Genomic DNA, 113803 nt, shown 5'->3' with positions numbered 1-113803 from the left:
CTGGTACTGGTATCAACGCTATCACCATTTACTGGTTGATGGTTTCAGTTTCCCGGCCATTACCCGCCAGATTGCCGCCATTTACAGCGTCTGGCGACGCGGCGACGAAACGCCATCATCCCCCTTTACGCCGTTTGCGGAAGTGGTGGAAGAGTATCAGCGTTATCGCGACAGCGACGGCTGGCAGCGCGATGCGGCTTTCTGGGCGAAACAGCGCAGCGAACTGCCGCCGCCGGTTTCACTCTCTTCGATGCCGCTGCCGGGACGCGCGGCGACTACCGACATTCTGCGCCTGAACGTTGCGCTCAATACTGATGATTTCCGCCGTTTAACCCGTGCGCTGCCGAACAGCCAGCCTGCCGATCTGGCGCTGGCATTGGTAGCGCTGTGGCTTGGTCGCCTGTGCGGACGCATGGATTACGCCGCCGGGTTTATCTTTATGCGTCGCATGGGGTCCGCCGCGCTGACGGCGAGCGGACCGGTGCTGAATGTGCTGCCGTTAGGTATTCATATCGATGGCACGCAAACCCTCGCGGAACTGGCCGCGCAACTGGCGGGCAGCCTGAAAGCGATGCGCCGCCATCAGCGTTACGATGCCGAACAGATTGTCCGTGATGCGGGCCGGGCCGCAGGCGATGAGCCGCTGTTTGGCCCGGTATTCAATGTCAAAATGTTTGACTACCGGCTGGATGTTGATGGTATGCATGGCACCACGCACACGCTGGCGACCGGGCCGGTCAACGATCTGGAGATTGCGCTGTTCCCGGATGACGAGGGCGGCCTTGCCGTTGAAGTGCTGGCGAATCGCAGCCGTTACGATGAAGCCACGCTGCGCGGCCATGTGGCGCGGCTGGGACAACTGCTGGTGCAGTTTGCTGAAAACCCGGCGCTGCGCAGCGGCGATGCCGATCTGCTTGCCCGACACGAAGCACAACAATTAGCGAAGATTAACGATACCGGCATGATGCTGCCGACCACCACTTTAAGCGATTTAGTGGCGATGCAGGCAGCGAAAACCCCGGACGCCCCTGCATTGCGCGATGCCCGCTGGCAATTCAGCTACCGCGAAATGCGCGAACAGGTTGTCGCGCTGGCGCAGCATCTGCGTCAGCTTGGCGTGCAGCCTGGCGACAGCGTAGCGGTGGCGTTGCCGCGCTCGGTCTTCCTGACGCTGGCGCTGCACGGCATTGTCGAAGCGGGTGCCGCCTGGTTGCCGCTGGATACCGGCTACCCGGACGAGCGTCTGCGGATGATGCTGGAAGATGCGCAGCCAAGGTTATTGATCACCGCAGAAGATCAACTCGCCCGCTTTAGCGATATTCCGGGGCTGGCGCATTTCTGCTACCAGCAGCCGCTGGCCGTGCAGGGCAGTGAAGCGCTCAATCTGGCACGCCCGGAACAGACGGCGTATATCATTTTTACCTCCGGCTCCACCGGGCGACCGAAAGGGGTGATGGTCGGCCAGACCGCCATCGTCAACCGCCTGCTGTGGATGCAGGAGCAGTACCCGCTGACTGCGCAGGATGTGGTGGCGCAGAAAACGCCATGCAGTTTTGACGTCTCGGTGTGGGAATTCTGGTGGCCGTTTATCGCCGGGGCCAGCCTGGTGATGGCCGAGCCGGAAGCGCACCGCGATCCGCAGGCGTTACAGGCTTTCTTTGCCGAATATGGCGTGACCACGACCCATTTCGTGCCGTCGATGCTGGCGGCCTTTGTCGCTTCGCTGACGCCGGAGAGTGCGCAGCAGCGCTGTCGAACGCTTAAACAGGTGTTCTGTAGCGGCGAAGCTCTGCCAGCGGAATTGTGTCGCGAATGGCAACACCTGACCGGCGCGCCGCTGCATAACCTGTATGGCCCGACGGAAGCGGCGGTGGACGTGAGCTGGTATCCGGCGCACGGCGAAGCGCTGGCGCAGGTGCGCGGCAACAGCGTGCCGATTGGCTTCCCGGTGTGGAATACCGGGCTGCGTATTCTCGACGCGATGATGCGCCCGGTGCCGCCGGGCGTGGCGGGCGATCTCTATCTGACGGGTATTCAATTGGCGCAGGGTTATCTGGGACGTCCGGATCTCACTGCCAGCCGCTTTATTGCAGATCCGTTCGCCCCCGGTGAGCGCATGTACCGTACCGGCGATGTGGCGCGCTGGCTGGAAAATGGCGCGGTGGAATATCTGGGGCGTAGCGACGATCAACTGAAAATTCGCGGCCAACGTATTGAGCTGGGCGAAATTGACCGGGCGATGCTGGCCCTGGCCGATGTGGCGCAGGCGGTGGCGCATGCCTGCGTCTTTAATCTGGCGGCGGCCAGCGGCGGCGATGCACGACAACTGGTGGGCTATGTGGTTTCCGCATCCGGCTTGCCGCTCGATACCGCCGCGTTGCTGGAACAACTGCGCGGGCAACTGCCGCCGCATATGGTGCCGGTGCGCCTGCTGCAACTGAGCGCCTTGCCGCTAAGCGCGAACGGCAAACTCGATCGCAAAGCGCTACCGTTGCCGGAACTGACGGCGGTACGCCGTGGTCGCCCGCTGAACGCCGGGATGGAAACGCGCGTGGCACAGGCGTTTGCCGCGCTGTTGGGCTGCGAGGTGCAGGATGCGCAGGCCGATTTCTTTGCGCTCGGCGGCCACTCGCTGCTGGCGATGCGTCTGGCGGCACAGCTCAGCCGCGAGCATCAAAGGCCGGTGACGCCGGGGCAGATTATGGTTGCATCTACGGTGGAGAAACTCGCCGCGCTGCTGGCGCAGAGCCTGACGGCGGAGCAGGCGCAGCGCCTCGGTATGGAAACGCTGCTGCCGCTGCGTGAAAGCGACGGCCCGACGCTGTTCTGCTTCCATCCGGCTTCCGGTTTTGCCTGGCAGTTCAGCGTGCTGGCGCGTTATCTCGCGCCGCGCTGGTCGATAACCGGCATTCAGTCGCCGCGACCTTTCGGGCCGCTACAGCAGGCGGCGACGCTGGATGAAGCCTGCGAGCAGCATCTTGCCACGCTGCTGGCGCAGCAGCCGCACGGGCCTTATCACCTGTTCGGTTACTCACTTGGCGGCACACTGGCGCAGGGCATTGCCGCGCGTTTGCGGGAGCGGGGCGAAGAGGTAGCCTTCCTTGGTCTGCTCGACACCTGGCCGCCGGAGACGCAAAACTGGGCGGAGAAAGAGGCCAACGGGCTCGATCCGCAAGTGCTGGCAGAAATTGAGCGTGAGCGGCAGGCTTTTCTTGCCGCCCAGCAAGGGCAAGGCTCCGGCGAGCTGTTTTCGACTATCGAAGGTAACTACGCCGACGCGGTGCGTTTGCTGACAACCGCGCACAGCCTGCCGTTTGACGGTAAGGCGACGCTGTTTGTCGCCGAGCGCACGCTGCCCGCAGGCACCGATCCGCACAAGGCCTGGGCACCGTGGGTGCGGGAACTGGCGGTCTATCGCCAGGATTGCGCCCATGTCGATATTATCTCGCCGCAGGCGTTTGAGCGTATCGGGCCGGTGTTAAGGGAGATTCTGGGGGAGTGAATGTGCAGGCCGGGTAAGGCATCGCCGTCATCTGGCAGTGCGATGTTGCTGGCCTGAGTGGAATGGTTCCGTTCAGCAGACACTTACGCTTTGTCGCTTGTGAACGGGAAAAGGGGAGCGCGGTAGCTTCCCTTTTCCTGTTCACGTGTTAGCGCGTTTCTGAAACGCTTGCAGGCCAGATGAACGGAACAATACCTCTGCAGTGACATATCCTGTGTAGAAGCCCGGTTTCCCTGGGCTGAGATTATGTGGCACCGCTTGCCCGATTGCGCTAAGTCTGTCGGGACTCTATTCCGCTGCGCCCCAGCGGCACTACCAGCGGCGTATGCGCTACCGGATCGTCAATGATCATGCAGCGCAGACCGTAGACCGCTTCTATCAATTCGGCGGTAACGATCTCTTTGGGCGCGCCCTGCGCGACAATTTTGCCATCGCGCAGCGCAATCAGATGCGTGGCGTAGCGGCAAGCCTGATTCAAATCATGCAGTACCGCTGCCAGCGTATAGCCCTGCTCGCGGTTCAGTGCGCTTAACAACTCCAGCAGATCGATCTGGTAGCTGATATCGAGCCAGGTGGTGGGTTCATCGAGCAGCATGATGGCCGTCTCCTGCGCCAGCACCATCGCAATCCACGCCCGCTGCCGCTGGCCGCCGGAGAGCGTATCGACACTCTGGTTGGCCAGCGAATCCACGCCGGTGGCCTTCATCGCCCGCATTACCGCTTCTTCATCCTCTTTACGCCAGCGGGTGAACAGCGGCTGATGCGGGTAGCGCCCGCGCGCCACCAGCTCCTGTACGGTGATATCGCCCGGCGTGGTGGCGTTTTGCGCCAGCAGCCCGACGCGCCGCGCCACTTCTTTGCTGGCGAAGCGCTGGATCTGCTCGCCATCAAGATAAACATGCCCTTGGGCGGGCGTCATCAGGCGGCTCAGCGTGCGCAGCAGCGTTGATTTACCGCAGCCGTTGGGGCCGATAATGGCGGTGAAATGGCCGTCGGGAATGGCAACGCTTAGCTGCTCAGCAATGATTTTTTTGCCATAACCCAGCGTTAAATCTGTGCCGCGCAAACGGGAAGATAAATCGGTCATTTCTTGCGGGACTCCTGAATTAACAAGGCGATAAGGTAGATACCGCCAAGGCTGACGGTGACCACACCCACCGGCAACTGATAAGGCGTAAACCCTTGCTGGGCGACAAAATCCGCCAGCAATAACAGCAACGCGCCGCACAGGGCCGACTGCATTAAGCCCCAACGGGCGGTGGCGCTAATGCGCCGGGCGATGTGTGGCGCTACCAGAGCGATAAATGAAATCGGCCCCGCCAGCGCGGTAGCCGCCGCTGTCAGCGCCACCGCCACCAGCATTAACAGCAAGCGTGAACGCTCGACACTGACACCAAGCGCGCAGGCGCTGTCATCACCCATCTCCAGCAGCCGCATCCGGCGAGCGAGCAGGGCGGCGCACACGAACATCAGCATAATGATTGGCGCGGAAGGTAGCGTCTTCGCCCAGGTCAGGCCGTTCAACGAGCCAGCATTCCATAGCCCGGCGGTGACGGCGGTTTCCAGCGACGCCTGCAGCAGCAGCCAGGTATTGAACGCCACCAGCATCGCCCGCACGCCAATGCCGACAATAATCAGGCGGAAGGTTTCAATGCCATTGCGCCAGGCCAGCAGCCAGACCACCAGCGAGGTGAGCATACCGCCCGCCAGTGCTGCCAGCGCAATGGCCGTTAAATGCTGACCAAACAGCACCATCGCCACCAGCACGCCGCTCCACGCGCCGGTGTTAAAGCCCATCACATCCGGGCTGCCTAACGGGTTGCGCATCAGTGATTGAAAAATCGCGCCGCTGACGCCGAGCGCGGCACCGACCAGCAGCGCCATCAGCACGCGCGGTAAACGCCACTCCATCACCACCCGTTGCATCGCGCGCGGCGCATCGCCGGTTAATGCATTCATCACCTGGGTTAATTCCAGCGTCACTGCGCCGCTGCGCAGGCTCCAGACCGCCATCAGAACGGTACAAAACACCATCAGCAGGCAACTGGCGACTAAACGACGGGACGGCGAAATCACAGGCCACCTCCGCGCGCGCGGCGCACCAGTACAATCAGCACCGGCGCACCGAGAAAGGCGCTGAACACCGATACGCGCAGCTCACCGGGCACAATCAGGCGGCCAATAATATCGGCGAACAGCAACAACGCAGGCGTCGCAAGCAGTGTGACCGGCAGCGACCAGCGATGATCCGCGCCCACCAGCCAGCGCGCCATATGCGGCATCATCAGGCCGATAAAAGCAATCGGGCCGACTACTGCCGTCGCACTGCCGCACAGCACGGTGATGGTCACTAGTCCGAGTAATTGCGTGCGCGCCACCTTGCTGCCAAGCGCCGTGGCGGTATCGCTGCCGAGGCTCAAACTGTTGAGCGAGCGGCTCAGCATTAGCGTGATCGCCGCCGCCAGCAGCACCGGAATGATCACAATTTTCAACGTTTGCAGGGTGCGGATATCCAGCGATCCGGCCTGCCAGAATCGCAACTGGTCGTAGACATCGGCATTCAGCAGCGCAATCCCGCTGGAGAACCCTTCCAGTACCGCGCCAAGCGCCACTCCCGCCAGCGTCAGACGCACCGGACTGAGCTGCCCACCGCCCTGGCTGCCGGTAAAAGCCACCAGCAGCGACGCGGCCAGTGCGCCGCAAAACGCCAGCAGCAATTGTTCCACCGGAGACGAAATACCGAGCAGCGCCGCGCCGAGCACAATGGCGAAACTGGCGCCGGAATTCACGCCAAGCAGGCCGGGATCGGCCAGCGGATTACGGGTGAGGGTTTGCATTAGCGCACCAGCAAGCCCCAGCGCGCCGCCGGCCAGCAGACCCGCCAGCGTGCGCGGCAGGCGCGCATCGCGGATGATGGCGCAGTCCGCGCTCTGGCAGACGCCGGAGAGCGCGTCGATCACCACGGCGGCGGGCATCGGTTTCGCGCCAATAAACAGGCTGAGTGTGGCGGCGACAATAAGCAGTATCAATAGTCCGGCGAGAGCAAAGGGGCGCGCCGGAAAAGCAGAACACGACATAATACGTCCCGAATTTGATAATGATAGTAATTATCGTTATCGATCTTGTTTTGATATGTTAACATGCGAAGCCGACATATGGACATAAAAAGTACGTATTTAAGGCGCTGTGATGAAACAACAATCCTGGCTGTTGAACCTTGGCCTGCTGCGCACGCATCCGGCTTTTCGCGCGGTATTTCTGGCGCGTTTTATCTCGATTTTATCGCTGGGCCTGCTTGGCGTAGCGGTGCCGGTGCAGATTCAGGAAATGACCCACTCCAGCTGGCAGGTGGGGTTATCGGTCACGCTGACCGGTTCGGCCATGTTTATTGGCCTGATGTTTGGCGGCGTGCTGGCGGATCGCTATGAACGTAAGAAACTGATTTTACTGGCGCGTTCCACCTGCGGCGTTGGGTTTATCGGCCTGTTTCTGAACGCGCAACTGGCGGATCCTTCGCTGGCGGCGATCTATCTGCTGGGTTTGTGGGACGGCTTTTTCGGCGCGCTCGGCGTGACGGCGCTGCTGGCGGCAACGCCTGCGCTGGTCGGGCGGGAAAATCTGCTGCAGGCGGGGGCGATCACCATGCTGACGGTGCGTCTGGGGTCGGTGATATCACCGATGTGCGGCGGTCTGCTGCTGGCTTCGGGCGGCGTGGTGTGGAACTACGGTCTGGCGGCGGCGGGGACGTTTATCACTCTGTTGCCGTTACTCAGCCTGCCCGCGTTGCCGCCTCCGCCGCAGCCGCGCGAACATCCGCTGAAATCGCTGCTGACGGCGCTGCAATTTTTATTTCGTAACCCGTTGATTGGCAGTATCGCGTTGCTCGGCGGGCTGTTAACCATGGCCAGCGCGGTGCGCGTGCTTTATCCGGCGCTGGCGATGAGCTGGAACATGTCAGCGGCAGAAATCGGTCTGCTGTATGCCGCGCTGCCGCTTGGCGCAGCAATCGGGGCGTTAACCAGCGGCAAACTGGCGCACAGCGAAAGGCCGGGCGTGATTATGTTGATGACCAGCGTCGGCGCTTTTATTGCGATAGGGCTGTTCAGCCTGATGCCGGTGTGGGCGTTCGGTGTGCTGTTGCTGGCGTTATGCGGCTGGCTGACCGCCGTGAGTTCGCTGTTGCAGTACACCCTGCTGCAAACCCAGACCCCGGAAGCGATGCTCGGGCGCATCAACGGCTTGTGGACCGCGCAGAACGTGACGGGCGATGCGATTGGCGCGGCGCTGCTGGGGGCGATGGGATCGATGATGACGCCCGCCTCATCGGCGAGCATCAGCGGGCTGGTACTGGCGGCGATCGGTTTAGTGCTGGTGGTGGCGCTCGGCGAGCTGCGCCGTTTTCGTCAGACGCAGCCTGCCGCGTAGGAAACGGAATGCAGGATGGCGCTGGCGCTTATCCTGCTTACGTCTGCTGTACCGCTTTATGTAGGCCGGATAAGGCGCAGCCGCCATCCGGCAAACAGATTAACCAAACAGCGCCGACAAACGCTGCAATACACGGGTGGCGCTGTAGTAGTCCAGGCGGAAGGTTTCTGCGCCGAGGGCGTAAACGCGTTTGTTCTGCACCGCAGGCAGATGCGCCAGCAGCGGATTCGCGCTCAGCGCATCGGCATCTTTTTGATCGCTGGCGAACAGAAACAGCGCTTCACCGTTCAGCCCGGCGGCAAGGTTTTCGCCGCCCAGTTGCACGATGTCGTGGCGTTTACCCTGGCTCTGGCTGGTTTGCAGATTGGCCGGTAGCGGCGCAAGGGCGAAGCCCAGTTGCTGCAGCAACTGGCCCTGTGCGGAGTCGCGGGTCCACAGGTTGGCGCTGTGCGCGGCGGGGGTATAAACCAGCGCAGTAACCGGCTGCGGTGGCAGTTTCATCCGCGCTTTGACGTCGGCCAGTTGCTGGTTGAATTCGCTGATGCGCGCAGCGGCCTGTTTTTCCTGGCCGGTAATTTCCCCTAGTTGGGTGAGCAGCGCCTGCCAGCTTTTATCGTCGTAATTGATGACCAGCGTCGGCGCGATGGTGGAAAGCTGGTCGTACAGCGCAAGGGCGGAATCGCCGCCGGTGGCGCTGATGAGGATCAAATCCGGCATCTGCGCGGCAACGGCCTCGGCATTCGCTTCACCAATGTAAAGACGAGCGACGTTGCGTTGTTTCGCCACGTCGCCCCACTGGCGCAGAAAGCCCTGCGCGTCGGCAAAACGGTTATTCGGCGTGGTCGCACCGCTGGCAATCACCGGTGCGTCAATCGCCAGCAGCGATCCGGTAAGGGTGACGCTGGTTGACACAATGCGCAGCGGCTTGCTGTCGAGCTGATGCGTACCGCGACTGTCGGTGACCTGGCGAGGCCAGCCGGCGGCGGTCGCTGAGGTTAGTCCTAAAACAAAAATGCCCAGCATCACTAAGGGCTTACGGAACAAAAAAGAAAATCTCACGGATTGCGTCCTGTTTTTGTTGAGGTTAATGCTTCTCATTTTCATCATTGCATGAGGGGGATGCAAGCATTAGCGGCGCAGAAGAGGAATCTGCTGTTGACAGCGCGGGTAATAACTTTTTATCTTACTGCAACAAAACACAAATGATAATCATTATTAATCTCACTTATCATTGTTGGAGGATGATATGGATATGTCCCTGGCTGAGGATATCCAGCAGTCGGCAAAGACACTGGCCGCGGATCAGTTTTTGTTTATGTCGCCGTACCGCAGTTTTATGACCTCCGGGTGCGTTGCCCGTTTCTCTGAACCCGCCGTCGGCGGTGATTCTCCAGAGAGCGCCTTCCAGACCAAACTGGCGCAGGCCTTTGCCGATGCGAAAGCGCAGGGCGTGGCCCGGCCGGTGATGGTCGGCGCGATCCCGTTCGATACCACGCAACCTTCAGCGCTGTTTATTCCGGCATCGTGGCAAACCTTCTCCCGCCCGGCACGCCAGCGTTCTGCCCGCTATTTCAACGCCAGCAATATGCCGAATGTTATCGCGCAACGCGAAATCCCGGAGCAGGAAACCTTCATGCAGATGGTGGCGCGTGCGGCACAGAAAACGGCCACGCCGGAAGTGGACAAAGTGGTGCTCTCGCGTCTGATTGAGATTGCCACCGACAGCCGCATCGACAGCGGCGTGTTGCTGGAGCGGCTGATTGCCCAGAACCCGGCCAGTTTCAACTTCCACGTTCCATTGCCGGATGGCGGCGCGCTGCTGGGCGCCAGCCCGGAACTGCTGCTGCGCAAAGAGGGCGACCACTTCAGTTCGCTGCCGCTGGCCGGTTCCGCCCGTCGCCAGCCGGATGACATGCTGGATCGCGAAGCGGGCAACAAGTTGCTGGCGTCGGAAAAAGATCGTCATGAGCACGAGTTGGTGACGCAGGCGATGAAAAAAGTGCTGCAACCGCGCAGCCGCTCGCTGACTTTGCCGGATTCGCCGCAACTGGTGACCACGCCGACGTTATGGCACCTGGCGACGCCAATTGAAGGTACGGCGCTGGCGGGAGAAAACGCCCTGACGCTCGCCTGCCTGCTGCACCCGACGCCGGCGCTGAGCGGTTTCCCGCATCAGGTGGCGAAAAAGCTGATTGCCGAGCTGGAACCGTTCAACCGTGAACTGTTCGGCGGCATTGTCGGCTGGTGCGATGACGAAGGAAATGGTGAGTGGGTCGTCACCATCCGCTGCGCCCGCATTCATGAAAACCACGTCCGGCTGTTTGCCGGGGCCGGTATCGTACCTGCTTCCTCGCCGCTGGCGGAGTGGCGCGAAACCGGGGTGAAACTGACCACCATGCTGAACGCATTTGGTCTGCACTGAGGAGCGAACATGAGCATTCCTTTTACCCGCTGGCCGGAAGAATTCGCCCGCCGTTACCGCGAAAAAGGGTACTGGCAGGATCTGCCGCTTACAGACATTTTGACCCGCCATGCGCACAGCGATGCCACCGCAGTCATTGATGGCGAGCGTTCGTTGAGCTACCGCCAGTTGCATCAGGCTTCTGATAACCTGGCGTGCAGCTTACAGGCGCAGGGGATCGCGCGCGGCCAGACCGCGCTGGTGCAACTGGGCAATGTGGCGGAGTTCTACATCACGCTGTTTGCCCTGCTGAAACTCGGTGTTGCGCCGGTGAATGCGCTGTTCAGCCATCAGCGCAGCGAACTGACGGCTTATGCCGCACAGATCAAACCGGCGCTGTTGATTGCCGATCGCGATCATGCGCTGTTTGCCGACGACACGTTTATTTCCACGCTGGATTCTGTTCGCGTGGTGCTGCTGCGCGGCGAACAGGGCGAGCACGCGCTGGAGGCAGCGATTGCCCGCCCGGCGGATAACTTCGTCGCCACGCCGACACCGGCCGATGAAGTGGCATTTTTCCAGCTTTCCGGCGGCAGTACCGGCACGCCGAAGCTTATTCCACGCACCCACAACGATTATTACTACAGCATTGCGCGCAGCAACGAGATTTGCGGTTTCACCGCGCAAACCCGCTACCTGTGCGCACTGCCCGCAGCGCACAACTACCCGATGAGTTCTCCCGGTGCGCTGGGCGTCTTCCTTGCGCAAGGTTGCGTGGTGCTGGCCGCCGATCCGAGCGCCACGCTCTGCTTCCCGCTGATCGAAAAACACCAGATTACTGTCACTGCGCTGGTGCCGCCTGCGGTGAGCCTGTGGTTGCAGGCGATTACCGAGTGGGGCAGCAATGCGCAACTGGCATCGCTCAAACTGTTACAGGTCGGCGGTGCGCGGCTGTCAGCAACGCTGGCGGCGCGTATTCCGGCGGAGATCGGCTGCCAGTTGCAGCAGGTGTTTGGCATGGCCGAAGGGCTGGTGAACTACACCCGGCTGGACGATCCCTTTGATCGCATCATCAATACGCAGGGCCGCCCGATGTGCCCGGATGATGAAGTGTGGGTGGCGGATGAACATGGCAATCGGCTGCCGCCAGGCCATGTCGGGCGGCTGATGACGCGCGGGCCGTACACCTTCCGCGGCTATTTCAATAGCCCTGAGCACAACGCCAGCGCCTTCGATGCGAACGGCTTTTACTGCTCCGGCGATCTGATTTCGCTTGATGAGCAGGGCTACATCACCGTGCAGGGGCGGGAAAAAGATCAGATCAACCGCGGCGGCGAGAAGATCGCTGCCGAGGAGATCGAAAACCTGCTGCTGCGCCACGAGTCGGTGATCCATGCCGCGCTGGTAAGCATGGAAGACAGCCTGCTGGGGGAAAAAAGCTGCGCGTACCTGGTGGTGAAAGAACCACTGCGTGCCGTTGCGGTGCGTCGTTTTCTGCGTGAGCAGGGCGTCGCGGAATTTAAGCTGCCGGATCGCGTGGAGTGCCTGGAGGCATTGCCGCTGACGCCGGTCGGCAAGGTTGATAAGAAACAGTTACGTCAGTGGCTGGCCGAGCGCGCCACCGCGTAAAGGAGAGAAGATGGCGATTCCAAAATTACAGGGTTACGCACTGCCTGCGGCGGCGGATATTCCACAGAACAAAGTCAACTGGCCGTTTGAGCCAGAGCGCGCTGCGCTGCTGATTCATGATATGCAGGACTATTTTGTCAGTTTCTGGGGCGATAACTGCCCGATGATGCAGCAAGTGGTGGCGAATATCGCTGCTCTGCGTGCGTTTTGCAAACAGCACCACATCCCGGTTTACTACACCGCGCAGCCGAAAGCGCAGAGCGATGAAGACCGCGCGTTACTGAATGATATGTGGGGGCCGGGGCTGACCCGTTCACCGGAGCAGCAGAAGATCGTCGCCGAACTGGCCCCCGATGAAGCCGATACAGTGCTGGTGAAGTGGCGCTACAGCGCGTTTCATCGCTCGCCGCTGGAGCAGATGCTGAAAGAGACCGGGCGCAATCAGTTGCTCATCACCGGCGTCTATTCACACATTGGCTGCATGACCACCGCCACGGATGCGTTTATGCGCGATATCAAACCGTTTATGGTGGCTGATGCGCTGGCGGATTTCAGCCGTGAAGAACATTTGATGTCGCTGAAATATGTCGCCGGGCGTTCCGGCCGCGTGGTGCTCACCCAGGAACTGCTGCCGGTGCCGGGCAGCAAAGCGGCGCTGCGCGCGGTGGTTCTGCCGCTGCTCGATGAATCCGACGAGCCGCTGGATGACGAGAACCTGATCGACTACGGCCTGGATTCCGTGCGCATGATGGCGCTGGCCGCCCGCTGGCGCAAAGTCCACGGCGATATCGATTTTGTCATGCTGGCGAAAAATCCGACCATCGATGCGTGGTGGGCGCTGCTCTCGCGCGAGGTGAAATAATGGCCAGCCTGGATTTTACCGGCAAAACCGTGTGGGTGACCGGTGCTGGGAAGGGCATCGGTTATGCTACCGCGCTGGCCTTTGTTGACGCGGGCGCGCAGGTTACCGGCTTCGATTTAGCCTTTCCCGGCCGCGATTATCCCTTCTCCTGTGAAACGGTGGATATTGCCGATGCCGCGCAGGCGCAGGCCGTCTGCAAACGGCTGCTGGCGCAGAACGAACGGCTGGACGTGCTGGTTAACGCTGCCGGGATTTTGCATATGGGCGCGACCGATGCGCTGAGCGCAGAAGCCTGGCAGCGCACCTTTGCTGTGAATGTTGGCGGCGCGTTTAACCTGTTCCAGCAGACGATGGCGCAGTTTCGCCGTCAGCAGGGCGGGGCGATCGTCACAGTGGCGTCCGATGCGGCGCATACGCCACGCATCGGTATGAGCGCTTATGGCGCGTCGAAAGCGGCACTGAAAAGCCTGACGCTGACCGTCGGCCTTGAGCTGGCAGCAAGCCGCGTGCGCTGTAATGTTGTTTCACCGGGTTCGACGGACACCGATATGCAGCGCATGCTGTGGGTGAGCGATGATGCTGAACAGCAGCGCATTCGCGGCTTTGGCGAGCAGTTCAAGCTCGGCATTCCGCTGGGCAAAATCGCCCGGCCGCAGGAAGTGGCGAACACCGTGCTGTTTCTGGCGTCCGATCTGGCCAGCCATATCACCCTGCAGGATATCGTGGTGGATGGCGGCTCAACGCTGGGGGCGTAGATGATCTGGAAACGTCACTTAACGCTTGAGGAACTGAATGCCAGCAGTGAAAACACGCTGGTGGCGCATCTGGCCATTCTCTATACCCGCATCGGCGACGATTTTATCGAGGCCGAAATGCCGGTCGATGCCCGTACCCATCAGCCATTTGGCCTGCTGCACGGCGGCGCGTCGGCGGCGCTGGCGGAAACGCTCGGTTCAATGGCGGGCTATATGATGACGCGTGACGGCCAGTGCGTGGTCGGCACCGAGTTAAACGCCACGCATCATCGCCCGGTTGCCCAGGGAAAGGTGCGCGGCGTCTGCCAGCCGCTGCATCTTGGGCGGCAAAACCAGAGCTGGGAAATTGTGGTGTTCGATGAACAAGGACGCCGCTGCTGTACCTGTCGACTGAGCACCGCCGTGCTTGGCTAATTTCTCCCTCTCCCTGCGTGGAGAGGGCATTCTTGCGATCCCGTTAACACAATCATGTAAATACCTGGTTGCAGGGCAAATTTCCCATGTTTCGAAGTTGTTAAAAACTGTGTGTTGATATAGATACAAAATGTAACATCTCTCTGTTTCTCACACGGACAACCGCTATGAACAACCCAGGGAAATACCTTATCTGGGCAATTCTCTCCCTTGTCGGAGCCTTTGCCCTCGGCTATATCGCGCTCAATCGCGGCGAACAGATTAACGCGCTGTGGATCGTGGTTGCTGCCGTCTGCATTTACCTTATTGCTTACCGGTTTTATGGCCTCTATATCGCCAAAAATGTGCTGCAGGTTGATCCGACGCGCATGACCCCGGCGGTACGGCACAACGATGGCCTCGACTATGTGCCGACGGATAAAAAAGTGCTGTTCGGTCACCATTTTGCGGCTATTGCCGGGGCTGGCCCGCTGGTGGGGCCGGTACTGGCGGCGCAGATGGGGTATCTGCCGGGCATGATCTGGATCCTCGCAGGCGTGGTGCTGGCCGGGGCGGTGCAGGACTTTATGGTGCTGTTTATCTCGACCCGCCGCGACGGCCGTTCGCTCGGTGAGATGGTGAAAGAAGAGATGGGATCGACCGTCGGCGTGATTGCGCTGGTGGCGACCTTTATGATCATGGTGATCATCCTCGCGGTACTGGCGATGATTGTCGTCAAAGCGCTGACCCACAGCCCATGGGGCACGTACACCGTAGCGTTTACCATTCCGCTGGCCATTTTTATGGGCATTTATATTCGCTATCTGCGCCCCGGGCGCATCGGTGAAGTCTCGGTGATCGGCCTTGTGCTGCTGGTGTTTGCCATTATTTCCGGCGGCTGGGTTGCCGCCAGCCCGACCTGGGCACCGTTCTTCGATTTCACCGGCGTGCAACTGACGTGGATGCTGGTGGGCTATGGTTTTGTCGCCTCGGTGCTGCCGGTGTGGCTGCTGCTGGCGCCGCGTGATTATCTCTCCACCTTCCTGAAAATCGGCACCATTATTGGCCTGGCGATTGGCATTTTGATTATGCGCCCGACGCTGACCATGCCAGCGCTGACCAAATTTGTTGACGGCACTGGCCCGGTGTGGACCGGCAACCTGTTCCCGTTCCTGTTTATCACCATCGCCTGCGGCGCGGTCTCCGGCTTCCATGCGCTGATCTCTTCCGGCACCACGCCGAAGATGCTCGCCAGCGAAGGGCAGGCCTGCTTTATCGGTTACGGCGGTATGTTGATGGAGTCGTTTGTGGCGATCATGGCGCTGGTCTCGGCGTGCATTATCGATCCGGGCGTTTACTTCGCGATGAACAGCCCGATGGCAGTACTGGCGCCCGCAGGTACGGCGGATGTTGTTGCCTCGGCAGCGCAGGTGGTCAGTAGCTGGGGCTTTACCATTACGCCGGATGCGCTGACGCAGATTGCCAGCGAAGTGGGCGAACAGTCGATCATCTCAAGGGCGGGCGGTGCGCCGACGTTGGCGGTGGGGATGGCGTACATCCTGCACGGCGCGCTCGGCGGCATGATGGACGTTGCCTTCTGGTATCACTTCGCCATTCTGTTTGAAGCGCTGTTTATTCTGACGGCGGTTGATGCCGGTACGCGCGCGGCGCGTTTTATGTTGCAGGACCTGCTGGGTGTTATCTCGCCAAATATGAAACGGACCGAATCGCTGCCTGCTAACCTGCTAGCGACGGCGCTGTGCGTACTGGCGTGGGGATACTTCCTGCATCAGGGCGTGGTTGATCCGCTCGGCGGCATCAACACTTTGTGGCCGCTGTTTGGTATCGCCAACCAGATGCTGGCAGGTATGGCGCTGATGCTCTGCGCGGTGGTGCTGTTTAAAATGAAACGCCAGCGTTATGCGTGGGTGGCATTAGTGCCGACCGCCTGGCTGCTGGTGTGTACGCTGACCGCTGGCTGGCAAAAAGCCTTCAGCCCGGATGGCAAAGTCGGCTTCCTGGCGATCGCCAACAAGTTCCAGGCGATGATCGACAGCGGCAACATTCCGGCGCAGTATACCCAGTCACAACTGGCGCAACTGGTATTTAACAACCGTCTTGATGCCGGATTGACCATCTTCTTTATGGTGGTTGTGGTGGTGCTGGCGTTTTACTCGCTGAAAACCGCGCTGGCGGCGCTGAAGGTGAGTGAACCGACGGCGAAAGAGACGCCGTACGAGCCGATGCCGGAGAATCTTGAGCAGATTGTCGGCCAGGCAAAAAGCGCCCATTAATGGTTCCCCCTCTCCCTTGCGGGAGAGGGTTTTCTCAGGGGGAAAAGATGTTTGATACGCTCTCGAAAGCCGGAAAATATCTGGGCCAGGCGGCGAAGATGATGATTGGCGTGCCGGATTATGACAACTACGTTGAGCATATGCGCGTTACGCATCCGGATCAGACGCCGATGACCTACGAGGAGTTTTTCCGCGAACGCCAGGATGCGCGCTACGGCGGTAAAGGCGGCGCGCGCTGCTGCTGACGCGCCGCCTCTGCTGGCGTTACGCGTTGGCGCCGCCATCCACCACGATATCGGCCCCGGTGATCTGCTTCGCCGCCGGGCTGGCCAGGAAGGCGACCGCCTCGGCGATATCCTGCGCTTCACCGTAGTGGCCCAGCGCGATCAAGCGGCGCTGCGCATCGGAGGTTTCACCGTCCACCGGATTCATATCACTTTCCGTCGAACCGGGTTTCACCATATTGACAGTAATGCCGCGCGGCCCCAGATCCCGCGCCAGCCCGCGCGTTAACGAGTTCAGCGCCGATTTGGTCATCGAGTAAATCGCAATTTCACCCAGCGGTACACGGTCAGAAAGGTTGCTGCCGATATTGATAATGCGCCCGCCTTTCGGCAGATGGGCGATGGCCGCCTGTGTCGTATAGACCACACCGCGAATATTCACGTTGATCAGCGCATCGATATCTTCCTGCGACATCGTTTCCAGCAAACCGCCGCGCGCAATCCCGGCGTTATTGACCAGAATATCCAGCCCGCCCAGTTGTTCTACTGTCTGCGCAACCGCCGCGCGAGCCGCTTCCGGCCTGGCGCTGTCGGCCTGAATAGCAACGCCGTTACGCCCGAGGGCGCGGATTTCTGCAGCAACCGCTTCGGCTTTCTCCGCAGATTTCTCCCAGGTGATGGCGACATCCGCCCCGGCGCGCGCCAGCGTTAAGGCAATGGCTTTCCCCAAACCGCGGCTCGCACCGGTGACCAGTGCGCGTTTACCTGCAAGTGAGTGTGACATGAGTGGCTCCTGAATTATGTGTCGATTGATACATAATTAAAATAATCACGCTTCCATATATTCGTCAATATTATTAATATACCGATCAGCACAAAATGTGAGGATGCCGAAGTGAGCCGTGGAAGACCCCGGGAATTTGATCGCACGGATGCGCTGAACAAAGCGATGAAGCTCTTCTGGCAGAAGGGTTATACCGCGACGTCGATGAATGATCTCTATGCGACGATGGGGATTAAATCCCCCAGCCTGTACGCTGCGTTCGGCAGCAAAGAGGATCTCTACGACGAGGTATTACAGCACTACGAAGAGTGCGTGGCCCCGCATATCTGGGGCGGCATGGAGAGCGAGCCGTCACCGAAAAAGGCGATTGCGCAGTGGCTGGAGCGTTCAGCGGAAACCTTAACCCGCAGTGATTTGCCGCATGGCTGTATGGTGACGCTGTCGGCCGTCGCCAGCGAAGGTCACGAACGGCTCGGCGCGCGGGTTCAGCAGTTGCGTAACAGCGGCTATGAACTGCTGAAAGCACGCCTGAGTGAAGCACAGCAGTGCGGCGAATTACCGCCATCAACCGATATCGACGCGCTAACGCGTTTGTATGTCAGCATTCAGCAGGGGATGTCGATTCAGGCGCGGGACGGCGCCAGCCGCGAAACGCTGCTCGGCATCGCGCGAATGGCGATGGGGCTGTGGCCTGCATGAATTAGCAGACCGAGGTATTCGATTGTTCATGTGTAGTTAAAAAGGGCGGCAGTAGCTGTGATGACTGCCGCCTATAAGGCAACCCGCTACAGGGCTTGTTTATTAATCATAATAAAGTGACACGTTCCTTGCGCTGCCAACGTTCAGCAGTGGATCTTTCTCAATACACCGCGCCGCGTCAGCTATGTCGTCGAAGCACAAAAGATCTGAGTCCTCGTCAGTTCCATGATCGATACGATATCCATCGCCAAATCCCTGAATGTAGACGTCATAGAAACCATTTTCATCCTTATGCGGAATACCGTATCTGGCCTGAATCATCCCTTTATTCGCTTCCCACCAGGCTATCTGGCGACTTTTCAGCAACGGAAAATGCCGGACCAGCAGCGTATTGCCGTTATGCACCGCCACGATTTCTACGGGAGTAAGAGAGTACCAAAGCGCATAAACACAGCCCGCAGCCGCAAGAATAGCGGCAATCAATCGCTTAACCATTGCGCCTCCCGGAGATTGTCACGGTAGCGTTCATCTCGGTAATAAATGGCCTGAAGCCGTACTCGTTCCAGCGCTGAAGCACGAACCATAGGGGGAAGATACGGAATTCTCGATAGAGGGGATTCAGGACATCTGCATCATCAAGGCCAAAGTGATCCTGAACGCGGTAATGGATATTTGCCCGCCAGAGGTCTCCCTCAATCTCCAGGGATTCGAGCGTAATGTGCGTCGCCCAGGTATCGTGCACCGAGATAACCAAACCGTTGAACCTGTCTTTCAGGCGATTAAATTTGGGTAAAATTGTTTTCTCATTGATATCTTTATTGAACTTTCCTTTATCTTTTAAAGGGTAAATTGAATAATCATAATCAATCCCTTTATTTAAAATATCCTTTATAGTCAGAAGACTACTGTTTTCTGAACGATCCCCCTCAATCTGCTCCTTCAGCGCTTTATCCAGCAACGGGCTGCGCCAGGGCTTGCCGCTGTTCTGCTGCATATGCGCGATCATCTCCGTAATAAGGTGCTGATACTCGCCGTGAAAAGAGAACAGCTTCGCCAGTTCGCGGAACTCATCAAACAGTATTCGGGCGCTCTCATCCCGGCTGACGGAGGGCATCGGTTTAGGCTGAAAATCCGGATGAACGTAGGGTGAAGCGAAGGCCAGCGGGTCATGCGGATCTTTCTGTTTTAGCGTGTAAGGATTCACCCTCATGGAAACGTTATCCACATCAATGTGAAAGCGATTGCGCAGCGTCACGATGTCCAGGTCGCCGTGGCGCATATCGCTTGCCTGATCGTCATCCATTTGCCGGCTGGTCTGATAAATCAGCGCAGGCAAGGGGAGCGGTTCTGGCCGGGCGCTTTTCGCGCTCTGGGCAAATTGCTCCGGTTCTGCGGTTGGCATGCTGTCAGCGAGTGGGATGTAGGGCGGCTGTTTTTCCGGCCCGAACCAGGTTGCAAGCGGTGCGATCAGCCTGTTTGTACCGTAGGGGCAGCCACAGAGAATGATTGCGCCATCAAGGGCTACCGGAACGGTGGCAAACTGACGCCTCATCGAACCTTCGCCAATTAAGCCGTTTTTCCCGCAGGCCGGGCAAACGCTGGTTCGATCGCCCTTTCTCAGGGGGGCAGGCGCGCCATACCAGAAAGTGCCCTGAAGGCTGCTGTAACAGGTTGCCCCTGTCGTTGTTTTATCTCCGTGATGACCCTGGCCCATGCCATCAATAACATCCCGCCACATAAAACCTCCTGTTTTGTATGGGTTAACGGCAGGGATAATACAATGCGAAACGCAGAAATAATGATCGATTTATCAGATAGCGGTGCTGACCGGGGTAATAAAGCGTTGGCAGGATTTCATGCCCGGCCAGCAAATGCTGCCGGGCCTGGCCTTAGCGCGACAGCGCTTCGACTTTTTCAAACGCCGCTCGCAGCGTGTCGGCGGAGAGGTTTATCGGCAGGTAGTGGATGGATTCCACCGGACGCAGGGTGTGAGCAATCACTTTCTCCAGCTCGGCGTGATTGTTGATATCCACCTCCAGCGCCGCCAGCGTGGTGGGCAGGTTGAAACGCTGATACGCATCGATCAGTTGCGCCAGCACATCGTCCTGGCCGAGCAGGGCGCTCTGCACCAGAATGCCGTAAGCGACTTTAGTGCCGTGCAGGAATTTATCCGTTTGCGGCAGTACCGTCAGGCCATTATGCACGGCATGTGCAGCCGCCACGCGGGTATAGCGCTCGCCCAGCCCGCCAACCATACCGCCGCCAGCAATGATTGCGTCCACCACGTCACGAAACGCCTGCGTCACTGCGCCGCGCTGTTGATCGGCCAGCGCCTGTTCACTGCTTTCCAGCAGCACATCGCGGATAGCCAGTGCACCGTTAATCCCCAGCCGTACCGTCAGCGGCAGGTTTTCCGGCTGCGGTGCCAGCACCACGGCTTCATACCACTTCGCCAGCGTATCGCCGATGCCCGCCAGCAGGTACTCCGCCGGGGCATTAAGGATGATTTGCGGTTCGACCAGCACGAGGAAGTTGGCGTCATCGAAAATCTCAAAATGCAGCGCCTGCCCGGCATCGTTGTACCACACCGACAGCGGCGTCCAGGCCGCACAGGTTGCTGCAATGGTCGGGATCGCCACTACCGGCAAACCAAGACGGCGTGCCACCGCTTTGGCGGTATCCAGCAGTGCTCCGCCGCCAACGCCAATCACTACCGCCCGGTCATCGCCGGATTGTTGCACCAGTTCGGCCACGTCGCGTTCGCTGCAATGGCCCTGAAACAGAATGTGCTTTGCGCCCGGCGCGTTGAACCCTTGCGGCAGAAAGGCTTTGGCCCCGGCAAAAGCGCGTTCGCCGTAGATCCACACCGCGCGTGAGAGCTGCTCTGCGCTGTAGAAGTCGTGCAAACGCGCAAGGCTTCCGGCATGGGAATAATAATTGGCGGGGCCGGGTACGACGCGAATCTCAGTGTTGCTCATGTGTAGTGTCCTTGTGCGTGTTTGCTAACCCGATGTTATGTCTGGACATCCGGATGGCTAATAATATTTTGCTTTATCTTATGCATTTTCCGTCGTTGCCAGTCAAGCGAGGCTGTGAAAAATTCGTTAAATCAACCTATTAATTGCAGGAATTCACGCACCATGAGCCGTAACCACCTCGAAATGCGCACCATTAGCCTGGCCTTTGGCGGCTTCAGGGCGCTGTCGCAAGTGGACTTCAGCCTGCACGGCGGCTCGGTGCATGCTTTAACCGGGGCAAATGGCGCGGGGAAATCGACGCTGATGGCGGTGCTGTGCGGCACGCACGATCACTACGAAGGTGAAATCAGCATCAACAATCAGGTGGTATCCATTCGCACTCCGCGTGACGCCAAACAACTCGGTATTCATCTGGTGCAGCAGGAAGTGGATGTTGCGCTGATCCCCGGTTTGAGCATCGCCGAAAACATCATGCTCGATACGCTGGCAGAAACCGGGCACCGCTTCCGCTGGAACGAGATCCGCCAGCAGGCGCGTGATGCGCTGGCGCAGCTTGACGTTCAGCTTGATGTAAAGCGTTCAATTGATAGCTGCACGCTGGCGGAGAAGCAGCAAATTCTGCTGGCGCGGGCGCTGTCGCACCACTGCCGTTTTTTGATTCTTGATGAGCCCACCGCACCGCTCGATCAGCATGAAAGTGAGCGCTTGTTCACCGTGGTGAAACGCCTGCAACAGCAGGGCATTGGCGTGGTGTTTATCTCGCACCGCATTCACGAGCTGAAAGCGATTTGCGACACCTTAACAGTGCTGCGCGACGGCAAGCTGATTGAATCCGGGCCGATGGCGGAGCTGAGCGGCGAAGAGATCGTCGAGAAGATGCTCGGCCACGAATTAAGCGATATCTACCCGCCTGCGCGCCCGCCACACAGCGATGAGGTGCTGCTGAGTATTGACGGTCTGCACGACGAAGGGTTGCTGAAAGATATTTCGCTGCGCCTGCGCAAAGGCGAAATCCTGGGCATCGCCGGGCTGGCGGGCGCGGGGAAAACTGAACTGTGCAAAGCGCTGTTTGGCGCAAGCAAAAGCCGCATCAATCGTGGCGAGCTGAATAACCAGCCGTGGCGGCCGCGCGATCCAGCCGATTCGGTGATACGTGGACTGGCGCTGGTGCCGGAAGAGCGGCGCAAAGAGGGCATTTTTGTTGATGAGCCGATCAGCATGAACCTCGCCATCAGCGCGGATAACAGCTTTTCACGCTGGGGACTGTTTGGTCATCGCCTGGCCTGGCGCTGGGCGGAAGAGGTGATTGCCCGTATCGGCATTCGCACTACCGGCCCGGCGCAGACGCTGCGCCGTCTCTCCGGCGGTAATCAGCAAAAAGTGGCCATTGGGAAGTGGTTGCGCGGCAACGCAAACGTGGTGATTTTCGACGAGCCGACCAAAGGCGTGGATGTGAAAGCGAAGACCGACCTGTTCCAGTTAATTGACGGGCTGGCGCGAGAAGGGAAAGGCGTAATTTATGCGTCGGGTGAATTCGCTGAGCTGGTTGGGCTGTGCGATCGGATTTGTGTGCTGTGGGACGGGCGCATTGTAGCTGAAGTGGCGGGTAAGGAGGCCCGTGAAGAGACATTACTTTATTATTCCACCGGAGGAGCGGCGCTGTGAGTAAGGCCCTGTCAGTCAATGCGGCGGTAACGCCCCGCCAGCAATTTTTTGATTTTCTGTATAAATGGGGCATGTTGCTCACCGTGGTCTTGTTGATCGCGATTTTTGGTCTCGCGTCGGACAACTTCCTCGACCCATTCAACATTATCAATATCTTACGCTCAATCGCCATTGTGACGGTGATTGGCGTAGGCGTCTCGATTTCGCTGACAATCGGCGGCTTTGATCTCTCCGTGGGGTCAACGGCTTCGCTGGCGAATGCGCTGGTGATTTCGCTGTTTGTCTGGCACGGCTTCGGTACGACGGAGGCCATCGTTATTACCCTGGCGCTCTGTACGCTGGTCGGCCTGTTCAATGCTTTTTTGATTGTGGTGCTGCGTATTCCCGACATGCTGGCGACGCTTGGCAGCCTGTTTGTTATTCAGGGTGTGGCGATGACGTACAGCTACGGCGGCTCGATCACGGAAAATATGGTGCTGCCGAGCGGCGATATGGCGGAAGGGACGATTCCGGCCGCGTTTAGTCTGCTCGGCCAGGTGCCGACGATCGTGATCATTATGCTGGTGGTGACGGTAGTGGCGCAGCTCGGCCTGTCGCTCACCACGCACGGCCGCCGGATGTACGCCATTGGCGGCAACCCGGAAGCAGCGCGCCTGTCGGGTATTCGCACTACGCGCTATAAAGTGGCGGCGTACGTTATTGCCTCGCTGCTGGCGGGCCTTGGCGGCATTCTGCTCGCCTCGCGCATTGGCTCTTCGCAGGTGAACGCGGGCGGCGGTTATTTGATGGATGCCGTGGCAGCGGCGTGGATCGGCTTTTCGCTCGCCGGTTCCGGCAAACCGAATGCACTCGGCACGCTGGTGGGCGCGGTGATCCTTGGCGTGCTGCAAAACGGGCTGGTGATGCTGTCGGTGCCCTACTATGCGATGGACATTATTAAGGGGCTGGTGCTGGCCGGTGCTCTTGCGTTGACTTACTTCCAGCGTCGTTAATTTTCAGGGGAAAACAGACATGAAAAAAATTGCACTCTCACTGTTAGCGCTGGGGTTACTGAGCGCGCTACCGGGCCATGCGACCACGCCAGCGCCGGTGCCGGATGCTATCGCCAATCACAACGGCCCGGTGCGCATTGCGCTGATCCGTAACCTTGGCTCGGACGATAACACCACGCAGTTTGTCTCCGGTGCCTTACAGGAAGGTAAAAAACTCGGCTTTAAAATCAGTACCTTTTTAAGCAATGGCGACGATGCCAAATTCCAGGACTTTGTAAACCAGGCGATCAGCCAGAAGTATGACGGCATCATCCTGTCGCAGGGCCGCGATCCCTATTCCACCGATCTGATTAAAAAAGCGGTAGCCGCCGGGATCAAAGTGTCGGTGTTCGATACCGCTGTTAACGGTGAAATTCCGGGCGTGACCGTCACCCAGCAGGATGACGCCTCGCTGACCAAACTCTCGTTCGGTGCGCTGGTAAACGATTTCAACGGCAAAGCCAACATTATCAAATTGTGGGTCGCCGGTTTCCCGCCGATGGAGCGTCGTCAGGCGGCTTATGCCGAACTGCTGAAAGCCAATCCGGGTATTAAAGAGCTGGAATCCATCGGCGCGGTCTCTTCCGATGTGCAGGGCGATACGGCTAACAAGGTCGGCGCGGTGCTGGCGAAATACCCGAAAGGTAAGATTGATGCTATCTGGGGTACCTGGGATGCCTTCAGCCAGGGCGCGTATAAAGCGCTGAAAGAGAATGGCCGCACGGAGATCAAACTCTACAGCATCGATATTTCCAACCAGGATCTGCAATTGATGCGCGAAGCCAACAGCCCGTGGAAAGTGAGCGTGGCGGTGGATCCGAAGCTGATTGGCGCGACGAACGTCCGCCTGATTGCCAACAAGATTGCCGGTGAGCAGACGCCTGCCACCTACGACTTTAAAGCGGCGGCAATCCCGCAGGCGCTGCTGGCCAGCCAGCCGGGTGCGGTGAACGTCGCGTCGCTTGGCAAAATCATTCCGGGCTGGGGCCAGACGGAAGACTTTATTGCGCCGTGGTTCGCGACGCTGGAAGCGAAAAACAAATAACTTACACGCCGGATAGGTTTGCTTACGACTGCCGGATAAGCGTTAGCGCCATCCGGCATTTTTAAATCCGGCATCGGAAAGGATTAAGCATGGCAACTGAACTTCCGCGTCCCGAATACAGCCGCAATATGCGGTTAATTGGGCACAGCGATCAGGGGGGACGCCCGGATGGCGTCCAGTTGATGGTGCATCGTGGCTTTGCGTATATCGGCCATATGGTGTCGCAGGGATTTTCTATTGTTGATGTCCGCGACCCGAAAAAGCCGAAACCCGCAGGTTACGTAGCTGCGCCGCCGGGCACCTGGAATGTGCACTTACAGGCGCATGACGATCTGCTGCTGGTGATTAACGCCCGCGATCTGTTCGCCGATGCGCGTTTTGCCGATGAAAAGGTGTACTACACCCGTTCGGTAGGCGACACGGTCAGCGACGTGCAGGATAAAGGCTGGAGCGCCGGGCTGCGCATTTTTGATATCTCCACGCCGGATAAACCGCGCGAAATCAGCTTTCTGTCGCTCAATGGCATTGGTATCCATCGCATCTGGTACGTCGGTGGGCGCTGGGCTTATGTATCGGCGCTGATCGACGGTTTTACCGACTATATTTTTCTGACCATCGATCTGGCCGATCCGCGCAAGCCGCAGGTCGCCGGGCGCTGGTGGTTGCCGGGCATGAACCAGCAGGCCGGAGAAACCCCCACGTGGCCGGAAGGTAAACGCTATGCGCTGCACCATGCGATTATCAGCGGTGACACCGCCTACGGAAGCTGGCGCGACGGCGGCTTAACGTTGCTGGATGTGAAAGATCGCACTCAGCCGAAGCTGATCAGCCATCGGAACTGGAGCCCGCCGTTTGGCGGCGGTACGCATACCGCGCTGCCGCTACCGGATCGCGATCTGCTGGTGGTGCTGGATGAAGCAGTGCTCGACAACCAGGAAGATGGCGAGAAGCTGATCTGGCTGTTTGATATTCGCGAGCCGTCGAACCCGGTCAGCATCTCAACGTTTCCGCAGCCGGACGAGACGGATTATGTGGCGAAAGGGGCGCACTTCGGTCCGCACAACCTGCACGAAAACCGTCCCGGAAGTTTTATCAGCTCGACGCTGATTTTCGCCACTTACCAGAACGCTGGTGTCCGTGCTTACGATATTTCCAACCCGTATCGCCCGGTGGAAACGGGTGCGCTGGTGCCTGCTGCGCCCGCGAAGATGATGGATACCCGGCCAGGCCGCCCGCGCGTGATCCAGTCGTGTGACGTGTTTGTTGATGCGCAGGGGATTATCTACAGCACCGATTACAATGGTGGTCTGTCGGTGATTGAGTATCTGGGGTAAAACGCAGGCTGGACTCAGCTAACGTTGCAGCAACATGTTTGTTATTTTTATGCACGGATCATGCAGCGATGGGGTTGTGTCCCCGCTGAAATCGGCGAACCGAAGCACAGATGACAAGGTCTGGACGCCATGGATGGCGGCCAGAGGCGAGTCGAGACACGACGTCGAGTCGAGCCGACCGCAGGCAGATGTGCGGGAGGTGAGCGCAGTGCGAAGCACCGATTTCCCGCGGGGCCGCGGGGATTGAGAAGGGGTGCGCGGTAAGCCCCCCTTCTCCCGTTCGCGTGCCACAACAGATTATGTGTCTGCCAAACACGTAGTGAACGGAACAATTCATCAGATGCCACATTAGCTGTTTTGCCGGATGGCGCTGATGCTTATCCGGCCTACAAATCCGGGGTACATGTCAGGCTTATGCGTTACGAATACTGGCGCACCCGCGCGATCAGCTCTTCCACGCTGTCGATGCGTTCGGCAATCACGATCAGCGCTTTGCCGAGCGAAATAGCGTGGCGCAGACATTCGTGGCGCATCTCTTCATCTTTAATGGTGTCGATGTCCGCCACGTGTGACAGCCCGACGCTGCGGCGAATCAGTTCGGTGCCGCAAAAACCAATTGCATCGGCCCACACTTTTTTCAGGAAGGCCGAAGCATAACCGGGCTGCGCCAGCGCCACGTCGCGGGTTTTTTCCGTTGCCAGCGCCTGGAAGCGCTCTGCAAACGTGGTCCACAGCGTCTGAATATCGGCGAGGCGCTGTTCGCGCGCGGCGGCGGCATCACGAATGCCCAGATGCCCCGGCAGACCGCAATAGTTGAGTAGCAGATTGCCGATCGCTGTGCCGACGTCGAAACCGATCGGCCCGAAATAGCCAAACTCAGCATCGATAGCTTTCAGGCTGCCATCGGCCACAAAAATCGAGCCGCTGTGAATATCGCCATGCAGCAGGGCTTCGGCGTGAGAGAAGAAACGGTGCTTCAGCGCCGCGACGGCCAGTTTGAGCTGAACGTCGTCGCGCAGGGCGGCAACATCCGCTTCCAGCGCCGCCGGATAATTGTTGCGCTCGTGGATCTGATACGGATCGTTGAAGAACAAATCTTCGGTGATCTCGCACATTTCCGGGTTAATAAACTGCGCCACCTGCGCTTTTTTCTGATGCGGATGCAGGTAGAAATCGCTGGTGTGGAACAGGGTTTGCGCCAGGTAGTTACCGAGTTGCGCGGCCGCCTGCGGGTAATAGACATTGGCGATCAGTTCGCCGCGCCAGATCTTATGGTCGGAGAGATCTTCCATCACCATCACCGCCAGTTCCGGGTCGAAGTGGTGGATTTTCACCGTGTGCTGCGGGCTGTGCTGGTAGTGTTCCACCAGCGTTTGCGCTTCCAGCCTGGCTCTGTCCAGCGTTAATGGCCATGATTCGCCAACGCAGCGCACGTAAGGCAGCGCCTGTTTCACGATGATGCGGCTGACGCCCTGCGCGTCGAAAATTTTAAACACCAGATTGAGGTTACCGTCGCCCACCTCCTGCGCGTCCACCAGTTCGGACGGGTTGTCCAGGCCGCCAAATTGTTGTGCATACGCCACGGCATCACGGGCGGAGAAGGTACGGTATTGCGACATTGCCTCGATCCTCTTTTTGCTGATTAAGCCATTTAGACGTCTATACATCTGAATGTCATCCTGACACAATACGACACAATAACGCAACAGGGATTTAACGATATGCACGCATTACAGACCACCAGCCTGCGAGTCGCCGACAATCACTTATTTATTCTCGACCAACAGGCGCTTCCGCAGGAGAAACGCTGGCTGTCGGCGGGTACGGTAGCGGAACTTGTCGGCCATATTCACGCTTTGCGCGTGCGCGGCGCACCGTTGATTGGCCTCTCCGCCAGCCTGTTGCTGGCGCTGCTGGCCGAACAGGGCGCAAACCGCGACCAGCTAGCGCAGGCGCTGGAAACGCTGCGCGCGGCGCGCCCGACGGCAGTCAACCTGATGAATAACCTCGACCGCATGAAACAGGCGCTGGCGCAGGAGAACTTTGTTAGCGCGTTAAGCGCCGAAGCGCTGCGGCTTATTGATGAAGACAAACAACTGTGCGACAGCATCGCGCAGGCGGGCAGCGCGCTGGTCACTGCTGGCAGCCGCCTGTTGACGCACTGCAATACCGGCGGGCTGGCGACAGCGGGTGTCGGGACGGCGCTCGGCGTGATTGCGCTGGCGCATCAGCAGGGCAAAGTGGCAAATGTCTGGGTGGATGAAACCCGTCCGCTGCTGCAGGGCGGTCGCCTGACGGCCTGGGAACTGGGCGAACTGGGTGTGCCTTATCAGCTGATTACCGATTCGATGGCCGCCAGTTTGATGGCGAAAGGGCAGGTGGATGCGGTGTGGGTCGGTGCTGATCGCATTGCTGCCAACGGCGATGTGGCGAATAAAATCGGCACCTATTCGCTGGCGGTGCTGGCGAAGTTCCACCATGTTCCGTTCTATGTTGCCGCGCCGCAGACCACGCTCGATCCGTTGTGTCCGAATGGCGATGCGATTCCGATTGAGCAGCGTGCGGCTGCGGAAGTGACTGGCGTGGCGGGCAGTTTCGGCGCGGTGCAATGGGCACCGGAGAATGCGCAGGTCTACAACCCGGCGTTTGATGTGACGCCTGCGGCGCTTATCAGCGGCTGGGTGCTCGATAGCGGCGTGGTGACGCCAGCGGAGGTGGCAAACGGCGTGTTCCAGCCGAAATAACGCATTGCCAGCGATAATAGGCCGGAAAAGCGTTAGCGCCATCCGGCACATTGCCCGGCAACGCGAGCATTTACCTGATGATGCGTAATAAATTATGTCAGCGAGAGAGAAAACGGATCAGGATGTTAAAGCGCGGTTGCGCGACAACGGATTATTGATGTTGTATATGATTCATTTAGTTTAACATGATAATAGTTATCAGAATCATTACAGTCCAACTCTCAGCAAGGTTGTTTTTTATGCAAGGAAAATCCTGCAGTAAGCTCGTTCTCGCCGCTTTTCTCGCCGTTCCGCTGCTGGCACACGCGACACAATATCCCCTGACGGTGACCGATTTTTCCGGCCAAAAAGTGACCATTGCGCATGAGCCGCAGCGCGTGATTTTGCAGGACGGCCGCGACATTATGGCGATGGCGCTGCTCGATCGTGACGATCCGTTTAAACGTCTGGTGGCATGGAACAACCTCGCGAAAAAACAGGATGTTGCCACCTGGGAGATGCTGAAAACCCAGTGGCCGGAAGCGACCAGCATCATGGATATGGGCTTTAGCGATAAAGGTAACGTCGATCTGGAAAGTGTGCTGTCCAGACAGCCGGATCTGATGGTCGCCCAGCTACGGGCTAAACCGGCGCTTGCCGATAGCGGCGTGCTCAGCAAGCTGGCGGCGCTGCATATTCCGGTGCTGTTTATCGATTATGAAGTTAATCCGGCGAAAGATACCGCGTCCAGCGTCGATCTGCTGGGAAAAGTGCTGAACCGCGAGAGCAATGCGGCGGCGTATACCACCTATTATCGCCAGCAGTTAACCGCCATCGAACAGAAAACCGCCACCATCAAACCACAGGCGAAAGTGTTTGTTGAAGCGCTGGCCGGCAATACCGATGCCTGTTGCTTTACCCACGGCCACAGCGGCTGGGGCGGGCTGGTGGAAGCCATCGGCGCGAAAAATATCGGTTCTGAATTACTGCCGGGCGCCAGCGGTTTTATCGCGCTGGAGAAGGTGATTAGCGAAAACCCGGATGTTTACATCATGACCGGCTCGAAACGCGGTAACAGCCAGGTGCTGCCGCTGGGGCTGAAAACCTCGCCGCAGGAGGTGAATGCTCAGGCGCAGGTATTGTTGCAGCGTACCGGCGTCGGCCAGATCCCGGCGGTGGCGGCGAAACACGTTTATGGCGTTTATCACCACTTCTACAACCATCCATACAACATTGTGGGGATGGAGTATCTGGCGAAAGATATCTATCCGCAGGCTTTCGCGGATCTCAACCCGGATGCGACATATCACCACATCATCAAAAACTTCACCAAACTGCCGGACGACAATTTCGTCTTTAGCTGGCAGCAGAGTAAATAACCGTGAGTACGACTATTGAACCGGGGGCGTCGCAGACCGACGGCCTGATGCTTAACTACCGCGCGATTTTACGCCGCCGCGTCAGCCTGCTGCTGGTGCTGGCGGTATTGATTGTGGCGTCGATGTTGCTCGATTTTACCCTTGGCCCGTCGGGCCTGCCGCTGGATACGCTGTGGCATACGCTGATTGATCCGGCCAGCGTTGATGCCGGGACGCGGGTGATTGTCTGGGATATTCGCATGCCGTACGCGCTGATGGCGATTATCGTCGGCCTGACGCTCGGCCTTGCTGGTGCGGAGATGCAAACCATCCTCAATAATCCGCTTGCCAGCCCGTTTACGCTTGGCGTTTCGTCGGCGGCGGCGTTCGGCGCGGCGCTGGCGATTGTGCTCGGCATTGGTATTCCGGGCATTCCGGCGCAATGGTTTATCTCGGCAAACGCCTTTATTTTCGCGCTGCTGGCGGCGTTGTTGCTGGATGGCATCACCCGCTGGACGCAGGTGGCGACTTCCGGCGTGGTGCTGTTCGGCATTGCGCTGGTGTTCACCTTTAACGCGCTGGTGTCGATGCTGCAATTTATTGCCAACGAAGATACTTTGCAGGGGCTGGTGTTCTGGACGATGGGCAGTATTGCCCGCGCGTCGTGGGAGAAACTCGGCATTCTGCTGCTGGCGCTGGCGGTGATTATGCCGCTGTCGATGCTTAGCTCGTGGAAACTCACGTCGTTGCGCCTCGGCGAAGACCGGGCCATCAGCTTCGGGATTAACGTGCGCCGTCTGCGGCTGGCGACGCTGCTGCGCATCAGTATTCTGTCGGCGTTGTCGGTGGCGTTTGTCGGGCCGATTGGCTTTATCGGCCTGGTCGCGCCGCATATTGCGCGTCTGCTGTTTGGCGAGGATCACCGCTTTTATCTGCCGGCCAGTGCGCTGATCGGCGCGCTGGTGCTGTCGCTGGCATCCATTGTTTCGAAGAACCTGATCTCCGGCGTCATTATCCCGGTCGGCATTGTCACCTCGCTGGTGGGCGTACCGTTCTTTATCACCATCATTGTGCGTCACCGGGGGAGTGTATGAGCCACAGCGGTCTGAGCCTGCGCGGGTTTGGCGCGGGCTATCACAAACGGCAGATTATTCAGGATCTTAATATCGCTGAGCTGCCGCGCGGCAAAGTCACCATTCTGCTGGGGCCGAACGGCAGCGGGAAATCGACGCTGCTGCGGGCAATGGCCGGGTTGAACAAAGCCGAGGGCGAGTTGCTGCTGGATGATGTCGATCTGCTGAGCCAGCCGTTTGCCAAACGGGCGGAGCAGGTGGTCTATCTGCCGCAGTCGTTACCGGCGGGCGTGCATCTGCATGTGCTGGAGTCGATCATCGTCGCCCAGCGCGCCTCTGGTGGCCTGCACAACGCGGCAAAACAGGCGGAAGTGATGACGCTGCTGCGCCAGCTCGGAATCGAGCATCTGGCGCTGCATTTTCTCGATCAACTCTCCGGCGGGCAGAAACAGTTAGTGGGGCTGGCGCAGTCGCTGATCCGCCAGCCGTCGCTACTGCTGCTGGATGAGCCGCTGAGCGCACTGGATCTCAACTATCAGTTCCACGTCATGGATCTGGTGAAGCGCGAAACGCAGCAACGCAACATTGTCACGGTGGTGGTGGTGCACGATATCAATATCGCCCTGCGCCACGGCGACCATGTATTGATTCTCAAGCAGGGCAAGTTGTTAGCCAACGGCAAACCCGATGAGGTGATCACCCCGCAAAGTCTGGCGCAGGTCTATGGCGTGCGCGGGCGCGTGGAACCCTGTTCGCAGGGGATGAAACAGGTGATTATCGACGGGCTGACCGACGCGGCGCACTGACCGTTACGCCAGTTGCGCCATCCATTTGCTGTGCTCCTCGCCGAGCATCTGCGTGGCCATTTGCAGAAAAGTGTCTACCGCTGCCGGGCGGTGTCGGCTGCCCGGTACCTGAATTTGCAACGTGCGCTGGCTGAGCGAGGTGTTGTTAATGGCTTTCAGCGTCATCGCATCATGCCGGGCGCGCCACAGCACGCTGAAATGGCTGCACACGGTAATTGCCTGTGCGGTATGACGGGTAAACTCGTACAGCGCGGAGAAGTTATTGCTGCTGAACGCCGGTTCCAGAAAGGTGCCCGCCATCCGGCAGGAGAGATCGAACAACTGGCGAATCGTCGTTCCGGCTTCCGGCAGCACCAGCGGGTAGTGATGTAGCGCGTCGAGGGTGACGCTCGCCTGCTGCGTTAACGGATGTCCGGCATCGAGCAACAGCAAGACCGGCGCGGGCCATGCGGCAATGATCTCCACCTCGCGCTCAGGAGCCAGGCTGAACTGAAACGCGACATCGCATTCGTTATGGCGGATCCACTGCGCCACCTGCAATGCTGTGCCAACCTGCAAATCAAAATTGACACCGGGATGCTGCTGGCGAAAACGCGCCAGCACGCCGGGCAGCAGATCAAACGCCATGCCGTCGGTGCAGGCAATGCGCACCAGCGCTTTGCGTACCGCTTTTAGCCCCTGAATTTCCGCCAGCGCAAACTCCATGTCGCGCATGCTTTTACGCACGTGATTAGCCAGAATTTGCCCGGCATCGGTCAGCACCATCCCGCGCGCATGGCGCTCAAACAGCGTGACGCCAAGGCGAGCTTCCAGCTTCTGAATCTGTCGGCTGATAGCAGAACCGGCGACAAACAGTTGCTCGCTGGCGGTACTCAGCGAGCCGGAGGTCGCCACCGCGAAAAAGTAGCGCAGTTCATTGGTCAGCATCGTGATAAGGCTCCGTTGTGGAAAGGAAGAATATTGCACGTTAACGTTGTTTTTTGTACTGACATCAACGGATCGCACAGGGCAAGTCAAACTGGGTAACAGGCCTGAACTGGCGGCAGATGAGTTGCATCCATGTGGCAGGATACCGTCCCGCCCGGATTTCTCGCCTCCTGGCTCTTTACTGGCAATCAAAAAAACAAGTTTTGCCTGAATCCAGCGCACAGTTTGGCGACAAAGTCTTGCCGGCTGTTTTTCATATGTCTGATATAGAAGTATTATTGCCGGCAATAACCTTACGGAAGAGGTGGTTTTATGTGGCGGGATGAGATTGACGGTATTGGGCAGGGGCATCACGGGGACAAAACAACAACCGGGGCAACCTGCTACAGCAGTTTGCAGGAATCGTACTGGATCGGGGCACCTGCTCCGCTACGGAAAGGTGACAAAACGGGAGTCTGCCCCGCTTGCGGTAAAACCGGCTCCATCGGTGAAGGCACGATGAAGCGCCAGTTTGGTACGGTTCCGGTCGCGCTTGATGGCGCGGTTATCAACTGCGGTTGTCCGCGCGGCACCAACCGGCTGATTGCCCGTGCCGGAACGTGGTTCGGCCCGGGTGAGCCGCCGCATGCTTACGAACCGATGCATGTGGTGCTGGCCCGCATGAACAGTGAGACAACCGCAGAACCAGAGCAGCACGCGCAGGCTGCGAAAAAAGAGGATAAACCTGCGCCGCTGCCCCTTCCTGCGCTGATTTACCAGACCGCGCGCAAGATGGATGACCATCAGGCCGAAGACATGCGCCATGGCGATCTGGACATACTGACGCTAAGAAATACCTTCCGGCTTGATGTCGATGAAGTTTCCATGAAGGTGAACCCACGAACCCTTAAACTGAAAGACCCGGCAGACCCTTTTGCTTTCCCTTCCCGCTATGTCCATCCCGATTTTCAGCCAAAACCGATGCCCCGGGTCAGCAGGGAAGAGGCAGCGGCGCTGATGTTTGATGAGTTCCGGGAACTGGCGCAGGTGTTCTCTTTTCACGGCCCCTACAAAAACATCATTACGGAAATGATTACGCATATGCAGGGCAACAGCGGCCGGCCATACAGCAGCCCGCTGCTGGACAGAGCGCTGAAAGAGCAGATTCTGGGTGACCATTCGGAGGAAAGCTCTTTGCTGAAGATCAAAGATGCTTTGGAGGATGCTGTTAATTATGAATATGGCTTTATTCCGCTGGATAAAAAGGATGATTTATATGATGGAGAAGGGAATTTTCAGACAGTGGGTTCCTCAGTTCTTCCTCAATTTGACCGCCTGATCGACCGGACGAACGGGCTGGTGATTTCCGTTCATGATAGCTGGTCAACACGTATCACGCTGGCGTCGCTGGAAGTGGAAGGTGACACTTATCGGGCGCAGGTGCATTACCGGATTCAGGATCACTTTGGCCTTGATGATACGGATGTACTGAATCCCCTGTACCGCGAGTTCCGTATCTTCCGGCTGTGGTTCGCGCTCCAGCGCTGGGACGAATACGGCTATCGGCCGTTTATCACTGAGATGAATGCAACCGTGGAAATTACCGGGAGGCGTGATGAATAAGCAACGGATGGCGAAGGTTATTGCGGCTGCGGCCTGCGGTTATCTGCTCTGGCAGTATCTGACACCCGTTGAAATAGTGGCGGTGCACAGGAATATTATTCTCGTCAGACATTTCCCGTACCTGAAAAGCAGGCAGATAGTCTGGTGGGAAGCCAATAAGGAGATGATAAAAGCGAAGTACGGGATCCCTCGCAAATCTAAAGATGGCTTCTGGCAGGTGTTTATTATGGATTTTGGCGACGGGTATCGTATCGACAGAGGGACGGATGAAGATTCGGATCTGCTTTGCTTCAATGATATGCCCGTTGCTGCGCGTTGTATTGAAAAAAAACCGCTCCGCTGGATCGGCTGGAGCCAGAATTCAGGGCAGTTTTATCGATAGTTACCTGGGGCCCGACCGGACGAACATCGCCGGGATGAGGGCGACTATGGAAATCACAGGGAGGCGTGATGAATAAGCAACGGATGGCGAAGGTTATTGCGACTGCGGCCTGCGGTTATCTGCTTTGGCAGTATCTGACTCCGGTTGAAATTGTGGCAGTGCATAAGAACGATATTATCCTCGTCAGGCATTTCCCGTACCTGAAAAGCAGGCAGATAGCCTGGTGGGAAGCCAATAAGGACATGATAAAGGCGAAGTACGGTATTCCTCACAAGTCTGAAGACGGTTATTACACAGTGGTCATTATGAATTTTGGTGATGGCTATCGTGCCGATCGCGGCACGGACGAAGATTCAGATCTGCTTTGCTTCGAGGAAATGCCCGTAGATGCCCGATGTATCGAAAAAAATCCCCGTCTATGGATTATGGCTAGCCAAAATACAGGGCAGTTTTATCGATAGTTACCAGGGGGGCCCGACCGTGGAAATCACCGGGAGGCGTGATGAATAAGCGACGGATGGCGAAGGTTATTGCGGCTGCGGCCTGCGGTTATCTGCTCTGGCAGTATCTGACACCTGTTGAAATTGTGGCAGTGCATAAGAACGATATAATTCTCGTCAGACATTTCCCGTACCTGAAAAGCAGGCAGATAGCCTGGTGGGAAGCCAACAAGGAGATGATAAAAGCGAAGTACAACATTCCTCGCAAATCTAAAAATGGCTCCTGGCAGGTGTTTATTATGGATTTTGGCGACGGATATCGTATCGACAGAGGGACAGATGAAGATTCGGATCTGCTTTGCTTCGATGATATGCCCGTTGCTGCGCGTTGCATTGAAAAAAACAGGCTCCGCTGGATTGGCTGGAGCCCAAATACCGGGCAGGTTTATTGGTAGCTGTCAGGGGCAAAATTGGGGCGTTTGCCCGACCGGACGAACATCACCGGGATGAATGCGACTATGGAAATCACAGGGAGGCGTGATGAATAAGCAACGGATGGCGAAGGTTATTGCGGCTGCGGCCTGCGGTTATCTGCTCTGGCAGTATCTGACACCCGTTGAGATTGTGGCCGTTCACGACGGAGATACGATACTTGTCAGGCATTTCCCGTACCTGAAAAGCCGGCAGATAGCCTGGTGGGAAGCTAATAAGGCGATGATAAAGGCGAAGTACGGGATCCCTCACAAGTCTAAAGACGGTTATTACAGCGTACATATTATGGATTTTGGTGACGGGTATCGTATCGACAGAGGGACAGATGAAGATTCGGATCTGCTTTGCTTCAATGATATGCCCGTTGCTGCGCGCTGCATTGAAAAAAAACCGCTCCGCTGGATCGGCTGGAGCCAGAATTCAGGGCAGTTTTATCGATAGTTACCTGGGGCCCGACCGTGGTAATTACCGGGAGGCGTGATGAATAAGCGACGGATGGCGAAGGTTATTGCGGCTGCGGCCTGCGGTTATCTGTTCTGGCAGTATCTGATACCCGTTGAGATAGTGGCGGTGCACAGGAATATTATTCTCGTCAGACATTTCCCGTACCTGAAAAGCAGGCAGATAGCCTGGTGGGAAGCCAACAAGGACATGATAAAGGCCAGATATGGAATTCCTCACAAGTCTGAAGACGGTTATTACAGCGTACATATTATGGATTTTGGCGACGGGTATCGTATCGACAGAGGGACAGATGAAGATTCGGATCTGCTTTGCTTCAATGATATGCCCGTTGCTGCGCGTTGCATTGAAAAAAACAGGCTCCGCTGGATTGGCTGGAGCCCAAATACCGGGCAGTTTTATTGGTAGCTGTCTGGGGGCATCTTACCCCGGATCGTAGAGGCGCATGGAACGGATGTTTGCAGTGAAACCAGCCCCTTTGCGATGGCGATATTCTCTTTGTCAGGCATTTCTCTAACTTAAACCCCCTTCCTGTATTGCCCTGGAATTGTGCAACTCACCCTTATCAAAAGGGCAACGCTAAGTTGCAATTATTATTATTGTGGCAACGCTCTGTTCTGGTTTAGAACAAAAAGACAACAACAGACATTTGCGCTACCGGCAGCAAATCAGACAGGGCAAACAATATGACAACACAACAAATTATTGCGCAGGCGCTGGCGTGGTTTGATAGCGGCCACTTCAAAGAGACGCTTGCCGCACGCGTGGCGATCCCCAGCGAGAGCCAGCGCACCGATCGCGACGACGCATTACGCCGTTACTACGACGAGGCGTTTATTCCGGCGTTTCACGAAATGGGCTTTCAAACCGAGATCATCGCGAATCCGGTGAACGCCGCGCGGCCTTTTTTGCTCGCCAGCTATCAGGAAGATCCCGCCTTGCCGACAGTGATGTGCTACGGCCACGGCGATGTGGTGTTTGGCGATGATGCACGCTGGGCCGAAGGGCTTTCGCCGTGGACGTTGACCGAGCGCGATGGCAACTGGTACGGACGCGGTGCGGCAGATAACAAAGGCCAGCACTCGGTGAACCTGGCGGCGCTGGCGCAGGTATATCATGCGCGTAACGGGCGTCTGGGTTTTAACTGCGTCTGGCTGTGCGAGATGGGTGAAGAGATCAGCTCGCCGGGGCTGGCGGAGGTGTGTAAGCAGTTAAAAACGCGCCTTAATGCCGATCTGTTTATCGCCTCGGATGGCCCGCGCCTGAGCGCCGATCGCCCGACGCTGTTTCTTGGCTCGCGCGGTTGCGCCAACTTCCGTCTGACCATTCATGCCCGCGCCAAAGATTACCACTCCGGCAACTGGGGCGGCTTGCTGAGCAACCCCGGTACGCAACTGGCGAACGCCATCGCTTGCCTGGTGGACGGCAAAGGCGAAATCCAGGTTGCCGCGCTGAAACCACCCGCGCTGACGCCGGAACTGAAAGCGATCCTCGCGGATATCACGCCTGCGCGCGGTAAAAACGATCCGGCCACCGACGCAAACTGGGGCGAGCCGGGCTTAACCGCTGCCGAAAAACTGTTTGGCTGGAACACGCTGGAAGTATTGTCGTTTCTCACCGGCAATCCGGCGCAGCCGATGAACGCCATACCAGGCCAGGCGACGGCGGTCTGCCAGCTACGTTTTGTTGTCGGCACTGACTGGCAACAACTGGAACATGCGCTGCGCGCGCATCTCGATGCGCACGGCTTTTCGATGGTCACCCTCAGTGAAGTGCGTGGTACGCCAGCAACCCGCTTTGATCCGACCGATCCACTGGTGCATTGGGTGCTGGAGGCGATGGCGGAGACCAGCGCCAACAAACCGGCGCTGCTGCCAAACCTCGGCGGCTCTTTGCCTAACGACGTGTTCGACGGGATTTTAGGTCTGCCGACGCTGTGGGTGCCGCACTCTTATCCGGCCTGTGGTCAGCATGCGCCGGATGAGCATCTGCCGGTGGCGATTGCCCGCGAAGGGCTGGCGATCATGACGCGTTTATTCTGGGATTTGGGCGAACAGGGCGCAGAACTGCTGGCGCGCCACCGTCGGCATCAGGCGGGAGGTGCGCGATGAGTACGCAGGCTCGCGAAATGGAGCAGGGCGGTACCCGTCCGAGCCTCTATAAAACCCTTTTCGCCACCTGTATTGGCAACGCGCTGGAGTGGTTTGATATTGCGGTTTACGGCTTTTTTGCCAGCTATATCGCCCATGTCTTTTTCCCGACCGCTAACCCGACAGTGTCACTGCTGCTGGCCTTTGGGAGCTTTGGCGTCGCTTTTCTGATCCGCCCGCTGGGCGCGATTGTGCTGGGGGCGTATGCCGACAAACATGGACGCAAAGCGTCGCTGCTGCTGTCGATCAATTTGATGATGCTCGGCGGCGCGATGATCACGTTTATGCCCGGTTATGCCACGCTGGGCGTTGTCGCACCGCTGTTGATTCTGGTTGCACGGCTGATTCAGGGCTTTTCGGCGGGCGGCGAATTTGGCAGTTCGACGGCGTTTCTGGTGGAACACTTTCCCGAACGCAAAGCCTTTATTGCCAGTTGGCAGTTTGCCACACAGGGCGCGAGCACGTTGCTGGCCTCTGCGTTTGGTCTGGGGCTGGCGCAGTGGCTGACGGCTGAGCAGTTGCAGGAGTGGGGCTGGCGAATTCCGTTTGCCTTTGGCCTGCTGATTGGCCCGGTCGGGCTGTGGATCCGCCGCCATGTTCATGAACCGGCAGCCTACGCTCAGGCAGAAAAACCTGCTCATCCGGTAAAACTGCTGCTCGGCGCGCAGAAGCGGCTGGTGCTGCTGGCGATTGGCCTGATGGTGGTTTCGACGGCGATCAACTACATGCTTAACTACGTGCCGACGTGGGCGACGAAAAGCCTCGGTTTACCGCCATCCTCCGCGTATAGCGCCACGCTGTTGGCCGGGGTGATCCTGACGGTGGTAACGCCGATTGGCGGCCTGCTGGCTGAACGTGTTGGCCGCGTGAAGTTGCTGTGGGTGGCGCTGGTGCTGATGGCCTTCACGCTACTGCCCGCTTTCTGGCTGACCAGCTTGAACGTCACGCCGTTGTCACTGGCCTTGTTGGTAGGCTGGATGGCGCTGCTGAAATCGATTTACTTCTCGACCATTCCCTCGCTGATGGCCGATATTTTTCCGGTATCGACCCGCGCCAGCGGCATGTCGATCAGCTATAACGTGGCGGTGACAGTATTTGGCGGCTTCGCACCGTTTATCTGTACGCTGCTGATTGGCGCCACCGGTAGCCACTTCGCGCCGGGGCTGTATCTGATGGTGACGGTATTCCTCAGCGTCATGGCGCTGTGGCAAGCGCAGAAACAGCACCGGTAGCTCAACCTTCAGGGCGTTGCGCATATTCGCGCAGCACCCTGACGTAAGGCACAGTGCGCGAATCCGGGTGCCGGGCAATACAGTTGAGCAGCACGCTGACCGCTTGTTGATGTTCGCCGAGATTGTGCAGGCACAAAGCATAAAACGGCCTTACCTCCGTCGCCTGCGGCCAGCGGGCAAGAATCTCTTCAAACAGGATTTTTGCCTGTGTGTACTGCCCCAGGCAGCGCAACGTTGAGGCCAGGCCAAAACGCGCTTCAAATTCATCTTCGCCTGTCAGCCCCGCCTCCAGTGCGGCACGGTACCACTGCTCTGCTTCCTGCTCATTACCTTCGTTATCATACGACCAGGCGATATTCAGCAACGCCAGCGCGCGTAGCGCTGGTTCTTCGACAAGCGCTTTCAACGCCTGACGGCTTTGTTCGTACTCACCCTGTTTTCGCAGCGCGATCGCTGCCTCTATTCTATTATCCATCTCTTCCTTACCTGGTAAGCCAACATGGCGCAGCAAACTCATCGTAATAAAGAATCAAGGAAAATCCTATATTTTTAAAAGCGCTGGTGAAGGCACAGGGGATGTTTTAATATTGCTATTAATTTGTAGTCATAATGAAATTGCGCAGCGTTTAATGAGCGCCTGTTAATTATATTTTTTTATTTGTTTTTCTTGGCTCACACAGCAAAGGTAATCATCATGATCTGGATTGCATTGATTTTCATTGCAATCATAGCTGCGCTCGTCATTTTTGTTATAAAGCAAAGAGATTCAATGGATGTTATGAAATTCATTGACTTACTTTATAAAGATAGTGATGACGTGCGGCGGTGATTAAATGAAGAGTAAATCGCTGATAAATTCATTCTGGCTGGTTATGGAGAAAATTATTTCCATGGTCGGTCTTTTTTTGGTCAGCGCTTTTGTCGCTAAATATATCGGCCCGGCGCTGGTGGGGAAAATAGCGTTAGCTGTAGCCAGTTTTCAAATTGTTATGGTGGTTGCACAGTTTGGCAGTGAAAATATTATTATCAGACGACTGTCGAGAAATATCTATTCCGGCGTAGTGCTGGCCAGAATATCGCTGTTATTACGCTCGGGGATTTATATCGTTATTGCGCTTCCCGTGCTCTGGTACAGCCACAGTAAGGATATGATTGAATTCGTTTTCTTTTGCGCGGTGGCGGTGGCCAGCTTTTTTACCACCATTGATGTTGTTGCCACCTACAATGACACGACGCTGAATTCAAAAATCAATGCGGTTTTCAACGTGGTCGGGCTGATTGCGGCACTGATTCTGCGCTTTTTTATTGCCGAACTGAAATTAAACCCCTTATTACTCACCATTCCGATTGTCGTGACAACGTTATTACCTTTTCTGCTGCGGTTGATCCATTTTGCCAAAAGTGGAAATAAAAAAGCGCTGGCGGAGAAAACAAAGAAACCAGCAACGTACCTGAAGTATCTGGTTATTACCGGTAGTTCGATGTTGATTGCCAATATTTCTGTGGCGATATATCCACGTATTAATCTGTTTTTTCTCTCCGGGTTAAGTGATGCCCATCAATTAGGCATTTACTCAGTGGCGGTCACGTTAGCTACCTCGTGGAGTTTTGTCGTGCTGGCGCTGGTGACGTCTTATTTTCCGGCTGTTTATAATGAAAAAAACGAGGGCGCGGCGGCGCTGAAAGCCACGGAACTGAATATTGCCATTGCGGCGATTTCGTTGTGTGTAATTGTCGGTTTTGCTGCCGTAGGGAAAATGTTTATTAGTATGTTGTATGGCCCGGCATTTGCCGATGCCTGGTTACCAGCGCTGATATTATGCGTTGGCACGATGCTTTCCACGATGGGCGCCATTTCGTCACGCTATATTTTAAAAACGTCGGGCTATCGCTATCTCTCCTGTAAATCATTAATCGCGCTCATCTTGTGCGTGCCACTGTCATTCTTTTTTATCACCTCAGATGGGATTGTTGGTGCCGCCATCTCGGTAGTAGTGCTGGAATTTATCTCGCTGACGCTGCTGAACTACGGCTACAAAAAAGGCACCGTGCTGAAGATGCACCTGCTGATGTTTGGCGCCTTACCTGGCATGGTGCGAAGGATCTTCTGACATTTGCCGGAAAGCCGTGGCTTTCCGGCGTCGCGCAATCAGGCTGTCTTTTCTTCGTAGCCCAGCTCCTGGGAGATCGCTCTGGCGGTATTTTTCAGCGCCGCAAGCAGACGCGCTTCACCTAACAGCTCCAGCCGCGAGGTGGAGAGCGAAATGGAGACGGCGTACGGCACGCGGCCCTGAATGTCGAACACCGGCACCGCGAGGCAGGAGACGCCTAGCTCATTCTCTTCCCTGTCTTTTGCCCACTGCTGTGCACGAATTTCCTGCAACTCCCGCTGCATCACATCGAGCTTATCGATGGTGTAGCGGGTGAGCGGCTTGATCATCTCCCGGTGGTTTGTCCAGTACTCGATAACATACTCCGGGCGGCCATAAGCCAGGTAGATTTTGCCCATCGCCGAGCAGTACAGCTCCTGGTGCTGGCCGATATATGCCCGCGTTCTCAGCATGCCGGTGGTCGGCTCAAGTTTATAAATCAGGATCGCGTGATCATCTTCACGGGTGGAGAAGTTGATGGTTTCACCGATCTCCAGGTTCAGCGCTTCAAGATGCGGCGCGGCAACGTGAATGATGTTTAATGACGACAGCGCCTTTTGCCCGATGGCGATGCATTTGGTGGTTAAACGGTAACTGCCCGCCGCCGGTGCAGGTTTGACATAGCCGCAGGATTGCAGCCCCTGCAACAGGCGGTGCACCGTACTTTTGTTCAACTGTGCCAGCTCAGAAAGATGCGCTAACGGGCATCCATTTGGGTAGTTACTCAGAATATCCAGCAGTTGTAATCCCCGAAACAGGCTTTGGCTTCCCGACGGTTTCTCTTTTTCTTCTTGCATTGATGCGCTCTCGCTTCCTGCCACTTACGGACCCGTTAAATTTCCAGCTTCAATACTAACGCAAAATGGAACGGGCCACACAAAATCACCATACGTTTGTAACCCATTGATAGTAATCAACTTCGAAATTTAAAGTGACGCGATGATCACATATCTGGATTTTACTATACGGAATGCTATTTCGTATTTTGAAATTCAAGGGTATAAAAAAAGCACAGATGTTCGATGCAATCAGGAGAAAAAAATGAAGGTGACCTTCGAAGAGCTGAAACACGCTTTCAAACGCGTGCTGCTTTCCCGCAAGGTGCGTGAAGAGACTGCCGATGCCTGCGCAGAGATGTTCGCCCGCACCACCGAGTCCGGCGTTTATTCCCACGGCGTTAACCGCTTCCCGCGATTTATTCAGCAACTGGATGCCGGCGACATCATTCCGGAAGCGCAGGCTAAGCGCATCGCCAATCTTGGCGCGATTGAACAGTGGGATGCGCAGCGCTCGATTGGCAATCTGACGGCGAAAAAGATGATGGATCGCGCCATCGAACTGGCGTCGGATCACGGCATTGGCCTGGTGGCGGTGCGTAACGCCAACCACTGGATGCGCGGCGGCAGCTATGGCTGGCAAGCGGCGGAGAGAGGTTACATCGGAATCTGCTGGACCAACTCCATTGCCGTGATGCCGCCGTGGGGCGCAAAAGAGTGCCGTATCGGCACCAACCCGCTGATCGTCGCCATTCCCTCCACGCCGATCACCATGGTGGATATGTCGATGTCGATGTTTTCCTACGGCATGCTGGAAGTGAACCGGCTGGCCGGGCGCAAGCTCCCGGTGGATGGCGGCTTTGATGATGACGGTAACCTGACGAAAGAGCCGGGCGTGATTGAGAAAAACCGCCGCATCCTGCCGATGGGTTACTGGAAAGGTTCTGGCCTGTCGATTGTGCTGGATATGATTGCCACGCTACTTTCTGATGGCGCATCTGTCGCGGAAGTGACGGAGGATAACAGCGACGAATACGGGATTTCGCAGGTCTTTATCGCCATTGAAGTCGATAAGCTTATCGACGGCGCTTCGCGCGATGCCAAGCTGCAACGCATTATGGATTACATCACCACTGCGGAACGCGCTGATGAAAATGCGCCGGTTCGCCTGCCGGGCCACGAGTTTACCCGCCTGCTGGAAGAGAACCGCCGCAATGGCATCACCGTGGATGACAGCGTGTGGGCCAAAATCCAGGCGCTGTAAGGAGGAACGATGATCTTCGGCCATATTTCACAGCCCAATCCCTGCCGCTTACCGGCAGCGATTGAAACCGCGCTGGAATTTCTGCGCACCACCGATTTCCGCACCCTGCAACCTGGCGTCGTGGAAATTGACGGGCGCACGGTCTTTGCGCAGATCCTTGACCTGACCACCCGGCCCAGGGAGCAGCAGAAACCGGAAGTTCATCGCCGCTATCTGGATATTCAGTTTCTGGCGTGGGGCGAAGAAGAGATCGGTATTGCCATTGACCGCGGAAATAACGTTATTCAGGAAGAACTGCTGGCCCAGCGCGATATTATTTATTACCAGGACAGTGAAAACGAATCCTTTATTGAAATGATCCCAGGCAGCTACGCGATATTTTTCCCGCAGGATGTTCATCGTCCGGCCTGTAATAAACATCGCGCAACGGCTATTCGTAAAATTGTGGTGAAGGTGGCGATTGCTGCATTGAATTAATGCGCCACTAAGCAGGAGCGAAATATGAATAATAATGCCGGTTATATTATCGGTGCGTATCCCTGCGCGCCGTCGTTTCACCAGCAGGGGGAAGAGCAGGAACGGGATTTCTGGCGGCAACTGGCGGATACGCCGCATATTGCCGGGCTGGAACAACCTTGTCTGGAAAATCTGCATCCGCTTGGCGATGAGTGGCTGCTGAAACACACGCCGGGCGAGTGGCAGATAGTGGTGACGGCGGTGATGGAAACCATGCGTCGCCGCGCGTCGAACGGCGGTTTTGGCCTCGCCTCCAGCGATGAAGAGCAGCGCCGCGCCTGCGTTGATTATTACCGCCATCTGCATAACAAAATCCGCGCGGTCAATGCCCGTTTCCCCGGCAAAATCATCGCGCTGGAGATGCAGGCCGCGCCGCTGGCGGGTAATGCCAGCGTGGAACAGGCCACCGACGCGTTTGCCCGTTCAATCGCGGAAATTGCCCACTGGGACTGGGATTGCGAACTGGTGCTCGAACATTGCGATGCCATGAACCAGCCCGCGCCGCGCAAAGGCTTTTTGCCGCTGGAAAATGTACTGGAAACGCTGGCGGGCGTGGAGATTGGCGTGTGCATTAACTGGGCGCGCTCCGCCATTGAAGGGCGCAATACGACACTACCGCTCAGCCATACGCAACGGGCGCAACAGGCCGGAAAATTGCGCGGCTTGATGTTCTCCGGCACCACGCAGCAGGGCGCTTACGGTGAATGGCAGGATTTGCACGCGCCATTTGCTCCGTTTTGCGCCGAGAGTTTATTAACGGTCGAACGTGCCCGTGCGTTATTTAACGCCACGGCAAACGATAATTTATTATTCAGCGGCATTAAATTACTGGAAATTGATGCCGAAGCCAGTATTGATCATCGTGTCGCGATATTACGCGACGGCATTAACGCATTAAATAAAGCCAGACAATAAATACAACAACCTCTGTCATCGCATACCTGTTACTTTTAACGAGATGCTAATTATGAATACATCCTCTTACTCTACACCTGCGGATATTCCGCATCAGCGCTGGTTAAGAATAATTCCCCCGATTCTTATCGCTTGCATTATTTCCTATATGGACCGCGTGAATATCGCGTTTGCCATGCCCGGCGGGATGGATCAGGAACTCGGTATTACCGCGTCGATGGCCGGTCTCGCCGGGGGAATTTTCTTTATCGGTTATCTCTTCTTGCAGGTGCCCGGCGGCAAAATTGCCGTGCACGGTAGCGGCAAGAAATTTATCGGCTGGTCGCTGGTGGCCTGGGCGGTGATCTCGGTACTGACCGGGTTGGTTACCAACCAGTATCAGTTACTGGCACTGCGCTTTTTACTCGGCGTGGCGGAAGGCGGCATGTTGCCGGTGGTGCTGACGATGATCAGCAACTGGTTCCCGGATGCGGAACGTGGCCGCGCCAACGCGATTGTGATCATGTTTGTGCCGATTGCCGGTATCGTCACCGCGCCGCTCTCCGGCTGGATCATTACCGCGCTGGACTGGCGCTGGCTGTTTATCATCGAAGGGCTGCTCTCCATCGTGGTGCTGGTACTGTGGGCGATGACCATCTATGACCGTCCGCAGGAAGCGCGCTGGATCTCGGAGACCGAGAAAAAATATCTGGTTGAGACGCTGGCGGCAGAACAGCGCGCGATTGCCGGGAAAGAGGTGAAGAATGCCTCGCTGAGCGCCGTGCTCTCCGACAGAACCATGTGGCAACTGATTGCGCTCAACTTCTTCTACCAGACCGGCATCTACGGCTACACCCTGTGGCTGCCCACCATTCTGAAAGAACTTACTCACAGCACTATGGGGCAGGTGGGCATGCTGGCGATTTTGCCGTACATCGGCGCGATTGCCGGGATGTTTATCTTCTCCTCCCTCTCTGACCGTACCGGTAAACGCAAGCTGTTTGTCTCGTTGCCGCTGGTGGGTTTTGCGCTGTGCATGTTCTTGTCGGTGGCGCTGAAAGAGAGCATCTGGCTGGCCTATGCGGCGCTGGTTGGCTGCGGCTTCTTCCTGCAATCGGCGGCGGGCGTGTTCTGGACCATTCCGGCGCGGCTGTTCAGCGCGGAAATGGCCGGTGGCGCGCGCGGCGTGATTAACGCACTGGGTAACCTCGGCGGTTTCTGCGGCCCGTATGCGGTGGGCGTGCTGATCAACCTCTACAGCAAAGATGCCGGAGTCTATTGCCTGGCGATTTCCCTGGCGCTCGCCGCGTTGATGGCGCTGTTGCTGCCAGCGAAGTGCGATGCGGGAAACGCCGCTGTTAACCCGCTCGGCGCGCGCAAACGCGAAGCCTGACCGCAATGCCCGGTGGCGCGGTGCTTACCGGGCATACAGATAAGCGGCAATAACAACGAGAGCATAAAGATGAGTGAAAAAGAGACCTTGTGGCTGGGTATCGATTGCGGCGGTACTTATCTGAAAGCCGGTTTATATGACAGCCAGGGCCGGGAGCACGGCATTGAGCGCCAGCCATTGAAAACGCTCAGCCCGCAACCAGGCTATGCCGAGCGCGATATGCACGCGCTGTGGACGGCGTGTGCCGAAACGATTTCCCGCCTGCTAAAACAGACCCACACACCAGGGAAACTTATTCGCGGCGTGGGGATTTCGGCACAGGGGAAAGGATTATTTCTGCTCGATAAAAACGACCAACCACTGGGAACGGCGATCTTATCCTCCGATCGCCGCGCGCTGGATATTGTCCGGCGCTGGCGTGCTGATGGCATCCCGCAAAAACTCTATCCGCTCACCCGCCAGACGTTATGGACCGGGCACCCGGTTTCGCTGCTGCGCTGGGTGAAGGAGAACGAACCGCAACGTTATGCACATATTGGCTGCGTAATGATGGGGCACGACTATCTGCGCTGGTGCCTGACCGGCCGCAAAGGCTGCGAAGAGAGCAATATCTCCGAATCCAATCTCTACAACATGGAAAACCAGCGCTACGACGCTCGGCTGTCGCAGTGGCTGGGTATTCAGGAAATTGACGCCGCGCTGCCGCCGATTGTCCGCTGCGCCGAAATCTGCGGGGAAATCACCGCTCAGGCAGCCGCCATAACCGGTCTGGCGGCGGGTACGCCCGTCGTTGGCGGTCTGTTTGATGTGGTTTCCACCGCACTCTGCGCTGGATTACAGGATGAGCAGCGGCTCAATGCGGTAATGGGAACATGGGCGGTGACCAGCGGCATTGCCAACGGGCTTCGCGATCATGAAGCGCATCCTTATGTTTACGGTCGCTACGTCAATGACGGCCAGTACATCGTGCATGAAGCCAGCCCGACTTCCTCCGGCAACCTGGAGTGGCTTACCGCGCAGTGGGGCGACATCTCTTTCGACGAAATCAACCAGGCAGTGGCCAGCCTACCGAAAGCAGGCAGCGAGCTGTTCTTCCTGCCGTTTCTCTACGGCAGCAACGCCGGGCTGGAGATGACCAGCGGTTTTTACGGCATGCAGGCGCTGCACACCCGCGCGCATCTGTTGCAGGCGGTGTATGAAGGCGTGGTGTTCTGCCATATGACTCACCTCAATCGCATGCGGGAACGCTTTACCGCGGTGCGTGCGTTGCGGGTCACTGGCGGCCCGGCGCACTCCGACGTATGGATGCAGATGCTGGCGGATGTCAGCGGCTTAGCGGTGGAATTACCGCAGGTGGAAGAGACCGGCTGTTTCGGCGCGGCGCTGGCGGCGTTGGTCGGCACCGGTGTATTCCGCGATTTTCACCACGCGCAGCAAACGCTGAAGCATGACATTCGCACGCTCATTCCCGATATGGCCGCGCACGCCGCCTACCAGCGCAAATACGCGCATTACCAGTTTTTGATTGAAGCACTACAGGGCTTTCACGCCCGCATTAAGGAGCAGACGTTATGAGCCGACCATTACTGCAACTGGCGCTCGACCATACCAGCCTTGCGGCTGCACACCGCGATGTGGCGCTGTTACAGGATCACGTGGACATCGTCGAAGCTGGCACCATTTTGTGCCTTAGCGAGGGGCTAAACGCCGTACGCGCCCTGCGTGCGCAGTGCCCGGAGAAGATTATCGTTGCCGACTGGAAAGTGGCCGACGCCGGAGAAACGCTGGCGCAACAAGCGCTGGGCGCGGGCGCGAACTGGATGACCATTATCTGTGCTGCGCCGCTGGCGACCATTGAGAAAGGCCACGCCGTGGCGCAGGCGCATCACGGTGAAATTCAGATCGAGCTGTTCGGCAACTGGACGTTTGATGATGCCCGCGACTGGTACCGCATTGGCGTGCGTCAGGCGATTTACCACCGTGGACGCGATGCGCAGGCCAGCGGCCAGCAGTGGGGCGAGGCCGATCTGGCGCGGATGAAAGCGCTGTCGGATATCGGCCTTGAACTGTCGGTGACCGGTGGTCTGCAGCCTGCCGATCTGCCGTTGTTTAAAGAGATCAACGTCAAAGCCTTTATTGCCGGGCGTGCGCTTTCCGGCGCGGCAAATCCGGCACAGACCGCGAGCGATTTCCACGCGCAAATTCGCGCCATCTGGGGAGACAACTAATGCGTACGCATCCGTTAGGCATCTATGAGAAAGCGCTGGCGAAAGAGCTGAGCTGGCCGGAGCGGCTGGTGTTGGCGAAAAGCTGCGGTTTCGATTTTGTCGAAATGTCAGTGGATGAAACCGACGAGCGCTTATCACGGCTGGAGTGGAGCACTGCACAGCGGGCATCGCTGGTGGAAGCGATGCTGGAGACCGGCGTGGCCATTCCCTCGATGTGCCTCTCTGCGCACCGCCGTTTTCCGTTTGGCAGCCGCGATGAAGCGGTGCGCGAGCGGGCGCGCGACATCATGCGCAAAGCGATTCGTCTGGCGCGCGATCTCGGTATTCGCACCATTCAGCTTGCCGGTTACGACGTCTATTACGAAGAGCATGACGAAGGTACGCAGCAGCGTTTTGCCGAAGGGCTGGCGTGGGCGGTGGAACAGGCCGCCGCCGCGCAGGTGATGCTGGCGGTCGAGATCATGGATACCGCCTTTATGAACTCGATCAGTAAGTGGAAAAAGTGGGATGAGATGCTCGCGTCGCCGTGGTTCAGCGTCTATCCGGATGTCGGCAACCTCAGCGCGTGGGGCAACGATGTCAGTGCCGAACTGTCGCTGGGTATCGACCGTATTGCCGCCATTCACCTGAAAGACACGCAGCCGGTGACCGATGACAGCCCCGGCCAGTTTCGCGATGTGCCGTTTGGTGAAGGTTGCGTCGATTTTGTTGGCGTGTTCCGTACGCTGCAACAACTGAACTACCGCGGCGCATTTTTGATTGAGATGTGGACCGAAAAAGCCAAAGAGCCGGTGCTGGAGATTATTCAGGCGCGGCGCTGGATCGAAGCCCGTATGCAGGAAGGAGGATTCGCATGTTAGAACAACTGAAAGCCGAGGTGCTGGCCGCCAACCTGGCATTGCCCGCCCATCATCTGGTGACCTTTACCTGGGGCAACGTCAGCGCCGTGGACGACACGCGCACGCGAATGGTGATCAAACCGTCTGGCGTGGAATATGAGGTGATGACTGCCGACGATATGGTGGTGGTGGAGATTGCCAGCGGGCGCGTGGTGGAGGGGAGCAAAAAACCGTCCTCCGATACGCCAACGCACCTGGCGCTGTACCGCCGTTTTCCGCAGATTGGCGGCATTGTGCATACCCACTCGCGCCACGCAACTATCTGGTCGCAGGCCGGGCTGGATCTGCCCGCATGGGGCACTACGCACGCCGATTATTTCTATGGCGCTATTCCCTGTACGCGGCTGATGACCGAAGAGGAGATCAACGGCGAATATGAGTATGAAACCGGGGAAGTGATCATCAAAACCTTTGAACAGCGCGATATCGACCCGATGCAGATCCCGGCGGTGCTGGTGCATTCGCACGGCCCGTTTGCGTGGGGCAAAAACGCGGCGGATGCGGTGCATAACGCGGTGGTACTGGAGGAGTGTGCTTACATGGGGCTCTTCTCGCGCCAACTGGCGCCACAGCTTGCGGATATGCAGCAGGCGTTGATGGACAAACACTATCTGCGTAAGCACGGTTCGCACGCCTATTACGGCCAGTAAACGCCAGGCCGGAGGGGAGCGTCCTCCGGCTTTTTATTTCAAAAAGCGGCTATTGAATTTGCACTCCTCCTTCGCACATCGGCGATGTGAATTCGCTATTCATGGCGAAAGCGCCCCGGCGCACTGCCGGTAATTCATCACTCGTTATCTGCTTCGGTGCGGATAAAAAATCACATAATCCGCAGTCGGTTTCTATACTGACTGCGGAGGTGATGAATGAAAAAAATGTTGTATTCGTTGTTTGCCAGTCCCGATCGGTTATTGCAGGTGATGAGCCATAGCGAGATTCAGGATTCGATTGAAGATGGCGATCGTATTGTTGTTGATGCCGACGGGAATACCTCGGTGAATATTCACTGTCAGCAGGTGCAGGACGATTTTAAACGTCATGTTGACGCATTGAAGAGGGCGTAAATATGGGAACCGCCATCTTCATGGTATTAATGGTTTGTGGCTACTGGTATACCTCGCACGATCTCTCCACGCGCTTTAAATTCAAACGCAGCTTCGGCTGGGATGTCTATTTTCTGGTGGCGCTTTACGGCTGCGTTTTTGTCCTGCAGGGCATTCTGGCCACGGCGCTGCTATGGCTGTGTCTGTTAATCGCTTCCACCGTGATGAACCAACTGCCTGCGGAATTTGGCGCCGAACAGCATCACTTGCATATGAGTTTTATGAACTGGAGCTTTTTAGGCATTCAGGCGCCGGTGGTGATTATGCTGGCCTTTGCCGTTCTGTTTTGTCTCTGGCGATCAAACTGGTCCGGCAGCGCGCGGCTGGACAGCTCCGGGCGTCGTGAACTGTATAAGCACCTGTCGCGTGCCAACGGCGTGGAAGGGCTGATTTATCAATGTATGGAAACGGGCGATCTGGCGTGGATAACGCTTAAGTCGCAGCGCATTTACATCGGCATGATCCACACTGCCACCTTTGACAGCGGTGATGCGAACAACATTGTGTTGATCCCGATGTTGAGCGGCTATCGCGATGAAAAAACGCTGGATCTGCATGTCGAGCACAACTACAGCGCGTGGTACGCCGAACACAATATCGAGCTGGCTTCCGGGCCGCGCCCGGCGCTGGATTTCCGCAAAGTGCTGCTGTTATCGCAGGTTGAGAGCCTGTCGCTGTTTGACCCGGCGCAGGTGCTGGCAATGGGGATTCATCGCCAGCGGGAACAGCAAGCGTAACCCGGTTTGCCGGATAAGCGCGCCATCCGGCAACGCCTTTCTTGCACAGCAGTCGATCTACTACTGTCGGCTGCAGTGACAGCCGTGCGTGTTGTGCAATTCACCCACCAGGATTTGTGGGTTCTTATTTCGTCCTCCAGGGCGCAATATCCCGACCTGGGGATATTGATGGTTTTATCCCTTTGTCGGGATAACGATAAAAGCCCGCAATGGGAAAGGAGCTGCACCCATGAACGAGACCTTTGTTTATCTGAGCATCGGTTGCCTGGTTCTGATGGCGCTGGCGATCCCGCTGGCATGGCAGCGCATTAAACCGAACCGTTTTTACGGCGTGCGCACGACGCTTACGCTGCGCGATGAAGCGGCCTGGTATCGGGCGAACCGCGTATTTGGTGTGGCGATGCTGCTTTGCGGCGCGGCGTTTTTTCTGCTCTCGGCGCTGCTCGGCAACTGGCGCGAGAAGGGGAGCCCGGCTATCAGTGTTGTGTTGTTTTTGATGGCGGTGTCAGTTCCGGCGTTAGCGGCACTGGTGACGAATAAAGGCGGAGAAGCGCGATGATGGGTGCAAGAGTGAAAGCCTTTGGCGCGCGCTTTTTCGGGCGCGTGGACGCTGAAAGGCTGCAATTTGCCATCGATTATGTGGATTACAACGAAAGCGGGCTGGCTTTTGAAACGATCTGCGATTACCTCATTGAAGCGGATGCGCCCCTCAGCGAAGAAGAGTACCGGCTGGCGGAAGAACTGTACCGCGATATGGAAATGAAATGGGGCGGCAGTTGCCTGAAGTTTATGAAAGCGCAGATCAAAGGAAACCTATTACAACAACCCTAAAGATCCCAGGCGCGGCTATTCCGCAGCCAGAGAAGGATTGAGGCCCGCTGCGGAATGGCCGGATGGTGCGCATGCCACCCGGCATTTCGGCTATAACCTGAACGCATTCACATCATTCAGCAGCTTCCCGGCCTGATGGCTGAGCGAATTGGCGGCGGTAGCCATCTGTTCGACCATTGCCGCGTTCTGTTGCAGGTTACCTTCCATCTGGCTGACGGCAATATTCACCTGCTCAATACCGTGGCTCTGCTCGCTGGATGAGTTATTCACCTGATTAATCAGCAATGTGGTTTCATCCACTGCGCCCAGCGCATTATTCATCCGCGTAGTAACGCTGGAAGCATAACTGACACCTTCACTGACATTCTTAATCGCTTCATCGATCAGCCCGCGAATATCCCGTGCCGCAACGGATGAGCGGTGCGACAGCGAACGCACTTCGCCCGCCACAACGGCAAAGCCTTTGCCCTGTTCGCCCGCGCGGGCGGCTTCTACCGCCGCATTGAGCGCCAGAATGTTGGTCTGGAAGGCGATGCTGTCAATAATGTCCGTGATTTCAGAAATTTTCGCCGATGAAGCGGAAATATCATCGATTGATTTTTGCAGGGAACTCAGTTCGCGATGACTTTCATTCATCATCGTCTGCAGACGGCCAATAAAGGCATTCGCCTCCTGTGCGTTGTCCTTATTCTGTTTCACCGTCGCTGAAAGCTGGTTCATGCTGGCGGCAGTCTGTTCCAGCGAAGACGCTTGTGATTCAGTACGTGATGAGAGATCGTCGTTGCTTTTGGCGATTTCACTGGCGGCAGTATCCACCTCACTGCTGGCCTCTTTCACGCTACTTAATACATTGCGGATTTTCTCCATCAGGCCATTAAAACTCGCCGCTGTCGCGCCCAGTTCATCTTTTTTATCGAGATTCACTTTCACGGTTAAATCCAGTGATTCGCTAATAGTGCCCATACTGGTTTGTAGGTTTTTCAATCCTTTATTCAGATAGCCAAGAATGATCGAGGCAAATACGGCAATCAGAATTAATAAAAAGATAATCGTTGAAATTAATAGCCAGAACGTATTTAGATACTGTGTATGGTTATTCGCTGCATATTCCTTAGCAATATTATAATTGCGCTTCAACATTTCAGCGATATTCGCACTTAATGCAACGGAAGCATTCGCTGTAACTCCGCCATCCGACACCATCTGCCGTGCCGCATCAATGCCGTCACGGTGATAAACGCCTGTCATTGATTCTACTTTCTGCGCGTAAGCATCAAAGGATTGTTGTGTGGCAGCCAATTGCCGGGCATCAGTATCATCACTGATTAAATTCGCTTTGTAATATTCAAATATCTCTTTGGTTTTATTCAACTCCTCTTTCGCCTGCGCCATATGCTTTGTAAAAACGGCTTCATCATTAATCAGCAATGACATCAGAATTTGCCGCCTTCCCTCTTCGCGATGCTGTAGCGCCTCGCTGAGTTTACTGATACTGGGCAGGCTATTATCAATAACATAATCAAAGCGTTCTTGTGCTTTGTCCAATGCGCGAATACTCAAACCGCCGAGCAGAAGCATGGCGATAAAGGTAATGGCAAAAACAAATAGCAGTTTTTTTAAAATAGTCATAACGGCCTCAGGTACATTCCATCTCCAGGGGTAACGTTATTTTTATCGGCGACCAAAGGGAAATCTTCATGGTTAAAAAAATAAAAAATCGCTTTTGTTACCTTCCCGATGAGCGAATAAAAAAGCTATGTAATACAAAGGCTAAATGTGCATGGGAGTATTTTTCTGTATCGCCTGTATAATATATTTTCTTGATTTTGATTTCTTGTAATAAATATATTCTACATCTTTACATATTGCTAACGACTTAATGTAGCATTACTGAAATAGAGTTAAGTCGCAGCATAAAAATAACGATTAACGCTATCTGGTTATCCCTCGACAGGTGATGCACTGAATACTGATAAGAGAAGCGTGTTACCGCCAGTTACGTTACTCAGGGAAAGCTAACTGGCGGGCTTTTGTGAGCGAGAAAGCAGGGCAAAACATTAGCTGAGATCGTGCAGATCTTTCTCCAGCAGCGGCGTTAACGCCATTTCAGTAAAACTCACTGCCAGCCCGCTTCGCTCCGGCGTGCAACACATCACACCGACCGCACAGCGCGGATGGGGAAAATGGCACAGCCGCAGCAGCGGCCAGACGCGTCCGTCAGTGGAGTATTGCAGGCGCAATGCATCGCCTTTGCGGCTCAGCCGCAACCAGAAATCTCCCGCATCGCCAGTGAAAATACCGGTTGCCCAGTCCGAAAAGCCCTGCGTTAGCACGCTGCCGATGGCGGGCGCGCCGTCATTAAACTCAATCCCGGCTTTTAACCAGTTCTGATCATCCGCCACCAACAGCACGCCCGCCTGATCATACAGCGCGGAAAAATGCGCCTGAATTCGCACCTGAAAAGTGAAATCGCCCGTTACATCATGCACATAACCGTGGCCGCTGAAGCGTTCAAACCCGTACCAGGTTTTGCGCCAGAAATCGGTGTTGCCATCGGTGAGCACCTCGACTTTGCCCTGCGCGTCGCGCCACTGCTGCGGTTCATTGATCCAGTAAAAATCACCCGACATGTTTCGCTCCTTTTGTCTGTTGGCTTAAGGAGTGTTGCTGGTGGCGGGGGAGATTGCCAGTGAGGAGGGCAGTGTATTCTGCGGGGATCACACGTTCTACGTGATGATGTGTGCAATTGCGAGATGGGGGCTGGAACCGGGGGATACATTAACGAACGGCGTTACCCACCGCCGCTGGAGATGGCTTACTCTTCGAACAGGCGTTCAATAGACTTTGTTGGAAAGAACAGCGAATGCTGATTGCGATCGGCTAAAGGAATGAAGCCCAGCTTTTCATAGAATTTTTTGGCGTTGCCAGTGAGTGCTTCGACAAATAATCCATATACGCCGATGGTAAGTGAGGCACTGTAAACCACCCTCATTGCGTGCGCTACCAGGGTTTCTCCCCAGCCGTTTCCCTGGAGTGACTTATCAATAGCGAGCCGACCTAATATGACGCAGGGGACATTGCGATAGGGCACCTTTTTTTGCTGTGTTTTTGTAGGCAGTTGTTCTTTCTCGAAACTGCCGCCAGACAAGGTGTAATAGCCTAAAATGCGCGGCCTGGGTGTTTTCGTTACGAGGAGCCAGGCGCGTAAAATTTTGCCATCATGCTGGCGTTTGAGATGGTTGGTTAAAAAAGCGTTGAGCGATACCTCACCACAATCAAAACCTCCTGTTTCATACTCTGTCTCTCCTGAGAACATCTCGATGGTCAGGTTGTCCACGATTCACTCCATGTTTTGCAGACGTTTTGCGGCGCGTTTAAGTTTGTCATTCGGTGCTGGTGGGTTTTCGATAGCATCCATAACCCTGTTCCATGATTCCTCGCTGAGAATCAGGCGACGGTGCTGTTCAATCACTTCCGCGGCGCGTTCAGAAGCGCTGTTAACCAGAAACTGTGTGACCGTCTGATTGGTCATTGCTGCCGCTTCTTCGATCATTTTCTTATCCTCATCCGTTAGTCGCAGATCTATACGCTGTTTTTTCAGTGCGGGCATAGCGGTTCTCTCCCCGGCGGCCTGAATTTATACAGACCAGCCAATAATCTTTATCAGGTTATGTACGGATAAAATCCGTACATAACGATAAGGTCGGACAGCGCGAATTGCAACTCAAACCGGGTATCTGTCGCAAGGGATGTGAAATGAAAAACCGTGCAGGCTCCCAAAAACGTTGACTGCGCGTCGTGGGAGCCATGTCGGGTTAGAGCAGATAATCCTCTGCGATAATTTTTCGTTCAGTGATTTGGTGAAGTTCCATCAATGCCGGGAGCAGGGTTGCGGCGGATTTTAACCCGTGGCCTAACTGACACAGGCTTTCGCGGGAAAACTCCAGCACGTCGCTGTCTGCAAATGAGACAAAGGTTTTGCCCAGAAAGTGCAGACCGTGGCAAAGCCCGGCGATGTGCTCTTCACAACCGTTCGCCAGTTGAAAAGTCTCTTCCGCACTAAGCTGCGAGAGATCCAGTTTCCGGAAAATATCGCGCAGTTCAGAGGAGAGGATATCGGTGTCAGGCAGCATTGCGCACCTCCTGCGAAGCGGAGAGACGAACAACAGACAGGCAAACAAAAGCGTTAGCAGAGAAGGGGTTGGGCTTTAAATATCCGTACGTGGTACCATTGGCAACAGCCATACATTACCTCCAGTAATGATGTGGTTAGAGGCCCGCAGATGTTGGTAGCATCTGTGGGCTTCGTTGTTTTTGTAAGACAAGTGTCATACACTTGCTCACATCGCTACTCTAAAATGGTGTCTGACACATGTCAACCGTATCATTCAAAAAAAAGGGCAACAAACAGATCGCACTGCGCGTAGAGCCTGCGCTGGAAGAAGCAATGCAGCAGGCATTGAAAGCAGATGGAGATGCAACGCTTTCTGCATGGATTAAGCGGATAATAAGGAAAGAGTTACAGGGAAGAGGAATTGATATTGAAAAATAATTGTTGAATATATTAGCTAGGAATTATAAGCGTAACTCAATGAAATAAAATGTTTTATGGGCTTTGAAATCATTGCGGGAAATGATATCTTATAATTCATTTTATGAAAAGTATTTATGTTATTTAAAGTAATGGGGGATTTGTGATACAAGACTTATTAGCTAAGGATGTTAAAATATCTAATGTTGAGATAATTAAGGATGAGATAACAGATGAGGAGACTAATACACGCAGAGTTTTCGGAAGATTTGTTAGGGATAAGATGGTTTATTCATTCTTAAATGCAAGAACTAATAAATTTAACTATATATCAATAAGGTTTCAATTCATATACACTCTAAAAACTAAGAAGGTGATTCGGAATGAGATATTAGAACTTGTTAATTCAGCTAATAAGTCAATTCCGGCTGTTAAGATTTATTTGAATGATATTAACGGGAAAAGTATAAAAATAAATTTTAATGTTGAAATTCCTTATGTTCGCGAGGAAACTTTAAATTTTTTGGTGCCTTCTGCTATAGATGTCGTTTCTTTTGCTCCTTTTTTATTTTCTTCAAAACTTGAGAGCAAGGGTTTTGAACACCAAACAATATCATGAGCTGAGGTTAAATAAATGAGAGGCTCTGGTATTTTTAAAATGAAATATACAGGCAAAATTATACTTTTAATCTATGCTGTTATCCAAGCAGGTGTATCCTTTTTTGTTATTAAAATATCATCAGATTTTCTTTCTAGTAACCTTCTTAATTTATCAATAACTTACGCTATTTTATCTTTGATTTTAGGCTTGGTTTCCTTACTTCGCGAACATATATCTATTTATGTTGATTTAACTAGTCCGTACAATAAAGAAAAAATTGCACATAATGAGACCAAGCAAGAATTAGAAGAAATCAAAGAACAATTGGAAGAAAAAAAGGATTATATACATTCTATAACTTCTAATTTAAACAATACTTTTGTCGGTAAAAAAACAAAAACCAGTAAATTAGAAGAAATCGAAAAAATTGTGATTATGCTAAATAATAATGCGAAATTGGCAAACTGTGGTAACTCAAAACTGTCAAAGGATAGTAAAGGTGATCTTCTTAAGATGTTGATGGCTACTGGTGATGTAATTTGAATTTTTCATGATGCAAGAGAAATAGTTTTTCTCTTGCATTTTTTATTAGTTTTTGAAATGAATTTCAGGTTAAATAAAAAAGCCTTGTCTTATTTATGAGAGTTTCAATTTATATATTCAATTTCCTGAAATAAAGGTTTAACAGTTAACTTAATCCAACCGCGGATACCCTTCCGCAATATCACTCCCGGTAAATTGCGCAATCCAGCCTTCGGGATTATCGAAAATCCTGATCGCCGTAAAGTTCGGCTCCGATCCCATATCAAACCAGTGCGGGGTGCCGGCGGGTACGGAAATCAGGTCATTCTTCTCACACAGCACCTGGTAGATCTCGCTGCCGATGTGCAGGCAGAACAGGCCCGCGCCTTCAACGAAGAAGCGAACTTCATCTTCGCCGTGGGTGTGTTCGTTGAGGAATTTGGCGCGCATCGCCTCTTTTTGCGGGTTGTCGGCGCGCAGGCTGATCACATCCCAGCTCTGATAGCCTTTTTCGGCCACCAGTTTGTCGATGGCATGCTGGTAAGCGGTGATCACTGTCTCTGGCGTCGGGTTGGTGCCCAGATCGCGGTCGGCCTGCCAGCGCTCAAAACGCACGCCTTTGGCGTTTAGCTGCTGCTGAATTTCACTGGCCTCTGTGCTGTGCCACACCGGCGTGCTGGCATCTTTATCGGTATAAATCGTCAGTGCGCTCATGAAGGGATCTGCTCCGGCTTAATGTTGCTGAAAGAGTTAACCTGGTGATGATGGCTGGCTGCGTCATCATCGCCGCGAATCAGTTGCGTGGTGCGAAAACCTGCTGCTTCGGCGGCGTCCAGCTCCTGATGAATATCGGAGAGGAACAGAATGGAAGCGGGCGGCTGCCCGATTTGCGCCGCAATATTGCGATACGACTGCACGTCCCGTTTCGCGCCGACCAGCGTGTCGAAATATCCGCTGAACAGAGGAGTAATATCACCTTCGTCGCTGTAGCCAAATAACAGTTTTTGCGCCGCTACTGAGCCAGAGGAATATACATACAGATCAATACCCTGCGCTTTCCATTTTTCCAGGGCAGGCAGCACATCCGGGTAGAGATGGCCTTTAAAATCGCCATTCACATAGCCGTCGCGCCAGATGATCCCCTGCAACGCCTTCAGCGCCGTCGACTTACGATCTTCATCCATAAAGGCAAACAGCACCTCGATCAGTTCGGCGGTGGTTGCCTCCGGTTGCGCCACTTCTTCACGCAGATTATTGAGGATGGTGCTGACCGGCTCTTTGTACTGCTCTGCGGTGACAAACCCGGCCAGACGCTCGCGGGCGTAGGGGAACAGGACGTTGTGCACAAAGCGGATGTCACTGGTGGTGCCTTCAATATCGGTAACGATAGCGCGGATCATGGTCTCTCCAGCAGGCGACGCTGCATTTCGCATTCAAATAAAAATTCCAGCCCTTCCAGATGGCGGCGGGCTTCGGCGACATCGCGCCCCCAGCAGGTCAGCCCGTGGCCGCGCAGCAGAAAACCATAGCGCAGCGGGTGCGTCTGCGCGTAGTCGGCAATGCGTGCGGCCAGCGCGTCGATATCCTGATCGTTATCGAAAATTGCTACTGATACAGTGTCGAGATGCGTGGTCTGGCCGCTGAGGGATTTTTGCATTTCAAAGCCGTTCAGCAGCAGGGCAGGGGATTTCTCCACCCGTGAGAGCACCGTGGCGTTCACCGTGTGCACATGCAGCACCGCGTTCGCTTGCGGGTAGAGGCGATAAATCAGAGTATGCAGGCCGGTTTCCGCCGAGGGTTTGCGGCCGGAGGGTGCGTGGTTATCGGCAATGGAAACCTGCAAAAAATCCGCTGTCGTCAGGCTGCCTTTGTCTTTGCCGGATTCGCTCAGCCAGCACCAGTCGGCGTCCTGGCGCACGGACATGTTACCGCCGGTGGCGGGCGCCCAGCCTTTCGCGCCTATCCAGTGGCAGGCGGCGACGAGTTGTTGAAGGTGCAGGTGGTCTGTCATAACCCTTCCTTATAAGGAATATTGTTATCGTATAGACGTCTAAGCGTCTTGATTGCCAAATACTAACATCGTGTTATAGTGGCAGCAACACGCGTATTACAAGCAGGCACACAACGATGAGCAATAACGCATTGATTCCGCAAAGTAAACTCCCCGCTTTAGGCACCACCATCTTCACGCAAATGAGCGCACTGGCGCAGCAGCACAACGCCATTAATTTGTCGCAGGGTTTCCCGGATTTCGACGGCCCGCGCTATTTGCAGGAGCGACTGGCGTTTCATGTGGCGCAGGGGGCGAATCAATACGCGCCGATGACCGGTGTGCAGGCGCTGCGCGAAGCCATTGCCGATAAAACGGCGGAACTGTACGGCCATAAACCGGATGTGAACAGCGACATTACGGTGACCGCCGGGGCGACAGAAGCGCTGTACGCGGCGATCACTGCGCTGGTGCGCAAGGGCGATGAAGTGATCTGTTTTGATCCGAGCTACGACAGCTACGCGCCCGCGGTGGAGCTTTCCGGCGGCGTGCTGAAACGCATGGCCTTGCAGCCGCCGCACTTTCGCGTTGACTGGCAGCAGTTTGCCGCGCAGCTTAGCGATCGTACGCGGCTGGTGATTCTGAATACACCGCATAACCCGTCGGCAACAGTGTGGCGCAAAGCGGATTTTGCTGCCCTGTGGCAGGCGATTGCCGATCGTGAAATCTATGTGCTGAGCGATGAAGTATACGAGCACATCTGTTTTGCCGAAGAGGGCCATGCCAGCGTGCTGGCGCATCCACAACTGCGTGAGCGCGCGGTGGCGGTATCGTCATTCGGTAAAACCTATCATATGACCGGCTGGAAAGTGGGGTACTGCGTCGCGCCTGCCGCGATCAGCGCCGAATTGCGCAAAGTGCATCAATATCTGACTTTCTCAGTCAATACCCCGGCGCAACTGGCGCTGGCGGATATGCTGCGCGCCGAACCGGAACATTATCGCCAGTTGCCGGAATTTTACCGCGCACGTCGCGATGTGCTGGTGAATGCGCTCAGCAACAGCAAGCTGGAGATTTTGCCGTGCGAGGGGACTTACTTCCTGCTGGCGGATTACAGCGCGGTTTCCGATCTGGATGACGTGAGTTTCTGCCAGTGGCTGACCAAAGAAGTGGGCGTGGCAGCGATCCCGCTGTCGGTATTCTGCGCCGATCCCTTCCCGCACAAGCTGATTCGCCTGTGCTTCGCGAAACAGGAATCGACGCTGCTGGCAGCGGCAGAGCGCCTGCGTAAGCTGTAATGCTTCCCGGCGGCGCGGTCTGCGTCGCCGTTATTTCTCGCCCATAATGGTTTTCAGTTTTTCCGCGTCCGGCAAGCCCACTTCCTGCTGTAACACGTTATCTTCATTCATGTAGTAAATCGCTGGCGTGGCGTTCGCGCCGAGATCGTCCATGATTTTCTGGTTGATATTGAGCTTTTTCATGATCTCCGGCGGCACGGATTTCGGCAGCGTCAGCGCCATCTTGCCGTTGGACTGTTCATAATCGTGCCAGCTTTTCGCCGGATCTTTCGCACTCATGATTGCCGCAGCGGCCGCCGGGCTTTCCGGTTTGATCACGCCAACCAGTAATGTGCGCAGCTGCACTTTGCCGGATTCCACCCACGGACGCGCCTGCTGCCAGAACTGTTTGCAGTACGGGCAGTAGGGATCGGCGAACATGTACACCACGCGCGGCGCCTCTTTTTTGCCATCGAGGATCCAGTCGGCTTTTTCCATCTGCTGCCACAGCGCGCGGCCCGCCGGGCCGTAAATCTCTTTGGTGATTAACTTCTCGCTAAGGTTGGTGCCCGCCTCGTCGTACATATAGCCAGAGATGGCGTGTTTACCGTCCGGCGTGACGTAAATGGTAACGCCCATCTCCTGATATTTACCGAGATATCCCTTCATACCGCCTGGCGCATCGAAGGATTTGATGATGGTGATGCCTTGCTTTTCTATGGCTTTTACCGGCGCAGGCAGCTCTTCGGCGTGCAGGGTCAGCGGCAGTAACGTCAGCATTAACAGGCGCTTAAGCATAAAAATCCTTACTAATTAAATGGTTAATATTCGACTTAGGGAAAACCTATCACAATCATCGGCAGGATCGCGAAATGAAACGTTGTCGTCAGCCGCCCACAGTGTTCTAATCGAACAGCTTGATGGCCTTTAGGTTATGAGCGCAACGCATAGCCAGCTTGCTGGCGCTGAAGCACCCACGGGTATTTCAGGTATCGAGGCCACCCGTCGCGGTGGCCTTTTTACTTTTGGCAAATCAGCCGTTCACATGGTTGCTCGTTAGGGGTTGTTAGCTAACGCTTATTGATTTGATAAAGCAAACGCATTGGCTCGATCAAACAAAGTTCGTTAACTTACACCCCAACGAAAACACGGAGGAAGTATAGATGTCCTTAATTAATACCAAGATCAAACCTTTCAAAAACCAGGCGTTCAAAAACGGTGAGTTCATCGAAGTAACCGAGAAAGATACTGAAGGCCGCTGGAGCGTCTTCTTCTTCTACCCGGCTGACTTCACTTTCGTATGCCCGACTGAACTGGGTGACGTGGCTGACCATTACGAAGAGCTGCAGAAACTGGGCGTAGACGTTTACTCTGTCTCTACCGACACCCACTTCACCCACAAAGCGTGGCACAGCAGCTCTGAAACCATCGCGAAAATCAAATACGCGATGATCGGCGACCCGACTGGCGCCCTGACCCGTAACTTCGAAAACATGCGTGAAAACGAAGGTCTGGCTGACCGTGCCACTTTCGTTGTTGACCCGCAGGGCATCATCCAGGCCATCGAAGTAACCGCTGAAGGCATCGGCCGTGACGCTTCTGATCTGCTGCGTAAAATCAAAGCGGCTCAGTATGTTGCTTCTCACCCAGGCGAAGTTTGCCCGGCTAAATGGAAAGAAGGCGAAGCGACTCTGGCTCCGTCTCTGGACCTGGTCGGCAAAATCTAAATTTCCCGGCGTCATTACGGCGTTGGCGTCACCTGCTCACCCCGCTCACTTACTGATGTAAGCTGCCGGGTACTTTCAGGCTGGCCGCCTTGCTCTGACGCGAAAGACTGGGGAATTATCTTACAAACGGGTGCTTTTGGTGCCCGTTTTATTCAGCACCATGATGCAAGTTGCATTGATGCAGCCCTGAACAACGCGGCTTGCATGATGATGTTTTAAGCGAGGGACTAAGAATGCTCGACACCACAATGAAAACCCAGCTCAAGGCCTATCTTGAGAAACTGACTAAACCTGTTGAGTTGATTGCTACGCTGGATGACAGCGCGAAATCGGCAGAAATCAAAGAACTGCTGGGCGAAATCGCTGAGCTGTCTGACAAAGTCTCCTTTAAAGAAGACAACAGCCTGGCGGTGCGCAAACCGTCATTCCTGATCACCAACCCAGGCTCAACCAGCGGCCCGCGCTTTGCCGGTTCGCCGTTGGGTCACGAATTTACCTCACTGGTGCTGGCACTGCTGTGGACCGGTGGGCATCCGTCGAAAGAGGCGCAGGCGCTGCTGGAGCAGATCCGCGATCTCGACGGTGACTTTGAATTTGAAACCTATTACTCGCTCTCTTGCCACAACTGCCCGGACGTAGTCCAGGCGCTGAACCTGATGGCCGTGCTGAACCCGCGCATCAAACATACGGCGATTGACGGCGGTACGTTCCAGAACGAAATCACCGATCGCAACGTAATGGGCGTTCCGGCGGTGTTCGTGAACGGTAAAGAGTTCGGCCAGGGGCGTATGACGCTGACGGAAATCGTCGCCAAAATCGATACCGGCGCGGAAAAACGTGCGGCGGAAGAGCTGAACAAACGCGACGCTTACGATGTATTGATCGTCGGTTCCGGCCCGGCGGGCGCGGCGGCGGCAGTCTACTCTGCGCGTAAAGGTATTCGTACCGGCCTGATGGGCGAGCGTTTCGGCGGCCAGGTGCTGGATACCGTGGATATCGAAAACTACATCTCCGTACCGAAAACCGAAGGCCAGAAACTGGCGGGCGCACTGAAAGCGCACGTAGCGGATTACGACGTGGATGTGATTGACAGCCAGAGCGCCAAAAAACTGACCCCGGCGGCAGTTGAAGGCGGTCTGCACCAGATTGAAACCGCGTCTGGCGCGGTGCTGAAAGCTCGCAGCATCATCATTGCGACCGGCGCGAAATGGCGCAACATGAACGTTCCGGGTGAAGATCAGTATCGCACCAAAGGCGTGACCTACTGCCCGCACTGCGACGGCCCGCTGTTTAAAGGCAAACGCGTGGCGGTGATCGGCGGCGGTAACTCTGGCGTGGAAGCGGCTATCGACCTGGCGGGGATTGTTGAGCACGTGACGCTGCTGGAATTCGCACCGGAAATGAAAGCCGACCAGGTATTGCAGGATAAAGTGCGCAGCCTGAAAAACGTCGACATCATTCTGAACGCGCAGACCACCGAAGTGAAAGGCGACGGCAGCAAAGTGACCGGTCTTGAGTACCGTGATCGCATCAGCGGCGATGTACACCAGGTCGCGCTGGCCGGGATTTTTGTCCAGATCGGTCTGCTGCCGAACACCACCTGGCTGGAAGGCGCGATTGAGCGCAACCGCATGGGCGAAATCATCATTGATGCCAAATGTGAAACCAGCGTGAAAGGAGTGTTTGCTGCAGGCGACTGCACCACGGTGCCGTACAAACAGATCATCATTGCAACCGGTGAAGGCGCTAAAGCCTCTCTGAGTTCGTTTGATTACCTGATTCGCACTAAGACTGCATAAGCAAAATAAGAAAGTAAGCAATACCTGCAAATGAAAGAGGCTACCTTCGGGTAGCCTCTTTTTTATGCCGGATGGCATTAGCGCCATCCGGCAACCCAACAATATTTACCGAACCACCAGCACCGGAATATGCGCGTGGCGTACGATGTTGGCGGCATTGGAGCCGAGCAGGTGAGTGGTAATTGACGGATTGCGCGAGGCGATAACCACCATATCCGCGAGCAGCTCTTCGGCCAGCTCATTGACCACATCGCGCACGTTGCCAAAACGCACATGGGTGCGCACGCGTGACGGCTCAATGGAAAAATGGGTCTTCATGGTGTCGAGGCGGTTTTGCGCTTCCCGCTGCAAATGCTCTTCAAAGCGGCGCAAATCGGCAGCAAAACGGTGCAGACTCATGCTGGCGGAAGCGGGTAATACATGCAGAAGATGAATAACTCCCTCGCGCTGGGCGAGGAATTCAGCGTGGCGCACCGCTTTGTCGCTCAGCGCCATTTCGAAAACATCAACCGGCATAATAATGGTCTGATACATAAACGCGTCTCCCTGTGGGTTATGTTGTGCTGATTGAACCATAAAGGGCGTGAATTTTTTGCTGCGTATATGGCAAATATGAAGAATATGATGGCGGGAACGGAAAGAGGATGCGGGCGCATCCTCTGCGGAAAAAGCAGCGGGAATTAAAGCCGGAAATCGCCTGCTGCTTCGGGCTGATAAAGCAGCTCAAGCACTTCAAGATCGGTGGTGGTACCGCCCGGCAACTGCCAGTGAATGCTGTCACCTACCCGTAAACCGAGCAGCGCGGCACCCACCGGAGCCAGTACGGAAAGCTGCGTGGCGCTGTCGGTCATCTGCGCCGGATACACCAGCGTGCGCACCCGCTCTTCACCGCTTTTCAGCTCGCGGAATTTCACCGTGCTGTTCATTGTTACTACGTTGTGCGGCATCGCTTCCGGCGCGCACATCTGAGCGCGATCCAGCTCATCATTCAACGCATCCGCAACCGGCAGGCTGGCATAATCAGGTTGCTCCAGCAACCGATCAAGACGCTCGGCGTCTCGCTCATTAATCATAATGGCAGGTCTGGACATCAGTTACTCCATGTCGTTTGATTGATCCAAAGAAAAACCCTCGCCGACGGGCAGCGAGGGTTTGTCTACAACGGATGATACTGAGAGCGCGGCCCGGTGTGAAGTGATGCGGCGCACATTTGCCGGAATTATGAATGTTCCGATCGTCGGCTCAGTAACCTGCTTTATCAATCACAAAACTGTTGCCGCAGTTACCGGGATGCGGTTGCGGCAAAAGGGAACCGCTAACCAGCGGTGCATTGATGGCATCGGCTTTGATGGCGATTTGCATCTCCGTCAGCCACGCCGGATTGCCGCTACAGGTCAACTTCACCGCTTTCACGCTTTGCTCGCCGTAGGCTTTGGCGACGGCCGCGTTGAATGCATCGCGGGTAACGGTTTTTCCGTAATTTTCTGCGAGGAAAACGCCGAGCGGGCTGGCTTTTATTTCGGTGTTCAGGCGCACCATCGCACCGAAATAGTCATCCGGATCGAATCCGAAACAGACGCCGTGTTTGGCATATTCATAACGCTCAAGGCAGGTATTGCTGCCTGCGCCGGGCATGACGGCATTCAGTTTATTCGCCACTTCGAGCGATAAACCGGTTTCCGCTGCGGCGCATTTTTGGCTGGCTCTGGCTTCCGGCATATTGGGAACCGGGCGGGTAGCACAGCCGTAACGCATCCAGCGACGATCGTCGACGCCGCGCACGGCGATGGATTTCGGCAGAGCTGGCCACAGACCGTGTACCGTCAGGTAATCCGCTTTATTGGCGGGCTCTTTTTGCAGACGGCATTCGTCGGGTTCGCTACGTCCGCGGTCATGCAAGCTCTGGCAAAATCCGGTCTGCCAGGATAGTGCCAGCACATAGCGATCGAAATCACCATATTGTTTGGGCTGGAGCGGTGCTGCGTACGCAGAAGAGAACTGGATGGCGGCAACGCACAGGCCGATGGAGAGTCCCTTTTTAATCATTTCATTTCCTGATGGGTGAGTCCGGGTAATTACTATGAGTTATTAAAGCATAAAAAAAGCGCCGGGCAGGCGCTTTTTCATAAGCGGTGTTTATTGTTGGTTAATGAACCGCGACTCCCGGAACCAGAAATTCAGTAGCAATAATCACCACAAGCAGACCAACGATCACCGGAACTGACGTACGTTTTACCACTTCAAACGGTGAAATATTCGCCATCCCGGCTACCGCAACCACCACGCCGGAAACCGGAGAGATAGTGCGACCGAGGTTGGATGCCTGCAACATCGGGATCGACAGATACGCCGGGTTGATGCCGGATTCATGGGCCAGTTTCGGGATCATCTCGACAAAGGCGTAAAACGGCGCATTACCGGAACCGGTAGTCATTGCTGCCAGCATGGTGAGGATCACCAGGACCAGCATCAGAATAATGCTTGCCGAACCGAAAGAGGTGGCGATGGAGATCAGGCTCTGGATAAAGCCGATGGTGCTTAAGCCCTGGGCGAAAACCCCGGCGGCGACCAGCAGCATCACCACGCCCGCGAAGGCGTCGGCCATACCGCGATACGCCACCTCCAGCCCGGAAAAGACTTTTTGTGTATTAAAGCTGCGTAAAAACTCCAGCGCTGCCGCCAGCAACATGCAGATCACCAGAATGGTAATGATGTGCAGCTCCGGGCCCCATTTACCGTCGAAAATCAGCACGCCAATAATTGGCGTAAACGGCAGAATGGCGTAAAACGTTGGCGCCGTGGTGGTGATGTCTTTCACATCCAGCATTTCGCTGACAATGTGCTCTTTTTTATCGAGAAAGCGCTGCCAGAAGTAGTGCGCGATCGCCATGGCGATAATCGCCGCAATTGAGATTGGCAGCGTGGTTTTAAAGGCAAAATCGATCAGTGGCATTTCTGCGGCTTTCGCGGCCAGCACCACATCGCCGGAGGTGGGCGAGAGAATAATTGCCGCTGGCGAGGCGCAAATCGCCGCTGCCGCGCCGCGACTGATACCAACGTTGACCATTACCGGGAACAGCGTAGCCATCAGCAGCACGCCGAGGCCCGTGGCGGACGACACCGCCAGTGACATCAGGCAGGCAACGAAGTACGCGGCAATCATCAGCAAATAAGGAGAGTTGATAAACTGCAGTGGGCGCGAAGCCAGTTTGACCACCATATCGTTCGCACCAATGTGCGTCATATAGGCGGCAAATCCGCACAGCATCATGATCATCATGCCGAGATCGCCGCCGCGGCTCATTAGCAGGATTTTAATGTATTCGACAATATCCGTGGCGCTGTAGCCGGTACTGGTGGCGCTACCAGGTAATATTTTGTGCCCCATCAGCGCACTGACGATTAATAACGCCAGACCGCCGACAAACAGCACGCCGGTGGCGGAATAGCCTTTGATGATATAGCGCGCAACGCCGACAATCACCACCACGCCGATCAGCAGTTCGATCAATGTTAAAATCATGTTATTGGTCCCGGAGGTTGACCTGAAAGATAAGTAAGTAAAAAAATCAGCAACGCAATGTGCCGAATAACGTGCGGTTCGTAGATGATTAAAATCAATGAAGCGTAATGTTGAGGGAAATATCGTGGAGATTTGCTATCAATCTACAGAATAAATAACGATTGCTTGATGAGTTGAGTGAATGTGTTGCGGGGATTTTGTATTCCAAATGATAAATACTGGTTAATTATTTTGGTTATTTAGGTTTCAATGCAGCGACAGACGTAAATTTGCTAAAAATATCTTTAAAAATAAAAATAGTGCTGCTTATACTCGCCATTAATTTCCCACGGACCTGGTGTTTTATGCACGCTGGATGGTTATACCGAATTCGCTTTATAAAGCGGCATCTGTTGATGCTGCTGATGGCGTTCGGCTGGCTATTAATCCAGAGTCAGGTGGCGATTGCTTCTCATCACTGCGATTTGCAGGTTAACGAATCGCGAGCAGTAACCCAGCACATAAGCCATATGATGATGTCGGATACGACACCGCGTATGGACATGATGAAATCCCCGCTGTGCGAAAAGCACTGCGTGCCGGATGCAGCGCAGAAGGATAGCGGCCACCCGCCTCTGGTGGCGCTGCCGGTTTCACTGACGCTGGCTGACGTCACGCCGGTTTGTTCCCCCGTCTTCGATGAGGGTTGGTCATTAACTCCGCCCGCCGCAGGCCCGCCGGCAACGATCCGTTTTTGCCGGTTCAGGGAGTAGATAACTGTTAATCCATTGAATTTTATTTAATTTATGATTAACAGGAGTCTTATTATGCGTTCTTATGTACTGTGCATGCTGTCTGGCGTGCTGCTGTTCTCCGTTTCCGCTGCTCAGGCGGAAGATATGCATGCGATGCACGGCATGCACGATATGTCGCAACATGCGGCAATGCAGGCTCAGGCTCAGGAATACCAGAGCCAGGGCACCATCAAAAAACTTACCGCCGATTCTGTTTCCATCGCTCACGCTGCTATTCCGGCGCTGAACTGGCCGCCAATGACCATGCAATTTGCACTGGCGCAGGGCAGCGCGTTGCCTGCGGTAAAAGTAGGCGACAAGGTGAGTTTCACCTTTGTTCAGAGTGAGAGTGGTTACCAGCTCGTTTCATTGACGCCACAAAAATAACCGGGAGCGACAATGAAACGATACTCACTGAGCCTGCGGCTCGGTGGGGTATTGCTCGGACTGATGTGCTCCGCCGTGCAGGCGGAGCCATTGACGCTGACGCAATCCCTGGCCGCCGCGGAACGCTACTCTGCCGAACTTTCCGCCAACCGTAATGAAGCGCAGGCACTGGATGCGATGGCGGATTCCGCCCGCCAGTTGCCGGATCCAAAACTGAAATTTGGTATCGAAAACGTGCCGGTGCAGGGCAACAACGATCGCCGCTTAACCCGTGAGGGAATGACTATGCAGCGGATCGGCATTATGCAGCAGTATGTCAGCGCGGAAAAACGCGACCGCAAAGCCGAAACCCTGCTGGCCGAAGCACAGAGCGTCAGTGCCAAATCCTCAGTGGTGCGCGCTAATTTACAGCGTGATACCGCGCAGGCGTGGCTCGATCTGGCGTTGTCAGAACAGGCGCTGCAAACGGCGCGTAAGCTGCTGGCAGAAACGGAACGCCAGCAGGGCGCACAGCGCGCCAGCGTCGGCGCAGGTAATGCCGCGCCGGACAGCGTGCTGGCATTTCGCGTGGGCTTAAGCGCGATGCGCGACAAAGTCACCCTCGCCGAACGTGATGTGCAACTGGCGCAAACCCGCTTGATGCAGCTTACCGGCGAGACGGTGACTGCCGTTTCTGGCGATCTTCCTCGTTATCAACGCTTGCCTGCCGATGAAAAAACGCTGGAGCAGGGCATTGCTCAGCATCCTGACATTGTCGCTGCCGCCAGCGCCGCCAACAGCGCGAAAGCGCGTTCGGCGGAGTCAGCGATTGCGGCCATTCCGGATGTGGAAGTTGAAGTGTGGTACGGACGTCGTGCCGAAGGTTACGAGGATATGGCCGGGGTGATGTTCACCGTCGACCTGCCGTTGTTCCAGTCCCATCGTCAGGATAAAGATCACGCTGCGGACGTCTCGCGCACCATGCAGGCCAACGATCAACTGGCGCTGGCCGAGCGGGATCATATGGCGCAACTACATTCCCTGATTGCCGAATATAACGCCGCGCAAACGCTGTGGATGCGCCAGCGCGATGAAGTGCTGCCGATGGTGCGTCAGCGCGCCACCTTGCTCGCAGCCCAGTATCGTTCCGGGCAGTCGGATTTGTCGGCGCTGCTGGAAGCGCGCCGTAACGTCCTCGACAGCGAGCTGGCCGTTAATCAGGCCGAGAAAGAGATGGCGCAGAAATGGGCCGCGATCCGTTGGTTGATCCCGCAGGAGTTGATGTGATGAAGAAGACCCTCTTGGCTATCGCGATCGCCGCATGTGTCGCAGCGGGCGCAGGCTATTTTATCGGGCGGCAACACACCGCGCCTGCCGCATCCGGCGAACAAGCGCAGGAACGCAAAGTGCTCTACTGGTACGACCCAATGGTGCCGGATCAGCGTTTTGACAAACCCGGAAAATCACCGTTTATGGATATGCCGCTCAAACCGCGTTATGCCGATGAAGCCCCGGCCAGTGGCGGTGTGAGCGTGAGTGCGCAGCAGCAGCAGAATCTCGGCATGACCACGGCAAAAGTGGAAAAACGCGTTCTCGGCAGCGCCTTCTCTGCGTTCGCCACCGTAACCACCGATGAGCGCAGCATCCAGAGCGTGCCTTCTCCGGCGGCGGGCGTGGTGGAAAAACTGTTTGTCCGTGCGCCACAACAGTGGGTGAAAAAGGGCGAAGCGCTGGCGCAGTTGTGGATCCCGCAATGGACGACTTCGCAGCAGGAGTATCTGGCGGTACGCCACCTGGGCGATGGCGAACTAACGCGCGCTGCCCGCGAACGTCTGGCGTTGCAGTTTATGCCGGAAGCGATTATTCGCGCTGTCGAGCGCAGCGGAAAACCACAAACCCGCCTGACGCTGCGCGCCGATCGTGATGGTTACGTGGTCAAGCTGGATTCCCGTGAAGGCGCGCAAGTGGCCGCCACGCAAACCCTGTTTGAGCTCGCCAGCCTCGATCCGGTGTGGCTGGTTGTCGATTATCCGCAAAGCCAGGCGCAGGCGCTCAGTGCAGGCAGCGAAGTGATAGCCACTTCCGCAAGCTGGCCTGGCGAGCAGTTTCATGGCCGTGTCAGTGAATTGCTGCCGCAACTGGAGACTACCACCCGTACGCTGAAAGCGCGCATTGTGCTCGATAATCCGCAGCAAAAACTCAAACCCGGTATGTTTCTCACCGTAACGCAGCCGGAATCAGCACGGCAACCCGCAGTGCTGGCGATCCCGGAAGAGGCGCTGATTGCAACGGGTGCTGCCAGCCGTGTACTGCTGGCTACGGGCGATGGCCACTTCCAGGCGGCAAACGTGACGACCGGGCGCACGGCGCAAGGCTGGACTGAAGTGCTGTCCGGCGTCAAGGAAGGTGACAGCGTGGTCACTTCTGGTCAGTTCCTGATTGATTCGGAAGCCAGTTTGCGCAGTGCATTGCCGGAACAGCAGGCGCAACAGCCAGCGGCGAAAAAAGTCGAGACTTACGAGGGAACCGGCGTGGTGAAAGCCATCGAAGCGGGCAGCATTACCCTGTCGCACCAACCTATTCCGGCACTGAACTGGGGAGCGATGACGATGGATTTCGTGCTCAAACAACCCGATCCCACTATTAAGCCGGGCGATACGGTGATGTTCAGCTTTGTGCTGGATGATGAAGAGGGCGCAGTCATCACTCACCTGATGCCGATGCAGGAGGAGATGAAATGATCGCCGCCGTTATTCGTGCCTCGCTGCGCAACCGCTTATTGATCTTGCTGGCAGCGCTGGTGCTGACCGGCTGGGGGATATGGGCGGTTCAGCGCGCACCGCTTGATGCGCTACCGGATTTGTCAGATGTGCAGGTGATTATTCGCGCCAGCTATCCGGGCAAAGCGCCGCAAATTATTGAAGACCAGGTCACCTATCCGCTCACCACGGCCATGCTTTCCGTGCCGGGTGCGAAAACGGTGCGCGGCTATTCGATGTTCGGCGATTCCTATGTATATGTTTTATTTGAAGACGATACTGATCTCTACTGGGCGCGATCGCGGGTGCTGGAGAATCTAAGCCAGATCCAATCCTCGCTGCCTGCCGGGGTGAACGTCGGGCTGGGGCCGGATGCTACCGGCGTTGGCTGGATTTATGAGTATGCGCTGGTCGATCGCAGCGGTAAGCATAATCTGGCGGATCTGCGCGCGTTACAGGACTGGACGCTGAAGTTCGAGCTGAAAACGGTGCCGAACGTGGCGGAGGTCGCCAGCGTTGGTGGGATGGTTCGTCAGTATCAGATTGTGCCGGATCCCGCGCGGATGCGGGCACTGAATATTACCCATGAACAGATTGTCAGTGCGGTGCAGGCGGCGAACCAGGAGAGCGGCGGCGCGCTGCTGGAGATGGGCGAAGCCGAGTTTATGGTGCGTACCACCGGATACTTGCGGCAGTTGTCGGATTTTCGTCAGATAGTGATTACCAGCCGTGAGGGCGTGCCGGTGATGCTTTCAGATGTTGCGACGGTACGGCTGGGGCCGGAACTGCGGCGCGGCGTGGCGGAGTACAACGGCGAAGGGGAAGTGGCCGGTGGTATTATCGTCATGCGTTATGGCAAAAATGCGCTGGATACTATCCACGCCGTTAAAGCCAAATTGGGTGAAATACAGAAAACGCTGCCCGCTGGCGTGGAGATCGTGCCGGTTTATGACCGATCGACGCTGATTGAGCATGCGGTTGAGACGCTCACCCATAAACTGATTGAAGAATTTATCGTTGTTGCCCTGGTTTGCACGCTGTTCTTGTTCCATTTCCGCTCTGCGCTGGTGGCCATTGTCTCGTTACCGCTGGGGATTCTTGGCGCGTTTATTGTCATGCACTATCAGGGCATCAACGCCAACATTATGTCGCTGGGCGGGATTGCCATCGCCATTGGCGCGATGGTGGATGCTGCGATTGTGATGATTGAGAACATGCATAAGGTAATGGAGCAGTGGCGACATGATAACCCCGAACGTCAACCGACGAGTGCTGATTATTGGCGCTGTTCAGAACAGGCGGCGGTGGAAGTCGGGCCTGCGCTGTTTTGCAGCCTGTTGATCATCACGCTGTCATTTATTCCTGTGTTTTCGCTAGAAGCGCAGGAAGGGCGCATGTTTTCCCCGCTTGCATTTACCAAAAGCTGGGCGATGGCAGTCTCGGCAGGGCTCGGGATCACGCTTGTGCCGGTGCTGATGGGGTTGTTTATTCGCGGCAAAATTCCCGATGAAAAAGCAAACCCGATTAACCGTTTCCTCATTCGTTTATACGAACCGCTGCTGGATAAAGTGCTGGCCTGGCCGAAAGCGACGCTGGGAATTGCGCTGCTGTTGCTGGTAGCGACGCTGTGGCCGTTAAGTCGTCTGGGCAGCGAGTTTATGCCGCCGCTCGATGAAGGCGATTTATTGTATATGCCCTCGACGCTGCCGGGGATTTCCGCCCGTGAAGCCAGCCGTTTGTTGCAGCAAACCGATCGGCTGATCAAAAGCGTGCCGGAAGTGGAAAGCGTGTTTGGTAAAGCGGGAAGGGCCGAAACGGCAACAGATCCTGCGCCGCTCACTATGGTGGAAACGACCATCCGCTTTAAACCGCGTGACCAGTGGCGACCTGGAATGACGCCGGAGAAACTGGTTGATGAACTGGATAAAACCGTGAATGTTCCGGGGATTGCGAATGTCTGGGTTCCGCCAATCCGTAACCGCCTGGATATGCTGGCGACCGGTATTAAAAGCCCGGTCGGTATAAAGGTGAACGGTAATAATATCGCCGATATTGAGCGCGTGGCGCAGCAAATCGAGCAGGTTGTGAAAACCGTGCCGGGTGTGACTTCGGCGCTGGCGGAGCGGTTGGCGGGCGGGCGCTATGTTGATATCAACATCAACCGGGCGCAGGCCGCGCGTTATGGCGTTTCGGTGAAAGAGCTGCAATCACTGGTTTCCACGCTGGTGGGCGGGGAAAATGTCGGTGAAGTGCTGCAAGGTCGTGAACGCTACCCGATTAATGTTCGTTACCCGCGCGAAATACGCGATAACGTCGATGAGCTGCGCACATTACCCGTAATAACCGAAAATGGCAGCCAGATTGCGCTTGGTGAGCTGGCCGATATCGTGGTTACGGAAGGGCCGCCGATGCTGAAAAGCGAAAATGCGCGCCTGTCCAACTGGATCTACGTCGATCTGCGCGGACGGGATTTAAAATCTGCCGTTGAAGAGATGCAGCAGCGGGTGGCACAGCAGGTCAAGTTGCCGCAAGGTGTGACGCTGTCGTGGTCCGGGCAGTTTGAATATCTGGAGCGTGCGACGGCGAAGCTGAAGATCGTCTTGCCGGTAACGTTAATGATTATCTTTGTCTTGCTGTTTATTACCTTTAAACGCGTCACCGATGCCCTGTTAATAATGGGGACATTACCCTTCTCATTGATTGGCGGCGTCTGGTTATTGTGGCTGTTGGGATATAATTTATCTGTTGCCGGGGCTGTTGGATTTATTGCGCTGGCCGGTGTTGCGGCAGAGTTCGGCGTTATTATGGTGCTCTATCTGAACCACGCGCTGGATAAATATCGTCAACGCGATCCGCAAGGAGGAAATAAGATGTTGCTGCGGGCCATTCATGAGGGAGCCGTGTTGCGCGTACGGCCGAAGGTGATGACAGTCGCGACCATCATGGCGGGATTGTTGCCCATCATGTGGGGCAGTGGCAGCGGATCGGAGGTGATGAGCCGCATCGCTGCACCGATGATCGGCGGCATGGTCACTGCGCCATTACTGTCAATGTTAGTCATTCCGGCAGTGTATTACTTGTTGCACCGCCGACGCTAAGAAAATGTACGCCGCAATATTGTTGCGGCGTAACATGTTGTATGTAACCTGGAAACCATTAGCGGAATAAGGAGCTTTCGTTATATTTTCAGAATTAATCTAATTTCGTTAAGAGTTTATTCAGATATCCTGCTGCAGACTATACGTCAATACGTAAAATGGAATGCATACGGTGTCTGTAAAAAATAAATTTTTCATACTCTTCGCTATATTTTGTCAGTTTTCGGTGGTTTCCCTGACGCACGCAGCTCAGCAGTCCTGGTTCTCCGATTTTACCGACAACGTAAAGCAAACCTGGCAAGCGCCAGAGCATTACGATCTCTATGTTCCGGCTATCACCTGGCATGCGCGTTTTGCTTATGACAAGGAGAAAACCGACCGTTATAACGAACGCCCATGGGGCGCCGGATTTGGTCAGGATCGCTGGGATGAGAAAGGCAACTGGCACGGCTTGTACCTGATGGCCTTTAAAGATTCGTTTAACAAATGGGAACCGATTGGTGGCTATGGCTGGGAGAAAACCTGGAGACCACTGGCGGATGATAATTTCCGTCTCGGACTCGGTTACACCGCAGGCGTGACTGCACGCGATAACTGGCATTACATTCCGATTCCGGTGCTGTTACCACTGGCTTCCATTGGTTATGGCCCGGCAACATTCCAGATGACCTACATCCCGGGGACTTATAATAACGGAAACGTTTACTTTGCGTGGATGCGCTTTCAGTTCTGATTCTGTCAGCGGATGATGCTCTGCACAGTTCTTAAGCAGTACAAAAAATGCGGAATAAAGCGTCAAAGAACAAAACTTAGCGACATTTATCACTTTTTAGCGAATAACGACTGGACAAAGGCCGCCACAATTGATGTACTGATACCCGACACAGCATTTGTGTCGTTTTTTCATGTAAAGGTAATTTTGATGTCTAAGATTAAAGGTAACGTTAAGTGGTTTAATGAATCCAAAGGATTCGGTTTCATTACTCCGGAAGATGGCAGCAAAGACGTGTTCGTACACTTCTCTGCAATCCAGAGCAATGGTTTCAAAACCCTGGCTGAAGGTCAGCGCGTTGAGTTTGAAATCACTAACGGTGCCAAAGGCCCTTCTGCTGCAAACGTAATGCCTGTTTAATTCAGCTACGTAAGCAAGAATTCCAAAACCCGCTGATAAAGCGGGTTTTTTTTGCCTTCAGCTTGCATTCACGGCTGAAAAAAGCCAGAAAGCCAGCGCAGTCATCGCAAACGATCCCAGCAGGTTAACTGCTACGTTCAACAACGCCCAGCTGACACGACCTTCCTGCAACAAAAACACGACTTCAGCCGAAAAGGTGGAAAATGTCGTTAGCCCGCCGCAGAAACCGGTGGTAATCAGCACTTTCCACACCGGATCGATATGCGTCATTCGGTTGAACCACGCCAGCCCCATGCCAATAATAAATGCGCCTACCAGGTTGGCGGTTAATGTGCCAAGGGGAATAATCTGGTGCGCCGGGTTTAGCTTCATGCTGAGCATCCAGCGCGCAACGCTACCTGTACCGCCACCGATAAATACCGCTAAAAGAAGTTGTAACACCGTGAAATCCTGCTATTTGATTTGTTAGAGTGTTGAGTTTAGCGTCGCGGCCACTTTCTGGCTATGGCGGCACAGCGGAGGGAAAACGATGATTGTTGCAGCCGGGCAGTTTGCCGTTACACCGGACTGGAAAACTAATGCATTAACTTGTGTCGAATTGATGGCGCAAGCGGCACAGCAACAGGCGTCGCTGCTGGTGCTGCCAGAGGCATTACTCGCCCGGGATGATGCTGACCCCTATCTTTCGGTAAAATCGGCGCAGAGGCTGGATGGCGATTTTCTGCGCCTGCTTCTTGATGAGAGCCGCCTAAACAGCATGACCACTGTGCTGACGGTGCATGTGCCCTCCATGGAAGGGCGGGCAGTCAATACGCTGGTGGTGTTATGCCGGGGGGAGATCGTTGCACAGTATGCAAAGCTGCATCTCTATGATGCATTTAATATGCAGGAGTCGGCGCGGGTGGATGCAGGCAGCATTCTGCCACCGCTGATTGAGGTTGACGGAATGCTGGTCGGGTTGATGACCTGTTATGATTTGCGATTTCCGGAGCTGGCGCTGTCGCTGGCGCTTGCGGGCGCACAACTGTTGGTTCTGCCTGCCGCGTGGGTGAGAGGGCCGCTAAAAGAGCAACACTGGGCGACGTTACTTTCTGCGCGGGCGCTGGATACCACCTGTTACATGGTGGCTGCCGGGGAGTGTGGCAACAAGAATATCGGTCAGAGTCGGGTTATCGATCCCCAGGGTGTTACTATTGCTGCCGCCGCTGAAGCACCACAACTGATCTATGCGGATGTCACGGCAGCCCGTGTGACGCAAACGCGAGAGAAACTTCCCGTTTTGCAGAATCGACGCTTTGCGCCGCCGCAACTCCTGTGATGTTTTTTTAAACAAGTCTTGATTCATCTCGTTACAGATTGCTATTGTGTGCGCGCGTCGAATGACCGTTAATGAAGTCAGGTTATAATGACGTTTTATACAGCCTGTTTTACGAAAGAAGGTATCTATGGGTGAAATTAGTATTACCAAACTGCTGGTCGTGGCCGCGTTGGTTGTTCTGCTGTTTGGAACCAAGAAGTTGCGTACGCTGGGCGGCGATCTGGGTGCAGCCATCAAGGGCTTCAAAAAAGCCATGAATGATGACGATGCTGCGAAGAAAGACGCTGACGAAGTGACAGCAGAAAAACTCACTCACAAAGAGTGAACCGCCCCAACAGGCGAAAAAAAACCGGCGTAGAGGCCGGTTTTTTTGTCTGGAGTGTAAGCATGTGTTACTTCACTTCAATGCCTTTTGCCTGCAGGTCCGCATGATAGGAAGAGCGAACGAACGGGCCGCACGCCGCATGGGTAAAGCCCATTGCCAGCGCTTCTTCTTTCATTTCGTCAAACTCGTCCGGGCTGACATAGCGCTGAACCGGCAGGTGATGACGGCTAGGCTGTAAATACTGCCCCAGCGTCAGCATCGTCACACCGTGGCGGCGCAGATCGCGCATCACGTCGATAATTTCAGCATTCGTTTCGCCCAGCCCTACCATCAAACCGGATTTGGTTGGGATCTCCGGATGCGCTTCTTTAAAACGCTCCAGCAGTTTCAGCGACCAGTTGTAATCTGCGCCTGGACGTACCTGGCGATAGATACGCGGCACGTTCTCCAGGTTGTGGTTAAATACGTCTGGCGGCGTGGCAGTGAGGATATCCAGCGCGCGATCCATACGACCACGGAAGTCCGGAACCAGCGTCTCAATTTTGATGGATGGACTTTTTTCACGAATTGCGGTGATGCAGTCCGCGAAATGCTGTGCACCGCCGTCACGTAGATCGTCACGGTCAACAGAGGTGATGACCACATAACGCAGCGCCATATCGGCAATTGTCTGCGCCAGTTTTTGTGGTTCGTTAGCATCAGGCGCCACCGGACGGCCGTGTGCCACATCGCAGAACGGGCAACGGCGTGTACAGATGGCGCCGAGGATCATAAAGGTGGCCGTTCCGTGGTTGAAACACTCAGCAAGGTTCGGGCAGGATGCCTCTTCGCACACAGAGTGCAGCCCATTTTTACGCATGGCTGCTTTGATCCCCTGGATACGGGAAGAGTCTGCCGGGAGTTTGATTTTCATCCATTCCGGTTTTCTCAACAGAGCTTCGCGCTCGGTTGCCACGTTTTTAACCGGGATAAGAGCCATTTTATCGGCATCGCGGTACTTAACACCGCGTTCCATCACAATGGGTTTACTCATAGCGTGCGTGTTCCAGTTGCGGATAACGAAGTAAGTATTTCAATTCAAGGGAATGTTGTATTTATCAACTATTTTTGAATTAACGTGCGCGCAGTATACCATTATCGGCGAGTAGAAAGCAGCCTGACAGCGGGGCAATTTGTAAAATAGTTGTTGTTTTGTGCCAAACGCCCAGCAAACATTAGCGCTTTCACCAGGGGAGAACGGGCGTTAAAAAGCCCGTCGGATAACATTGATGACATTCTCCAGCACCGGATCGCGCAAACTCAATTTATTGTAATACAGTGAAATATCGAGCTGTTCGTTGCTAATCGGCGGAAAATCGATTTCGACCAGCGGCCAGCAACCACTGAAGAGCTTGAACAAACGTGTCGGCATCAGGCCGAGCAGATCGCTGTTGCCGATCAGTGCTGCAATAGTAAACATATTGTAACTGCTAAAACTCACCTGACGTTCCGGAAAGAGATCCTGTACTCGCTGACGCAGCCCGCTCAAGTTTTGCCCTTCCAGCATCAGCAACGTGTGCTCATACTTTTGCAAAACCTCTTCGTTGATCGACTCATTCAGACAAGGATGCCCTTTACGACACACCAGCATCATCCGGTCGCTATACAACACGTGATGATTGAGCGTGCGCGAACTGGCAATATGCGTATCAATAATCAAATCCGTCTGGAACTGGCTAAGCTGGCTTTCAGCGTCGTTTACCGGAATATTACGCATCATCAGTTGCGGCGCGCTCTCTTTAATAGCCTGAAAGATAGTCGGAATAACTAATGCGCCGATCGATGGCGGCGTGCCAATCGTAATGGTGCGTTGTTTGTCATAGCTACCGGTAAGATCCAACGCGCCAAGGATCGACTCCAGCCCCTGGCTGATATATTCATGTAAATGCGATGCATAGGCTGTCGGCGTAACGCCCTGGCCTTTACGAATAAAAAGCGGATCTGGAAATATTAAGCGCAGTTTCTGAATCGACTGGCTAATAGCCGAAGGCGTGAGGTTAAGCACTTTTGCCGCGTTAACGATCCCTTTATGAACATATACTGCCTCAAAAATCGTCAGTAAGTTGAGATCAATATTGCGCAGCGTCCGGAAGATTTGCGGCTTATCATCTTCAGGGCGCACGGTTATTCGCTTTTCCGGTTGGTTATTATTATCCACGCTAGTGCTCCATAATCATTCGCAATATGAATGATAGTTGAATTTGTTTTTTAGTTGATTATTAATTTGAGTTAACATCCTGTCATGCATCATCATTACGTAGTTTTTTCATCGTGATGCGAACATTGCGCTCAAAATTGCTGGCCTGAAGCACGCATACGAAGCCCGGAATAGCACCGTAATGCATATTTGCCAGACAAGGCAGGTAGGTTGAAAATAGAGAATAAGGCATCTGTTGTAAAGCGCTAACATGCCAATAAAATAATGACCCGCACGAAATGCGGGTCAAAATACATGATATATTAAGCATCCATATATTGATGGGGTGGATTGTTTAGTAACGCTAAAAATTGCTGAACAAGGATTGGCCTTATTTTATCCACCCCAGTATTTTCCGTCAGTTGGCTGACCTGTGTCATTTCCATCCCGGCATAGCCACACGGATTGATGCGCATAAACGGCGCCAGATCCATGTCGATATTTAAAGCCAGACCATGAAATGAGCAACCTTTACGGATACGTAAACCCAGCGAACAAATCTTCTTGCCCTGTACATAAACGCCTGGTGCATCAGCGCGCGCTTGCGCCTTGATACCCTGGGTTGCCAGCGTGTTGATCACCGTATTTTCCAGTAACGTAACAAGTTCACGCACGCCAATTTTGCGGCGTTTCAGATTGATAAGCACGTACATCACCTGCTGGCCTGGTCCGTGATAGGTCACCTGGCCGCCGCGATCGCTCTGGATCACCGGAATGTCGCCGGGTGCCAGAACGTGCTCAGCTTTACCGGCCTGGCCCTGAGTAAACACAGGGTAGTGCTCTACCAGCCAGATTTCATCGGGCGTTGTATCGTTGCGGGTATCGGTGAAGTCATGCATTTTTTGGGACACTGGCTCGTAAGATTGCAGGCCCAGATTGCGGATAAGAATGGTGTCCTGAGACAAAACGGCATCTCCGGCGGAGAAAAGAGTGGGGGGAGTATATCACAGCGAAAACGTTACCCGAATGTTTCCGGGTAACGCCAAACGATTACAGAACCATACGCACAATTTCAATGTTGCCGAGTTCTTCGTACAACGTTTCAACCTGCTCAATATGGGTGGCCGTGATGGTGATAGATACCGAGTGGTAATTGCCTTTGCTGCTCGGTTTTACCTGCGGGGAGTAATCACCTGGCGCGTGGCGCTGTACCACTTCAACCACCAGATCAACCAGCTCTGGCTTCGCCAGACCCATCACTTTGTAAGTAAAGGGTGTCGGGAATTCAAGCAGTTCTTTGAGATTGGTTTTCATGTCAGCTCCGGCGTAAAAAATAATAACTCCTGCCGGATGGGCAGGAGTTTTTCTGAGATGCTAAGTATATGGGGACGGAAATCACACTTTCAAGTGTTCAATTTTTAACCAAACCAGTGATGGAACATCAATTTAATGTAATCAATGATTTTGCCGAAGAAATTGCCTTCCGGGATCTCCTGCAACACCACCAGCGGGCGTTGCTCGATGGTTTTGCCATCTAACTGGAAGTTAATGGAACCAACAACCTGGTTTTTCTGCAGCGGCGCGTGCAGTTCGCTGGTGTTCAGCACATAGCTGGCTTTCAGGTCTTTCATACGGCCGCGTGGAATGGTCAGATAAACGTCTTTATCGACGCCTAACGATGCGCGATCGCTGTCGCCAAACCAGGCTGGCTCAGAAGCGAACTCTTTACCGGCTTTCAGCGGACTGGCGGTTTCAAAGAAGCGGAAGCCCCAGGTCAGCAGTTTTTTGCTTTCGGTTTCGCGGCCTTTAAAGGTACGGCCACCCATGACGGCAGAGATCAGGCGCATTGGACCGTCCGTTGCTGAAGCCACCAGGTTATAACCCGCTTTGTCGGTATGGCCGGTTTTGATACCGTCCACGTTCAGGCTGTTATCCCACAGCAGGCCATTACGGTTGGTCTGGCGAATGCCGTTAAAGGTAAACTCTTTTTCTTTATAGATGGCGTATTCGTTCGGTACGTCGCGGATTAATGCCTGGCCAATCAGCGCCATATCGCGCGCGGAGCTGTACTGGCCATCAGCATCCAGACCGTGAACCGTCTGGAAGTGGCTGTTCTTCAAACCGAGCGCATTCACATAGTTGTTCATCAGACCGACGAATGCATCCTGGCTGCCTGCAACATAATCGGCCATCGCCACGCAAGCGTCGTTACCGGATTGCAGGTTGATACCGCGAATCAACTGAGAAACCGGCACCTGCATGCCTGGTTTCAGGAACATCAGCGAAGAACCACGGAATACCGGGTTGCCGGTCGCCCATGCATCGTTACCGATAGTCACCAAATCGCTGTCTTTAAATTTGCCCGCTTTCATCGCCTGGCCGATGACATAGCTGGTCATCATTTTGGTCAGGCTCGCCGGGTCGCGGCGCGCGTCGGCGTTCTGTTCCGCCAGCACTTTACCGGAGTTGTAATCGATCAGGATGTAAGATTCGGCATCAATCTGCGGAACGCCTGGGATCATGGTTTTGATATTCAGATCATCGGCATGGGCAACGGTAAGAGACGCTGCGGTCAGCGCGGTGGTGAGCGCCAGGCGCTGCACAAAACGAACGGAAAAAGTGGTCTTCATGGTCGAACAACGACATCCGTGATGGAGTTAAAAAAAGTGCCTTACTATAGCAAAAGCTATATCGGCAGGCATCTGACTTTAAGCATGACTTTGTTAATGCTGCTTACATAAGCTGACAAAGTCAGACGCCTTACCCAATTACTGTGCGCCAGTGATAAAAGACTGCAACTGCGCTTCATTCTGCAACCGCTGCTGCAGTGCACTGGCATCTGCTTTGGTGCTAAACGGCCCAAGCTGAACGCGCCATACCGCACCGTTCTGCGTCACGCGGCCCGGTACAGAAAACTGCTGCGCCAGGCGCTGCTGATACTGCTGCGCGCGAGCCTGATCGCTGACGGCACCGACCTGCACCATATAGCCGCTACTGGCAGCTGCTGTTGCGCTGCTGGCGGCGACAGAACTCTGCACGTGTCCCTGAACAGAACCCGGCGCAGTAACCGGCGAAGTGCGGGTTGCTGGCATTACGGTTTGCGTCACCGGCGTGGCGGTTTGCGCGACCGGTGTCGTGGTAGCCGTTGCGGCCGGTTGCGCTGTTTCACTGCCTTCCAGCACGCCGCTGGCGAGCGGCGTCGGTGCGCCGAGGAAGCCGCCGCTAGTTACCGGCGCGCCAGTGGTATCGCTGCTTTTTAGCGTATCGTTACTGATGGCCTGAACGTTGCCCTGCGGCTGTACAGGCTGCGGTGCGGAAGAGACACTGCCCAGACCGCCGCCGAGATCGGGACGCGCGGGCAGCACATAGGTTTGCTGCGCGACCTTAGTACAGACAGTGCCCGGCCCGGAAAGTGAACCATCCTGGGCGACGATAATGGGGTCGATACGCACTTTGGTGTTATTCGACGTGTTCAGGCGATCCGCTGCCGCGCGCGACAACGAGATCACCCGGTCGTTACCATACGGCCCACGATCGTTAATACGAACCACAATCATGCGGCCGTTCGCCAGGTTGGTGATACGCGCGTAGCTTGGGATTGGCAGCGTCGGATGGGCTGCCGTCAGTTGCATAGGATCGAACGCTTCGCCGGAAGCGGTCAGATTGCTGCCCGGCTCAGCATCATAAATGGCGGCTAAACCGGCCTGGCTGAAACGGGAGGGATCCTGAACGATTTTGTAGCTCTTGCCATCGCGCTCATAATCCTGATTTGCCGTGGCGTTCGGTGCTTCGTAATGAGGCTCCGCGCCGCTGATCTCAACGACAGGACCAGTACACACCGCTGGTTGAGGCGCTACGGTCGTCTGCTGCTGACCACCATCATTTGAACATGCCGCCAGTAACCCCGCAGCTATGCAGATCCCCAGCCATTGCTTACGCATTGCGCACCTCTTAGACGTTCTTAGACAACATTTTCCTGTGAGTATGGATCGACATAACGATACCAAACCCGGCCATGAGTACGATCAGGGCTGATCCCCCGTAACTGATCAGTGGCAACGGTACGCCGACCACCGGCAGTATGCCACTCACCATACCAATATTTACGAACACATAAACGAATAAAATCAACATCAAACCGCCGGCCATGACGCGGCCAAAAGTGGTTTGCGCCCGCGCGGCAATCCATAACCCGCGCATAATCAGCAGCACATACAGCGCCAGCAAAATCAGTATCCCGATCAGCCCCAGCTCTTCCGCCAGCACGGCGAAGATAAAGTCGGTGTGGCGTTCGGGCAGGAACTCCAGCTGCGATTGCGTACCGTGCAGCCAGCCTTTGCCGCTCAGACCGCCGGAGCCGATAGCAATTTTCGACTGAATAATATGGTAGCCTGCGCCGAGCGGATCGGTTTCCGGATCGAGCAACATCATTACGCGCTGGCGCTGATAATCGTGCATCAGGAAGAACCATAGCACCGGAATAAACGCCGCCACCAGCACTGCGGCAATAGCGATCAGCCGCCAGCTCAGGCCGGAAAGGAACAGAACAAATAGCCCGGAGAGCACCACCAGGATCGAGGTACCCAGATCCGGTTGCGCCGCCACCAGCAGCGTTGGCAGAAAGATCAGCGCCAGCGCAATAGCGGTGTTTTTCAGCGAAGGCGGGCAAACGTCGCGGTTAATAAAGCGCGCCACCATCAGCGGCACGGCGATTTTCGCAATCTCGGAAGGCTGAAAACGGACAACGCCGAGATCGAGCCAGCGCTGCGCGCCTTTGGATATCGCGCCGAAAGCATCCACCGCTACCAGCAGGATGATGCAGAAAATGTAGAGATAGGGCGCCCAGCCTTCATAAACGCGTGGCGGCACTTGTGCCAGCACCACCATGATAATCAGCCCCATGGCGATCTGGCCGATTTTACGTTCGGTCATGCCAATGTCCTGGCCGCTGGCGCTCCAGATTACGATCGCGCTGTAAAACAGCAGCGCGAGGATGATAAGCAACATCGTGGGATCGATATGTATTTTGTCCCAGAACGATTTTTTGTTCGGATTATCCGTCATGATTATTGGTCCTCCGCCGCTGCCGTTGAGGGGTTTTCCGCTGGCAAATCCGTGTTGTTATCGCCAAGCATAATGTGGTCGAGGATCTGGCGCATAATGGTCCCGACAGCCGGCCCTGCGCCGCCGTTTTCCAGAATCATCGCGACGGCGACCTGCGGATTATCATACGGCGCAAACGCCGTCATCAGTTTATGGTCACGCAGGCGCTCAGCGATCCGGTGCGCGTTATAAGTTTCATTCGCTTTCAGGCCAAAAACCTGCGCCGTACCGGATTTCGCTGCAACTTTATACGGTGCATCGGCAAAGTATTTGTGGCCGGTCCCATTCGGGCGGTTCGCCACGCCGTACATGCCGTCTTTGGCGATCTCCCAGTAGCCGGAGTGAATATCGCCGACCGGCGGCTCGGCTGGCTGTTTCCACGGCACCTGTTGGCCGTTTTCCACCGTGCTCATCAGCAGGTGCGGCACTTTGACGATACCGTCATTAATCAGGATCATCATCGCTTTATTCATCTGCAATGGCGTTGCCGTCCAGTAGCCCTGGCCAATCCCTACCGGGATGGTGTCGCCCTGATACCATGGCTTCTTAAAGCGTTTCAATTTCCACTCGCGCGTCGGCATGTTACCTGAGCGCTCTTCCGACAGATCGACGCCGGTATAGTGGCCGTAACCAAATTTCCCCATCCACTCCGACAGGCGATCGATGCCCATGTCATAAGCAACCTGGTAGAAGAAGGTATCTGCGGATTCTTCCAGCGCTTTGGTGACGTTCAAATGGCCGTGGCCCCATTTTTTCCAGTCGCGGTAGCGTTTATCAGAGCCCGGCAGCTGCCACCAGCCGGGATCGAACAGGCTGGTATTACGGGTGATCGCGCCAGCACTGAGCGCGGAAACCGCCACATACGGTTTCACCGTTGATGCCGGAGGGTAAACCCCCTGCGTGGCGCGGTTGATCAATGGTGTGTTCGGGTCATTAAGCAGTGATGAATAATCTTTGCTGGAGATACCATCGACAAACAGGTTGGGATCGTAGCTCGGCATCGATACCAGCGCGAGAATGCTGCCGTTACGCGGATCGGTGACAACCACCGCAGCACGGCTGCCAGCAAGCAGCGTTTCGATGTACTGCTGCAATTTCAAATCCAGCGTCAGGTAGATATCGTGCCCGGCCTGCGGCGGCACTTCTTTAAGCTGGCGGATCACGCGGCCGCGGTTGTTAACTTCAACCTCTTCGTAACCGGTCTGGCCGTGCAGGACATCTTCGTAATAGCGCTCAATGCCCAGCTTACCGATATCGTGCGTGGCAGCATAGTTGGCCAGTTTGCCCTCTTTATCCAGCCGCTCGACGTCTTTATCGTTAATTTTCGAGACGTAGCCGATAACATGAGTCAGTGCGGAGCCGTAAGGATAGTAGCGGCGTTTGTAGCCTTTTACTTCCACGCCGGGAAAGCGGTACTGGTTAACGGCAAAGCGCGCCACCTGGACTTCGGTCAGGTTGGTTTTTACCGGAATTGACGTGAAGCGGTGCGAACGCGAGCGCTCTTTTTTGAAGTTGGCAATATCGTCATCGGTCAGATCTACCACGTCGCGCAGGGCATCCAGCGTTTGCTGCACGTTATCGACCTTCTCCGGCATCATTTCGACCTGGTAAATGGTGCGATTAAGTGCCAGCGGCGTGCCGTTGCGATCGTAAATAATGCCGCGGCTTGGCGCGATGGGAACCAGTTTGATGCGGTTTTCGTTAGAACGGGTCTGGTAGTCCGCAAAACGGACGATTTGCAGGTTATAAAGGTTAGCGATCAGCACGCCGGTAAGCAGCAAAATCCCCGTAAAGGCGACCACTGCCCGGCGTACAAACAGCGCGGACTCAGCCGTATAGTCGCGAAAAGAATTCTGTAATTTCATCCGCTGCTTAATCTACCTAAGACTCGTCATTACTCACGGTGGTAAGGATGGTTGGTGGTAATACTCCATGCGCGATACAGGCTTTCAGCCACCAGCACGCGCACCAGCGGGTGCGGGAGTGTCAGCGCAGAGAGAGACCAACTTTGTTCTGCTGCCGCTTTGCAGGCGGGGGATAACCCTTCCGGGCCACCGATAAGCAGACTGACATCGCGTCCGTCCTGCTTCCAGCGTTCCAGTTCATTTGCAAGCTGCGGCGTATCCCAGGGTTTGCCGGGGATATCGAGGGTGACGATGCGATTTTTGCCAGCAGCCGCCAGCATCTGCTCACCCTCTTTGTCGAGAATACGTTTGATATCTGCGTTTTTACCGCGCTTTCCTGCCGGGATCTCAATCAGCTCAAACGGCATATCTTTGGGAAAACGGCGCAGATATTCAGTAAAACCTGTCTGTACCCAGTCCGGCATTTTTGTGCCAACGGCGACCAGTTGGAGTTTCACGCATTAACTCCAGAGTTTTTCCAGCTCATACAGGCGACGGCTCTCTTCCTGCATTACATGGACAATGACATCGCCCAGATCGACCACAACCCAGTCGGCGGCGCTTTCGCCTTCGACGCCCAGCGGCATCAGACCGGCGGCGCGGGATTCCTGAACCACATGATCCGCAATGGAAATCACATGACGAGTGGAAGTGCCGGTGCAGATAATCATGCAATCGGTGATGCTTGATTTGCCCTGCACGTCAATTGCAACGATGTCCTGACCTTTCAGGTCATCAATTTTGTCGATAACAAAATCCTGGAGTGCTTTACCCTGCAAGTGTTCCCCCTGGGTGAGTGAAAAATGTACTGTTAATGAACGGCCTGACATTATACCTGAACCGCATCAATTGTCGGGACAAATGTCTGACCCGGCAATTTCAAAAGCGGGCTATCATCCCATCATGACCGTGTGATTGCATCGCCATTTTTGTAAAACAATTTCTGCGCGCGGAGGATAACAGCCTTGCATGGCGTGTCAATGACCGAATCACCACGTTGAATGGGATGGCTGAAAAACACGCTATTACTCATCAGCTCGCCAGACGGCGCGGCTATTAAGCACTCGCAGCGTGGCGAAATTGTCATGCATATCGATCATGCTCCAGCACCCTTGATCGACACGAAAATGCCATAGCGAGGCGGCGGGCATATTTAACAGGCGGGCGATTAACAGGCTCAACACGCCCTGATGGCTCACCAGCAGGATATTCTGCTGATCCTTAATATCGGCCAGATGGGCGATAACTTGCTCAATACGCGCGGAAAATGCCTGAAAGCCTTCACCATTGGTCGGGATGGCATTCTGCCAGTCATTGCACCAGGCGGCATAAGTCTGCGGATCTTCGCGCGTCAAATCGCGGTGATGGCGCATTTCCCAGTCGCCGAAGAACATTTCATTCAGTAACGGAGTGGTTTCAATGGTGATTTCCCGTCGCTCAAGAACGCGTCCCGCCGTCTGTTGCGCCCGCTCCAGCGCGCTGCACAACACGCGATCAAAGGGGACCTCGCTGAGCAATTTCCCGAGGATTTGCGCCTGTGCCAGACCCTTTGGCGTCAGCGGAGTGGGAGTGTGGCCGCTGTAAAGCCCGGCAACGTTTGCTTCAGTTTCACCGTGACGTATCAGCCAGAGTCGCATTGTTATCTCCTGTCTGGATTACTGCGCAAAGTTTATCATGCCCCTCAATCCACATCCCTTTTTCGTTTAAGATAGCGGCTTTAAGCAAGCGGAGAGAGCGATGTTTCATAGTGCGCATGGCGGCAATACACGCGAGGCGGCCGCACTGCTGGGCATTGCCCCGGAGCAGTTACTGGATTTCAGCGCCAATATTAATCCGGCGGGCATGCCAGACTCTTTGCGGCATGCATTGCTGGAGAACATGGCGCTGGCCGAGCGCTATCCGGACGTGGAGTATCAGCGCCTGCATCAGGTGCTGGCGGAACATCATCAGGTTCCCACGTCATGGTTGCTGGCCGGAAATGGTGAGACGGAAGTGATTTTTGCACTGGTCAATGCGCTGGCACCGCGTCGGGCGATGCTTATCACGCCAGGGTTTGCTGAGTATCGCCGTGCACTGCGGCAGGCCGGTTGTGACATCGTCGATTTTTCGTTGCGCGAAGACGAGGGCTGGCAACTGACCGAACGCCTGCTGGAAGCGCTGACGCCGGATCTGGACTGCCTGTTTCTTTGCACGCCGAATAACCCGACTGGGCTGTTGCCGGATGACGCGCTACTACAGGCCGTTTCGGCGCGCTGCAAATCGCTGGGCATTCAGCTTATTCTCGATGAAGCGTTTATGGATTTTATCCCGCAACGCCGCGGCTTTATCCGGCATCTGGCGGGCAATCCGCATCTGTGGGTGCTACGCTCGCTGACCAAGTTTTATGCTATTCCGGGTTTGCGGCTCGGCTATCTGTTGGGCAGCGATGAACAGAAAGTGACGCAGATGCGCGCTGCGCAGATGCCGTGGTCAATCAATGCGTTTGCGGCACTGGCGGGGGAGGTGATCCTGCATGACCATGCTTATCAACAGGCGAGCTGGCAGTGGCTGGAGCGTGAACGTCCGCGTTTATTCGCCGCACTGAACGATCTTCCGGCACTCACTGTTTGGCCTGGGATGGCGAATTACCTGTTTCTGCGCTGTGATGCGCCGGGGGTGGAATTACAGCGTGCGCTGCTGGAACAGCATATTTTAATTCGCCGCTGTGTGAATTATCCAGGGCTGGATGATCGCTATTATCGCGTTGCGGTGCGCAGTACAGAGGAAAATGATCGGCTGATTACGGCGATGCGCCGGGCGCTTAGCGGTATAAGCCCTGCGCGTTGATATATTCCAGTACGGCGGCAGGCAGCAGATCATCACAGTTTTCGCCGCGCTCCAGCCGCTCACGGATAAGCGTTGCGGAGATATTGAACCACGGCGTTTCAGCCAGATAGATTTTTCCCGCAGGCTGCGTGTGCAACGTTTCGACATGCTGGGTGAGATGTTCATCAAGCCATTGCTGATGTTCTTCCTGCGCCATCTCCAGCGGGTAGCCGGGGCGGCGGCAGACAATCAAATGGCAGTTATCCAGAATAGTTTCGTAGTGGTGCCAGCTCGGGAAGGTAAGCAGTGAATCCTGGCCGATGATAAACGCCAGCGGACACTGTGGCCCTTGCTCCTCTCGCCACTCTTGCAGCGTTAGCGCGCTATAAGAGGGCGTGTCGCGGCGTAATTCCCGCTCATCGAGGGTAAACAGCGGTTTGTCGGCGATGGCCAGTTCGAGCATGGTTTTGCGTTGCTGGCTGGTGGCTTCTGGTTGTGGACGGTGCGGCGGCACGTTATTGGGCATAATGATCACCCGTGACAGCCCAATCTGGTTCGCCAGCGCTTCAACCGGCTTCAGATGCCCATAATGGACAGGATCAAACGTACCACCAAACAGTGCCTGCAACTGATTCATATCAACCATCAATAAAAACGTCTGCTAATGCCTTATGACAGAGTAGCAGAGAAAGCCCTTCCAGCTCGGCCCACACCGACTGACCAAAGTCCTGCTTTACAATCAGCTCAATATGGCTGAGCAGGTGCACCGCCTGGCGTAGCTGATCGGCACTCAGGCGGTTCAGCGCATCGCCCATCATGCCACGGCGATTTTGCCAGACCCGATGTTTATCAAATAGCGTACGCAGCGGCGTATGCGCAGCGTGACGTTTGAGCGTGACCAGCAGCAGCAATTCGCGCTGCACCGTGCGCAGCAGGATCACCGGCTCGCACGCTTCCAGCCGTAACTGGTTCAGAATATGCAGCGCACGTTTGCTCTTGCCTGCGAGCAGCGCATCAACCCAGTGAAATGGGGTAAAGTGCGCCGCGTCGTTCACCGCCTGCTCCACGCGCGGCAGCGTTAATTTACCATCCGGCCACAGCAGCGACAGCCGTTCAAGTGCCTGCGCCAGCGCCAGCAGATTACCTTCGTAGCAATAGCAAAGCAGTTGATTCGCGGCGTCATCCAGCTCCAGCTTGTTTTGCTTCGCCCGCGCGGCGACCCAGCGGGGAAGATTCGCCTGTTCTGGCGTCTGGCAGCTAATCTGCACGGCGTGATTATTCAGCTGCGTCAGCCATGCTGCGTTTTCCTGCGCTTTCGTCAACTTATTGCCGCGCACGATCAGGATCAGATCCTCATGCAGCAACGAAACCAGCTTTGCCAGTTGCTCATTCATGGCGGCGTTTGGGCCGTTCTCCGGCAGCAGCAACAATAGAGTCTGGCGGCTGGCAAACAGGCTGAGTGCCTGACAGATGGAAAAAATAGCGTCCCAGTCGGTGCTGGCATCCAGTGTAAACGTGTGGTGTTCGCTGAAGCCTTGCGTGGCGGCAACCTGGCGCACAGCGTCCTGACTCTCCTGTAACAACAGTGGATCGTTACCGAGGAGCAGATACGCCGCGCGCAGCCCTTCATTGAGCTGCGCGCGGAGTTGTTCCGGATACAACCTGAGCATTAGCTACCCGGTGTTACGGAAGCAGAGGGAGAGACAGGTGTTTTGGTGTGATGCGTTGCAGCAGCATCAGCCGTGTAGACGCTCGGCAGTTTACGAATCAACTGCTCTGCCGCTTTGTCGTACATTTCCTGAATAATCATGTCCTGCTCGGCGGCTTTTGCCAGCGCTGTTTGCGGGTTATCAAAGAATGAACGGAACACTTTTGTGCTGATCGGGTAGATATCATGCCCCGGGATCAACACGCTGGCGTTCGCGGTCAGCACCATTTGATACTCTGCGGTACGGCCATCCTGGAAGATCGACGCCGTATCACGTGCAAACGTCACCGCGCCCAGACGCAGCGAAGGTACATCCTGACGTAGCGTACTTTTCTCCAGCAGTTCGACACCGTTCAGGCGCAGCTGGTTACGAATGGCACGGCTCAGCGGACCATTCGGATCGCTGGAATCGAAAATCATCGTTTTCATTTCGCCTGGCACCTGCGTGGTGTTACGCAGATGCCAGCCACATCCGGCGGTAACCAGCACCGCCAGTGACAATAACAATGTTGCCAGATATCGCACGCTTCCTCCCGCGCTTAGCCAACGACCAGATTGAGCAGTTTACCCGGTACGTAAATCACTTTACGCACGGTAACGCCATCAAGATACTTCGCCACCAGGTGTTCCTGGCCAGCACGTTCACGCACCTGTTCTTCGGTGGCGTCCACGGCAACGGTAATTTTACCACGCACTTTGCCGTTTACCTGGACGACAACCAGCGTGGTGTCTTCCACCATTGCTTTTTCGTCCGCTACCGGCCACGGTGCATTATCAATATCGCCTTCGCCGCCCAGTTCCTGCCACAGCGTAAAGCTGGCGTGCGGTGTGAACGGGTTCAGCATACGAACCACGGCCAGCAGGGCTTCCTGCAGCAGCGCGCGATCCTGCTCGTTTTCCTGCGGCGCTTTCGCCAGTTTGTTCATCAGCTCCATAATCGCTGCAATAGCGGTGTTGAAGGTCTGACGACGGCCGATATCATCGGAAACTTTAGCAATGGTTTTATGAACATCGCGGCGTAGCGCCTGCTGCTCGTCGTTCAGCGCAGCCAGATCCAGTGCAGCAACCGCGCCTTTGCTGGTGTGCTCGTAAACCAGTTTCCATACGCGTTTCAGGAAGCGGTTCGCGCCTTCTACGCCGGATTCCTGCCACTCCAGCGTCATGTCAGCCGGAGATGCGAACATCATGAACAGACGAACGGTATCCGCGCCGTAACGTTCAACCATTTCCTGCGGGTCGATACCGTTATTTTTCGACTTGGACATTTTGCTCATGCCGGTGTAAACCAGCTCATGGCCTGCCGAATCTTTCGCTTTCACGATACGACCTTTGTCGTCGCGCTCAACGATCGCGTCTTTCGGGGAGACCCAGTTGCGCTCGCCGTTTACACCAACGTAATAGAAGGCATCCGCCAGCACCATACCCTGACACAGCAGCTGTTTAGCCGGTTCGTCAGAGTTCACCATGCCCGCATCGCGCATCAGTTTATGGAAGAAGCGGAAATAGAGCAGGTGCATGATGGCGTGTTCGATACCGCCAATGTAAATATCAACCGGCAGCCAGTAGTTCGCCGCATTGGGGTCGAGCATGCCTTCGCTGTACTGCGGGCAGGTGTAACGCGCATAGTACCAGGAAGACTCCATAAAGGTGTCGAAGGTATCGGTTTCACGCAGCGCAGGCTGGCCGTTAACGGTCGTTTTCGCCCATTCCGGATCGGCTTTGATCGGGCTGGTGATGCCGTCCATGACCACATCTTCTGGCAGAATCACCGGCAGCTGATCTTCCGGTGTCGGAATGACTGTACCGTCTTCGAGAGTGACCATCGGAATCGGCGCCCCCCAGTAACGCTGACGGGAAACGCCCCAGTCGCGCAGACGGAAGTTCACTTTACGTTCGCCCACGCCTTTCGCGGCCAGCTTGTCGGCAATCGCGTTGAAGCCTTCTTCAAAGCTCAGCCCGCTGAACTCGCCAGAATTGAACAGCGTACCTTTTTCAGTCAGCGCCTGCTCAGACAGATCCGGCTCTGAACCGTCCGCCGCCAGGATAACCGCCTTGATCGGCAGGCTGTATTTGGTGGCAAATTCATAGTCGCGCTGATCGTGACCCGGAACGGCCATGACCGCGCCGGTGCCGTACTCCATCAGTACGAAGTTTGCCGCCCAGACCGGGATCGCTTCGCCGGTCAGCGGATGAACCGCTTTAAAGCCGGTATCAACGCCTTTTTTCTCCATCGTCGCCATATCGGCTTCCGCCACTTTGGTATTGCGGCATTCGTCGATGAAAGCGGCCAGCTCTGCGTTATGGGCGGCGGCTTTTTGCGCCAGCGGATGACCTGCGGCAACGGCCAGATAGGTCGCACCCATAAAGGTATCCGGACGAGTCGTATAGACCGTCAGCTTCTGGTCGCTGCCCTGAACGTCAAAGGTGATTTCCACGCCTTCGGAACGGCCAATCCAGTTGCGCTGCATGGTTTTCACGGTATCCGGCCAGTGATCCAGATTATCCAGGTCGTTCAGCAGTTCGTCGGCGTAGGCGGTGATTTTGATAAACCACTGCGGGATCTCTTTACGCTCAACTTTGGTATCACAGCGCCAGCAGCAACCGTCGATAACCTGTTCGTTCGCCAGCACGGTCTGGTCGTTCGGGCACCAGTTCACCGCAGAAGTTTTCTTGTAAACGAGACCTTTTTTGTACAGTTCGGTGAAGAACTTCTGTTCCCAGCGGTAGTATTCCGGGGTGCAGGTCGCCAGCTCGCGGCTCCAGTCGTAGCCGAAGCCCAGCATTTTGAGCTGGTTTTTCATATAGGCGATGTTGTCGTAAGTCCACGGCGCCGGCGCCGTGTTGTTTTTCACCGCGGCGCCTTCCGCAGGCAGACCGAACGCATCCCAGCCAATTGGCTGCAATACGTTTTTACCCAGCATGCGCTGGTAGCGAGAAACCACATCGCCGATGGTGTAGTTACGGACGTGGCCCATGTGTAGTCGGCCAGAAGGATAGGGGAGCATCGACAGGCAATAGTATTTCTCTTTGCTCTCGTCTTCAGTGACTTCGAATGTGCGTTTCTCTTCCCAGTGACGCTGTACTTTGGATTCTATCTCTTCCGGGCGGTATTGCTCTTGCATGGCAGCCAGTAGTCCTGTTTTTGCTACAGCTACAGATGTAGCGTTGTTACGTGGTTTTTCAGATCGGCATAGCATAGCCCAAACGTCAGCCTCAAAACAGCCTTTCCGCGAGCCGGGAATAAAATAGCCCGGCGCTTTTGCCGTTAACTTTTTGCCAACAGTGCGGCGCAGTCGGCACTGCGTACGGTAAATAACGTCTACCATTAGAGAGAGTTACTGAACCGGGAGGCGAAACGATGAACAAGGTTGCTCATTTTTACCGTGAACTGGTAGCGACGTTAACCGAACGTTTGCGCAATGGAGAGCGCGATATTGACGCATTAGTTGAGCAGGCGCGCCAGCGCGTCGCCCAGACCGGTGAGTTAACTCGCACTGAGATCGATGAACTGATGCGGGCTATCCGCCGCGATCTCGAAGAGTTTGCCCGCAGCTATAACGAAAGTCAGGAAGAGGTGACGGACAGCGTCTTTATGCGGGTAATTAAAGAGAGTATCTGGCAGGAACTGGCAGATATTACCGATAAAACGCAGCTTGAATGGCGCGAAGTATTCCAGGATCTCAATCATCACGGCGTCTACCATAGCGGTGAAGTGGTGGGGCTGGGGAATCTGGTATGCGAGAAATGCCATTTCCACCTGGCGGTATATACCCCGGATGTGTTGCCGCTGTGCCCGAAATGTGGGCACGATCAGTTCCAGCGACGCCCCTTTGAACCTTAAGACAAAACGCCTGCCGGTACTGGCAGGCGTTAATTTGTTAGTGCAGGATTTTGGCGAGGAAATCTTTTGCCCGTTCGGATTTTGGATCGCTGAAGAAAGCGTCTTTCTCTGAATCCTCAATGATTTTCCCTTCATCCATAAAGATCACGCGGTTTGCCACTTTGCGGGCAAAGCCCATTTCGTGGGTCACCACCATCATCGTCATCCCTTCGTTTGCCAGTTCGACCATCACGTCCAGCACTTCGTTGATCATCTCCGGATCGAGCGCTGACGTCGGTTCATCAAACAGCATCGCTACCGGGTCCATACACAGGGCGCGGGCGATTGCCACACGCTGCTGCTGACCGCCGGAGAGCTGCGCCGGGAATTTGTTAGCGTGTGCCGACAGCCCAACACGCTCAAGCAGTTTTAAGCCTTTTTCCCGTGAGGCGGCTTTGTCACGCTTCAGCACTTTGACCTGCGCCAGCGTCAGGTTGTCGATAATCGACAGATGCGGGAAGAGTTCAAAATGCTGGAATACCATGCCGACATGCGAGCGCAGTTTTGCCAGATCGGTTTTCTTATCGTTCACCTGCGTGCCGTTGACGATAATTTCGCCTTTCTGCACCGGCTCCAGACCGTTGACGGTCTTAATCAGCGTGGATTTACCGGAACCCGACGGGCCGCACACCACTACCACTTCGCCTTTTTTCACTTCGGTGGAGCAGTCGGTCAACACCTGAAAGTGACCATACCATTTAGAAACATTTTTCAGGGAAATCATTAGACGGTCCTTTTCTTCAGCCAGCTGACCAACAGCGAAGCACTGAGACTGATAACAAAATACACGGCGCCGGCAAACAGGATCATTTCGACCTGCGTACCATCACGCTCGCCAATGGTGGATGCCGTGCGGAAGAAGTCCGCGAGGCTCAGGACATACACCAAAGAAGTGTCCTGGAACAGTACGATCCCTTGCGTTAACAGCAGCGGAACCATGGCGCGAAACGCCTGCGGCAGGATGATTAATTGCATCGACTGCCAGTGCGTCATACCCAGCGCCAGCGCGGCGCTGGATTGCCCGCGCGAGATACTCTGGATACCGGCGCGAATAATTTCCGAATAGTACGCCGCTTCGAACATGGAGAACGCCACCATTGCCGAAATCAAACGGATATCGGTTTGCGGTGACAGGCCCAGCACGTTTTGCAGAAAACCCGGCACAATCAGGTAGAACCACAGCAGTACCATCACCAGCGGGATGGAGCGGAAGACATTCACGTAGCTTTTGGCGAACCAGCGCAGCGGCGCAAACGTCGATAAACGCATGACTGCCAGCAGGGTGCCCCAGACAATCCCGAACACGATGGCGGTCACGGTGATTTTCAGCGTGATCCCCAACCCGTTGAGCAGATAGGGCAGAGAAGGAACAATTGAACTCCAGTCAAAATCGTACATGTTTATTTGCCTCCCATATTGCCCGGCAGGCGAATTTTGCGTTCAATCAGCGTCATCACCAGCATAATGACCGCGTTAATCAGGACATAGGCTACGGTGATGGCAGTAAAGGATTCCCACGCATGCGCGGAGTAATCCAGCAGTTTCCCAGCCTGCGCCGCCATATCGACCAGACCGATGGTGGAGGCGATAGCGGAGTTTTTCACCAGGTTCATCATTTCGGACGTCATGGGCGGCACAATGACGCGATACGCATTCGGCAGCAGCACATAACGGTAGGTTTGCGGCAACGTCAGCCCCATCGCCAGCCCGGCGTTCTTTTGACCGCGCGGCAGTGACTGGATCGCCGCCCGCACCTGTTCGCATACGCGAGCGGCGGTAAACAGCCCCAGACAAACCATCGAAGAGATGAAAAATTGGATGTTCGGATCGAGCTCCTGTTTGAACCACATACCGATATTTTCCGGCAGCAGTTCAGGTACCACCAGATACCATGCAAAGAACTGCACGATCAGCGGAACGTTACGGAACAGTTCGACATAGACGGTGCCAATGCCGGACAGGAAACGGTTAGGGACAGTTCGCAGGATGCCAAACAGTGAACCGACAAGAAAAGCGATAATCCAGGCCGTGACGGAAAGCGCGATAGTGACCTGAAAACCACTCCATAGCCAGCCAAGATAGGTTGTGTTGCCGAACGGGGCTTGTTGCAGGAATATTCCCCAGTTCCAGTCTATGGACATAAATCTACTCCGGAAAAAAAAGGGTAGCAGCGCTACCCTCGAAGATTGTATGAAGAGCGAGTTTTTGCGCTGAGTGGGGAACGACCATTCAACGTATAGTCTGTCCGTGCTACTTCGACAATCGAGAGGGCAGGTAAACCCGCCCCTAATGGTTTTAATTAGTTAAGAGCTTTGTCATTCGGTGATTTGAACAGCGCTTTCATGTCGTCAGACAGCGCAAAGTTCATGTTCATGTTTTTTGGCGGAATTGGGTTTTTAAACCATTTATCGTAGGACTTCTCTGCCGCACCGGAGGTTTGCAACTGAGCAATGGTGTCATCCATCAGCTTTTTAAACTCCGGATCGTTTTTACGCAGCATGCAGCCGTACGCTTCGTGGGACTGCGGCGTACCGACGATTTCCCAGTTGTCGGGTTTCTTCGCTTTCGCGCGTTCACCCGCCAGCAGAGCATCATCCATCATAAAGGCCACTGCACGGCCGCTTTCCAGCGTACGGAAGGAGTCGCCGTGGTCTTTCGTGCTGATGATGCGCATGTCCATTTTCTTCTCATCATTCAGTTTGTTGAGCAGAATTTCGGACGTGGTACCCGAGGTCACAACGACCGCTTTGCCTTTCAGGTCTGCGAAATCTTTGATCGGGCCGCCTTTTTTAGTCAGCAGACGCGTACCGACGACGAAAATGGTATCGGAGAAAGCCGCTTGTTTTTGACGTTCAAGGTTGTTGGTGGTGGAGCCGCACTCAAAATCGAAAGTGCCGTTTTGCAGCAGCGGAATACGGTTCTGCGAAGTAATGGGGATCAGCTTAACGGCCAGATCCGGCTTATTCAGTTTTTTCTTCACCGCTTCAACGATAGCGTTGGAGTAATCCTGTGAGTAGCCAACCACTTTCTGTTCGTTGTCATAATAGGAGAACGGTACGGAAGATTCACGGTGACCCACGACGATAACGCCGTTTTTGGCAATTTTATCCAGCGTCGTTTGCTGCTGAGCAGCCGCATCGGCAGGTTTTGCATCTTCAGCATGAACCAGACCGGCGGACATTCCCATCACCAGCATCGCGGCGGCCAGTTTACGTAATTGCATATCCAGACTCCTTTATCGTCAGCGCCAGAGACGCATTGATACCCGTTGTGTATGTTGTGTTTTTTATAGACTGCGACATTTTCGTGCAGTGTCGTGTGTGTTTGTTACATTTAGTCTGGCTTAATGTAAAGATTTTGCTGCGGTATTGTTTATTTTTGCGAGGCGCGCCGCACCGTTTAAAGGCAAAAATCTTCCATTGCACCAAACTGGTGCTGCTAATGTTCCCTGCCGGTGCGACTTTGTTGCACATAAGCGGATTTCATAGCTGCATGATATGTATAAGCAAATGGCATGCCAGAAACGACTGGATGGCTGCGTAGATGGGGGCGTTGTGGAAGCGTTGCCGGATGGCGGCGATGCCTTATCCGGCCAGGGGGCGTTGGCGGCCGGATAAAGCAAAGCGCCTTTCGGCGCTTAAAGGAGCGGATTAACGGCGGCGCTGGCGCAGGCTCATCACCACGGCGGCAAAGCCGAAGAGGGCGGAGAGGATCCACAACGGCCAGTTTCCTGCGCGTGCGTACGGTGTCAAACCGGATGTCGGTGTGACGCTGGTGGTGAGCACCTCGCGGGTAAACTGCGGGATCATCGCCTGAATCTCGCCCTGCGGGCCAATCACTGCAGTGATGCCATTGTTGGTGCTGCGCAGCAGAGGACGCGCCAGTTCCAGCGCACGCATACGCGCCATCTGGAAGTGCTGCCACGGGCCGATAGACTTGCCGAACCACGCATCGTTGGAGATGGTCAGCAGGAAATCGATATCCGGGCGGAAATTATCACGCACCTGCTCGCCAAGGATGATCTCGTAGCAAATGGCCGCCGTCAGCTTCAGACCGTGCGCCGTCAGCGGCGGTTGCACATACGATCCACGGCTGAATGAGGACATCGGCAGATCGAAGAACGGCGCCAGCGGGCGCAGAATCGACTCCAGAGGTACGAATTCGCCAAACGGCACCAGATGGTTTTTGTTGTAGCGATCGGTTGAGCTGTAGCTGTAAGCGCTGTCTTTACCCAGCGTGATAATGGTGTTGTAGGTATCGTAACGGTTTTGCTGATTCAGCCGTGCGTCGACAATGCCGGTGATAAGCGTACTGTCATGCGCTCGCAGCAGATCATCCATGGCGGTTAAAAAGCGCTGCTGATTGATCTCATAATCCGGAATAGCGGACTCCGGCCAGATGATCAGTTGCGATTTACCCATCACCTGCGCGGTGGCATCGCTGTAGATTTTCAGCGTGTTGAACAGTTGCTTTTCGTCCCACTTCATCGCCTGGGGAATATTGCCCTGTACCAGCGAAACCTGCGTGGTGCGCTGTGGCAGCAACTGATACCACTGGATATAGCGCAGCGGGAACGGCAGGGCGAACAGCAGCACCGCAATCACTAACGAACGCCAGCTTTTGTTCACCAGCGCCAGCACCAGCAGACCGCTAACTACCATCAGCAGGAAGTTGATGGCTTCGACGCCCATCAGCGGTGCCAGCCCTTTCAGCGGGCCGTCAATCTGGCTGTAGCCAAACTGCAACCACGGGAAACCGGTCAGCACCCAGCCGCGCAAAAATTCGGTAATTTGCCATACCACGGGTGCGGCGACAGCCACGCGCAGCCAGCTGGTTTGCGGCCACAGGCGTGACAAAATTCCGGCGAACAGACCGGTATACAGCGATAAATAAGCGGCCAGCAGTACCACAATGAAAATATTGACCGGGCCAGACATTCCGCCGAACTGCGCGATACTGACGTAAACCCAGTGCACGCCGCTACCAAACAGCCCCAGCCCCCAGAAGTAACCAATCCAGGCGGACTGTAGCGGTCGACGATTGAGGGTTAATCCTTGCAGACCCATCAGAGAGATAAGGGCTGCCGGCCAGAAGTCATAAGGAGAAAAAGCCAGCGTTCCGCTGGCTCCGAATAACAGCGCCAGCAGCAGACGCACGCGCTGGCGCTCAAACAGTGAGGCAAATACCATTTACATTACTCATCCAGTTTCGGTTGCGGCGAATCATCCGGCATTCTGACATGGACCTGAATAATACGTCGGCTGTCGGCCATAGCGACTTTGAATTGGTAACCATCAATGTCAATCGCTTCTCCGCGCGCCGGGAGATGACCAAAAGCCTGCATCACCAGCCCGCCGATGGTGTCCACTTCTTCATCGCTGAAGTGGGTGCCAAAGGTTTCGTTGAAGTCTTCAATCGACGCCAGCGCGCGCACCGTCCAGGTATGACGGCTGAGCTGGCGGAAGTCGATATCCTCTTCTTCGTCGTACTCATCTTCAATTTCGCCGACGATCAACTCCAGAATGTCTTCAATCGTCACCAGACCGGAAACACCACCAAACTCATCAATCACGATTGCCATATGGTAGCGCTGGGAACGGAACTCTTTCAGCATGCGATCCACACGCTTACTTTCCGGTACCACCACTGCCGGGCGTAACACCTTTTCCATGCTGAAGGCTTCGGCATCGCTGCGCATAAAGGGCAGCAAATCTTTGGCCATCAGAATCCCTTCGATATGATCTTTGTCTTCGCTGATCACCGGGAAGCGCGAGTGGGCAGACTCGATAATGACATCGAGGCATTCGTCCAGCGTCTGGTTGCGTTTCAGGGTGATCATTTGTGAACGGGGAATCATGATGTCGCGCACGCGCTGGTCCGCGATATCCATCACCCCTTCAAGCATGTCGCGCGTATCGTTGTCGATAAGTTCGTTCTGCCCGGAGTCTCGGATCAGAGCCAGTAATTCGTCACGGTTTTTTGGTTCGCCGTGGAAAAGCTGGCTTAGTAAAAGGGAGAAGAATCCCTTCTTGCTGTTGGTTGTGTCGCTACTGTGTGAGTTATCGTCGCTCATGGCGTCGTGTGGGTTCTCATGTTGGTTAATTTGTCGCTCGTCACGCGTAAACTCAGCGCCGGACGGCAGTTAAAAGTGGATGCGCAGGCTTTCCGGTTACTCTTTCTCGGAAATGTACGGATCCTCATAGCCCAGAGCAAGCATTATCTCTGTCTCGATCCCTTCCATTTCTTCCGCTTCATCGTCTGCAATATGGTCGTAACCGAGCAGGTGTAGACTACCGTGCACAACCATGTGCGCCCAGTGCGCGTCCAGCGGTTTACCTTGCTCCTGCGCTTCCTGTTCCACCACCTGGCGGCAGATAATCAGATCGCCGAGCAGCGGCATTTCGATACCCGGTGGCGCTTCAAAAGGGAATGACAGCACATTGGTCGGCTTATCTTTCCCGCGATAAGTCAGATTCAGTTCATGGCTTTCCGCACTGTCGACCAGCCGAATGGTGACTTCCGCTTCTTCCTGAAACTGCGGGATAACCGCGTCCAGCCATTTCTGAAACTGTGCTTCTTCCGGCAGGCCGCTGTTATCTTCACACGCCAATTGTAAATCGAGGATCACCTGACTCATTTCTGTTCCTGCTCCTGCGCTTCGCGCTTACGTTCGGCAGCCAGTTCTGCTTTACGTTTCTGTTCGGCTTCTTCCCAGGCCTCATAGGCGATAACGATGCGGGCAACGACCGGATGGCGGACCACGTCTTCGCTGTGGAAGAAGTTAAAGCTAATTTCATCGACATTCGCCAGCACTTCAATCGCATGGCGCAGACCGGATTTGGTATTGCGCGGCAGGTCGATTTGCGTAATGTCGCCGGTGATCACCGCTTTCGAGTTAAAGCCGATACGCGTCAGGAACATCTTCATCTGTTCGATGGTGGTATTCTGGCTTTCATCAAGAATAATGAAGGCGTCGTTTAGTGTCCGCCCGCGCATGTAGGCCAGCGGCGCGACTTCAATGACGTTGCGCTCAATCAGTTTTTCCACGCGTTCGAAACCGATCATTTCAAACAGCGCGTCATACAGCGGGCGCAGGTACGGGTCCACTTTCTGGCTGAGATCGCCTGGCAGGAAGCCCAGTTTTTCCCCCGCCTCAACCGCCGGGCGCGTCAGCAGAATACGGCGCACTTCCTGGCGCTCCAGCGCATCTACCGCCGCCGCAACCGCAAGGTAGGTTTTCCCCGTACCCGCCGGGCCTACGCCAAAGGTGATGTCGTGATCGAGAATATTGGCGACGTATTGCGCCTGGTTTGGCGTACGCGGTTTAATCACACCACGCTTGGTTTTGATATGGATAGCTTTGCCATATTCCGGCACGCTCTCGGCGCTCTGTTCCAGCACGCGGGCTTCTTTGATCGCCAGATGAATTTGTTCCGGTTCGATCTCCTGCGTCTGACCGCGCATTGGCGCAGTATCGACATACAGTGTGCGCAGAATATCGGCTGCAGCGTTGACGCAGATTTCGCGTCCGGTGAGTTTGAAGTGATTATCGCGACGGTTGATTTCGATGCCCAGTCGCCGCTCCAGTTGTTTGATGTTGTCGTCAAACGGGCCACACAGACTTAGCAGACGTGCGTTGTCCGCTGGTTCAAGGGTAATTTCACGCGTATCTATGTTCAAACTGTTCCTCTTTTCAGTGTGTCGCGGGCTCTGCCCATCAGGGAATTATTCACGGCATATTAAGAAGTCGCAAGCATAGCGCAAGATGTTGGGGCAGGCAGGGGAAAAGCAAGGCCTGCCAGAAATGGCAGGCCAGTGGTATTACGGCTGGTACGTGCCGACGCCGAGGTCGTTTTCTTTACGCGTACGGGCAATTACCGACTCCGGGGATTCTACGACGCGCAGACCCATTTCGTCTTCGGTGCGAACCACTACGCCGCGCAGGGAGTTTGGATAGACATCAACGATTTCCACATCGACGAATTTGCCGATCATCTCCGGCGAGCCTTCAAAGTTCACCACGCGGTTATTTTCGGTACGACCGGACAGCTCCATGATGTTCTTGCGTGAAGTGCCCTCTACCAGAATGCGCTGGGTAGTGCCGAGCATACGCCGACTCCAGGCCATCGCCTGCTGGTTAATGCGCTCCTGCAGAATATAGAGGCGTTGTTTTTTCTCTTCTTCCGGCACATCGTCCACCATATCGGCGGCCGGCGTCCCCGGACGCGCAGAGAAGATAAAGCTGTAGCTCATGTCGAAATTGACATCGGCGATAAGCTTCATGGTCTTTTCGAAATCTTCGGTGGTTTCGCCTGGGAAGCCAACGATAAAGTCAGAACTTATCTGGATATCCGGGCGTGCCTCGCGCAGCTTGCGAATAATTGCTTTATATTCCAGCGCCGTGTGCGTACGCCCCATCATGTTCAGCACACGATCGGAGCCGCTCTGCACCGGTAGATGCAGGAAGCTCACCAGCTCTGGCGTATCACGGTAGACATCAATGATATCGTCGGTGAATTCAATCGGGTGGCTGGTGGTGAAACGGATACGGTCGATGCCGTCGATCGCGGCGACCAGACGCAGCAGTTCCGCAAAGGTACCGGCGCTACCGTCGAAGTTCTCACCGCGCCAGGCGTTAACGTTCTGACCGAGCAGGTTCACTTCACGCACACCCTGCGCCGCCAGTTGGGCGATTTCAAACAGAATGTCGTCAGATGGGCGGCTAACTTCTTCACCACGGGTGTAAGGCACCACGCAGTAAGTACAGTATTTATTGCAGCCTTCCATGATCGAGACAAAAGCGGTTGGACCTTCGGCGCGTGGCTCCGGCAGACGATCGAATTTTTCAATTTCCGGGAAGCTGATATCGACGACCGGGCTACGGTTGCCGCGCACGGAGTTGATCATCTCCGGCAGGCGATGCAGAGTTTGCGGCCCAAAAATAATGTCAACGTAGTGGGCGCGCTGGCGAATATGATCGCCCTCCTGGGAAGCGACGCAGCCGCCGACACCGATAATCAGATCGGGGTTTTTCTCTTTCAGCAGCTTCCAGCGACCCAGCTGATGGAAAACTTTTTCCTGAGCCTTTTCGCGGATCGAGCAGGTATTGAGCAGCAGCACATCCGCCTCTTCCGCCACTTCGGTCAGTTGATAGCCGTGTGTGGCATCCAGCAGATCGGCCATCTTTGATGAATCGTATTCATTCATCTGACAGCCCCAGGTTTTAATGTGGAGTTTTTTGGTCATCGACTTGCTCTTGCTTAAGTTCATATACCCCGAGTATGACGGGTATAAGCCAGGATTGCAGGCCGCGTATTGTAATGCTTTGGTCGCGTGCTGACCAGTATGACGGATGTCAGACGCAAGGGAGAAAAAATCCGGTAAACTTAAGGGATTCTCGTTTAAGGAAAATTAGCCATGACACATCACACTGAAGTCGCCGTCGTTGGCGGTGGCATGGTCGGCGGAGCGCTGGCGCTGGGGCTGGCGCAACATGGATTTACCGTTACGGTAATTGAACAGCATGCGCCGCCTGCGTTCGATGCGATGGCGCAGCCGGATGTGCGTATTTCGGCGATTAGCGCCGCATCGGTGGCGTTGCTGCGCGGGTTGGGTGTCTGGGAACGTGTGCAGGCGATGCGCTGCCACCCGTATCGCCAGCTGGAAACCTGGGAGTGGGAAAATGCTCATGTGATATTTGACGCCCGTGAGCTGAAATTGCCGCTGCTCGGTTATATGGTTGAAAACAATATCCTGCAACGGGCGCTGTGGGACGCGCTGGAGGTGCATCCGCAGGTCACGTTACGTGTGCCCGCGGCACTCAGCGGATTGCACACAGAGGGCGATCATCACCAGTTGACCTTCGAAGAGGGCGAGCCGCTAATGGCGAAGCTGGTGGTCGGTGCGGATGGCGCGAACTCCCGCGTTCGGCAGGCGGCCGGAATTGGCATTCACGCCTGGCAGTATCAGCAATCCTGTATGTTGATTACCGTTGAGTGCGAAGCTGAGGCAGGCGAGAGCACTTGGCAACATTTTACTCCCGACGGGCCGCACGCCTTTTTACCGCTGTTTGGCAACTGGGCATCGTTGGTGTGGTATGACACGCCTGCGCGTATTCGCCAGTTACAAACGCTGACTATGGCGCAGCTGGAGCAAGAGATCGCCCGCAACTTTCCTCCGCGACTGGGGCGTGTGAAGCCGGTTGTGGCGGCGGCGTTCCCGCTGGCGCGTCGTCATGCGTTGCAATATGTTCGCCCTGGCCTTGCGCTGGTGGGCGACGCGGCACATACCATTCATCCGCTGGCCGGGCAGGGCGTCAATCTGGGCTATCGTGATGTTGATGCTTTGTTGGAAGTGCTTGCCGGGGCGCGTACGCACGGCGAAGCCTGGGCCAGTCACGCGATTTTAAAACGCTATCAAATGCGTCGCATGGCGGATAACTTTATTATGCAAAGCGGTATGGATCTGTTCTATGTCGGGTTCAGCAATAACCTTGGCCCGGTCCGATTGTTGCGTAATATTGGTCTGATGGCGGCGGAACACGCCGGAGTGCTGAAACGTCAGGCGCTGAAATATGCTTTAGGCCTATAGACGTTAACTTTGTGCCGCGAGTGTTCAGTGCTCGCGGCTTTTGATTCGTATTAGCGTAACGAAAGCAGTACATCCAACGCAGTACGCACGCGCATTTTCTGCTGGAAAAAAGCCTGATAGCCGTCAGCCGCTTCAACATGTTGCAATGCCCATGTACCGGCGCGCATATCCCGCATTGTTGCCAATGTCTGGTAGAGCGGCAGCAGCAGAAGTATAAATGCCGCAACTGCTGCGAGCCCGGCATAGCTCGTCCACTCAATTTCCCGCGTCTGCTGTACCAGCAGCCCTAAGGTCATTAACTGCAAAATGAGCCGGGCAATAAAGCCCCGCCAGTAGAATTGCTGAAGACGTTCTGGCGTACGAAAACAGGGGTTTTTAAGCGAAGCGCGTTGCTCTTCCAGCGGAATGCCTTGCATGTAAACTTTCCAGTTGGATATTTCGCTGAGCAGCGTGGCCTGGCCATGCTGGCTGAGCGTGTGCAGTCGCATCGAAACCAGAACCGGAAACACAATCCCCATCAGCAGACCATACAAAAAGGGGGCGGAGAGGCCGAAAAAAGCCAGTGCCAGGCAAAATACACCTAACAGAATGTAGATCGGGGAGTAGAGTGGGAAGGCTGTTGTCTGGTAGTTCATGATGTCATCCCTGCTGAGTAATGGTTTAAATTACCACTGATTTTGACAGGACACTCGCTACCAATTCCGGGGATACAAAAACAAAAAAGCCCGCCGAAGCGAGCTTTTTTGCATTAAGTGGCTGGGGTACGAGGATTCGAACCTCGGAATGGTGGAATCAGAATCCACTGCCTTACCGCTTGGCGATACCCCAAATGTGCGCCCGCAAAAGCAGACGTCTTTGAGATGGCTGGGGTACGAGGATTCGAACCTCGGGATGGTGGAATCAGAATCCACTGCCTTACCGCTTGGCGATACCCCAACAAATCTTTCAGGTTTAATACGCTAAAGTACTACACCTTAAATATGGTGGCTACGACGGGAATCGAACCTGTGACCCCAGCATTATGAGTGCTGTGCTCTAACCAGCTGAGCTACGTAGCCAAATTTTACTGCTTACCCAGTCATCGACTGGCTGGGGTACCTGGATTCGAACCAGGGGATGCCGGTATCAAAAACCGGTGCCTTACCGCTTGGCGATACCCCAACGACTGACGCGTTTACACGCAGGAGTCGAAGAAGAGATGGCTGGGGTACCTGGATTCGAACCAGGGAATGCCGGTATCAAAAACCGGTGCCTTACCGCTTGGCGATACCCCATCCGTGCAACACCTATTGGGAATGGTGCGGGAGGCGAGACTTGAACTCGCACACCTTGCGGCGCCAGAACCTAAATCTGGTGCGTCTACCAATTTCGCCACTCCCGCAAAAAAAGATGGTGGCTACGACGGGAATCGAACCTGTGACCCCAGCATTATGAGTGCTGTGCTCTAACCAGCTGAGCTACGTAGCCATCTTTTTTTCGCGTTACCTTATCGGCGTTGCGGGGCGCATTATGCGTATTGGGCCTTACAGCGTCAATACCTTTTTCATCGAAAATTGCCGTAATGTGACTGTTTGGTTAGGTTGCGAACAGCATGGATGCTTTATTCAACAAAATTCGAATTTATTCATGAAATCAGTGATACAAAAAAATACGGACCCCTCAGGGCCCGTAAGGATAACTGCCACTTATTAATAAGCGGACTGGTGAATACCCACTGCGCGACCTGATGGATCGTTCATGGTTTTGAATGCTTCATCCCATTCAAATGCTTTAGCCGAAGAGCAGGCGACGGACGGACCGCCAGGTACGCATTCTGCTGCGCTTGGCAGCGGGAACAGCTCTTCAAAGATCTCGCGGTACAAATACGCTTCTTTTGACGCGGGCGTGTTGTACGGGAAGCGGTAGCTGGCTGTTGCCAGTTGCTGATCCGTTACCTGCTGCGCCGCCACTTCTTTCAGCGTATCGATCCAACTGTAGCCTACGCCGTCGGAGAACTGCTCTTTCTGGCGCCACGCCACGCTTGCTGGCAGATAGGATTCAAAACATTCGCGCAGAATGTGTTTTTCCATTTTGCCGTTGCTACCGCACATTTTGTCCTGCGGGTTGATGCGCATTGCCACGTCGAGGAACTTTTTATCAAGGAATGGAACGCGTGCTTCAACGCCCCAGGCCGACATCGCTTTGTTCGCACGTGCACAGTCAAACATATGCAGCGCTTGCAGTTTACGAACGGTCTCTTCATGCAGTTCTTTAGCATCCGGCGCCTTATGGAAGTAGAGATAGCCGCCGAATACTTCATCGGAGCCTTCGCCGGAGAGCACCATTTTGATGCCCATCGCTTTGATTTTACGCGACATCAGGTACATCGGGGTTGAAGCGCGAATGGTCGTCACATCATAAGTTTCGATGTGATAGATAACGTCGCGGATCGCATCCAGACCTTCCTGCACAGTGAAGTGAATTTCGTGGTGCACGGTGCCGAGATGGTTAGCCACTTCCTGCGCGGCTTTCAGATCCGGCGCGCCTTTCAGGCCGACAGCAAAGGAGTGCAATTGCGGCCACCAGGCTTCAGAACGCTCTTGATCCTCAACGCGACGCGCAGCGAATTTCTTGGTGATAGCTGAAATGACAGAAGAATCCAGACCGCCGGAGAGCAGCACGCCATACGGCACGTCTGACATCAGATGGCTCTTCACCGAGTCTTCCAGCGCCTGGCGCAGCTCGGCTTTATCCGTCACGTTATCTTTTACAGCGTCATAGTCAAACCAGTCGCGCTGATAGTAAGAACGGATTTCACCGTCTTTGCTCCACAAGTAACTGCCTGCCGGAAACTCTTTAATCGTGCGGCAAACCGGTACCAGCGCTTTCATTTCTGAGGCAACATAAAAGTTGCCGTGCTCATCGTGACCCATGTACAGCGGAATAATACCGATATGGTCGCGACCAATCAGATAAGCATCTTTTTCGCTGTCATACAGCGCGAAAGCAAACATCCCCTGCAAATCGTCGAGGAATTCCGGGCCTTTCTCCTGATACAGCGCGAGGATCACTTCACAGTCGGAACCGGTCTGGAATGCATAGCGATCGCCATATTCTGCGCGCAGCGCCTGATGGTTGTAGATTTCACCGTTAACCGCCAGCGCATGCGTTTTTTTCTCGTTATACAGCGGCTGCGCGCCTGCGTTGACGTCAACAATAGAGAGACGCTCATGGGCCAGAATGGCTTTGTCACTTGCATACACGCCGGACCAATCCGGGCCGCGGTGGCGCATCAGGCGGGATAATTCCAGCGCTTTTTTACGTAATTCTGCTGCGTCGGTTTTAATATCCAGTACGCCAAAAATTGAACACATAGACTTCTCCGTTAACCTTGAGGGCATTGCTGTAATGTTGTGTGCTTGCATTCAAAATGCCGCAAAAACGCAGGGGCGTGCAAGCCTTTTGCGCGAGCAAACTTAAAAAGTGCAATAGTGATTATCGAATGCTGAAAAAAGAGTACAGATTGAACTCTGTTATTGATGAATCAGCAAAATAAAGTGCTTTTTATTGAATGGCGCTGTTTTTTATCAGGCTCAAAATGAAAAAACACGCCCGAAGGCGTGGTTTCTGTCAGATAACATCAATTTCCGCGACGGAGGGGTAAATCCACGAAGGGCGAAACGGCATGGCATCAATATCGTCGATTTGCGAAACGCCCGAGAGCACAAGGATAGTCTCCAGACCGGCCTGAAATCCGGCCAGAATGTCGGTACGCAGGTTGTCGCCGACAATCACCGTCTGCTCCGAGTGTGCCTGCATCGTATTCAGCGCGGCGCGGATGATCCACGGGCTGGGTTTGCCAACGTAAAACGGTTTACGGCCAGAAATTTTTTCGATACCTGCACACAGTGCGCCGCACGCAGGGTAAAAACCGCGCCCGTGGGTGTCCGGGTTGGTGGCGATAAAGCGTGCGCCATTGGCGACAAAGAAGGCCGCTTTGTGCATCATTTCCCAGTTATAGGAGCGGGTTTCGCCGACGATGACAAAATCCGGATTGATGTCGGTAATGGTAAAGCCTGCTTTATACAGCTCATGGATCAGCGCGCCTTCACCAACAACATAGGCTTTTTTCCCTTCCTGGCGCTTGAGAAAATCTGCGGTGGCCATGGCCGAGGTATAAAAGACGCTGGCGGGTACATCAATACCGGCGGAAATAAAGCGGTTCGCCAGATCCTGGCCGGTCTGAGAAGGGTAATTCGTCAACAGCACCAGCGGCATTCCTTTCTCAAGGATGCGCGTAATGAACTCTGCCGCGCCGGGCACCGCTACGTTATCGTGCATCAGCACGCCGTCGATATCACAGATTACATTCTGAATGGTCATGGACTGTCCGGATGAAAATGAAGTAATAACTATAAACCCTGTCAGTTTTCCAGCAAACGTTGCAGCAGCAGACCGTTCAACATGGCGCGTTTCACCAGCGCGAATGCGCCGATAGCCGAGCGATGATCCAGCGTGGAAGGCACCACCGGCAGGTTTTTGCGAAACGCTTTTAGCGCCTGAGTATTAATGCAGGCTTCAATGGCGGGGAGCAGGACTTTGCTGGCTTCAACAATCTCGCCTGCGATCACGACTTTTTGTGGATTAAACAGGTTGATGGCAATCGCAATGGTTTTGCCAAGATGGCGACCGACATATTCGATCACTTCACAGGCCAGCGCGTCGCCTTTATTCGCGGCTTTACAGATCGTTTTAATTGAACAATCGTCTGGCGTGAGGCGGCTTTGATAGCCCTGTTCCAGCAGATGGCGCACGCGTTGTTCAATGGCAGCATTGGCGGCGATCGTCTCCAGACAGCCGAAGTTACCGCAGTGGCAACGTTCACCCAGCGGCTCGACCTGCACATGACCGATCTCGCCTACGTTACCGTTACGACCAATAAAAATACGCCCGTTGGAGATGATTCCGGCGCCGGTGCCGCGATGCACGCGCACCAAAATAGAGTCTTCGCAGTCCTGACTTGCCCCAAAATAGTGCTCGGCGAGCGCCAGACTGCGAATGTCATGACCCACAAAACAGGTCAATTTAAAGCGTTTTTCCAGCGCCTCCACTAGCCCCCAGTTTTCGACCTGAATATGCGGCATGTAACGGATGACGCCGCTTTCCGGATCGACCAGTCCCGGCAGGATGACCGAAATGGCGATCAGTTCGCGAATTTTACGCTGGCTGGTTTCAATAAACAGGCTGATGGTATTAAGCAGCGCATGCTCGAGTGTTTCCTGGGTGCGTTCCGGTAAAGGGTAGTGCTCTTCAGCCAGTACTTTGCTGCTCAGATCGTACAGCGTCAGCGTGGTGTCATAGCGACCAAGACGCACGCCAATAGCCTGAAAATTGCGGGTTTCGGTGACGATAGAGATGGCGCGGCGGCCTCCGGTGGAGGCCTGTTGATCAACTTCTTTGATCAATCCGCGTTCAATCAGTTGGCGCGTGATTTTGGTCACGCTGGCAGGAGCAAGCTGGCTTTGTTCGGCAATCTGAATGCGCGAAATGGGGCCATGTTGATCAATCAGGCGGTAAACCGCCGCGCTGTTAAGCTGTTTTACGAGGTCAACGTTACCAATTTGAGCCTGTCCGCCTGATGTCATACTTTCTCTTTATGCAGTGACGACCTCGTTGCCATTAACGATGGTCTTGATGATTTTATAATCGCGTGTGAACGCCGTCAGGTTCGCCACTTTGCCGATGGCGAGGCTGCCTAAGCGGTTGTCAACGCCAATGGCGCGAGCGGGGTAGAGTGTTGCCATACGCAGCGCTTCGTCCAGCGCGATGCCGACATGCTCTACCAGATTGCGTACCCCTTCAATCATTGTCAGGGAGGAACCGCTCAGCGTTCCGTTTTCGTCCACACACAACCCATTCCGGTAGTATATTGTTTTGCCAGCAAAAATAAATTGATCAATATTTGCACCCGCTGGTGCGGTCGCGTCGGTTACCAGGCAAAGTTTGTCACCTTTCAGACGCTTAGCGTTACGGATATTAACGTAATCAACGTGCAACCCGTCTGCAATAACGCCACAGTAAACATCCGCATCATCGAGTACCGCGCCAGCCAGCCCAGGCTCACGACCGGTGATGTATGGCATGGCATTATAAAGGTGCGTCGCAAAAGTGATCCCGGCGCGGAATCCGGCTTTCGCCTCTTTCAGCGTGGCATTAGAGTGCCCGGCGGAGACCACAATGCCTGCATCCGCCAGTTGACGAATGACATCGTCGCCTGCCATTTCCGGTGCCAGCGTTACCTTGGTGATGACATCGGCGTTCTGGCACAGGAAATCGACCAGCGCAGGTTCCGGTTTACGCACAAACGCCGGGTTATGGGTGCCTTTTTTAACGATATTCAACCACGGCCCTTCCAGATGAAGGCCGAGCGCCTGATTCGGGTATTTCGCCAGGTAATCGCGCATCACTTGCACGCCCTGTTTCATTAACTCGTCACTGGAGGTGATCAGTGTCGGCAGGTAGCTGGTGCAACCGGATCTTTCGTTCGCCTGCTGCATGATCTCCAGCGTTTTCACGCTTACCGCTTCTGCGGTGTCATTAAATTGCACGCCGCCGCAGCCGTTAAGCTGCACGTCGATAAAGCCGGGGGCCAGAATGGCGCCATTCAACGAGCGTTGTTCGATTCCCGTCGGCAACTCGTCCTGTGGGCAAAGACGTTCAATCAGGCCATTGGCAATCACAATCGCGTGATTATCCAGAATTTCATGGCCGGTGTAGATTCGGCAATGGGTTAAAGCATACATAACGACCCCCGGTTACAAATATGTACCGCTCCGCAGTCATCCCTTGCGGAGCGGAAACTGAATTACAGACCTTTGATGTTTTCCGCTTCTAACTCGTTGAAGTATTTCAGCGTTTTAACTTTCAGCTCCATCGTGGACGGTTCATCGCAGACGATGACTGCTTTCGGATGCAACTGCAGACAACTAATGGTCCACATATGGTTTACGTTGCCTTCTACTGCCGCCTGCAGAGCCTGCGCTTTCACGCCGCCAAGTACCAGAATCATCACTTCTTCTGCGTCAAGCAACGTGCCCACGCCGACAGTCAGTGCGTACTTCGGCACCTGATCCACGTCGCCGTCAAAAAAGCGAGAGTTCGCCACGCGGGTGTCATGAGTCAGGGTTTTAATGCGCGTGCGTGAAGCCAGAGAAGAAGCCGGTTCGTTAAACGCAATGTGCCCGTCGTTACCTACGCCACCCATAAACAGGTGAATTTTGCCGTAGGAACGGATTTTTTCTTCATAGCGGCGGCATTCTGCGTCAATATCAGGCGCATTGCCATCCAGCAGATTAATATTTTCTGCCGGGATATCAACGTGATCAAAGAAGTTGCGGTGCATAAAGCTGTGGTAGCTTTCCGGATGCTCTTTCGGCAGACCAACATATTCGTCCATGT

The 113803-nt window shown here is 55.2% G+C and carries 113 protein-coding genes and 7 tRNA genes (2 of these 120 running past the window's edge); 57 read left to right on the top strand and 63 right to left on the bottom strand.

The features are described 5' to 3' along the window. Positions 1 to 3502, top strand: partial view of an enterobactin non-ribosomal peptide synthetase EntF gene (entF, locus tag AWR26_RS18575; RefSeq protein WP_064567992.1) — the 3' portion only. 386 nt of this gene lie to the left of the window's left edge; the window shows 3502 of its 3888 coding nt (coding positions 387–3888); the start codon falls outside the window, past its left edge; it ends in the stop codon at positions 3500 to 3502. Positions 3503 to 3773: 271 nt separating this feature from the next. Here the strand turns inward: entF and fepC are convergent, their stop codons facing one another. From fepC to fepD, 3 genes are read right to left on the bottom strand one after another with little or no spacing between them, the layout of a single operon-like run. After that, complete coding sequence (gene fepC / locus AWR26_RS18570; protein ID WP_064567990.1) at positions 3774 to 4589, bottom strand: iron-enterobactin ABC transporter ATP-binding protein; 816 nt, start codon at positions 4587 to 4589, stop codon at positions 3774 to 3776. Beyond that, positions 4586 to 5578, bottom strand: a complete 993-nt coding sequence (gene fepG / locus AWR26_RS18565; RefSeq protein WP_064567988.1) for an iron-enterobactin ABC transporter permease — start codon at positions 5576 to 5578, stop codon at positions 4586 to 4588. Before fepG ends, fepC begins: the two co-directional genes overlap by 4 nt. Beyond that, positions 5575 to 6579 carry a Fe(3+)-siderophore ABC transporter permease gene (gene fepD, locus AWR26_RS18560; RefSeq protein WP_064567986.1) on the bottom strand — a complete coding sequence of 335 codons (1005 nt, stop codon included), beginning with the start codon at positions 6577 to 6579 and terminating at the stop codon, positions 5575 to 5577. Before fepD ends, fepG begins: the two co-directional genes overlap by 4 nt. Positions 6580 to 6691: 112 nt before the next feature. Between fepD and entS the strand changes: the two genes are divergently transcribed. Continuing rightward, positions 6692 to 7927, top strand: a complete 1236-nt coding sequence (entS, locus tag AWR26_RS18555) for an enterobactin transporter EntS (RefSeq protein WP_064567984.1) — start codon at positions 6692 to 6694, stop codon at positions 7925 to 7927. Positions 7928 to 8026: 99 nt separating this feature from the next. Here entS and fepB read toward each other — a convergent pair whose 3' ends face one another. Next, positions 8027 to 8950 carry a Fe2+-enterobactin ABC transporter substrate-binding protein gene (fepB, locus tag AWR26_RS18550; RefSeq protein ID WP_139227865.1) on the bottom strand — a complete coding sequence of 308 codons (924 nt, stop codon included), beginning with the start codon at positions 8948 to 8950 and terminating at the stop codon, positions 8027 to 8029. 223 nt (positions 8951 to 9173) lie between these two features. Here fepB and entC point away from each other — a divergent pair, with 223 nt between their 5' ends. From entC to AWR26_RS18515, 7 genes are all read left to right on the top strand, one after another. After that, the gene (gene entC, locus AWR26_RS18545; protein ID WP_064567980.1) at positions 9174 to 10349 is read left to right on the top strand and encodes an isochorismate synthase EntC; all 1176 of its coding nucleotides are present in this window, start codon (positions 9174 to 9176) and stop codon (positions 10347 to 10349) included. A 9-nt stretch (positions 10350 to 10358) separates the two neighbouring features. Continuing rightward, on the top strand, positions 10359 to 11957 hold the full coding sequence (gene entE / locus AWR26_RS18540) for a (2,3-dihydroxybenzoyl)adenylate synthase EntE (RefSeq protein WP_064567978.1): 1599 nt from the start codon (positions 10359 to 10361) through the stop codon (positions 11955 to 11957). Between the two features lie 10 nt (positions 11958 to 11967). After that, entirely contained in the window at positions 11968 to 12819 is an 852-nt protein-coding gene (locus AWR26_RS18535) for an isochorismatase (protein ID WP_064567976.1), read from the top strand. Then, complete coding sequence (gene entA, locus AWR26_RS18530; RefSeq protein WP_064567974.1) at positions 12819 to 13574, top strand: 2,3-dihydro-2,3-dihydroxybenzoate dehydrogenase EntA; 756 nt, start codon at positions 12819 to 12821, stop codon at positions 13572 to 13574. The genes AWR26_RS18535 and entA overlap by 1 nt, the downstream gene beginning before the upstream one ends. Further along, a complete protein-coding gene (entH, locus tag AWR26_RS18525) occupies positions 13575 to 13988 on the top strand; it encodes a proofreading thioesterase EntH (protein WP_035886032.1) in 414 nt (137 codons plus the stop codon). A gap of 167 nt (positions 13989 to 14155) precedes the next feature. Continuing rightward, complete coding sequence (gene cstA / locus AWR26_RS18520; protein ID WP_064567973.1) at positions 14156 to 16261, top strand: pyruvate/proton symporter CstA; 2106 nt, start codon at positions 14156 to 14158, stop codon at positions 16259 to 16261. A 47-nt stretch (positions 16262 to 16308) separates the two neighbouring features. After that, the gene (locus AWR26_RS18515; protein ID WP_000460621.1) at positions 16309 to 16506 is read left to right on the top strand and encodes a YbdD/YjiX family protein; all 198 of its coding nucleotides are present in this window, start codon (positions 16309 to 16311) and stop codon (positions 16504 to 16506) included. A 19-nt stretch (positions 16507 to 16525) separates the two neighbouring features. On the opposite strand, the gene AWR26_RS18510 is transcribed toward AWR26_RS18515, so the two are convergent. Continuing rightward, positions 16526 to 17269: an SDR family oxidoreductase gene (locus tag AWR26_RS18510; protein ID WP_064567972.1), complete on the bottom strand. Its 744-nt coding sequence runs from the start codon at positions 17267 to 17269 to the stop codon at positions 16526 to 16528. A 111-nt stretch (positions 17270 to 17380) separates the two neighbouring features. Here AWR26_RS18510 and AWR26_RS18505 point away from each other — a divergent pair, with 111 nt between their 5' ends. Further along, positions 17381 to 17968 carry a TetR/AcrR family transcriptional regulator gene (locus AWR26_RS18505; RefSeq protein ID WP_064567970.1) on the top strand — a complete coding sequence of 196 codons (588 nt, stop codon included), beginning with the start codon at positions 17381 to 17383 and terminating at the stop codon, positions 17966 to 17968. A 102-nt stretch (positions 17969 to 18070) separates the two neighbouring features. Here the strand turns inward: AWR26_RS18505 and AWR26_RS18500 are convergent, their stop codons facing one another. From AWR26_RS18500 to AWR26_RS18490, 3 genes are all read right to left on the bottom strand, one after another. Next, positions 18071 to 18463 carry a DUF943 family protein gene (locus AWR26_RS18500; RefSeq protein ID WP_064567967.1) on the bottom strand — a complete coding sequence of 131 codons (393 nt, stop codon included), beginning with the start codon at positions 18461 to 18463 and terminating at the stop codon, positions 18071 to 18073. Continuing rightward, a complete protein-coding gene (locus AWR26_RS18495; protein ID WP_156525216.1) occupies positions 18456 to 19706 on the bottom strand; it encodes a PAAR domain-containing protein in 1251 nt (416 codons plus the stop codon). The genes AWR26_RS18500 and AWR26_RS18495 overlap by 8 nt, the downstream gene beginning before the upstream one ends. A gap of 151 nt (positions 19707 to 19857) precedes the next feature. Continuing rightward, positions 19858 to 20946 (bottom strand): oxidoreductase, encoded by a 1089-nt coding sequence (locus tag AWR26_RS18490; RefSeq protein WP_064567965.1) that lies wholly within the window; start codon positions 20944 to 20946, stop codon positions 19858 to 19860. A gap of 162 nt (positions 20947 to 21108) precedes the next feature. On the opposite strand from AWR26_RS18490, the gene AWR26_RS18485 reads away from it, so the two are divergent. From AWR26_RS18485 to AWR26_RS18470, 4 genes are all read left to right on the top strand, one after another. Further along, the gene (locus AWR26_RS18485) at positions 21109 to 22611 is read left to right on the top strand and encodes a sugar ABC transporter ATP-binding protein (protein ID WP_064567964.1); all 1503 of its coding nucleotides are present in this window, start codon (positions 21109 to 21111) and stop codon (positions 22609 to 22611) included. Next, a complete protein-coding gene (locus tag AWR26_RS18480) occupies positions 22608 to 23603 on the top strand; it encodes an ABC transporter permease (protein ID WP_043954365.1) in 996 nt (331 codons plus the stop codon). The genes AWR26_RS18485 and AWR26_RS18480 overlap by 4 nt, the downstream gene beginning before the upstream one ends. Positions 23604 to 23622: 19 nt before the next feature. Next, the gene (locus AWR26_RS18475) at positions 23623 to 24687 is read left to right on the top strand and encodes a sugar ABC transporter substrate-binding protein (protein WP_043954364.1); all 1065 of its coding nucleotides are present in this window, start codon (positions 23623 to 23625) and stop codon (positions 24685 to 24687) included. An 89-nt stretch (positions 24688 to 24776) separates the two neighbouring features. Further along, positions 24777 to 26021: an LVIVD repeat-containing protein gene (locus AWR26_RS18470; RefSeq protein ID WP_064567962.1), complete on the top strand. Its 1245-nt coding sequence runs from the start codon at positions 24777 to 24779 to the stop codon at positions 26019 to 26021. 419 nt (positions 26022 to 26440) lie between these two features. On the opposite strand, the gene mtnK is transcribed toward AWR26_RS18470, so the two are convergent. Beyond that, positions 26441 to 27640 carry an S-methyl-5-thioribose kinase gene (gene mtnK / locus AWR26_RS18465; protein WP_035886027.1) on the bottom strand — a complete coding sequence of 400 codons (1200 nt, stop codon included), beginning with the start codon at positions 27638 to 27640 and terminating at the stop codon, positions 26441 to 26443. A 102-nt stretch (positions 27641 to 27742) separates the two neighbouring features. Between mtnK and mtnA the strand changes: the two genes are divergently transcribed. The 4 genes from mtnA to AWR26_RS18445 all read left to right on the top strand — a co-directional run bounded on the left by mtnA (position 27743) and on the right by AWR26_RS18445 (position 31981). After that, positions 27743 to 28765 carry an S-methyl-5-thioribose-1-phosphate isomerase gene (gene mtnA, locus AWR26_RS18460; RefSeq protein ID WP_064567960.1) on the top strand — a complete coding sequence of 341 codons (1023 nt, stop codon included), beginning with the start codon at positions 27743 to 27745 and terminating at the stop codon, positions 28763 to 28765. 239 nt (positions 28766 to 29004) lie between these two features. Next, a complete protein-coding gene (locus AWR26_RS18455; protein WP_064567958.1) occupies positions 29005 to 30123 on the top strand; it encodes an ABC transporter substrate-binding protein in 1119 nt (372 codons plus the stop codon). 44 nt (positions 30124 to 30167) lie between these two features. Beyond that, entirely contained in the window at positions 30168 to 31196 is a 1029-nt protein-coding gene (locus AWR26_RS18450; protein ID WP_167351171.1) for a FecCD family ABC transporter permease, read from the top strand. Then, positions 31193 to 31981, top strand: coding sequence for an ABC transporter ATP-binding protein (locus tag AWR26_RS18445; protein WP_064567954.1), 789 nt, complete (start codon positions 31193 to 31195; stop codon positions 31979 to 31981). Before AWR26_RS18450 ends, AWR26_RS18445 begins: the two co-directional genes overlap by 4 nt. 3 nt (positions 31982 to 31984) lie before the next feature. Here AWR26_RS18445 and AWR26_RS18440 read toward each other — a convergent pair whose 3' ends face one another. After that, complete coding sequence (locus AWR26_RS18440) at positions 31985 to 32908, bottom strand: LysR family transcriptional regulator (protein WP_064567952.1); 924 nt, start codon at positions 32906 to 32908, stop codon at positions 31985 to 31987. A 312-nt stretch (positions 32909 to 33220) separates the two neighbouring features. Here AWR26_RS18440 and AWR26_RS18435 point away from each other — a divergent pair, with 312 nt between their 5' ends. The 8 genes from AWR26_RS18435 (at position 33221) to AWR26_RS18400 (ending at position 39668) form a co-directional block, all read left to right on the top strand. After that, the gene (locus tag AWR26_RS18435; protein WP_139227855.1) at positions 33221 to 34510 is read left to right on the top strand and encodes a PAAR domain-containing protein; all 1290 of its coding nucleotides are present in this window, start codon (positions 33221 to 33223) and stop codon (positions 34508 to 34510) included. Beyond that, positions 34503 to 34892, top strand: coding sequence for a DUF943 family protein (locus AWR26_RS18430; protein ID WP_064567950.1), 390 nt, complete (start codon positions 34503 to 34505; stop codon positions 34890 to 34892). The genes AWR26_RS18435 and AWR26_RS18430 overlap by 8 nt, the downstream gene beginning before the upstream one ends. Positions 34893 to 34960: 68 nt before the next feature. Beyond that, entirely contained in the window at positions 34961 to 35353 is a 393-nt protein-coding gene (locus tag AWR26_RS18425) for a DUF943 family protein (protein ID WP_064567948.1), read from the top strand. A 56-nt stretch (positions 35354 to 35409) separates the two neighbouring features. Continuing rightward, the gene (locus tag AWR26_RS18420; RefSeq protein ID WP_244256205.1) at positions 35410 to 35787 is read left to right on the top strand and encodes a DUF943 family protein; all 378 of its coding nucleotides are present in this window, start codon (positions 35410 to 35412) and stop codon (positions 35785 to 35787) included. Between the two features lie 85 nt (positions 35788 to 35872). Next, positions 35873 to 36265, top strand: coding sequence for a DUF943 family protein (locus AWR26_RS18415; protein ID WP_064567946.1), 393 nt, complete (start codon positions 35873 to 35875; stop codon positions 36263 to 36265). Positions 36266 to 36304: 39 nt separating this feature from the next. After that, positions 36305 to 36694 (top strand): DUF943 family protein, encoded by a 390-nt coding sequence (locus AWR26_RS18410; protein ID WP_064567945.1) that lies wholly within the window; start codon positions 36305 to 36307, stop codon positions 36692 to 36694. Between the two features lie 278 nt (positions 36695 to 36972). Continuing rightward, on the top strand, positions 36973 to 38397 hold the full coding sequence (locus tag AWR26_RS18405) for a M20 family metallopeptidase (RefSeq protein ID WP_064567943.1): 1425 nt from the start codon (positions 36973 to 36975) through the stop codon (positions 38395 to 38397). Then, the gene (locus AWR26_RS18400) at positions 38394 to 39668 is read left to right on the top strand and encodes an MFS transporter (protein WP_064567941.1); all 1275 of its coding nucleotides are present in this window, start codon (positions 38394 to 38396) and stop codon (positions 39666 to 39668) included. The genes AWR26_RS18405 and AWR26_RS18400 overlap by 4 nt, the downstream gene beginning before the upstream one ends. A gap of 1 nt (position 39669) precedes the next feature. Here AWR26_RS18400 and AWR26_RS18395 read toward each other — a convergent pair whose 3' ends face one another. After that, positions 39670 to 40143 (bottom strand): tetratricopeptide repeat protein, encoded by a 474-nt coding sequence (locus AWR26_RS18395; RefSeq protein WP_064567940.1) that lies wholly within the window; start codon positions 40141 to 40143, stop codon positions 39670 to 39672. A gap of 358 nt (positions 40144 to 40501) precedes the next feature. Between AWR26_RS18395 and AWR26_RS18390 the strand changes: the two genes are divergently transcribed. Beyond that, positions 40502 to 41779 carry an oligosaccharide flippase family protein gene (locus tag AWR26_RS18390; RefSeq protein WP_064567938.1) on the top strand — a complete coding sequence of 426 codons (1278 nt, stop codon included), beginning with the start codon at positions 40502 to 40504 and terminating at the stop codon, positions 41777 to 41779. Positions 41780 to 41817: 38 nt separating this feature from the next. Here the strand turns inward: AWR26_RS18390 and AWR26_RS18385 are convergent, their stop codons facing one another. Beyond that, complete coding sequence (locus AWR26_RS18385; RefSeq protein WP_064567936.1) at positions 41818 to 42615, bottom strand: IclR family transcriptional regulator; 798 nt, start codon at positions 42613 to 42615, stop codon at positions 41818 to 41820. A gap of 244 nt (positions 42616 to 42859) precedes the next feature. Between AWR26_RS18385 and yiaK the strand changes: the two genes are divergently transcribed. From yiaK to AWR26_RS18325, 12 genes are all read left to right on the top strand, one after another. Then, on the top strand, positions 42860 to 43858 hold the full coding sequence (yiaK, locus tag AWR26_RS18380) for a 3-dehydro-L-gulonate 2-dehydrogenase (protein ID WP_007373801.1): 999 nt from the start codon (positions 42860 to 42862) through the stop codon (positions 43856 to 43858). Between the two features lie 9 nt (positions 43859 to 43867). Continuing rightward, positions 43868 to 44335, top strand: coding sequence for a YhcH/YjgK/YiaL family protein (locus tag AWR26_RS18375; RefSeq protein ID WP_064567934.1), 468 nt, complete (start codon positions 43868 to 43870; stop codon positions 44333 to 44335). A gap of 24 nt (positions 44336 to 44359) precedes the next feature. Next, the gene (locus AWR26_RS18370; protein WP_064567932.1) at positions 44360 to 45289 is read left to right on the top strand and encodes a DUF4862 family protein; all 930 of its coding nucleotides are present in this window, start codon (positions 44360 to 44362) and stop codon (positions 45287 to 45289) included. Positions 45290 to 45341: 52 nt separating this feature from the next. Further along, positions 45342 to 46661 (top strand): MFS transporter, encoded by a 1320-nt coding sequence (locus AWR26_RS18365; RefSeq protein WP_064567930.1) that lies wholly within the window; start codon positions 45342 to 45344, stop codon positions 46659 to 46661. A gap of 69 nt (positions 46662 to 46730) precedes the next feature. Continuing rightward, positions 46731 to 48236 carry an FGGY-family carbohydrate kinase gene (locus AWR26_RS18360; protein WP_064567928.1) on the top strand — a complete coding sequence of 502 codons (1506 nt, stop codon included), beginning with the start codon at positions 46731 to 46733 and terminating at the stop codon, positions 48234 to 48236. Continuing rightward, complete coding sequence (gene ulaD / locus AWR26_RS18355) at positions 48233 to 48889, top strand: 3-keto-L-gulonate-6-phosphate decarboxylase UlaD (RefSeq protein WP_064567926.1); 657 nt, start codon at positions 48233 to 48235, stop codon at positions 48887 to 48889. Before AWR26_RS18360 ends, ulaD begins: the two co-directional genes overlap by 4 nt. Continuing rightward, a complete protein-coding gene (locus tag AWR26_RS18350) occupies positions 48889 to 49749 on the top strand; it encodes an L-ribulose-5-phosphate 3-epimerase (protein WP_007373807.1) in 861 nt (286 codons plus the stop codon). Before ulaD ends, AWR26_RS18350 begins: the two co-directional genes overlap by 1 nt. After that, complete coding sequence (araD, locus tag AWR26_RS18345; RefSeq protein WP_064567924.1) at positions 49743 to 50438, top strand: L-ribulose-5-phosphate 4-epimerase; 696 nt, start codon at positions 49743 to 49745, stop codon at positions 50436 to 50438. The genes AWR26_RS18350 and araD overlap by 7 nt, the downstream gene beginning before the upstream one ends. Positions 50439 to 50654: 216 nt before the next feature. Then, a complete protein-coding gene (locus AWR26_RS18340) occupies positions 50655 to 50852 on the top strand; it encodes a hypothetical protein (RefSeq protein ID WP_007373809.1) in 198 nt (65 codons plus the stop codon). Between the two features lie 2 nt (positions 50853 to 50854). Beyond that, positions 50855 to 51628, top strand: coding sequence for a hypothetical protein (locus AWR26_RS18335; RefSeq protein WP_007373810.1), 774 nt, complete (start codon positions 50855 to 50857; stop codon positions 51626 to 51628). A gap of 229 nt (positions 51629 to 51857) precedes the next feature. Continuing rightward, complete coding sequence (locus AWR26_RS18330; RefSeq protein WP_064567921.1) at positions 51858 to 52187, top strand: SdpI family protein; 330 nt, start codon at positions 51858 to 51860, stop codon at positions 52185 to 52187. Next, the gene (locus AWR26_RS18325) at positions 52184 to 52459 is read left to right on the top strand and encodes a MafI family immunity protein (protein ID WP_175518614.1); all 276 of its coding nucleotides are present in this window, start codon (positions 52184 to 52186) and stop codon (positions 52457 to 52459) included. Before AWR26_RS18330 ends, AWR26_RS18325 begins: the two co-directional genes overlap by 4 nt. Positions 52460 to 52549: 90 nt before the next feature. On the opposite strand, the gene AWR26_RS18320 is transcribed toward AWR26_RS18325, so the two are convergent. The 5 genes from AWR26_RS18320 to AWR26_RS18300 all read right to left on the bottom strand — a co-directional run bounded on the left by AWR26_RS18320 (position 52550) and on the right by AWR26_RS18300 (position 56592). Next, a complete protein-coding gene (locus AWR26_RS18320) occupies positions 52550 to 54088 on the bottom strand; it encodes a methyl-accepting chemotaxis protein (protein ID WP_064567919.1) in 1539 nt (512 codons plus the stop codon). Between the two features lie 428 nt (positions 54089 to 54516). Then, positions 54517 to 55089, bottom strand: coding sequence for a DUF1349 domain-containing protein (locus tag AWR26_RS18315; RefSeq protein ID WP_064567917.1), 573 nt, complete (start codon positions 55087 to 55089; stop codon positions 54517 to 54519). A 185-nt stretch (positions 55090 to 55274) separates the two neighbouring features. Then, positions 55275 to 55796 carry a GNAT family N-acetyltransferase gene (locus AWR26_RS18310; RefSeq protein WP_064567915.1) on the bottom strand — a complete coding sequence of 174 codons (522 nt, stop codon included), beginning with the start codon at positions 55794 to 55796 and terminating at the stop codon, positions 55275 to 55277. Between the two features lie 3 nt (positions 55797 to 55799). Beyond that, positions 55800 to 56069, bottom strand: a complete 270-nt coding sequence (locus AWR26_RS18305) for a type II toxin-antitoxin system TacA family antitoxin (RefSeq protein WP_007373817.1) — start codon at positions 56067 to 56069, stop codon at positions 55800 to 55802. Between the two features lie 205 nt (positions 56070 to 56274). Beyond that, the gene (locus AWR26_RS18300) at positions 56275 to 56592 is read right to left on the bottom strand and encodes a hypothetical protein (protein ID WP_064567913.1); all 318 of its coding nucleotides are present in this window, start codon (positions 56590 to 56592) and stop codon (positions 56275 to 56277) included. Positions 56593 to 56831: 239 nt separating this feature from the next. Between AWR26_RS18300 and AWR26_RS18295 the strand changes: the two genes are divergently transcribed. The 3 genes from AWR26_RS18295 to AWR26_RS18285 all read left to right on the top strand — a co-directional run bounded on the left by AWR26_RS18295 (position 56832) and on the right by AWR26_RS18285 (position 58134). Continuing rightward, complete coding sequence (locus tag AWR26_RS18295) at positions 56832 to 57011, top strand: hypothetical protein (RefSeq protein ID WP_064567911.1); 180 nt, start codon at positions 56832 to 56834, stop codon at positions 57009 to 57011. Between the two features lie 142 nt (positions 57012 to 57153). Further along, on the top strand, positions 57154 to 57609 hold the full coding sequence (locus tag AWR26_RS18290) for a hypothetical protein (protein ID WP_064567909.1): 456 nt from the start codon (positions 57154 to 57156) through the stop codon (positions 57607 to 57609). A gap of 15 nt (positions 57610 to 57624) precedes the next feature. Beyond that, positions 57625 to 58134 carry a hypothetical protein gene (locus AWR26_RS18285; protein ID WP_064567907.1) on the top strand — a complete coding sequence of 170 codons (510 nt, stop codon included), beginning with the start codon at positions 57625 to 57627 and terminating at the stop codon, positions 58132 to 58134. A 150-nt stretch (positions 58135 to 58284) separates the two neighbouring features. Here AWR26_RS18285 and AWR26_RS18280 read toward each other — a convergent pair whose 3' ends face one another. From AWR26_RS18280 to AWR26_RS18270, 3 genes are read right to left on the bottom strand one after another with little or no spacing between them, the layout of a single operon-like run. Beyond that, the gene (locus tag AWR26_RS18280; protein ID WP_064567906.1) at positions 58285 to 58827 is read right to left on the bottom strand and encodes a 1,2-dihydroxy-3-keto-5-methylthiopentene dioxygenase; all 543 of its coding nucleotides are present in this window, start codon (positions 58825 to 58827) and stop codon (positions 58285 to 58287) included. Next, positions 58824 to 59513, bottom strand: coding sequence for an acireductone synthase (mtnC, locus tag AWR26_RS18275; RefSeq protein ID WP_064567904.1), 690 nt, complete (start codon positions 59511 to 59513; stop codon positions 58824 to 58826). The genes AWR26_RS18280 and mtnC overlap by 4 nt, the downstream gene beginning before the upstream one ends. After that, complete coding sequence (locus tag AWR26_RS18270) at positions 59510 to 60124, bottom strand: methylthioribulose 1-phosphate dehydratase (RefSeq protein ID WP_064567902.1); 615 nt, start codon at positions 60122 to 60124, stop codon at positions 59510 to 59512. The genes mtnC and AWR26_RS18270 overlap by 4 nt, the downstream gene beginning before the upstream one ends. A gap of 116 nt (positions 60125 to 60240) precedes the next feature. On the opposite strand from AWR26_RS18270, the gene AWR26_RS18265 reads away from it, so the two are divergent. After that, positions 60241 to 61401: a pyridoxal phosphate-dependent aminotransferase gene (locus AWR26_RS18265; RefSeq protein WP_064567900.1), complete on the top strand. Its 1161-nt coding sequence runs from the start codon at positions 60241 to 60243 to the stop codon at positions 61399 to 61401. Positions 61402 to 61431: 30 nt separating this feature from the next. Here AWR26_RS18265 and dsbG read toward each other — a convergent pair whose 3' ends face one another. After that, the gene (gene dsbG, locus AWR26_RS18260; protein ID WP_043954320.1) at positions 61432 to 62178 is read right to left on the bottom strand and encodes a thiol:disulfide interchange protein DsbG; all 747 of its coding nucleotides are present in this window, start codon (positions 62176 to 62178) and stop codon (positions 61432 to 61434) included. A 365-nt stretch (positions 62179 to 62543) separates the two neighbouring features. Between dsbG and ahpC the strand changes: the two genes are divergently transcribed. Further along, complete coding sequence (gene ahpC / locus AWR26_RS18255; RefSeq protein ID WP_007373826.1) at positions 62544 to 63107, top strand: alkyl hydroperoxide reductase subunit C; 564 nt, start codon at positions 62544 to 62546, stop codon at positions 63105 to 63107. Positions 63108 to 63340: 233 nt separating this feature from the next. Next, positions 63341 to 64906 (top strand): alkyl hydroperoxide reductase subunit F, encoded by a 1566-nt coding sequence (ahpF, locus tag AWR26_RS18250; RefSeq protein WP_007373827.1) that lies wholly within the window; start codon positions 63341 to 63343, stop codon positions 64904 to 64906. 105 nt (positions 64907 to 65011) lie between these two features. Here ahpF and uspG read toward each other — a convergent pair whose 3' ends face one another. The 4 genes from uspG to dcuC form a co-directional block, all read right to left on the bottom strand. Next, the gene (gene uspG / locus AWR26_RS18245; RefSeq protein WP_064567899.1) at positions 65012 to 65440 is read right to left on the bottom strand and encodes a universal stress protein UspG; all 429 of its coding nucleotides are present in this window, start codon (positions 65438 to 65440) and stop codon (positions 65012 to 65014) included. A gap of 146 nt (positions 65441 to 65586) precedes the next feature. After that, complete coding sequence (gene rnk, locus AWR26_RS18240; RefSeq protein WP_035886000.1) at positions 65587 to 65997, bottom strand: nucleoside diphosphate kinase regulator; 411 nt, start codon at positions 65995 to 65997, stop codon at positions 65587 to 65589. A 151-nt stretch (positions 65998 to 66148) separates the two neighbouring features. Then, the gene (gene rna, locus AWR26_RS18235; RefSeq protein ID WP_064567897.1) at positions 66149 to 66952 is read right to left on the bottom strand and encodes a ribonuclease I; all 804 of its coding nucleotides are present in this window, start codon (positions 66950 to 66952) and stop codon (positions 66149 to 66151) included. A gap of 100 nt (positions 66953 to 67052) precedes the next feature. Next, entirely contained in the window at positions 67053 to 68426 is a 1374-nt protein-coding gene (dcuC, locus tag AWR26_RS18230) for an anaerobic C4-dicarboxylate transporter DcuC (RefSeq protein WP_064569055.1), read from the bottom strand. 347 nt (positions 68427 to 68773) lie between these two features. Here dcuC and AWR26_RS18225 point away from each other — a divergent pair, with 347 nt between their 5' ends. From AWR26_RS18225 to cspE, 7 genes are all read left to right on the top strand, one after another. Then, positions 68774 to 69181, top strand: coding sequence for a hypothetical protein (locus AWR26_RS18225; RefSeq protein WP_064567895.1), 408 nt, complete (start codon positions 68774 to 68776; stop codon positions 69179 to 69181). Between the two features lie 54 nt (positions 69182 to 69235). Further along, positions 69236 to 69589 carry a copper-binding protein gene (locus AWR26_RS18220; RefSeq protein ID WP_227121449.1) on the top strand — a complete coding sequence of 118 codons (354 nt, stop codon included), beginning with the start codon at positions 69236 to 69238 and terminating at the stop codon, positions 69587 to 69589. A gap of 12 nt (positions 69590 to 69601) precedes the next feature. Continuing rightward, a complete protein-coding gene (locus AWR26_RS18215; RefSeq protein WP_007373835.1) occupies positions 69602 to 70855 on the top strand; it encodes a TolC family protein in 1254 nt (417 codons plus the stop codon). Then, positions 70855 to 72309, top strand: a complete 1455-nt coding sequence (locus tag AWR26_RS18210; RefSeq protein WP_064567893.1) for an efflux RND transporter periplasmic adaptor subunit — start codon at positions 70855 to 70857, stop codon at positions 72307 to 72309. The genes AWR26_RS18215 and AWR26_RS18210 overlap by 1 nt, the downstream gene beginning before the upstream one ends. After that, positions 72306 to 75425 carry an efflux RND transporter permease subunit gene (locus tag AWR26_RS18205; RefSeq protein WP_064567892.1) on the top strand — a complete coding sequence of 1040 codons (3120 nt, stop codon included), beginning with the start codon at positions 72306 to 72308 and terminating at the stop codon, positions 75423 to 75425. The genes AWR26_RS18210 and AWR26_RS18205 overlap by 4 nt, the downstream gene beginning before the upstream one ends. A gap of 163 nt (positions 75426 to 75588) precedes the next feature. Beyond that, a complete protein-coding gene (gene pagP / locus AWR26_RS18200; protein WP_167351150.1) occupies positions 75589 to 76158 on the top strand; it encodes a lipid IV(A) palmitoyltransferase PagP in 570 nt (189 codons plus the stop codon). A 189-nt stretch (positions 76159 to 76347) separates the two neighbouring features. Continuing rightward, complete coding sequence (gene cspE, locus AWR26_RS18195) at positions 76348 to 76557, top strand: transcription antiterminator/RNA stability regulator CspE (RefSeq protein ID WP_007373839.1); 210 nt, start codon at positions 76348 to 76350, stop codon at positions 76555 to 76557. 57 nt (positions 76558 to 76614) lie between these two features. On the opposite strand, the gene crcB is transcribed toward cspE, so the two are convergent. Next, on the bottom strand, positions 76615 to 76998 hold the full coding sequence (gene crcB / locus AWR26_RS18190) for a fluoride efflux transporter CrcB (RefSeq protein WP_064567890.1): 384 nt from the start codon (positions 76996 to 76998) through the stop codon (positions 76615 to 76617). A gap of 88 nt (positions 76999 to 77086) precedes the next feature. Here crcB and AWR26_RS18185 point away from each other — a divergent pair, with 88 nt between their 5' ends. Together AWR26_RS18185 and tatE are read left to right on the top strand one after the other, a co-directional pair. Further along, entirely contained in the window at positions 77087 to 77875 is a 789-nt protein-coding gene (locus AWR26_RS18185) for a deaminated glutathione amidase (RefSeq protein ID WP_064567888.1), read from the top strand. A gap of 127 nt (positions 77876 to 78002) precedes the next feature. Then, positions 78003 to 78200: a twin-arginine translocase subunit TatE gene (tatE, locus tag AWR26_RS18180; RefSeq protein WP_007373842.1), complete on the top strand. Its 198-nt coding sequence runs from the start codon at positions 78003 to 78005 to the stop codon at positions 78198 to 78200. Between the two features lie 67 nt (positions 78201 to 78267). On the opposite strand, the gene lipA is transcribed toward tatE, so the two are convergent. From lipA to AWR26_RS18125, 11 genes are all read right to left on the bottom strand, one after another. After that, positions 78268 to 79233, bottom strand: a complete 966-nt coding sequence (gene lipA / locus AWR26_RS18175) for a lipoyl synthase (protein WP_035885995.1) — start codon at positions 79231 to 79233, stop codon at positions 78268 to 78270. A 210-nt stretch (positions 79234 to 79443) separates the two neighbouring features. Continuing rightward, a complete protein-coding gene (locus tag AWR26_RS18170) occupies positions 79444 to 80397 on the bottom strand; it encodes a YbeF family transcriptional regulator (RefSeq protein ID WP_064567886.1) in 954 nt (317 codons plus the stop codon). A gap of 302 nt (positions 80398 to 80699) precedes the next feature. Further along, on the bottom strand, positions 80700 to 81341 hold the full coding sequence (gene lipB / locus AWR26_RS18165) for a lipoyl(octanoyl) transferase LipB (RefSeq protein WP_064567884.1): 642 nt from the start codon (positions 81339 to 81341) through the stop codon (positions 80700 to 80702). Positions 81342 to 81426: 85 nt separating this feature from the next. Next, on the bottom strand, positions 81427 to 81690 hold the full coding sequence (ybeD, locus tag AWR26_RS18160) for a DUF493 family protein YbeD (protein ID WP_007373847.1): 264 nt from the start codon (positions 81688 to 81690) through the stop codon (positions 81427 to 81429). A 104-nt stretch (positions 81691 to 81794) separates the two neighbouring features. Further along, positions 81795 to 83006 carry a D-alanyl-D-alanine carboxypeptidase DacA gene (gene dacA, locus AWR26_RS18155; RefSeq protein ID WP_064567881.1) on the bottom strand — a complete coding sequence of 404 codons (1212 nt, stop codon included), beginning with the start codon at positions 83004 to 83006 and terminating at the stop codon, positions 81795 to 81797. Between the two features lie 138 nt (positions 83007 to 83144). Beyond that, complete coding sequence (rlpA, locus tag AWR26_RS18150) at positions 83145 to 84317, bottom strand: endolytic peptidoglycan transglycosylase RlpA (protein WP_064567879.1); 1173 nt, start codon at positions 84315 to 84317, stop codon at positions 83145 to 83147. A 10-nt stretch (positions 84318 to 84327) separates the two neighbouring features. Next, positions 84328 to 85440, bottom strand: coding sequence for a peptidoglycan glycosyltransferase MrdB (gene mrdB, locus AWR26_RS18145; protein ID WP_043954299.1), 1113 nt, complete (start codon positions 85438 to 85440; stop codon positions 84328 to 84330). Positions 85441 to 85442: 2 nt separating this feature from the next. Then, the gene (mrdA, locus tag AWR26_RS18140; RefSeq protein ID WP_043954298.1) at positions 85443 to 87344 is read right to left on the bottom strand and encodes a peptidoglycan DD-transpeptidase MrdA; all 1902 of its coding nucleotides are present in this window, start codon (positions 87342 to 87344) and stop codon (positions 85443 to 85445) included. Positions 87345 to 87373: 29 nt separating this feature from the next. Beyond that, positions 87374 to 87841, bottom strand: a complete 468-nt coding sequence (gene rlmH / locus AWR26_RS18135) for a 23S rRNA (pseudouridine(1915)-N(3))-methyltransferase RlmH (RefSeq protein ID WP_000776107.1) — start codon at positions 87839 to 87841, stop codon at positions 87374 to 87376. 3 nt (positions 87842 to 87844) lie between these two features. After that, complete coding sequence (rsfS, locus tag AWR26_RS18130) at positions 87845 to 88162, bottom strand: ribosome silencing factor (RefSeq protein WP_007373852.1); 318 nt, start codon at positions 88160 to 88162, stop codon at positions 87845 to 87847. A gap of 246 nt (positions 88163 to 88408) precedes the next feature. Next, positions 88409 to 89020 carry an adenosylcobalamin/alpha-ribazole phosphatase gene (locus AWR26_RS18125; RefSeq protein ID WP_064567877.1) on the bottom strand — a complete coding sequence of 204 codons (612 nt, stop codon included), beginning with the start codon at positions 89018 to 89020 and terminating at the stop codon, positions 88409 to 88411. A gap of 100 nt (positions 89021 to 89120) precedes the next feature. Between AWR26_RS18125 and cobD the strand changes: the two genes are divergently transcribed. Then, positions 89121 to 90209, top strand: a complete 1089-nt coding sequence (gene cobD / locus AWR26_RS18120) for a threonine-phosphate decarboxylase CobD (RefSeq protein ID WP_064567875.1) — start codon at positions 89121 to 89123, stop codon at positions 90207 to 90209. Here cobD and nadD read toward each other — a convergent pair. Genes nadD through leuS form a run of 4 tightly spaced genes read right to left on the bottom strand, consistent with a single transcriptional unit; the run spans position 90184 to position 95018 of the window. Beyond that, positions 90184 to 90834 carry a nicotinate-nucleotide adenylyltransferase gene (gene nadD, locus AWR26_RS18115; protein ID WP_064567873.1) on the bottom strand — a complete coding sequence of 217 codons (651 nt, stop codon included), beginning with the start codon at positions 90832 to 90834 and terminating at the stop codon, positions 90184 to 90186. The two genes, cobD and nadD, sit on opposite strands and share 26 nt — an antisense overlap. After that, a complete protein-coding gene (holA, locus tag AWR26_RS18110; protein WP_064567871.1) occupies positions 90827 to 91858 on the bottom strand; it encodes a DNA polymerase III subunit delta in 1032 nt (343 codons plus the stop codon). The genes nadD and holA overlap by 8 nt, the downstream gene beginning before the upstream one ends. Then, positions 91858 to 92421 (bottom strand): LPS assembly lipoprotein LptE, encoded by a 564-nt coding sequence (lptE, locus tag AWR26_RS18105; protein WP_064567869.1) that lies wholly within the window; start codon positions 92419 to 92421, stop codon positions 91858 to 91860. Before lptE ends, holA begins: the two co-directional genes overlap by 1 nt. Before the next feature lie 14 nt (positions 92422 to 92435). After that, complete coding sequence (leuS, locus tag AWR26_RS18100) at positions 92436 to 95018, bottom strand: leucine--tRNA ligase (protein WP_064567867.1); 2583 nt, start codon at positions 95016 to 95018, stop codon at positions 92436 to 92438. A 236-nt stretch (positions 95019 to 95254) separates the two neighbouring features. Here leuS and AWR26_RS18095 point away from each other — a divergent pair, with 236 nt between their 5' ends. Beyond that, complete coding sequence (locus tag AWR26_RS18095) at positions 95255 to 95737, top strand: zinc ribbon-containing protein (protein WP_043954291.1); 483 nt, start codon at positions 95255 to 95257, stop codon at positions 95735 to 95737. A 37-nt stretch (positions 95738 to 95774) separates the two neighbouring features. Here the strand turns inward: AWR26_RS18095 and AWR26_RS18090 are convergent, their stop codons facing one another. From AWR26_RS18090 to miaB, 9 genes are all read right to left on the bottom strand, one after another. Further along, positions 95775 to 96500 carry an amino acid ABC transporter ATP-binding protein gene (locus tag AWR26_RS18090; RefSeq protein ID WP_064567865.1) on the bottom strand — a complete coding sequence of 242 codons (726 nt, stop codon included), beginning with the start codon at positions 96498 to 96500 and terminating at the stop codon, positions 95775 to 95777. Next, positions 96500 to 97174: a glutamate/aspartate ABC transporter permease GltK gene (gene gltK / locus AWR26_RS18085; RefSeq protein ID WP_064567863.1), complete on the bottom strand. Its 675-nt coding sequence runs from the start codon at positions 97172 to 97174 to the stop codon at positions 96500 to 96502. The genes AWR26_RS18090 and gltK overlap by 1 nt, the downstream gene beginning before the upstream one ends. Before the next feature lie 2 nt (positions 97175 to 97176). Further along, positions 97177 to 97917, bottom strand: coding sequence for an amino acid ABC transporter permease (locus tag AWR26_RS18080; RefSeq protein ID WP_064567861.1), 741 nt, complete (start codon positions 97915 to 97917; stop codon positions 97177 to 97179). A gap of 158 nt (positions 97918 to 98075) precedes the next feature. Next, positions 98076 to 98999 carry an amino acid ABC transporter substrate-binding protein gene (locus AWR26_RS18075; protein ID WP_064567859.1) on the bottom strand — a complete coding sequence of 308 codons (924 nt, stop codon included), beginning with the start codon at positions 98997 to 98999 and terminating at the stop codon, positions 98076 to 98078. A gap of 427 nt (positions 99000 to 99426) precedes the next feature. Beyond that, on the bottom strand, positions 99427 to 100965 hold the full coding sequence (lnt, locus tag AWR26_RS18070) for an apolipoprotein N-acyltransferase (protein WP_064567857.1): 1539 nt from the start codon (positions 100963 to 100965) through the stop codon (positions 99427 to 99429). Positions 100966 to 100970: 5 nt separating this feature from the next. Continuing rightward, entirely contained in the window at positions 100971 to 101849 is an 879-nt protein-coding gene (corC, locus tag AWR26_RS18065; RefSeq protein ID WP_043954283.1) for a CNNM family magnesium/cobalt transport protein CorC, read from the bottom strand. 96 nt (positions 101850 to 101945) lie between these two features. Continuing rightward, the gene (gene ybeY / locus AWR26_RS18060) at positions 101946 to 102413 is read right to left on the bottom strand and encodes an rRNA maturation RNase YbeY (protein ID WP_007373866.1); all 468 of its coding nucleotides are present in this window, start codon (positions 102411 to 102413) and stop codon (positions 101946 to 101948) included. Further along, the gene (locus AWR26_RS18055) at positions 102410 to 103456 is read right to left on the bottom strand and encodes a PhoH family protein (RefSeq protein WP_043954280.1); all 1047 of its coding nucleotides are present in this window, start codon (positions 103454 to 103456) and stop codon (positions 102410 to 102412) included. The genes ybeY and AWR26_RS18055 overlap by 4 nt, the downstream gene beginning before the upstream one ends. Before the next feature lie 141 nt (positions 103457 to 103597). Then, on the bottom strand, positions 103598 to 105022 hold the full coding sequence (gene miaB / locus AWR26_RS18050; protein WP_064567855.1) for a tRNA (N6-isopentenyl adenosine(37)-C2)-methylthiotransferase MiaB: 1425 nt from the start codon (positions 105020 to 105022) through the stop codon (positions 103598 to 103600). Positions 105023 to 105193: 171 nt separating this feature from the next. Between miaB and ubiF the strand changes: the two genes are divergently transcribed. Beyond that, a complete protein-coding gene (ubiF, locus tag AWR26_RS18045) occupies positions 105194 to 106366 on the top strand; it encodes a 3-demethoxyubiquinol 3-hydroxylase (protein ID WP_064567853.1) in 1173 nt (390 codons plus the stop codon). Positions 106367 to 106416: 50 nt separating this feature from the next. On the opposite strand, the gene AWR26_RS18040 is transcribed toward ubiF, so the two are convergent. The 13 genes from AWR26_RS18040 to nagB form a co-directional block, all read right to left on the bottom strand. Next, a complete protein-coding gene (locus tag AWR26_RS18040) occupies positions 106417 to 107001 on the bottom strand; it encodes a hypothetical protein (RefSeq protein ID WP_082934114.1) in 585 nt (194 codons plus the stop codon). Positions 107002 to 107119: 118 nt separating this feature from the next. Next, a tRNA-Gln gene (locus AWR26_RS18035) sits at positions 107120 to 107194 on the bottom strand. Between the two features lie 33 nt (positions 107195 to 107227). Beyond that, positions 107228 to 107302: transfer RNA gene (locus tag AWR26_RS18030), tRNA-Gln, on the bottom strand. Positions 107303 to 107347: 45 nt separating this feature from the next. Next, positions 107348 to 107424, bottom strand: a tRNA-Met gene (locus AWR26_RS18025). Positions 107425 to 107452: 28 nt separating this feature from the next. Beyond that, positions 107453 to 107527: transfer RNA gene (locus tag AWR26_RS18020), tRNA-Gln, on the bottom strand. A gap of 38 nt (positions 107528 to 107565) precedes the next feature. After that, positions 107566 to 107640: transfer RNA gene (locus AWR26_RS18015), tRNA-Gln, on the bottom strand. Between the two features lie 22 nt (positions 107641 to 107662). Further along, positions 107663 to 107747: transfer RNA gene (locus AWR26_RS18010), tRNA-Leu, on the bottom strand. A 9-nt stretch (positions 107748 to 107756) separates the two neighbouring features. Continuing rightward, positions 107757 to 107833: transfer RNA gene (locus AWR26_RS18005), tRNA-Met, on the bottom strand. 221 nt (positions 107834 to 108054) lie between these two features. Then, a complete protein-coding gene (gene asnB / locus AWR26_RS18000; protein WP_043954274.1) occupies positions 108055 to 109719 on the bottom strand; it encodes an asparagine synthase B in 1665 nt (554 codons plus the stop codon). A 256-nt stretch (positions 109720 to 109975) separates the two neighbouring features. Then, positions 109976 to 110728, bottom strand: a complete 753-nt coding sequence (locus AWR26_RS17995) for an HAD-IIA family hydrolase (RefSeq protein WP_007373873.1) — start codon at positions 110726 to 110728, stop codon at positions 109976 to 109978. Between the two features lie 41 nt (positions 110729 to 110769). Beyond that, a complete protein-coding gene (nagC, locus tag AWR26_RS17990; RefSeq protein WP_007373874.1) occupies positions 110770 to 111990 on the bottom strand; it encodes a DNA-binding transcriptional regulator NagC in 1221 nt (406 codons plus the stop codon). Between the two features lie 9 nt (positions 111991 to 111999). Then, a complete protein-coding gene (gene nagA / locus AWR26_RS17985; RefSeq protein ID WP_064567850.1) occupies positions 112000 to 113148 on the bottom strand; it encodes an N-acetylglucosamine-6-phosphate deacetylase in 1149 nt (382 codons plus the stop codon). 62 nt (positions 113149 to 113210) lie between these two features. Next, positions 113211 to 113803, bottom strand: partial view of a glucosamine-6-phosphate deaminase gene (nagB, locus tag AWR26_RS17980; RefSeq protein ID WP_064567848.1) — the 3' portion only. It continues 208 nt past the right edge of the window; 593 of the gene's 801 nt are visible here — the last part of the coding sequence; its start codon lies off the right edge, out of view; the stop codon is at positions 113211 to 113213.

The sequence above is a fragment of the Kosakonia oryzae genome (assembly GCF_001658025.2).
Taxonomy (GTDB): domain Bacteria; phylum Pseudomonadota; class Gammaproteobacteria; order Enterobacterales; family Enterobacteriaceae; genus Kosakonia; species Kosakonia oryzae.
The sequence above is the reverse complement of the archived record's forward strand: the minus strand, read 5'-3'. Positions and strand labels throughout refer to the sequence as shown.

Excerpts from the sequence above, each read along its gene's own strand:
- AWR26_RS18445 (WP_064567954.1), top strand. The coding sequence starts at position 31,193 with ATGAGCCACAGCGGTCTGAGCCTGCGCGGGTTTGGCGCGGGCTATCAC.
- AWR26_RS18400 (WP_064567941.1), top strand. The coding sequence starts at position 38,394 with ATGAGTACGCAGGCTCGCGAAATGGAGCAGGGCGGTACCCGTCCGAGC.
- AWR26_RS18410 (WP_064567945.1), top strand. The coding sequence starts at position 36,305 with ATGAATAAGCGACGGATGGCGAAGGTTATTGCGGCTGCGGCCTGCGGT.
- ulaD (WP_064567926.1), top strand. The coding sequence starts at position 48,233 with ATGAGCCGACCATTACTGCAACTGGCGCTCGACCATACCAGCCTTGCG.
- AWR26_RS18285 (WP_064567907.1), top strand. The coding sequence starts at position 57,625 with ATGAGAGGCTCTGGTATTTTTAAAATGAAATATACAGGCAAAATTATA.
- lipA (WP_035885995.1), bottom strand. The coding sequence starts at position 79,233 with ATGAGTAAACCCATTGTGATGGAACGCGGTGTTAAGTACCGCGATGCC.
- nadD (WP_064567873.1), bottom strand. The coding sequence starts at position 90,834 with ATGGTTGATATGAATCAGTTGCAGGCACTGTTTGGTGGTACGTTTGAT.
- dacA (WP_064567881.1), bottom strand. The coding sequence starts at position 83,006 with ATGAAGACCACTTTTTCCGTTCGTTTTGTGCAGCGCCTGGCGCTCACC.
- AWR26_RS18535 (WP_064567976.1), top strand. The coding sequence starts at position 11,968 with ATGGCGATTCCAAAATTACAGGGTTACGCACTGCCTGCGGCGGCGGAT.
- entE (WP_064567978.1), top strand. The coding sequence starts at position 10,359 with ATGAGCATTCCTTTTACCCGCTGGCCGGAAGAATTCGCCCGCCGTTAC.
- cspE (WP_007373839.1), top strand. The coding sequence starts at position 76,348 with ATGTCTAAGATTAAAGGTAACGTTAAGTGGTTTAATGAATCCAAAGGA.
- AWR26_RS18440 (WP_064567952.1), bottom strand. The coding sequence starts at position 32,908 with ATGCTGACCAATGAACTGCGCTACTTTTTCGCGGTGGCGACCTCCGGC.
- miaB (WP_064567855.1), bottom strand. The coding sequence starts at position 105,022 with ATGACCAAAAAACTCCACATTAAAACCTGGGGCTGTCAGATGAATGAA.
- ubiF (WP_064567853.1), top strand. The coding sequence starts at position 105,194 with ATGACACATCACACTGAAGTCGCCGTCGTTGGCGGTGGCATGGTCGGC.
- corC (WP_043954283.1), bottom strand. The coding sequence starts at position 101,849 with ATGAGCGACGATAACTCACACAGTAGCGACACAACCAACAGCAAGAAG.
- entC (WP_064567980.1), top strand. The coding sequence starts at position 9,174 with ATGGATATGTCCCTGGCTGAGGATATCCAGCAGTCGGCAAAGACACTG.
- AWR26_RS18325 (WP_175518614.1), top strand. The coding sequence starts at position 52,184 with ATGATGGGTGCAAGAGTGAAAGCCTTTGGCGCGCGCTTTTTCGGGCGC.
- AWR26_RS18040 (WP_082934114.1), bottom strand. The coding sequence starts at position 107,001 with ATGAACTACCAGACAACAGCCTTCCCACTCTACTCCCCGATCTACATT.
- pagP (WP_167351150.1), top strand. The coding sequence starts at position 75,589 with ATGCATACGGTGTCTGTAAAAAATAAATTTTTCATACTCTTCGCTATA.
- AWR26_RS18430 (WP_064567950.1), top strand. The coding sequence starts at position 34,503 with ATGAATAAGCAACGGATGGCGAAGGTTATTGCGGCTGCGGCCTGCGGT.
- AWR26_RS18370 (WP_064567932.1), top strand. The coding sequence starts at position 44,360 with ATGAATAATAATGCCGGTTATATTATCGGTGCGTATCCCTGCGCGCCG.
- rlpA (WP_064567879.1), bottom strand. The coding sequence starts at position 84,317 with ATGCGTAAGCAATGGCTGGGGATCTGCATAGCTGCGGGGTTACTGGCG.
- AWR26_RS18395 (WP_064567940.1), bottom strand. The coding sequence starts at position 40,143 with ATGGATAATAGAATAGAGGCAGCGATCGCGCTGCGAAAACAGGGTGAG.
- AWR26_RS18365 (WP_064567930.1), top strand. The coding sequence starts at position 45,342 with ATGAATACATCCTCTTACTCTACACCTGCGGATATTCCGCATCAGCGC.
- AWR26_RS18420 (WP_244256205.1), top strand. The coding sequence starts at position 35,410 with ATGGCGAAGGTTATTGCGGCTGCGGCCTGCGGTTATCTGCTCTGGCAG.
- AWR26_RS18205 (WP_064567892.1), top strand. The coding sequence starts at position 72,306 with ATGATCGCCGCCGTTATTCGTGCCTCGCTGCGCAACCGCTTATTGATC.
- mrdB (WP_043954299.1), bottom strand. The coding sequence starts at position 85,440 with ATGACGGATAATCCGAACAAAAAATCGTTCTGGGACAAAATACATATC.
- cstA (WP_064567973.1), top strand. The coding sequence starts at position 14,156 with ATGAACAACCCAGGGAAATACCTTATCTGGGCAATTCTCTCCCTTGTC.
- AWR26_RS18405 (WP_064567943.1), top strand. The coding sequence starts at position 36,973 with ATGACAACACAACAAATTATTGCGCAGGCGCTGGCGTGGTTTGATAGC.
- fepB (WP_139227865.1), bottom strand. The coding sequence starts at position 8,950 with ATGCTGGGCATTTTTGTTTTAGGACTAACCTCAGCGACCGCCGCCGGC.
- nagA (WP_064567850.1), bottom strand. The coding sequence starts at position 113,148 with ATGTATGCTTTAACCCATTGCCGAATCTACACCGGCCATGAAATTCTG.
- AWR26_RS18265 (WP_064567900.1), top strand. The coding sequence starts at position 60,241 with ATGAGCAATAACGCATTGATTCCGCAAAGTAAACTCCCCGCTTTAGGC.
- AWR26_RS18415 (WP_064567946.1), top strand. The coding sequence starts at position 35,873 with ATGAATAAGCAACGGATGGCGAAGGTTATTGCGGCTGCGGCCTGCGGT.
- AWR26_RS18320 (WP_064567919.1), bottom strand. The coding sequence starts at position 54,088 with ATGACTATTTTAAAAAAACTGCTATTTGTTTTTGCCATTACCTTTATC.
- AWR26_RS18300 (WP_064567913.1), bottom strand. The coding sequence starts at position 56,592 with ATGCTGCCTGACACCGATATCCTCTCCTCTGAACTGCGCGATATTTTC.
- asnB (WP_043954274.1), bottom strand. The coding sequence starts at position 109,719 with ATGTGTTCAATTTTTGGCGTACTGGATATTAAAACCGACGCAGCAGAA.
- ahpF (WP_007373827.1), top strand. The coding sequence starts at position 63,341 with ATGCTCGACACCACAATGAAAACCCAGCTCAAGGCCTATCTTGAGAAA.
- yiaK (WP_007373801.1), top strand. The coding sequence starts at position 42,860 with ATGAAGGTGACCTTCGAAGAGCTGAAACACGCTTTCAAACGCGTGCTG.
- mtnA (WP_064567960.1), top strand. The coding sequence starts at position 27,743 with ATGCACGCATTACAGACCACCAGCCTGCGAGTCGCCGACAATCACTTA.
- mrdA (WP_043954298.1), bottom strand. The coding sequence starts at position 87,344 with ATGAAATTACAGAATTCTTTTCGCGACTATACGGCTGAGTCCGCGCTG.
- AWR26_RS18330 (WP_064567921.1), top strand. The coding sequence starts at position 51,858 with ATGAACGAGACCTTTGTTTATCTGAGCATCGGTTGCCTGGTTCTGATG.
- AWR26_RS18220 (WP_227121449.1), top strand. The coding sequence starts at position 69,236 with ATGCGTTCTTATGTACTGTGCATGCTGTCTGGCGTGCTGCTGTTCTCC.
- AWR26_RS18500 (WP_064567967.1), bottom strand. The coding sequence starts at position 18,463 with ATGGTTAAGCGATTGATTGCCGCTATTCTTGCGGCTGCGGGCTGTGTT.
- AWR26_RS18435 (WP_139227855.1), top strand. The coding sequence starts at position 33,221 with ATGTGGCGGGATGAGATTGACGGTATTGGGCAGGGGCATCACGGGGAC.
- AWR26_RS18510 (WP_064567972.1), bottom strand. The coding sequence starts at position 17,269 with ATGTCACACTCACTTGCAGGTAAACGCGCACTGGTCACCGGTGCGAGC.
- mtnC (WP_064567904.1), bottom strand. The coding sequence starts at position 59,513 with ATGATCCGCGCTATCGTTACCGATATTGAAGGCACCACCAGTGACATC.
- ahpC (WP_007373826.1), top strand. The coding sequence starts at position 62,544 with ATGTCCTTAATTAATACCAAGATCAAACCTTTCAAAAACCAGGCGTTC.
- AWR26_RS18295 (WP_064567911.1), top strand. The coding sequence starts at position 56,832 with ATGTCAACCGTATCATTCAAAAAAAAGGGCAACAAACAGATCGCACTG.
- tatE (WP_007373842.1), top strand. The coding sequence starts at position 78,003 with ATGGGTGAAATTAGTATTACCAAACTGCTGGTCGTGGCCGCGTTGGTT.
- lnt (WP_064567857.1), bottom strand. The coding sequence starts at position 100,965 with ATGGTATTTGCCTCACTGTTTGAGCGCCAGCGCGTGCGTCTGCTGCTG.
- cobD (WP_064567875.1), top strand. The coding sequence starts at position 89,121 with ATGTTTCATAGTGCGCATGGCGGCAATACACGCGAGGCGGCCGCACTG.
- AWR26_RS18385 (WP_064567936.1), bottom strand. The coding sequence starts at position 42,615 with ATGCAAGAAGAAAAAGAGAAACCGTCGGGAAGCCAAAGCCTGTTTCGG.
- AWR26_RS18515 (WP_000460621.1), top strand. The coding sequence starts at position 16,309 with ATGTTTGATACGCTCTCGAAAGCCGGAAAATATCTGGGCCAGGCGGCG.
- AWR26_RS18350 (WP_007373807.1), top strand. The coding sequence starts at position 48,889 with ATGCGTACGCATCCGTTAGGCATCTATGAGAAAGCGCTGGCGAAAGAG.
- AWR26_RS18270 (WP_064567902.1), bottom strand. The coding sequence starts at position 60,124 with ATGACAGACCACCTGCACCTTCAACAACTCGTCGCCGCCTGCCACTGG.
- rnk (WP_035886000.1), bottom strand. The coding sequence starts at position 65,997 with ATGTCCAGACCTGCCATTATGATTAATGAGCGAGACGCCGAGCGTCTT.
- AWR26_RS18185 (WP_064567888.1), top strand. The coding sequence starts at position 77,087 with ATGATTGTTGCAGCCGGGCAGTTTGCCGTTACACCGGACTGGAAAACT.
- AWR26_RS18095 (WP_043954291.1), top strand. The coding sequence starts at position 95,255 with ATGAACAAGGTTGCTCATTTTTACCGTGAACTGGTAGCGACGTTAACC.
- AWR26_RS18075 (WP_064567859.1), bottom strand. The coding sequence starts at position 98,999 with ATGCAATTACGTAAACTGGCCGCCGCGATGCTGGTGATGGGAATGTCC.
- rna (WP_064567897.1), bottom strand. The coding sequence starts at position 66,952 with ATGATTAAAAAGGGACTCTCCATCGGCCTGTGCGTTGCCGCCATCCAG.
- AWR26_RS18390 (WP_064567938.1), top strand. The coding sequence starts at position 40,502 with ATGAAGAGTAAATCGCTGATAAATTCATTCTGGCTGGTTATGGAGAAA.
- mtnK (WP_035886027.1), bottom strand. The coding sequence starts at position 27,640 with ATGTCGCAATACCGTACCTTCTCCGCCCGTGATGCCGTGGCGTATGCA.
- AWR26_RS18090 (WP_064567865.1), bottom strand. The coding sequence starts at position 96,500 with ATGATTTCCCTGAAAAATGTTTCTAAATGGTATGGTCACTTTCAGGTG.
- leuS (WP_064567867.1), bottom strand. The coding sequence starts at position 95,018 with ATGCAAGAGCAATACCGCCCGGAAGAGATAGAATCCAAAGTACAGCGT.
- AWR26_RS18125 (WP_064567877.1), bottom strand. The coding sequence starts at position 89,020 with ATGCGACTCTGGCTGATACGTCACGGTGAAACTGAAGCAAACGTTGCC.
- entA (WP_064567974.1), top strand. The coding sequence starts at position 12,819 with ATGGCCAGCCTGGATTTTACCGGCAAAACCGTGTGGGTGACCGGTGCT.
- AWR26_RS18305 (WP_007373817.1), bottom strand. The coding sequence starts at position 56,069 with ATGCCCGCACTGAAAAAACAGCGTATAGATCTGCGACTAACGGATGAG.
- AWR26_RS18215 (WP_007373835.1), top strand. The coding sequence starts at position 69,602 with ATGAAACGATACTCACTGAGCCTGCGGCTCGGTGGGGTATTGCTCGGA.
- nagC (WP_007373874.1), bottom strand. The coding sequence starts at position 111,990 with ATGACATCAGGCGGACAGGCTCAAATTGGTAACGTTGACCTCGTAAAA.
- ybeY (WP_007373866.1), bottom strand. The coding sequence starts at position 102,413 with ATGAGTCAGGTGATCCTCGATTTACAATTGGCGTGTGAAGATAACAGC.
- AWR26_RS18280 (WP_064567906.1), bottom strand. The coding sequence starts at position 58,827 with ATGAGCGCACTGACGATTTATACCGATAAAGATGCCAGCACGCCGGTG.
- AWR26_RS18080 (WP_064567861.1), bottom strand. The coding sequence starts at position 97,917 with ATGTCCATAGACTGGAACTGGGGAATATTCCTGCAACAAGCCCCGTTC.
- AWR26_RS18335 (WP_007373810.1), top strand. The coding sequence starts at position 50,855 with ATGGGAACCGCCATCTTCATGGTATTAATGGTTTGTGGCTACTGGTAT.
- entH (WP_035886032.1), top strand. The coding sequence starts at position 13,575 with ATGATCTGGAAACGTCACTTAACGCTTGAGGAACTGAATGCCAGCAGT.
- dsbG (WP_043954320.1), bottom strand. The coding sequence starts at position 62,178 with ATGCTTAAGCGCCTGTTAATGCTGACGTTACTGCCGCTGACCCTGCAC.
- AWR26_RS18340 (WP_007373809.1), top strand. The coding sequence starts at position 50,655 with ATGAAAAAAATGTTGTATTCGTTGTTTGCCAGTCCCGATCGGTTATTG.
- gltK (WP_064567863.1), bottom strand. The coding sequence starts at position 97,174 with ATGTACGATTTTGACTGGAGTTCAATTGTTCCTTCTCTGCCCTATCTG.
- AWR26_RS17995 (WP_007373873.1), bottom strand. The coding sequence starts at position 110,728 with ATGACCATTCAGAATGTAATCTGTGATATCGACGGCGTGCTGATGCAC.
- AWR26_RS18470 (WP_064567962.1), top strand. The coding sequence starts at position 24,777 with ATGGCAACTGAACTTCCGCGTCCCGAATACAGCCGCAATATGCGGTTA.
- AWR26_RS18485 (WP_064567964.1), top strand. The coding sequence starts at position 21,109 with ATGAGCCGTAACCACCTCGAAATGCGCACCATTAGCCTGGCCTTTGGC.
- AWR26_RS18315 (WP_064567917.1), bottom strand. The coding sequence starts at position 55,089 with ATGTCGGGTGATTTTTACTGGATCAATGAACCGCAGCAGTGGCGCGAC.
- AWR26_RS18210 (WP_064567893.1), top strand. The coding sequence starts at position 70,855 with ATGAAGAAGACCCTCTTGGCTATCGCGATCGCCGCATGTGTCGCAGCG.
- AWR26_RS18360 (WP_064567928.1), top strand. The coding sequence starts at position 46,731 with ATGAGTGAAAAAGAGACCTTGTGGCTGGGTATCGATTGCGGCGGTACT.
- holA (WP_064567871.1), bottom strand. The coding sequence starts at position 91,858 with ATGCTCAGGTTGTATCCGGAACAACTCCGCGCGCAGCTCAATGAAGGG.
- entS (WP_064567984.1), top strand. The coding sequence starts at position 6,692 with ATGAAACAACAATCCTGGCTGTTGAACCTTGGCCTGCTGCGCACGCAT.
- ybeD (WP_007373847.1), bottom strand. The coding sequence starts at position 81,690 with ATGAAAACCAATCTCAAAGAACTGCTTGAATTCCCGACACCCTTTACT.
- araD (WP_064567924.1), top strand. The coding sequence starts at position 49,743 with ATGTTAGAACAACTGAAAGCCGAGGTGCTGGCCGCCAACCTGGCATTG.
- uspG (WP_064567899.1), bottom strand. The coding sequence starts at position 65,440 with ATGTATCAGACCATTATTATGCCGGTTGATGTTTTCGAAATGGCGCTG.
- AWR26_RS18225 (WP_064567895.1), top strand. The coding sequence starts at position 68,774 with ATGCACGCTGGATGGTTATACCGAATTCGCTTTATAAAGCGGCATCTG.
- fepC (WP_064567990.1), bottom strand. The coding sequence starts at position 4,589 with ATGACCGATTTATCTTCCCGTTTGCGCGGCACAGATTTAACGCTGGGT.
- fepD (WP_064567986.1), bottom strand. The coding sequence starts at position 6,579 with ATGTCGTGTTCTGCTTTTCCGGCGCGCCCCTTTGCTCTCGCCGGACTA.
- AWR26_RS18375 (WP_064567934.1), top strand. The coding sequence starts at position 43,868 with ATGATCTTCGGCCATATTTCACAGCCCAATCCCTGCCGCTTACCGGCA.
- AWR26_RS18490 (WP_064567965.1), bottom strand. The coding sequence starts at position 20,946 with ATGAGCAACACTGAGATTCGCGTCGTACCCGGCCCCGCCAATTATTAT.
- AWR26_RS18495 (WP_156525216.1), bottom strand. The coding sequence starts at position 19,706 with ATGTGGCGGGATGTTATTGATGGCATGGGCCAGGGTCATCACGGAGAT.
- AWR26_RS18455 (WP_064567958.1), top strand. The coding sequence starts at position 29,005 with ATGCAAGGAAAATCCTGCAGTAAGCTCGTTCTCGCCGCTTTTCTCGCC.
- AWR26_RS18475 (WP_043954364.1), top strand. The coding sequence starts at position 23,623 with ATGAAAAAAATTGCACTCTCACTGTTAGCGCTGGGGTTACTGAGCGCG.
- AWR26_RS18425 (WP_064567948.1), top strand. The coding sequence starts at position 34,961 with ATGAATAAGCAACGGATGGCGAAGGTTATTGCGACTGCGGCCTGCGGT.